Origin of the sequence: Streptomyces sp. NBC_00341 (genome assembly GCF_041435055.1) — a bacterium.
Taxonomy (GTDB): domain Bacteria; phylum Actinomycetota; class Actinomycetes; order Streptomycetales; family Streptomycetaceae; genus Streptomyces.
Map to the genome: position 1 here is coordinate 856,616 of NZ_CP108002.1, position 112,401 is coordinate 969,016.

The 112,401-nt window shown below is 71.6% G+C and carries 105 protein-coding genes, 2 pseudogenes and 1 riboswitch (1 of these 108 running past the window's edge); of the genes and pseudogenes, 62 read left to right on the forward strand and 45 right to left on the reverse strand.

Features of this window, described 5'->3' with window-relative positions:
• Positions 1-141: the final stretch of an acyl-CoA thioesterase II gene (locus OG892_RS03760; RefSeq protein WP_073736170.1), read on the forward strand. It extends 741 nt beyond the left edge of the window; the window shows 141 of its 882 coding nt (coding positions 742-882); its start codon lies beyond the left edge, outside the window; it ends in the stop codon at positions 139-141.
• A gap of 34 nt (positions 142-175) precedes the next feature.
• Here the strand turns inward: OG892_RS03760 and OG892_RS03765 are convergent, their stop codons facing one another.
• Positions 176-406 (reverse strand): DUF6011 domain-containing protein, encoded by a 231-nt coding sequence (locus OG892_RS03765; protein ID WP_328867920.1) that lies wholly within the window; start codon positions 404-406, stop codon positions 176-178.
• A 68-nt stretch (positions 407-474) separates the two neighbouring features.
• On the opposite strand from OG892_RS03765, the gene OG892_RS03770 reads away from it, so the two are divergent.
• From OG892_RS03770 to OG892_RS03785, 4 genes are all read left to right on the forward strand, one after another.
• Positions 475-1,182, forward strand: coding sequence for a hypothetical protein (locus tag OG892_RS03770; protein WP_371628448.1), 708 nt, complete (start codon positions 475-477; stop codon positions 1,180-1,182).
• 214 nt (positions 1,183-1,396) lie between these two features.
• Positions 1,397-3,157: a sodium:proton antiporter gene (locus OG892_RS03775; RefSeq protein ID WP_073736173.1), complete on the forward strand. Its 1,761-nt coding sequence runs from the start codon at positions 1,397-1,399 to the stop codon at positions 3,155-3,157.
• Between the two features lie 45 nt (positions 3,158-3,202).
• The gene (locus OG892_RS03780; RefSeq protein WP_107421793.1) at positions 3,203-3,775 is read left to right on the forward strand and encodes a helix-turn-helix domain-containing protein; all 573 of its coding nucleotides are present in this window, start codon (positions 3,203-3,205) and stop codon (positions 3,773-3,775) included.
• Between the two features lie 13 nt (positions 3,776-3,788).
• A complete protein-coding gene (locus OG892_RS03785; RefSeq protein ID WP_371628449.1) occupies positions 3,789-4,346 on the forward strand; it encodes an N-acetyltransferase family protein in 558 nt (185 codons plus the stop codon).
• Here OG892_RS03785 and OG892_RS03790 read toward each other — a convergent pair.
• From OG892_RS03790 to OG892_RS03800, 3 genes are all read right to left on the reverse strand, one after another.
• On the reverse strand, positions 4,316-5,563 hold the full coding sequence (locus OG892_RS03790; RefSeq protein ID WP_371628450.1) for an amidohydrolase family protein: 1,248 nt from the start codon (positions 5,561-5,563) through the stop codon (positions 4,316-4,318). The two genes, OG892_RS03785 and OG892_RS03790, sit on opposite strands and share 31 nt — an antisense overlap.
• 46 nt (positions 5,564-5,609) lie before the next feature.
• On the reverse strand, positions 5,610-7,040 hold the full coding sequence (locus OG892_RS03795; RefSeq protein ID WP_328867917.1) for an MFS transporter: 1,431 nt from the start codon (positions 7,038-7,040) through the stop codon (positions 5,610-5,612).
• A gap of 109 nt (positions 7,041-7,149) precedes the next feature.
• Positions 7,150-8,694, reverse strand: a complete 1,545-nt coding sequence (locus OG892_RS03800) for an amidase (RefSeq protein ID WP_371628451.1) — start codon at positions 8,692-8,694, stop codon at positions 7,150-7,152.
• Positions 8,695-8,846: 152 nt separating this feature from the next.
• Between OG892_RS03800 and OG892_RS03805 the strand changes: the two genes are divergently transcribed.
• Together OG892_RS03805 and OG892_RS03810 are read left to right on the forward strand one after the other, a co-directional pair.
• Positions 8,847-9,851 (forward strand): Lrp/AsnC family transcriptional regulator, encoded by a 1,005-nt coding sequence (locus OG892_RS03805; RefSeq protein WP_371628452.1) that lies wholly within the window; start codon positions 8,847-8,849, stop codon positions 9,849-9,851.
• A 55-nt stretch (positions 9,852-9,906) separates the two neighbouring features.
• Entirely contained in the window at positions 9,907-10,395 is a 489-nt protein-coding gene (locus OG892_RS03810) for a glutathione peroxidase (protein ID WP_073736180.1), read from the forward strand.
• A gap of 67 nt (positions 10,396-10,462) precedes the next feature.
• Here OG892_RS03810 and OG892_RS03815 read toward each other — a convergent pair whose 3' ends face one another.
• Together OG892_RS03815 and OG892_RS03820 are read right to left on the reverse strand one after the other, a co-directional pair.
• On the reverse strand, positions 10,463-10,861 hold the full coding sequence (locus tag OG892_RS03815; RefSeq protein WP_371628453.1) for a hypothetical protein: 399 nt from the start codon (positions 10,859-10,861) through the stop codon (positions 10,463-10,465).
• 161 nt (positions 10,862-11,022) lie between these two features.
• Complete coding sequence (locus tag OG892_RS03820; protein ID WP_073736182.1) at positions 11,023-12,252, reverse strand: acyl-CoA dehydrogenase family protein; 1,230 nt, start codon at positions 12,250-12,252, stop codon at positions 11,023-11,025.
• 172 nt (positions 12,253-12,424) lie between these two features.
• On the opposite strand from OG892_RS03820, the gene OG892_RS03825 reads away from it, so the two are divergent.
• Positions 12,425-13,075, forward strand: coding sequence for a TetR family transcriptional regulator (locus tag OG892_RS03825; RefSeq protein ID WP_073736183.1), 651 nt, complete (start codon positions 12,425-12,427; stop codon positions 13,073-13,075).
• A gap of 23 nt (positions 13,076-13,098) precedes the next feature.
• Here OG892_RS03825 and def read toward each other — a convergent pair whose 3' ends face one another.
• Entirely contained in the window at positions 13,099-13,653 is a 555-nt protein-coding gene (gene def / locus OG892_RS03830) for a peptide deformylase (protein ID WP_073736184.1), read from the reverse strand.
• Between the two features lie 267 nt (positions 13,654-13,920).
• On the opposite strand from def, the gene OG892_RS03835 reads away from it, so the two are divergent.
• The 10 genes from OG892_RS03835 to OG892_RS03880 all read left to right on the forward strand — a co-directional run bounded on the left by OG892_RS03835 (position 13,921) and on the right by OG892_RS03880 (position 26,928).
• The gene (locus tag OG892_RS03835; protein WP_371628454.1) at positions 13,921-16,494 is read left to right on the forward strand and encodes a Pls/PosA family non-ribosomal peptide synthetase; all 2,574 of its coding nucleotides are present in this window, start codon (positions 13,921-13,923) and stop codon (positions 16,492-16,494) included.
• On the forward strand, positions 16,491-19,016 hold the full coding sequence (locus OG892_RS03840) for an amino acid adenylation domain-containing protein (protein WP_371628455.1): 2,526 nt from the start codon (positions 16,491-16,493) through the stop codon (positions 19,014-19,016). The genes OG892_RS03835 and OG892_RS03840 overlap by 4 nt, the downstream gene beginning before the upstream one ends.
• A 27-nt stretch (positions 19,017-19,043) precedes the next feature.
• Complete coding sequence (locus OG892_RS03845; RefSeq protein WP_371628456.1) at positions 19,044-20,078, forward strand: TauD/TfdA family dioxygenase; 1,035 nt, start codon at positions 19,044-19,046, stop codon at positions 20,076-20,078.
• Positions 20,075-21,145: a 2,3-diaminopropionate biosynthesis protein SbnB gene (gene sbnB / locus OG892_RS03850; protein ID WP_371628457.1), complete on the forward strand. Its 1,071-nt coding sequence runs from the start codon at positions 20,075-20,077 to the stop codon at positions 21,143-21,145. The genes OG892_RS03845 and sbnB overlap by 4 nt, the downstream gene beginning before the upstream one ends.
• 53 nt (positions 21,146-21,198) lie before the next feature.
• Positions 21,199-22,194 (forward strand): 2,3-diaminopropionate biosynthesis protein SbnA, encoded by a 996-nt coding sequence (gene sbnA, locus OG892_RS03855; protein WP_371628458.1) that lies wholly within the window; start codon positions 21,199-21,201, stop codon positions 22,192-22,194.
• Between the two features lie 268 nt (positions 22,195-22,462).
• A complete protein-coding gene (locus OG892_RS03860; protein ID WP_073736190.1) occupies positions 22,463-23,701 on the forward strand; it encodes a MurT ligase domain-containing protein in 1,239 nt (412 codons plus the stop codon).
• 34 nt (positions 23,702-23,735) lie between these two features.
• On the forward strand, positions 23,736-24,464 hold the full coding sequence (locus OG892_RS03865) for a type 1 glutamine amidotransferase (RefSeq protein WP_073736191.1): 729 nt from the start codon (positions 23,736-23,738) through the stop codon (positions 24,462-24,464).
• 143 nt (positions 24,465-24,607) lie between these two features.
• Entirely contained in the window at positions 24,608-25,633 is a 1,026-nt protein-coding gene (locus OG892_RS03870) for a 6-phosphofructokinase (protein WP_073736192.1), read from the forward strand.
• Positions 25,634-25,752: 119 nt separating this feature from the next.
• Positions 25,753-26,703, forward strand: coding sequence for a cytochrome c oxidase assembly protein (locus OG892_RS03875; protein WP_327335589.1), 951 nt, complete (start codon positions 25,753-25,755; stop codon positions 26,701-26,703).
• Positions 26,704-26,769: 66 nt separating this feature from the next.
• Positions 26,770-26,928 (forward strand): hypothetical protein, encoded by a 159-nt coding sequence (locus OG892_RS03880; protein WP_037778359.1) that lies wholly within the window; start codon positions 26,770-26,772, stop codon positions 26,926-26,928.
• Positions 26,929-26,998: 70 nt separating this feature from the next.
• Here OG892_RS03880 and OG892_RS03885 read toward each other — a convergent pair whose 3' ends face one another.
• The gene (locus OG892_RS03885; protein ID WP_371628459.1) at positions 26,999-27,385 is read right to left on the reverse strand and encodes an SSI family serine proteinase inhibitor; all 387 of its coding nucleotides are present in this window, start codon (positions 27,383-27,385) and stop codon (positions 26,999-27,001) included.
• Between the two features lie 1,052 nt (positions 27,386-28,437).
• Between OG892_RS03885 and OG892_RS03890 the strand changes: the two genes are divergently transcribed.
• From OG892_RS03890 to OG892_RS03900, 3 genes are all read left to right on the forward strand, one after another.
• A complete protein-coding gene (locus OG892_RS03890) occupies positions 28,438-30,564 on the forward strand; it encodes a glycoside hydrolase family 6 protein (RefSeq protein WP_371628460.1) in 2,127 nt (708 codons plus the stop codon).
• A gap of 224 nt (positions 30,565-30,788) precedes the next feature.
• Positions 30,789-31,502: a lysophospholipid acyltransferase family protein gene (locus OG892_RS03895; RefSeq protein ID WP_371628461.1), complete on the forward strand. Its 714-nt coding sequence runs from the start codon at positions 30,789-30,791 to the stop codon at positions 31,500-31,502.
• A 64-nt stretch (positions 31,503-31,566) separates the two neighbouring features.
• Positions 31,567-32,616 carry an NAD-dependent epimerase/dehydratase family protein gene (locus OG892_RS03900; RefSeq protein WP_371628462.1) on the forward strand — a complete coding sequence of 350 codons (1,050 nt, stop codon included), beginning with the start codon at positions 31,567-31,569 and terminating at the stop codon, positions 32,614-32,616.
• Between the two features lie 4 nt (positions 32,617-32,620).
• Here OG892_RS03900 and OG892_RS03905 read toward each other — a convergent pair whose 3' ends face one another.
• The 7 genes from OG892_RS03905 to OG892_RS03935 all read right to left on the reverse strand — a co-directional run bounded on the left by OG892_RS03905 (position 32,621) and on the right by OG892_RS03935 (position 37,996).
• A complete protein-coding gene (locus OG892_RS03905; protein WP_371628463.1) occupies positions 32,621-33,394 on the reverse strand; it encodes an urease accessory protein UreD in 774 nt (257 codons plus the stop codon).
• On the reverse strand, positions 33,391-34,068 hold the full coding sequence (gene ureG, locus OG892_RS03910) for an urease accessory protein UreG (protein WP_371628464.1): 678 nt from the start codon (positions 34,066-34,068) through the stop codon (positions 33,391-33,393). The genes OG892_RS03905 and ureG overlap by 4 nt, the downstream gene beginning before the upstream one ends.
• Before the next feature lie 98 nt (positions 34,069-34,166).
• Positions 34,167-34,829 (reverse strand): urease accessory protein UreF, encoded by a 663-nt coding sequence (locus tag OG892_RS03915; RefSeq protein WP_073736200.1) that lies wholly within the window; start codon positions 34,827-34,829, stop codon positions 34,167-34,169.
• 57 nt (positions 34,830-34,886) lie between these two features.
• Positions 34,887-36,608 carry an urease subunit alpha gene (locus OG892_RS03920; protein ID WP_073736201.1) on the reverse strand — a complete coding sequence of 574 codons (1,722 nt, stop codon included), beginning with the start codon at positions 36,606-36,608 and terminating at the stop codon, positions 34,887-34,889.
• Positions 36,601-36,912, reverse strand: a complete 312-nt coding sequence (locus OG892_RS03925; RefSeq protein WP_073736202.1) for an urease subunit beta — start codon at positions 36,910-36,912, stop codon at positions 36,601-36,603. The genes OG892_RS03920 and OG892_RS03925 overlap by 8 nt, the downstream gene beginning before the upstream one ends.
• 13 nt (positions 36,913-36,925) lie before the next feature.
• Positions 36,926-37,228 (reverse strand): urease subunit gamma, encoded by a 303-nt coding sequence (locus OG892_RS03930; protein WP_311307100.1) that lies wholly within the window; start codon positions 37,226-37,228, stop codon positions 36,926-36,928.
• 138 nt (positions 37,229-37,366) lie between these two features.
• Positions 37,367-37,996 (reverse strand): TetR/AcrR family transcriptional regulator, encoded by a 630-nt coding sequence (locus OG892_RS03935; RefSeq protein ID WP_073736204.1) that lies wholly within the window; start codon positions 37,994-37,996, stop codon positions 37,367-37,369.
• A gap of 134 nt (positions 37,997-38,130) precedes the next feature.
• Between OG892_RS03935 and OG892_RS03940 the strand changes: the two genes are divergently transcribed.
• Positions 38,131-39,120 carry an ABC transporter permease gene (locus tag OG892_RS03940; protein WP_073736205.1) on the forward strand — a complete coding sequence of 330 codons (990 nt, stop codon included), beginning with the start codon at positions 38,131-38,133 and terminating at the stop codon, positions 39,118-39,120.
• 65 nt (positions 39,121-39,185) lie between these two features.
• Here OG892_RS03940 and OG892_RS03945 read toward each other — a convergent pair whose 3' ends face one another.
• Positions 39,186-39,470 carry a type II toxin-antitoxin system Phd/YefM family antitoxin gene (locus tag OG892_RS03945; RefSeq protein WP_073736319.1) on the reverse strand — a complete coding sequence of 95 codons (285 nt, stop codon included), beginning with the start codon at positions 39,468-39,470 and terminating at the stop codon, positions 39,186-39,188.
• 98 nt (positions 39,471-39,568) lie between these two features.
• Here OG892_RS03945 and OG892_RS03950 point away from each other — a divergent pair, with 98 nt between their 5' ends.
• From OG892_RS03950 to OG892_RS03960, 3 genes are all read left to right on the forward strand, one after another.
• The gene (locus OG892_RS03950) at positions 39,569-40,201 is read left to right on the forward strand and encodes an ATP-dependent Clp protease proteolytic subunit (protein WP_328867902.1); all 633 of its coding nucleotides are present in this window, start codon (positions 39,569-39,571) and stop codon (positions 40,199-40,201) included.
• A gap of 7 nt (positions 40,202-40,208) precedes the next feature.
• Positions 40,209-40,517 carry a hypothetical protein gene (locus OG892_RS03955; protein ID WP_328867901.1) on the forward strand — a complete coding sequence of 103 codons (309 nt, stop codon included), beginning with the start codon at positions 40,209-40,211 and terminating at the stop codon, positions 40,515-40,517.
• A gap of 305 nt (positions 40,518-40,822) precedes the next feature.
• Positions 40,823-41,019: riboswitch (cyclic di-AMP (ydaO/yuaA leader) on the forward strand.
• A 3-nt stretch (positions 41,020-41,022) separates the two neighbouring features.
• Positions 41,023-41,496 (forward strand): C40 family peptidase, encoded by a 474-nt coding sequence (locus tag OG892_RS03960; RefSeq protein WP_073736208.1) that lies wholly within the window; start codon positions 41,023-41,025, stop codon positions 41,494-41,496.
• Positions 41,497-41,532: 36 nt separating this feature from the next.
• On the opposite strand, the gene OG892_RS03965 is transcribed toward OG892_RS03960, so the two are convergent.
• Positions 41,533-42,186 (reverse strand): LysE family translocator, encoded by a 654-nt coding sequence (locus OG892_RS03965; RefSeq protein WP_327335602.1) that lies wholly within the window; start codon positions 42,184-42,186, stop codon positions 41,533-41,535.
• A gap of 72 nt (positions 42,187-42,258) precedes the next feature.
• Between OG892_RS03965 and OG892_RS03970 the strand changes: the two genes are divergently transcribed.
• On the forward strand, positions 42,259-43,176 hold the full coding sequence (locus OG892_RS03970; RefSeq protein WP_073736210.1) for a LysR family transcriptional regulator: 918 nt from the start codon (positions 42,259-42,261) through the stop codon (positions 43,174-43,176).
• Between the two features lie 19 nt (positions 43,177-43,195).
• Here the strand turns inward: OG892_RS03970 and OG892_RS03975 are convergent, their stop codons facing one another.
• Positions 43,196-43,627: an ATP-binding protein gene (locus OG892_RS03975; RefSeq protein WP_327335603.1), complete on the reverse strand. Its 432-nt coding sequence runs from the start codon at positions 43,625-43,627 to the stop codon at positions 43,196-43,198.
• Between the two features lie 219 nt (positions 43,628-43,846).
• On the opposite strand from OG892_RS03975, the gene OG892_RS03980 reads away from it, so the two are divergent.
• Together OG892_RS03980 and OG892_RS03985 are read left to right on the forward strand one after the other, a co-directional pair.
• Positions 43,847-44,707, forward strand: coding sequence for a helix-turn-helix transcriptional regulator (locus tag OG892_RS03980; RefSeq protein WP_073736212.1), 861 nt, complete (start codon positions 43,847-43,849; stop codon positions 44,705-44,707).
• Positions 44,708-44,732: 25 nt separating this feature from the next.
• Positions 44,733-44,939 carry a DUF397 domain-containing protein gene (locus OG892_RS03985; RefSeq protein WP_371628465.1) on the forward strand — a complete coding sequence of 69 codons (207 nt, stop codon included), beginning with the start codon at positions 44,733-44,735 and terminating at the stop codon, positions 44,937-44,939.
• 48 nt (positions 44,940-44,987) lie between these two features.
• Here OG892_RS03985 and OG892_RS03990 read toward each other — a convergent pair whose 3' ends face one another.
• The gene (locus tag OG892_RS03990; RefSeq protein WP_371628466.1) at positions 44,988-46,130 is read right to left on the reverse strand and encodes an 8-amino-7-oxononanoate synthase; all 1,143 of its coding nucleotides are present in this window, start codon (positions 46,128-46,130) and stop codon (positions 44,988-44,990) included.
• A gap of 142 nt (positions 46,131-46,272) precedes the next feature.
• Here OG892_RS03990 and bioB point away from each other — a divergent pair, with 142 nt between their 5' ends.
• The 4 genes from bioB to OG892_RS04010 all read left to right on the forward strand — a co-directional run bounded on the left by bioB (position 46,273) and on the right by OG892_RS04010 (position 50,238).
• Entirely contained in the window at positions 46,273-47,487 is a 1,215-nt protein-coding gene (bioB, locus tag OG892_RS03995; protein WP_073736215.1) for a biotin synthase BioB, read from the forward strand.
• On the forward strand, positions 47,480-48,784 hold the full coding sequence (locus tag OG892_RS04000) for an adenosylmethionine--8-amino-7-oxononanoate transaminase (RefSeq protein WP_073736216.1): 1,305 nt from the start codon (positions 47,480-47,482) through the stop codon (positions 48,782-48,784). The genes bioB and OG892_RS04000 overlap by 8 nt, the downstream gene beginning before the upstream one ends.
• Before the next feature lies 1 nt (position 48,785).
• Positions 48,786-49,475: a dethiobiotin synthase gene (bioD, locus tag OG892_RS04005; RefSeq protein WP_073736217.1), complete on the forward strand. Its 690-nt coding sequence runs from the start codon at positions 48,786-48,788 to the stop codon at positions 49,473-49,475.
• A gap of 97 nt (positions 49,476-49,572) precedes the next feature.
• Positions 49,573-50,238, forward strand: coding sequence for a class I SAM-dependent methyltransferase (locus tag OG892_RS04010; RefSeq protein WP_073736218.1), 666 nt, complete (start codon positions 49,573-49,575; stop codon positions 50,236-50,238).
• Between the two features lie 89 nt (positions 50,239-50,327).
• Here the strand turns inward: OG892_RS04010 and OG892_RS04015 are convergent, their stop codons facing one another.
• Together OG892_RS04015 and OG892_RS04020 are read right to left on the reverse strand one after the other, a co-directional pair.
• Positions 50,328-50,699 (reverse strand): hypothetical protein, encoded by a 372-nt coding sequence (locus tag OG892_RS04015; protein ID WP_024493430.1) that lies wholly within the window; start codon positions 50,697-50,699, stop codon positions 50,328-50,330.
• Positions 50,696-50,923, reverse strand: a complete 228-nt coding sequence (locus OG892_RS04020) for a hypothetical protein (RefSeq protein WP_030921856.1) — start codon at positions 50,921-50,923, stop codon at positions 50,696-50,698. The genes OG892_RS04015 and OG892_RS04020 overlap by 4 nt, the downstream gene beginning before the upstream one ends.
• Positions 50,924-51,213: 290 nt before the next feature.
• Here OG892_RS04020 and OG892_RS04025 point away from each other — a divergent pair, with 290 nt between their 5' ends.
• The 9 genes and pseudogenes from OG892_RS04025 to OG892_RS04065 all read left to right on the forward strand — a co-directional run bounded on the left by OG892_RS04025 (position 51,214) and on the right by OG892_RS04065 (position 63,140).
• On the forward strand, positions 51,214-52,494 hold the full coding sequence (locus OG892_RS04025; protein WP_242436707.1) for a cytochrome P450: 1,281 nt from the start codon (positions 51,214-51,216) through the stop codon (positions 52,492-52,494).
• A gap of 16 nt (positions 52,495-52,510) precedes the next feature.
• Positions 52,511-52,759 (forward strand): annotated as a pseudogene (locus tag OG892_RS04030) (GNAT family N-acetyltransferase); the annotation flags it as partial.
• Positions 52,760-52,931: 172 nt separating this feature from the next.
• Positions 52,932-54,269 carry a hemolysin family protein gene (locus OG892_RS04035; RefSeq protein WP_328867895.1) on the forward strand — a complete coding sequence of 446 codons (1,338 nt, stop codon included), beginning with the start codon at positions 52,932-52,934 and terminating at the stop codon, positions 54,267-54,269.
• Entirely contained in the window at positions 54,266-55,285 is a 1,020-nt protein-coding gene (locus OG892_RS04040) for a hemolysin family protein (RefSeq protein ID WP_371628467.1), read from the forward strand. Before OG892_RS04035 ends, OG892_RS04040 begins: the two co-directional genes overlap by 4 nt.
• Before the next feature lie 118 nt (positions 55,286-55,403).
• Entirely contained in the window at positions 55,404-56,246 is an 843-nt protein-coding gene (locus OG892_RS04045) for an SGNH/GDSL hydrolase family protein (protein ID WP_371628468.1), read from the forward strand.
• 590 nt (positions 56,247-56,836) lie between these two features.
• On the forward strand, positions 56,837-58,699 hold the full coding sequence (locus OG892_RS04050) for an ABC transporter ATP-binding protein (protein ID WP_073736224.1): 1,863 nt from the start codon (positions 56,837-56,839) through the stop codon (positions 58,697-58,699).
• 138 nt (positions 58,700-58,837) lie between these two features.
• A complete protein-coding gene (locus OG892_RS04055) occupies positions 58,838-59,878 on the forward strand; it encodes a GNAT family N-acetyltransferase (protein ID WP_328867893.1) in 1,041 nt (346 codons plus the stop codon).
• A gap of 104 nt (positions 59,879-59,982) precedes the next feature.
• A complete protein-coding gene (gene fxlM, locus OG892_RS04060) occupies positions 59,983-62,331 on the forward strand; it encodes a methyltransferase, FxLD system (protein WP_371628469.1) in 2,349 nt (782 codons plus the stop codon).
• Positions 62,328-63,140 (forward strand): PIG-L deacetylase family protein, encoded by an 813-nt coding sequence (locus tag OG892_RS04065; protein ID WP_371628470.1) that lies wholly within the window; start codon positions 62,328-62,330, stop codon positions 63,138-63,140. Before fxlM ends, OG892_RS04065 begins: the two co-directional genes overlap by 4 nt.
• A 138-nt stretch (positions 63,141-63,278) precedes the next feature.
• Here OG892_RS04065 and OG892_RS04070 read toward each other — a convergent pair whose 3' ends face one another.
• Positions 63,279-64,019, reverse strand: coding sequence for a class I SAM-dependent methyltransferase (locus OG892_RS04070; protein WP_371628471.1), 741 nt, complete (start codon positions 64,017-64,019; stop codon positions 63,279-63,281).
• 289 nt (positions 64,020-64,308) lie between these two features.
• The gene (locus OG892_RS04075; RefSeq protein WP_371628472.1) at positions 64,309-65,007 is read right to left on the reverse strand and encodes a TetR/AcrR family transcriptional regulator; all 699 of its coding nucleotides are present in this window, start codon (positions 65,005-65,007) and stop codon (positions 64,309-64,311) included.
• 127 nt (positions 65,008-65,134) lie between these two features.
• On the opposite strand from OG892_RS04075, the gene OG892_RS04080 reads away from it, so the two are divergent.
• From OG892_RS04080 to mug, 3 genes are all read left to right on the forward strand, one after another.
• Complete coding sequence (locus OG892_RS04080) at positions 65,135-66,265, forward strand: FAD-dependent oxidoreductase (protein ID WP_371628473.1); 1,131 nt, start codon at positions 65,135-65,137, stop codon at positions 66,263-66,265.
• A gap of 557 nt (positions 66,266-66,822) precedes the next feature.
• The gene (gene purB, locus OG892_RS04085) at positions 66,823-68,265 is read left to right on the forward strand and encodes an adenylosuccinate lyase (RefSeq protein WP_371628474.1); all 1,443 of its coding nucleotides are present in this window, start codon (positions 66,823-66,825) and stop codon (positions 68,263-68,265) included.
• Between the two features lie 19 nt (positions 68,266-68,284).
• Positions 68,285-68,926, forward strand: a complete 642-nt coding sequence (mug, locus tag OG892_RS04090; protein ID WP_371628475.1) for a G/U mismatch-specific DNA glycosylase — start codon at positions 68,285-68,287, stop codon at positions 68,924-68,926.
• Between the two features lie 53 nt (positions 68,927-68,979).
• Here mug and OG892_RS04095 read toward each other — a convergent pair whose 3' ends face one another.
• Both OG892_RS04095 and OG892_RS04100 read right to left on the reverse strand, forming a co-directional pair.
• Positions 68,980-69,717 carry an ABC transporter permease gene (locus OG892_RS04095; RefSeq protein WP_371628476.1) on the reverse strand — a complete coding sequence of 246 codons (738 nt, stop codon included), beginning with the start codon at positions 69,715-69,717 and terminating at the stop codon, positions 68,980-68,982.
• A gap of 2 nt (positions 69,718-69,719) precedes the next feature.
• Positions 69,720-70,655 (reverse strand): ABC transporter ATP-binding protein, encoded by a 936-nt coding sequence (locus tag OG892_RS04100; RefSeq protein ID WP_371628477.1) that lies wholly within the window; start codon positions 70,653-70,655, stop codon positions 69,720-69,722.
• 108 nt (positions 70,656-70,763) lie between these two features.
• Between OG892_RS04100 and OG892_RS04105 the strand changes: the two genes are divergently transcribed.
• The 3 genes from OG892_RS04105 to OG892_RS04115 all read left to right on the forward strand — a co-directional run bounded on the left by OG892_RS04105 (position 70,764) and on the right by OG892_RS04115 (position 73,980).
• On the forward strand, positions 70,764-71,936 hold the full coding sequence (locus tag OG892_RS04105; protein WP_073736322.1) for a sensor histidine kinase: 1,173 nt from the start codon (positions 70,764-70,766) through the stop codon (positions 71,934-71,936).
• 4 nt (positions 71,937-71,940) lie between these two features.
• Positions 71,941-72,591 carry a response regulator transcription factor gene (locus tag OG892_RS04110; protein WP_073736231.1) on the forward strand — a complete coding sequence of 217 codons (651 nt, stop codon included), beginning with the start codon at positions 71,941-71,943 and terminating at the stop codon, positions 72,589-72,591.
• A gap of 231 nt (positions 72,592-72,822) precedes the next feature.
• Positions 72,823-73,980, forward strand: a complete 1,158-nt coding sequence (locus tag OG892_RS04115) for an ROK family transcriptional regulator (RefSeq protein WP_073736232.1) — start codon at positions 72,823-72,825, stop codon at positions 73,978-73,980.
• A gap of 53 nt (positions 73,981-74,033) precedes the next feature.
• Here the strand turns inward: OG892_RS04115 and OG892_RS04120 are convergent, their stop codons facing one another.
• Positions 74,034-74,801: a GntR family transcriptional regulator gene (locus OG892_RS04120; protein WP_073736233.1), complete on the reverse strand. Its 768-nt coding sequence runs from the start codon at positions 74,799-74,801 to the stop codon at positions 74,034-74,036.
• 363 nt (positions 74,802-75,164) lie between these two features.
• Positions 75,165-76,049 (reverse strand): RNA polymerase sigma-70 factor, encoded by an 885-nt coding sequence (locus OG892_RS04125; protein ID WP_371628478.1) that lies wholly within the window; start codon positions 76,047-76,049, stop codon positions 75,165-75,167.
• Between the two features lie 152 nt (positions 76,050-76,201).
• Here OG892_RS04125 and OG892_RS04130 point away from each other — a divergent pair, with 152 nt between their 5' ends.
• On the forward strand, positions 76,202-77,032 hold the full coding sequence (locus tag OG892_RS04130) for an alpha/beta fold hydrolase (protein ID WP_371628479.1): 831 nt from the start codon (positions 76,202-76,204) through the stop codon (positions 77,030-77,032).
• A gap of 57 nt (positions 77,033-77,089) precedes the next feature.
• On the opposite strand, the pseudogene OG892_RS04135 reads toward OG892_RS04130, so the two are convergent.
• Positions 77,090-77,938, reverse strand: a pseudogene (locus tag OG892_RS04135) (DMT family transporter); the annotation flags it as partial.
• A 47-nt stretch (positions 77,939-77,985) separates the two neighbouring features.
• Here OG892_RS04135 and OG892_RS04140 point away from each other — a divergent pair.
• The 4 genes from OG892_RS04140 to OG892_RS04155 all read left to right on the forward strand — a co-directional run bounded on the left by OG892_RS04140 (position 77,986) and on the right by OG892_RS04155 (position 85,232).
• Positions 77,986-79,455, forward strand: coding sequence for a PLP-dependent aminotransferase family protein (locus OG892_RS04140; RefSeq protein WP_371628480.1), 1,470 nt, complete (start codon positions 77,986-77,988; stop codon positions 79,453-79,455).
• Positions 79,456-79,592: 137 nt separating this feature from the next.
• Positions 79,593-80,969: an SWIM zinc finger family protein gene (locus OG892_RS04145; RefSeq protein WP_371628481.1), complete on the forward strand. Its 1,377-nt coding sequence runs from the start codon at positions 79,593-79,595 to the stop codon at positions 80,967-80,969.
• Positions 80,966-83,632: a DUF6493 family protein gene (locus tag OG892_RS04150; RefSeq protein WP_371628482.1), complete on the forward strand. Its 2,667-nt coding sequence runs from the start codon at positions 80,966-80,968 to the stop codon at positions 83,630-83,632. The genes OG892_RS04145 and OG892_RS04150 overlap by 4 nt, the downstream gene beginning before the upstream one ends.
• A 163-nt stretch (positions 83,633-83,795) precedes the next feature.
• Positions 83,796-85,232, forward strand: a complete 1,437-nt coding sequence (locus tag OG892_RS04155; RefSeq protein ID WP_371631574.1) for a GNAT family N-acetyltransferase — start codon at positions 83,796-83,798, stop codon at positions 85,230-85,232.
• On the opposite strand, the gene OG892_RS04160 is transcribed toward OG892_RS04155, so the two are convergent.
• The gene (locus tag OG892_RS04160) at positions 85,162-86,412 is read right to left on the reverse strand and encodes a PLP-dependent aspartate aminotransferase family protein (RefSeq protein WP_073736238.1); all 1,251 of its coding nucleotides are present in this window, start codon (positions 86,410-86,412) and stop codon (positions 85,162-85,164) included. The genes OG892_RS04155 and OG892_RS04160 overlap by 71 nt on opposite strands.
• Positions 86,413-86,471: 59 nt before the next feature.
• Here OG892_RS04160 and OG892_RS04165 point away from each other — a divergent pair, with 59 nt between their 5' ends.
• A complete protein-coding gene (locus tag OG892_RS04165) occupies positions 86,472-86,990 on the forward strand; it encodes an Lrp/AsnC family transcriptional regulator (protein WP_073736239.1) in 519 nt (172 codons plus the stop codon).
• A 38-nt stretch (positions 86,991-87,028) separates the two neighbouring features.
• On the forward strand, positions 87,029-88,714 hold the full coding sequence (locus OG892_RS04170; protein WP_073736240.1) for a DUF885 domain-containing protein: 1,686 nt from the start codon (positions 87,029-87,031) through the stop codon (positions 88,712-88,714).
• Between the two features lie 51 nt (positions 88,715-88,765).
• Here OG892_RS04170 and OG892_RS04175 read toward each other — a convergent pair whose 3' ends face one another.
• Positions 88,766-89,254, reverse strand: a complete 489-nt coding sequence (locus OG892_RS04175) for a rhodanese-like domain-containing protein (RefSeq protein WP_371628483.1) — start codon at positions 89,252-89,254, stop codon at positions 88,766-88,768.
• Positions 89,255-89,347: 93 nt separating this feature from the next.
• On the opposite strand from OG892_RS04175, the gene OG892_RS04180 reads away from it, so the two are divergent.
• Entirely contained in the window at positions 89,348-89,794 is a 447-nt protein-coding gene (locus OG892_RS04180; RefSeq protein WP_328867880.1) for an Lrp/AsnC family transcriptional regulator, read from the forward strand.
• Here OG892_RS04180 and OG892_RS04185 read toward each other — a convergent pair.
• The 3 genes from OG892_RS04185 to OG892_RS04195 form a co-directional block, all read right to left on the reverse strand.
• A complete protein-coding gene (locus tag OG892_RS04185; protein ID WP_371628484.1) occupies positions 89,784-92,867 on the reverse strand; it encodes an AAA family ATPase in 3,084 nt (1,027 codons plus the stop codon). The two genes, OG892_RS04180 and OG892_RS04185, sit on opposite strands and share 11 nt — an antisense overlap.
• A complete protein-coding gene (locus OG892_RS04190) occupies positions 92,864-94,030 on the reverse strand; it encodes an exonuclease SbcCD subunit D (protein ID WP_371628485.1) in 1,167 nt (388 codons plus the stop codon). Before OG892_RS04190 ends, OG892_RS04185 begins: the two co-directional genes overlap by 4 nt.
• A gap of 137 nt (positions 94,031-94,167) precedes the next feature.
• On the reverse strand, positions 94,168-94,794 hold the full coding sequence (locus OG892_RS04195; RefSeq protein ID WP_328867878.1) for a YigZ family protein: 627 nt from the start codon (positions 94,792-94,794) through the stop codon (positions 94,168-94,170).
• A gap of 59 nt (positions 94,795-94,853) precedes the next feature.
• On the opposite strand from OG892_RS04195, the gene OG892_RS04200 reads away from it, so the two are divergent.
• A complete protein-coding gene (locus tag OG892_RS04200; protein WP_328867877.1) occupies positions 94,854-95,264 on the forward strand; it encodes a CoA-binding protein in 411 nt (136 codons plus the stop codon).
• A gap of 224 nt (positions 95,265-95,488) precedes the next feature.
• Here the strand turns inward: OG892_RS04200 and OG892_RS04205 are convergent, their stop codons facing one another.
• From OG892_RS04205 to OG892_RS04215, 3 genes are all read right to left on the reverse strand, one after another.
• Entirely contained in the window at positions 95,489-95,749 is a 261-nt protein-coding gene (locus OG892_RS04205; protein WP_073736245.1) for a hypothetical protein, read from the reverse strand.
• A 280-nt stretch (positions 95,750-96,029) separates the two neighbouring features.
• Positions 96,030-97,235, reverse strand: a complete 1,206-nt coding sequence (locus tag OG892_RS04210) for a helix-turn-helix domain-containing protein (protein ID WP_073736247.1) — start codon at positions 97,233-97,235, stop codon at positions 96,030-96,032.
• A 336-nt stretch (positions 97,236-97,571) separates the two neighbouring features.
• Positions 97,572-97,712 carry a hypothetical protein gene (locus OG892_RS04215; RefSeq protein WP_371628486.1) on the reverse strand — a complete coding sequence of 47 codons (141 nt, stop codon included), beginning with the start codon at positions 97,710-97,712 and terminating at the stop codon, positions 97,572-97,574.
• 47 nt (positions 97,713-97,759) lie between these two features.
• Between OG892_RS04215 and OG892_RS04220 the strand changes: the two genes are divergently transcribed.
• Positions 97,760-98,617 (forward strand): aminoglycoside N(3)-acetyltransferase, encoded by an 858-nt coding sequence (locus OG892_RS04220; protein ID WP_371628487.1) that lies wholly within the window; start codon positions 97,760-97,762, stop codon positions 98,615-98,617.
• Positions 98,618-98,678: 61 nt separating this feature from the next.
• Here OG892_RS04220 and OG892_RS04225 read toward each other — a convergent pair whose 3' ends face one another.
• From OG892_RS04225 to OG892_RS04235, 3 genes are all read right to left on the reverse strand, one after another.
• Positions 98,679-99,239, reverse strand: a complete 561-nt coding sequence (locus tag OG892_RS04225) for a YbaK/EbsC family protein (RefSeq protein WP_328867874.1) — start codon at positions 99,237-99,239, stop codon at positions 98,679-98,681.
• Between the two features lie 44 nt (positions 99,240-99,283).
• The gene (locus OG892_RS04230; RefSeq protein WP_073736248.1) at positions 99,284-99,856 is read right to left on the reverse strand and encodes a helix-turn-helix domain-containing protein; all 573 of its coding nucleotides are present in this window, start codon (positions 99,854-99,856) and stop codon (positions 99,284-99,286) included.
• A 142-nt stretch (positions 99,857-99,998) separates the two neighbouring features.
• Entirely contained in the window at positions 99,999-100,736 is a 738-nt protein-coding gene (locus OG892_RS04235; protein WP_327335643.1) for an acyltransferase, read from the reverse strand.
• 170 nt (positions 100,737-100,906) lie between these two features.
• Between OG892_RS04235 and OG892_RS04240 the strand changes: the two genes are divergently transcribed.
• The gene (locus OG892_RS04240; RefSeq protein ID WP_073736249.1) at positions 100,907-101,437 is read left to right on the forward strand and encodes a gamma carbonic anhydrase family protein; all 531 of its coding nucleotides are present in this window, start codon (positions 100,907-100,909) and stop codon (positions 101,435-101,437) included.
• A 123-nt stretch (positions 101,438-101,560) separates the two neighbouring features.
• Here the strand turns inward: OG892_RS04240 and OG892_RS04245 are convergent, their stop codons facing one another.
• Together OG892_RS04245 and OG892_RS04250 are read right to left on the reverse strand one after the other, a co-directional pair.
• The gene (locus tag OG892_RS04245; RefSeq protein ID WP_073736250.1) at positions 101,561-102,220 is read right to left on the reverse strand and encodes a DedA family protein; all 660 of its coding nucleotides are present in this window, start codon (positions 102,218-102,220) and stop codon (positions 101,561-101,563) included.
• Between the two features lie 156 nt (positions 102,221-102,376).
• Entirely contained in the window at positions 102,377-102,814 is a 438-nt protein-coding gene (locus OG892_RS04250; RefSeq protein WP_073736251.1) for a DUF4442 domain-containing protein, read from the reverse strand.
• Positions 102,815-102,968: 154 nt separating this feature from the next.
• Here OG892_RS04250 and OG892_RS04255 point away from each other — a divergent pair, with 154 nt between their 5' ends.
• Positions 102,969-104,060 (forward strand): hypothetical protein, encoded by a 1,092-nt coding sequence (locus OG892_RS04255; RefSeq protein ID WP_073736252.1) that lies wholly within the window; start codon positions 102,969-102,971, stop codon positions 104,058-104,060.
• Positions 104,061-104,114: 54 nt separating this feature from the next.
• On the forward strand, positions 104,115-105,419 hold the full coding sequence (locus OG892_RS04260; protein WP_073736253.1) for an MFS transporter: 1,305 nt from the start codon (positions 104,115-104,117) through the stop codon (positions 105,417-105,419).
• On the opposite strand, the gene OG892_RS04265 is transcribed toward OG892_RS04260, so the two are convergent.
• Positions 105,381-106,226, reverse strand: coding sequence for a spermidine synthase (locus OG892_RS04265; protein ID WP_371628488.1), 846 nt, complete (start codon positions 106,224-106,226; stop codon positions 105,381-105,383). The genes OG892_RS04260 and OG892_RS04265 overlap by 39 nt on opposite strands.
• 113 nt (positions 106,227-106,339) lie before the next feature.
• Positions 106,340-107,509: an elongation factor Tu gene (tuf, locus tag OG892_RS04270; RefSeq protein WP_371628489.1), complete on the reverse strand. Its 1,170-nt coding sequence runs from the start codon at positions 107,507-107,509 to the stop codon at positions 106,340-106,342.
• A 452-nt stretch (positions 107,510-107,961) separates the two neighbouring features.
• Between tuf and OG892_RS04275 the strand changes: the two genes are divergently transcribed.
• Both OG892_RS04275 and OG892_RS04280 read left to right on the forward strand, forming a co-directional pair.
• Positions 107,962-108,675: a TVP38/TMEM64 family protein gene (locus OG892_RS04275; protein ID WP_371628490.1), complete on the forward strand. Its 714-nt coding sequence runs from the start codon at positions 107,962-107,964 to the stop codon at positions 108,673-108,675.
• Between the two features lie 184 nt (positions 108,676-108,859).
• Positions 108,860-109,732 (forward strand): undecaprenyl-diphosphate phosphatase, encoded by an 873-nt coding sequence (locus tag OG892_RS04280; RefSeq protein ID WP_328867870.1) that lies wholly within the window; start codon positions 108,860-108,862, stop codon positions 109,730-109,732.
• A gap of 458 nt (positions 109,733-110,190) precedes the next feature.
• Here OG892_RS04280 and OG892_RS04285 read toward each other — a convergent pair whose 3' ends face one another.
• Positions 110,191-110,616, reverse strand: coding sequence for a hypothetical protein (locus OG892_RS04285; protein WP_073736258.1), 426 nt, complete (start codon positions 110,614-110,616; stop codon positions 110,191-110,193).
• Between the two features lie 180 nt (positions 110,617-110,796).
• Entirely contained in the window at positions 110,797-112,308 is a 1,512-nt protein-coding gene (locus OG892_RS04290; protein WP_371628491.1) for a hypothetical protein, read from the reverse strand.
• Positions 112,309-112,401: the final 93 nt, after the last annotated feature.

Below are 112,401 nucleotides of genomic sequence, written 5' to 3' on the forward strand. Positions count from 1 at the left end.
TTCCTGTACGACCAGGAGTCACCTATCGCGACGGGCGGGCGAGGGCTGGCGCGCGGCCGGATCTATGACCGCGAGGGGAATCTGCTGGTGTCCGTGGTGCAGGAGGGACTGTTCCGGCGGCTGGGCGAGCAACCCTCCTGACGACCGGGGCCGCCGGGCCCGACCGGGGCGGGGCTCAGGTGCCGGGCAGCGGGTCCTGTTCGACCTCGTGCCGGCGGGTGCGGATGTCCGGGGGCGCCGGGTGCAGTTTGGCGTCGCAGGCGGGGCCGAGTCCGGTGCGGCGCGAGGCCGTGCCGGTGAGCGGGCGTCCGCACAGCCGGCAGCGCACGGTACGGCGGACCGCAGCCTGGCCGGCCTCCGGCAGCGGTTCGGTACCGGATCCGGGGAAGGGTTCGGGAGTCTCCACCCGTCGATCCTCTCAAGCCCCCGGGCTACTCTGCGACTTCCCGACCCCGCACGCCGAGGAGTCCGCAGGTGACCAGCGTCCTGACACTGGAGTCCGTCCCCCGGGACAAGAAGGCGGAGAAGGCGGAGAAGGCGGCCGCACCGGGTACGGTCCGCCCCGTCGGGCACTTCGTCACCCTCACCGACACACCAGAGGGCTCCTCACGGCCGGTCGCGCACGTGGAGCGCGAACTGCCGCCGGACGGCATACCCGCGTACCTCGCGGCCCGCAAGGAGGGAATCCGCTCCTTCGTCCTGTGGGCGGAGCCGGAGCGCCGCTCCCGGCTGGCCACGCTCGTCACCGTCTCGACGGCGGAGGGTGTGTCGACGTACGAGGTCCGGGACGAGCAGGGCGCTCCCATCGGGACGATCCTCCGCGAGAAGGCCCTGTACGGCCGTGGCCTGCGCACCCGCTGGACGGTCACCCAGCCCGGCTGCCCCGAGGCCGTCGGGTACAAGGGCCGGATCTTCTGGTGGTACGTGTGGTGGCTGGTGTTCCCCGTCCAGGTCGCCATCGGCGTGGGCAGCGTCCTGGCCGGCGGCGGCGATGTGGCCCGCGGTCCCCGGCGCGTCATCTGGCGGGCGGGCGGGGAGGTCCCGCTGGAGTTCCGGTCGGACGGCGACGAGGTCCATGTGCACGCGCCCTGGGTCGACCGGCGGCTGGCGGCGGCTCTGGCGGCGCTGATCCGCTCCTTCGACAGCTGGATGGGCACGCCCTGGGACGACAAGCGGGAGTGAGCGTCGCGGGGCGCGGTGCACGGATCCGGTGCCGTCCCGAAGGCGGGTCCCGGCCCTGGTTCCGTTAGCCCGTCCGGCGGACAGCGGGGGACTCGGCCGGGCCCCGGCGCGAGCCCTTCCCCCTCTGTCGTTCCACGCCACGGAGGGTGGTCGCGCGCGGTGATCCACGGGGCGGACGCGCCGGCCCGGCGCTCTCACCGCAGGAGGCGCGGTCATGACGGACGATCAGGTGTTCCTCGGCCTGGGACTGATTGTGGTGCTGGCTGTCGGCTCCCAGCTGCTGGCGGGCCGGCTGCGGGTGCCGGCCCTGCTCGTCCTGCTGCCGGTCGGCTTCACCGCCGGCGCGCTGACGGACGACATCGATCCCCAACGGCTGCTCGGCACCGCCTTCTCGCCGCTGGTGTCGCTGGCCGTGGCGGTGATCCTCTACGACGCCGGACTCGGGCTGGATGTCAGCAGGCTCAAGGGCCACAACCGCCGTGTCGTGGTCCGGCTCATCTGGATCGGGACGGTGCTCACCGTGGTGTCGGCCGCGCTGTTCGCCGTGCCGGTACTCGACATGTCGATGTCCGGATCCGTGATGCTCGCGTCGATCCTGGTCGTCTCCGGCCCGACCGTCGTCGGGCCGCTGCTCAACTTCGTCCGGCCCAGCGAGCGGTTGCAGCGCGTGCTGATCTGGGAGGGGTCCCTGATCGATCCGGTCGGCGGGATCCTGGGGGCGCTGGTCTTCCACGGGGTGCTCGCGGGCGACCGGCCGGGGTTCGGCCGTCAGCTGGGGCAGTTCGCGGCCAGCGCGGCGGTGGGCGTGGCCGGCGGTGCGGTCGGGGCGTGCCTGCTGTGGCTGCTGCTGAGCCGGGTGCGGCTGAGTGAGGAGCTGGGTACGTCGGTGCAGTTCGCCGCGGTGATCGGCGTGGCGGCGGCGTGCGACGCGCTGCGCGACGACACGGGGCTGATCTCCGCCGTCGTCATGGGGATGGCCGTCGCCAACCTGCCGGGCCCGGACGTACCGGTGCGGAGGCCCTTCTTCGACACACTGGTCTCGCTCACCATCGGTCTGCTCTTCATCTCCATCTCGGCCACGGTCACTCCCGCCTCCCTGCGGCACGTGGTGCTGCCGTCGCTGGCGCTGGTCGCGCTGCTGGTCCTGGTGACCAGACCCCTGGTGGCCCACCTCGCGACGCTCGGAACCGATGTGCCGCGCGGGGAAAGGTGGTTCATCGGCTGGATGGCCCCCCGGGGCATCGTCGCGGCGGCCACCGCCTCCACGTTCTCCGCGACCCTGGCCGACAAGGGCGTCGGCGGCGCGGAACGCATCCTGCCGGCCACCTTCGTGGTGATCGTCGCCACGGTCACGCTGTACGGCCTGACGGCGTTCCCGGTGGCCCGGCGGCTGCGGGTGCTGCGCCCGGCGAGGTCCAGGCCGCTGCTGGTGGGCGGCGCCCCGTGGACGGTCGACCTGGCGTGCGCGCTGCGCTCCGCGGGGCCGGACGTACTGATGTGGGCGGGCGCCGCCCCCGAGCGGGCGCGGATCGAGGAGGCGGGGCTGAAGCTGGCCCCCGGTGAGCTGCTCGCCTCCGCCACCGGCGCCGGGGCGGAGCTGGAGGGGATCAGCGGGGTGCTGCTGCTGACCGGTGAGGACGACTTCAACGCGCTCGCGTCGATGACGCTCCGGGAGACCTTCGAGGGCCCGGTCCACCGGCTCCGGCCGCCGTCCGCGAGTCACGGGGTGGTGGCCCCGTACACGGGTGGTGAGTCGCTGTTCGGTCCGGGACTCACCGGTCCCGAACTGGCCCGCAGGTACGAGGGCGGGGCGCGGGTGGTCAACCGGCCCTTCGACGGTGAGATCCCGGCCGGCGACGAGCTGCTGTTCGTGGTGAGCGCGGCCGGCCGGCTCACCCCGGTGACCGGCTCCGGCACGGCCGCGCCGGAGCAGGGCGACACCCTCGTCCTGCTGAGCCCGCCGTCGCGGCCCTGAATCAGATCATCCCGGATCAGAGATATCATCTCTCCTGTGAGAGAGATGGAGAGCGCCGAGCCGGACAACGTCGATGCCCGGCTGGCCGCACGGCTGGCCGAACTCCGCGCCGAGGCAGGCTGGTCGCTGGAGGAGCTGGCGCACCGCACGGGGGTGAGCCGTTCGACGCTCTCGCGGCTGGAGCGCGGCGAGCTGAGCCCGACCGCGGCCCTGCTCGGACGGCTGTGCACGGTCCACGGGCGGACCATGTCGCGGCTGCTCCTCGAAGTGGAGTCGGAGCCGCCGCAGCTGGTGCCCGCCGGGCGCCAGCCGGTGTGGCGCGACGCGGAGTCCGGCTTCGTACGCCGCTCGGTCTCACCCCCGCACCCGGGGCTGCGCGCGGAGGTCGTCGAGGGGGTGCTCGGCGCGGGCGCCTCGATCGCGTACGAGAACCCGCCCGTCCCCGGCCTCGAACAGCACATCTGGGTCCTGGAGGGGACGGTCGAGATCACCGTGGACGGCACGGTGCACACCGTCCGCACCGGCGACTGCCTGCGCTTCCGGCTCCGCGGGCCCTCGCGTTTCCACTGTCCGGGCCCGGCCGGGGTCCGCTATGCACTGATGATCGTTCTGCCCTGAAAGGACCTGTCGTATGACCGAGATCGTCCAGGTGTCCGGACCCGAACTGGTCACGTACGCCGATGAGCTGGCCGCACTCCTGGTGGAGATCGTGGACGGCGGGGCCTCCGTCGGATTCCTCGCACCGCTGGACCGGGACGCGTCGGCCTGCTGGTGGCGGGAGCAGGCCGCGTCCGTCTCTGCCGGGCGCCTCCAGGTCTGGATCGCCCGGGACGGTGAGCGGGTCGCCGGGACCATCGGCCTGGTCCGGGCGCCGTTGCCCAACGCCCGCCATCGCGCGGAGGTCACCAAGCTGATGGTGCGTCCGTCGGCGCAGGGCCGGGGTCTGGGCCGACGGCTGCTGGACGCCGTCGAGGAGACGGCGGCCGGGGACGGTGTGACGCTGCTCGTCCTGGACACCGAGAACGACAGCGCCGCCGAGCGGCTCTACCGCTCCGCGGACTGGACCGCGTGCGGATCGGTCCCCGGCTACGCCGCCGACCCGGCGGGGGCCCTCAGGCCGACCACCTACTACTACAAGGCGGTCGGCCCGGGGCCGGCTCAGGCTGCGAGCCCGTCGGAGTCCTTGTAGACGACGCCGTCCTTCATCACCACCAGGACGTTCGCGGGGTCACCGAGGGCGTGGATGTCGTCGAGCGGATTGCCGCGGGCTATGACGACGTCGGCGCGCTTGCCGGGCTCCAGGGTGCCGGTCTCGTGGGCGATGCCGAGGAGTTCGGCGGCCTCCGCGGTACCGGCGCGCAGCGCGCCCATCGGGGTCATTCCGCAGTCCACGAGGTGGCCCAGCTCGCGCAGGTTGGTGCCGTGCTCCGCGATGCCGCAGTCGGTTCCCATGGCGACCCGCACCCCGCGCTCGATGGCGTGCGGGATGTGCGTGCGGGCGACCTCCTGCCAGTGCTTCTTCTTCGCGTACGCCCAGGGCGCCGCCTTCTTCGGGTCCGGGTCGGTGTGGGCGGTGGTGAGCGTCGGCACGAGGAACGTGCCGCGCTCCAGCATCAGGTCGATGGCCTCGTCGTCGATCTCGTAGCCGTGCTCGATGCTGGCGACCCCGCCCCGTACGGCGTTGAGGATGCCGCCCCTGCCCTGGGCGTGGGCGGCGACCTTCTTGCCGCGGTGTCCGGCGGCGATCTCCGTGATCGTGCGGATCTCGTCCTCCAGGAACCCGTCGTCGTCGGGCTGGTCGGTGGGGCTCCAGACGCCGCCGGTCGCGGCGATCTTGACGCAGTCGGCGCCCTGGCGCAGCACGCCGCGCACCGCCCGGCGGCATTCGGCGGTGCCGTCGGCCAGCCGCCCCATGGTGTTGTCGTTGGCGCGGTCGTCGTTCCCCGACCGGAAGTCGCCGTGCCCGCCGGTCGGACTGAGCATGGCGACGGCCACCAGGAGCCGGGGGCCCACCAGCAGTCCGGACTCGACGGCCCGGCGGTGTCCGGCGTCCGCCCCGCCGAGGTCCCTGGCGGTGGTGACCCCGGCTTCGAGCGTCGCCCGCATCCGGGGTGCGGCGAGGAAGGTGAGCAGGCTGCGGGGCATGGTGGCGATCTCGGCATGGCTCAGTGCGGTGCCGGGCGCGGCCATGTGGACGTGGCAGTCGATGAAGCCGGGCAGGATCGTGCCGCCGCGGACATCGACGCGCCGGGTCCCCTCCGCGGTCGCCGGACAGTCCGCGGACGGGCCCGCCCAGCGGACGCGCCCGTCCTCGATGAGCACCGCGCCGTCCCGGACGGGTTCGGCGCCCGTGCCGTCGATGAGCAGGCCGTTGTGCAGGAGTACGGGGGTGGTGGGAGCGGGCATGGCGCTGTTCCTTCCCTGGAGGGTGCGGATCGGGGTGGGTGGCGGGTCAGTCGAGGGCGGTACGGGGCCGGGCCACGACGGCTGCCGCGACGGCGACCAGGACCGACACGCCGGCGCAGCACCACCAGACGGTGGTGTAGGCGTCGATCGTGGGGATCTTCGTGCCCTTGAAGGTGATCGCGGTCAGGATGGCCGCGAAGACGGCTCCGGCGACAGAACCGCCGACTGTCTTGGCGGTGTTGTAGATGCCGGTGGCGATCGCGGTGCGCTCGTGCGGGCTGGCGTCGACGATGAGGACGGGCATGGCGCTGAGGGCCAGGCCGACGCCCGAGCCGACGATGGCGTTGACGACGACGAACTGCCAGGGCTCGTCGTGCGCCATGATCAGGAAGACGTAACCGGCCGCCATGAGGAGCCCGCTGAGCGCGAGGGCGCCGCGTCCGCCGATCAGCCGGAAGAGCCGGGAGGCGACGAGCGAGGCGGCGAACGCCATCACGCCGGACGGCAGCATCAGCCACGCGATTCCGAGGGCGTCGTAGCCGAATCCGTATCCGAGCTTGTCGCCGGGCGAGGAGACGAAGAGGACGGCGGCGGTCTGGGCGCCGAAGAGCGCGGTGCCGAGCAGGAAGCTGGCCGCGTACACGGGGAGCAGGGTGCGCCGCACGGTGAGGCGGATGTCGACGATGGGCTCCGCGACGCGGAGCTCGACCAGGACCCAGACGACGAGCGTGGCGGCGGCGACCGCGAGGAGCGTCAGGGTCCGGCCGTCGCTCCAGCCCCACTTGGGCCCCTGGGAGATGCCGAGCAGCAGCGTGGCGAGTCCGACGCTGAGCAGCCCGGCGCCGGCCCAGTCGACCCGGCCCCGGGCGCGGGTCTTCGACTCGGGTACCAGGAAGAAGACGACTCCGGCGCACAGGACGGTCGTGACGGCCGGGATCCAGAGCACGCCGTGCACCGAGGAGATGACTTCGCGCAGGAGACCGGCGATGACCATGCCGGCGCTGGCGCCGAGGGTGAGTGCGCCGACCAGCAGGGCGATGGCGCTTCGGGCGCCCGCCGCGTCGAGGCGGTCGCGGACCAGGCCGATCTCCAGCGGGAGGAGCGCGGCGAGCGGTCCCTGCAGGACGCGCCCGACGAGCAGCACCTCGAAGGAGGGCGACCAGGCGACCAGGACGGAGCCGGCGACGAGGCAGAGGACCGCGATGCGCAGCAGCCGCCGGTGGCCGTACATGTCCCCGAGCCGGCCGAACAGCGGTACGGAGACGGCGGCGGCGAGGAGTTGTGCGGCGTTGACCCAGTTGAGGTCGCCCGCTCCGACGTGGAGGACGGTGCCGAGTTCGGGCAGCAGGGCCGGCATCATCCCCTGGATGATGCCGCTGGTCAGTTCGACGAAGACCAGGAATCCGACGACCGCGGCGACGCGGGCGCCGCCGAGGCCAGGCGCGCCGGCGCCCGCGGTGGGCTGGATACGCGACATGGGGATCTCCACTTGGGCACGGCCGCGCACACGGGCGCGGCGGAGGGTGGTGGGGCAGGAAGAGTTCGCTGTGCGGGCACTTCCAAGGACGGAAGCGGGTGCCGGCGGATCAGGCGGCCGGCCGCCGGGCGGCCGCGAGGAGGCCGCGGGCCACGGCCCCGACGACGGCCAGATCGGCCGGGCCAGGGGTGATGCCGACGGCCGCGAGGGCCTCCTCGATGCCGGCCGGGGCGTGGCCGGGTATGGAGGAGGCGGGTGCCGGTTCTTCGCGGTCCGGGTCGCGGAGCGGGGCGGGCCGGTGCCGGGGGTCGGGCGCGGCCCTGCGCAGATGCCAGGTGGTGACGGACTGGAAGGCCTCGCCCGCACGGAGCAGGGTGTGCTCGCTGCGGGGGCGGCCGGCCAGTTGGAGGGAGAGCGGCAGCCCGGCGGGGTCGGCGCCCATGGGCAGCGCGAGGGCCGGGAAGCCGGTGGGGTTCCAGACGGCGGTGAGGTTGAGCTCGTCGCCGGGTGCGGTTTCCCGGGCGTAGGGGCGGGCGGGCGCGGGCCAGGTCGGGGTGGCGATCACGTCGGCCCCGGCCGGGCCGTCCAGCCGCTCCAGCAGCGCGGCGGTGAGCCGTTCGCGGGTCCGCTGGGCGCGGAGGTAGAGGTGCGCGGGAATGAGTCCGCCCGCCGCGGCCAGCCGGCGGAAGCCCCGCCCGTGTCCGTCCCAGTCGGCGGCGAGCCGTTCGCCGTGCTCGGAGAAGGCCTCCGCGAGCATCGTGACGGCGTTGACCGCGAGCAGCTCCCCGAATTCGGGGAGTTCGAACTCCCTGACCTCGCAACCGAGTTCCCGTAGGTTCCGCAGCGCGTCCAGGAAGGCCGCGCGGCACGGTCCGGTGACGCCCGGCGCGTCGAGGAGCCCGTACGGGACGCCGACGCGCAGTCCGCGGATGTCCGCGGGACCGGGCGCGAGGCCCGGCTGCCCGGTCAGCGCGTCGAGGAGGAGCCCGCAGTCGCCGGCGCTGACGGCCATCGGCCCCAGGACGTCCTGCGAGGGGCTGAGCGGCAGGCAGCCGTCGGTGGGCAGCAGGCCGAAGGTGGTCTTCAGGCCGGTGGTGCCGCACAGGGCGGCGGGCAGCCGGACGCTGCCGGAGGTGTCGCTGCCGAGGGCCCCGAGGAAGAGCCCGGAGGCGATGCCCGCACCGTTGCCGGTGCTCGATCCGCCGGTCCACCGCTCCGGGTCCCAGGGGTTGCGGGGCACCGGGAAGGGGTGGGCGGGGTCGGGACGGCCCATGGCGTACTCGGCCATGGTGGTCTTGCCGAGGACGACGGCCCCGGCGCGGCGCAGCCGGGCGACGGCGGGCGCGTCGAGCCCGCGCCACCAGTGCGGGTCATGGGCGGGGCTCTGCGCGGTGGCCGGGCCCTCGACGGTGGCGAGGTTGTCCTTCACGGCGAGCGGCAGCCCGTGCAGCGGGCCGCGTTCGGCGGCCGGGCGGGAGTCGGCCGTGCGGGCCGCGGCGAGTGCCTGTTCCGGGAAGCGGGTCACGTACACGCCGAGCAGCGGATCGAGCGCGTCGGCGTCGGCGAGTGCGGCGGCGACGAGCTCACGGCTGCCGACGGCGCCCGACCGGAGGGCGCGGGCGGCCTCGGTGAGGGTGGCGAAAGGCTGCTGCACGGGGCGCCTCCGGGGGCGGGAAACTGGCTGGATCTGATGAGGTAGGGCGATGCTAATCTCCGATCATGAGGTGACATCGAATTGCTTATCTCTGTCATGAATCACGATCCAATGCAGTTTTTTCCCATAACGATTCCCGATGCGGATCCCAGATGACTGAAAACCTGCCCCCGCTCAGCGAGCTCGATCTGGCCCTGGTCAACGCCCTGCAGATCAGCCCCAGGGCGCCCTGGACGGAGCTGGCGAAGGCGCTGGACATCGACGCCGCGACCGTCGCCCGGCGCTGGGAGCGGCTGCGGACGGCGGGCCACGCCTGGGTGACCGCCTATCCCTTCGGCGGCTCGGGAGCCGGTGCGCTGATCGAGATCGACTGCGCGCCGGGGCAGGCGGGTGCGGTGGCCGAGCAGCTCTCCGCGGACCCGCACGCGGTGACCGTGGAGCACGCGGCGGGCGGCCGCGACCTGCTGATCACAGCAATGGCCACCGGTTTCGGCGCACTCTCGCGCTACATCGTGGACCGGCTCGGCACGATCCCCGGCATCACGGCGACCCGGGCCCATCTGGTCACCCGCAGTTACACGGAGGGGAGTGTCTGGCGGCTGACGAGCCTGAGCCGCTCCCAGCAGGAGGCGCTGGCCGCGTCCCGGCGCTCGGCGCTGGGCGGCTCCCAGCAGTCGCCCGAGTACGCGGAGCTGGTCACGGCTATCGGCGAGAACGGGCGGATGTCGCTGAGCGAACTCGCCGAGACACTGGGCGTCTCGGTGAACACCGCGAGCCGCCGGCTGAACCGGCTGCTGGAATCCGGCCGGCTGGTGCTGCGCTGCGACCTGACCCGCTCACTGTCCGGCTCACCGGTCGCGGTGACCTTCTTCGGCACTGTCTCGCCCGAGCATCTGGACTCCACGGCAAGGGAGTTGGCGAGGCTTCCGGAGATCCGGCAGTGCCTCGGCCTGGCCGGCCCGCAGAATCTGATCGCGACGGTCTGGGTCTCCTCGCTGGTGGATGCCCAGGACCTGGAGGTACGGCTGGCCGCGGCCCTCCCCCATCTGCGGATCGCCGACCGGGCGGTCGCGCTGCGCGCGGTCAAGCTGATGGGCAGGCTGCTGGATCCGGACGGCCGTGCGATCGGCTTCGTCCCGATGAACCTGTGGGCGTAAGTGGGGGCCTGCGGGCGTAAGAATGGCAGTGAAAGTCACTTACTAGGAGATCCTCATGACGCTTTACGACATTCCCCTCCACACCCTGACCGGCGAGCCGACCACCCTGGGCGACTACCGGGGCCAGGCCGTCCTGCTGGTGAACGTCGCCTCCAAGTGCGGGCTGACCCCGCAGTACGCCGGACTGGAGCGGCTCCAGAAGACTTACGGGGACCGGGGGTTCACCGTGCTCGGCGTGCCGTGCAACCAGTTCGCCGGCCAGGAGCCCGGGAGCTCGGAGGAGATCCAGGCGTTCTGCTCGGCGACGTACGGGGTGAGTTTCCCGCTGCTGGAGAAGACGGACGTCAACGGCGCGGGCCGGCACCCGCTCTACGTGGAGCTGACGAAGCTCGCGGACGCCGACGGCGAAGCCGGTGACGTGAAGTGGAACTTCGAGAAGTTCCTGCTCTCCCCGGCGGGCGAGCCGGTCGCCCGGCTCCGTCCCGCCACCGAGCCGGAGGCCCCGGAGCTCGTCGCGGCCATCGAGGCCCAGCTTCCCGCCTGAAGCGATGCCGCCGGGTGGCCTGCGGCCGGATCGCCGCCCGCCGCCCGGTGGCGCTCCGGCCCGCCGCTCAGGCGTGGCTGAGCAGGAGCGAACCCTTGGGGTAGGTGACACCGGCGTTCACATTCGCCACCTGGATGCTCACGGGCGTGCCTTCCTTGATGTTGCCGCTCTTCCACGGGCTGCAGTAGGGGGAGTTGTGACCTCGGGTGCTCGCGACCCGGTCCCAGGTCCCGTCGCGGCCGATGTCGAGCTTCACCTCGATACCCCAGCCGTCCGCGCTCGTGTCGCAGGCGCGGATCGAGTCGCCGGGGATGCCGCCGTAGGGGTCGGGGTTCCATTCCCCGTATCCGCCGAAGGTCGCCTCGATCGGCTTCGGCGCGGCCGCGGCCGTGCCCTGTGCGGCGATGACGAGGCCGAACGCCGCCACGGCGGCGGCCACGACCCGCCTTCCGGTGAACCTCGGCATGGTGCGTCCCCCTCCATCGGCCAGTCACGATCTTCACGGGGAATCTACAGGTGCATGGCAGGTGCACACCATCCGCCCGCGCCAAAGGACCGGCCCCCGTCTCCTGCCGGTGCGGCGGGAGACGGGGGCCGGTCCTGCGGTGCGGGCGGCCTGGCCGGGCGTCAGCGGATGGGCATCCCGGACAGCGTGCGGGCGATCACCAGGCGCTGGATCTCGCTGGTGCCCTCGAAGATCGTGTAGATCGCGGCGTCCCGGTGCATCCGCTCCACCGGGTACTCACGGGTGAAGCCGTTGCCGCCCAGGATCTGGACCGCCTGCGCGGTGACCTCCTTGGCCGTCTCACTCGCGTACAGCTTGGACATGGAGCCCTCGGCCGACTCGAACGGCTTTCCGGCGGCCGCCATCCAGGACGCGCGCCAGACCAGGAGGCGGGCCGCGTCGATCCGGGTGCGCATGTCGGCGAGCTGGAACGCGATGCCCTGGTTGTCGATGATCGGGCGGCCGAACTGGGTCCGGGTCTTCGCGTAGTCGAGCGCGACCTCGTACGCGGCACGGGCGGTGCCGACCGCCATCGCGCCGACGGCCGGGCGGGACGCCTCGAACGTGGCCATCGCGGCGTTCTTCACCCGCTCGCCGCCACCGGAGGCGGCGCGCTCGCGGGCCCGCGCGAGGCGCTGGTCGAGCTTCTCCTTGCCGCCGAGCAGGCAGTGGCCCGGGACGCGCACGTCCTCCAGGACGACCTCCGCGGTGTGCGAGGCGCGGATGCCGTGCTTCTTGAACTTCTGCCCCTGGGAGAGCCCGGGGGTGCCGGGCGGCACGATGAAGGAGGCGTGCCCCTTGGAACCGAGCTCCGCGTCAACGACCGCGACCACGACGTGGACGTTGGCGATGCCACCGTTGGTCGCCCAGGTCTTGGTGCCGTTGAGCACCCACTCGTCCTTGGCCTGGTCGTACACCGCGCGGGTGCGCATCGAGGCGACGTCGGAGCCGGCGTCGGGCTCGGAGGAGCAGAAGGCGGCGACCTTCACATCGTTCGCGTCGCCGTACATCTGCGGGATCCAGGTGCCTATCTGCTCCTCGGTGCCGTTGGCGAGGACGCCGACGGCCGCCAGGCCCGTACCGACGATCGACAGGGCGATGCCCGCGTCGCCCCAGAAGAGCTCCTCCATCGCCATCGGGATGCCGAGGCCGGTCGGGTCGAAGAACTGCTGGGCGTAGAAGTCAAGGGAGTAGATGCCGACCTTGGCCGCCTCCTGGATGACGGGCCAGGGCGTTTCCTCACGCTCGTCCCACTCCGAAGCGGCCGGACGGATCACATCCGCGGCGAAGCCGTGCAACCAGTCACGGACCTGCTTCTGGTCGTCGTTGAGTTCGAGCGTGAACTCGGCCATTTTCCCCTCCACGTACTGCTGTCAAAAACCGTTCGTTACTTGCGGTAACAACAGTCTGTTACCGGCAAGTAGCCTCTGTCAACCGGTCAACCACAGATCCGCGCACCGCTGGACAGGGTGTTACGTTGCGCAGGCAGGACGGACAGGCACGGCCAGGGGTGGGAGAAACAGCATGGAGACCACACGACAGGCGGAGCGGCAACGGTCCGCGGCAGAACGCCGCCGCCGCGAGCTGCTCGAAGCCGCCGACCGCGTGGTGCTCAGAGACGGCCCGGGGGCCTCGATGAACGCCATCGCGGCGGAGGCCGGAATCACCAAGCCCATCCTCTACCGTCACTTCGGCGACAAGGGCGGCCTCTACCGCGCCCTCGCGAAACGGCACACCGACGCGCTCCTCAGCGCGCTGCGGGCGGCGCTCGACGCCCCCGCCGACCGCCGCGCCCGGGTCGAGGCGACGCTCGACACCTATCTCGCCGCGATCGAGGCCCGTCCGCAGGTCTACCGGTTCCTGATGCACCCCTCCGACGACGCGGCACCCTCGTCCGAGCAGGGCTTCGACGTCGGGCGCCACTCGGCCCCGCTGCTGCGCCGCCTCGGCGAGGAGCTGGCCGCGGTCATCGCGGAGCGGGTGGACCTCGGGGCCGACAGCCAGGTCATGGCCCGGATCTGGGGTCATGGCATCGTCGGCATGATGCACGCGGCGGGCGACTGGTGGCTGGGCGAACGCCCCTGCTCACGGGCCCAGCTGGTGAGCAGCCTGGCCGATCTGCTGTGGGGCCGGCTGTCCGCGGCGGGCGACCGCCCCGGTGGCCCCGGGTTCTGAAACCGCGCGATACCGCTCGCCGGTCAGCCGGGCCGCCCCCAGGGCGCCCGGCGGGCCGCGCGCAGGGCCCGCGCCCGCCGCAGCCCGGTCAGCCGGTCGGTGTAGACGGCGCCGTCCAGGTGGTCGCACTCGTGCTGGAGGCAGCGCGCGAAGAAGCCGGTGCCGCTGACCCGCACCGGCTCGCCCTCGACCGTGACCCCTTCGACCACCGCGTGGTCGAAGCGGGGCGTGCCGGCCTCGATGCCCGGCAGCGAGAGGCAGCCCTCCGGGCCCCGCACGGTGATGCCGTCGGCCTCGACGAGGGTGGGGTTGACGAGGTGCCCCAGGTGCCGGACGTCCTCGTCGTCGGGGCAGTCGTACACGAACACCCTTAGCGCCACGCCGACCTGGTTGGCCGCGAGCCCGACTCCGTTCGCGGCGTACATCGTGGCGAACATGTCCTCGACCAGCCGGGCGAGCGGGGACCCGAAGTCCGTGACGGGTTCGCAGGCGCCGTGCAGCACGGGGTCACCGAGCAGGCTCATGGCCCGGACGCGTCCGGAGCTGCCGGGGATCGGGCGGTTTCGCATGGCGGCCATCGTACGGTCCGACGTTGCGCCGGACGCACGGCCGCCGCCCGGCTCGGAGGCTACCCCGCTTACGCATCCCTGGGCGAAATGCCAAGATTTCTTCGATATGCGGCAATCCGCCCCTTCGTCGGCCTCGAATTCCTCATAGAGCCACCGAACGCCGCTCGCACCGGGCCACCCGGCGTCCGAAGCAACACGGAGCAGCCCGGAGCAGCCCGCCAAGGGCCGCGTCACCGTGCGTCACAGGTGACCCCATCGCCGCCCAGGGAGCCCCCCATGCCAGGAAAGCGAGTCGCCACACTGCCGCCGGACCCCGGGAGGGCCGCGGCCCACGACAGTGCCGCTGCCGTACCGCGCGACGTCGAAGCGGCGTTCCGGGACGTTCTCTCGGATGTCATGCACCTCGACCGGGTGACGGCGGACAGCCACTTCTTCGACGAGCTGGGTGCCGACTCCCTGGTGATGGCCCACTTCTGCGCACGGGTGAGGAAGCGCGCGGATCTGCCGCCGGTCTCGATGCGGGATGTCTACGCGCACCCCACCGCCGGTGAACTGGCGACCGCGCTGGCGACCGCCGCGCCCACCTCCCCGACCGGGCCCGCCGATCCCGCCGAGATCGCCGAGATCGCCGAGATCGCCGGGGAAGCCCTCCCCGCTCCCCCGCCTGCGGCCCCCGCCGGCCGGGCCGGGTACCTCCTGTGCGGGACGCTCCAGCTCGTGGCCTTCGTCGCCTACTCGTGCGTCATCGCGTTCATCACGGTCCGGGGCTACGAGTGGATAGCCGCCGGGTCCGGCGTGCTCTCCGGGTACCTCCGCTCCGTCGCGTTCGGCGCCGGGGCCCTGTTGGGTCTCTCCGCGCTGCCGATCGCCGCGAAATGGGTTCTCGTCGGGCGCTGGAGGCCCCAGGAGATCCGGATCTGGAGCCTCGCGTACGTCCGGTTCTGGATCGTCAGAACGCTCGTCCGCGCCGACCCGCTGGTGCTGTTCGCCGGATCGCCGCTGTACACGCTCTACCTCAGGGCGCTGGGCGCGAGGATCGGGAAGGGCGTGGTGATCTTCTCCCGCAACGTGCCGCTCTGCACCGACCTGCTCACCGTCGGGGACTCCTCCGTCATCCGCAAGGACTCGTTCCTCTCCTGCTACCGGGCCCATGACGGTCTGATCCAGACCGGCACCGTGACCCTCGGCAAGGACGTCGTCGTCGCCGAGGCCTCGGTGCTCGACATCGGGACGTCCATGGGCGACGGCGCCCGCCTGGCCCACGCCTCCGCCCTGCACCGCGGCCAGCGCGTACCCGCCGGCGAGCACTGGCACGGTTCACCGGCGCAGCGCGCCGGGGCGGAGTACCGGGTGGTGGAACCGGCGGCCTGCGGCACCCTGCGCAGGGCGGTCCACGGCGGCACCCAGCTGCTGAGCGCGCTCCTGGTGTACCTGCCACTGGCCGTCGGCGGGATCGGGATGCTGCTCGCCGGGGCCCCGCAGCTCTCGGCGGTACTGGACCCGGGGCCCTCGGTCCTCACGACCTGGGCCTTCTACCGGGACACCCTGGCGGCCTCGTTCGTCCTGCTCTTCGTGATCGTGCCGCTCGCCTTCCTGCTGCTCGCCACCGTCCCCCGGCTGCTGAGCCGCACCATCGAGCCGGACAAGGTCTATCCGCTCTACGGCTTCCACTACGGGGTGCACCGCGCGATCACGCTGCTGACCAACCGGCGCTTCCTCACCCGCCTGTTCGGTGACAGCTCCGGCATCGTCCCCTACCTCCGCCTGCTCGGGTACGACCTTTCCCGCGTCGAGCAGACAGGGTCGAACTTCGGTACCGAGGTCAAGCACGAGACGCCGTACCTGAGCACGGTAGGGACGGGAACGATGGTGGCCGACGGGCTGTCGGTCAACAACGCCGAGTTCTCCAGCACTTCGTTCCGCGTCTCCCGGACGGCCATCGGCGCACACAGCTTCCTGGGCAACAGGATCGCCTACCCCGCGCGGAGCAGCGTCGGGGACAACTGCCTGCTGGCGACCAAGGTCATGGTCCCGGTCGACGGCAGGACCCGCGAGGGCGTCGGCCTCCTCGGCTCGCCCTGCTTCGAGATCCCCCGGTCGGTCCAGCGCGACAGCAGCTTCGACCGCATGAAGAGCGGCGAGACGCTGCGCAACGGCCTGGCGGCCAAGAACAGGCACAACGCCGCTTCCATGGGGCTGTACCTGATGGCGCGGTGGTGCTACGCCTTCGTGGTCACCCTGGTGATGTCGGGTGCCGCGGAGCTGTACACCTCGGTGGGCGCCACGGCGATCGCGCTGGGCAACGTGCTCCTCGTCGTGGTGAGCGCCGGGTACTTCGTCATGGTGGAACGCCTCGTCACGGCGTTCCACCCGCCGGGTCCGCTGTTCTGCTCGATCTACGACCGCCGCTTCTGGCGGCGCGAACGCTTCTGGAAGGTGCCGTCCGAGACGTATCTCCGGGTCTTCGACGGGACACCGTTCAAGAGTCTGATCTGGCGGTCGCTGGGGGTCCGGATCGGGCGCGAGGTCTTCGACGACGGCTGCTATCTGACGGAACGCACGATGGTCACCATCGGGGACCGCGCCACGCTCAACGCCGGCAGCGTCGTCCAGTGCCATTCGCAGGAGGACGGCGCCTTCAAGTCCGCCCGCACCACGATCGGATCGCACTGCACCCTCGGCGTCGGGGCCTTCGTGCACTACGGGGTGACGATCGACGACGGGGCCGCTCTCGCTCCGGACTCCTTCCTGATGAAGGGCGAGTCGGTCCCGCGCGACGCGCTGTGGGGCGGCAACCCCGCACGCCAGATACGGGCGGGCGGCGCCCGTAGCGAGGAGGCGGCACGATGAACACGCCCGCACGGACCGGAGCCGAGTACTGGCGCGAGGTGCTGACCGCCGGCGGGTCCACCGCCCTCCCGAGGTGGACGCGCAGTCCGACGCCGGGCACCGCGACGGTCGAGACAGCCTTCCCGGACGCCCTGGCCGCGGAGTTGACCGTACTGGCGCGCTCGATGGGCGTCTCGCCCACCGCGCCGCTGCTGGCCGGCCATGCCCGGGTCCTCGCCGCGCTGTCCGGTGAACCCGGTGTCACCACGGGATACGTCCCCGCCGTGGACGCCGGGCCGTTGCTCTGCCGACTGACGACCGGTGCCGCCTCGTGGCGGTCCCTCCTGCTGCACGCGGATCGCGCCGAGGCGGAACTGCTGGCCCACCGGGGATACCCGGTCGAGGCCCTCAGGCGGCGGCTGCGGCTCCCCGTCACCGCGCCGGAGGCGGTGTTCGACCCGACCGGCCGGGCCGGACCCGTACCGGGCGCCGTCTTCAGCGTCGGGTTCACGCGCCGCGACGGCCGCGACGTGCTGCGGCTGCGCTACCGGACCGACGCGCTCGACGCGGAGGCCGCGACCAGGATCGCCGGCTACCACCTCAACGCGCTGCGGCTGATCGCGGCCGATCCCGACGCGGCGCACGGGCGGCAGAGCCTGCTGTCACCGGGCGAACTGCGCCTCCAGCTCGACGGACTCGCCGGGCCGCAACGGGAGCTGCCCGGCCTCCGCTTCCACCAGCTCTTCGAACAGCGGGTACGCGCGCACCCGGACAGCGTCGCTGCGGTCCACGGCGACAGGCGGTGGACGTACCGCGACCTCGACACCCGCGCCAACCGGCTGGCACACGCCCTGCTGGACGCGGGACTGACCAGGCAAGGGGTCGTCGCCCTGGTGACCGAACGGAGCCTGGAATGGATGGCCGCCGTACTCGCGATCCTCAAGTCCGGCGGCGTCTACCTCCCCGTAGATCCCCACTTCCCGGCCGGGCGCATCGCCGCCGTGCTCACCCGCGCCGACTGCGGGCTGGTGCTCACCGAACCGGGCAGCACCGCGACGCTCGACCGCGCGCTGGACTCCCTGCCGGGCGCACGGAAGCTGCTCATCGGCCCGCTCTGCGAACCGCGTCCCGAGGACACCGGTTCCGGGACGCGCGCCGACGCCGGTCCCGGTGTGCCCGTCGGCGCCCGCGATCTGGCCTATGTCCTCTTCACCTCCGGCTCCACCGGCGAGCCGAAGGGCGCGATGGTGGAGCACGCCGGCCTGCTCAACCATCTCCTCGCGAAGATCGACGATCTGGGGATCGGGGAGGCGGACGTGGTCGCCCAGACCGCCCCCCAGTGCTTCGACATCTCGCTGTGGCAGCTGCTCTGCCCGCTGCTCACCGGCGGGACCACCCTCCTGGTCGGCCAGGAGGACGTTCTGGATGTCCGGCGCTTCCTCGACACGCTGGCGGACGGCCGGGCCGGCGTGGTCCAGGTCGTACCGTCCTACCTCGACGCCGTCCTGGCCTTCCTGGAGCGGCACCCGCGCGAACTGCCCGACCTGCGCTGCGTATCGGTCACCGGCGAGGCGGTGAAGAAGGATCTGGTCCGGCGCTGGTTCAGCGCCCGGCCCGGGGTCCGGCTCGTCAACGCCTACGGGCTGACAGAGACATCGGACGACACCAGTCACGCGGTCATGCACCGGGTGCCGGAATCCGACGCGGTGCCGATCGGGCGCCCGGTGGCCAACGTACGCATGTACCTCCTCGACGAGCACAGGTGTCCGGTGCCGCTGGGCGCCCCCGGCGCGATCGCCTTCTCCGGGATCTGCGTGGGCCGCGGATACATCAACGACCCCGAGCGGACCCGGGCCGCCTTCCTGCCGGATCCGTACCGGCGCGGGGAGCGGCTGCACCTGAGCGGTGACTACGGCCGCTGGCTCCCGGACGGGCAGCTGGAGTTCCTCGGCCGCCGCGACAGCCAGGTGAAGATCCGCGGCTTCCGCATCGAGACCGGCGAGATCGAGAACGCCCTGCTGACGGTCCCGGGCGTCCGCGACTCCGCCGTCGTGGTCACCGGAGGGGCGGCCGGCCGGGGGAAGCGCCTGATCGCCTTCTGCAGCGGCGTACAGCCGTCGCCGGCCGCCTCGGTGAGCGAGCACCTCGCCGAATCCCTGCCCGCGTACATGGTTCCGGCCGCCGTCCACTGGCTGAAGGCCCTGCCGCTGACCGCCAACGGGAAGACCGACCGAGCGGAACTGACCCGCCTCGCCGGCGAAACCGGGGCACCCGGGGCACCCGGGGCACCCGGCGGCCACGACGCCGCCGCCCTCCCCCGCACCCGTACCGAACGGCGGCTGGCGGCGGCCTGGGCCGAGGCGCTCGGGGTCCCGCCGGACGGGGTGGGGCGGCGGGACAACTTCTTCGACCGGGGCGGCACCTCGCTCTCCGCGGTCGGCGTCGTGATTTCCCTGGACCGGGAGGTCTCGCTCAAGGACCTCGTGCGCCACCCCGTACTGACCGATCTGGCCGCGCTCGTGGACGAGCGCGCTGCCCGTTGAACCGATCACCACCCTGAGGAGAGTGACATGTCCTCCATCGAGATAACGGCCTCACAGCTCGGCCCGGAGGCGGGGCCCGGCCCGACCGGTCAGCCCGGTCAGCCCGGTCAGCCCCCGGTGCTGCGGATCCCGGACACCCACGACCCGGCCGACTGGGCCACCGGGGCGCGCGAACGCCTGCGCGCCGAGCTCCTCACGCACGGCGCGGTCCTGGTCCGCGGGCTGGAGCTGCGCGAAGCGGCCGACGTCGCGGCGGTCCTGGGACAGCTGGCCGTCGAACCGGTGACGGAACGGGAGGCCTTCGCGCCCAGGGAGAGCTACGCCCCCGGAGTGCACTCCGCGTCTCCCTGGCCACCGGACCAGCCGATGTGCATGCACCACGAGCTGAGCTACACGCTCGGCTTCCCCGCCCTGCTGCTCTTCGCCTGCCTCACCGGTCCCACCAGCGGCGGAGCCGTCGGCCTCGCCGACGCGGCGGCCGTGCTCGACGCCCTGCCCCTCGACCTCGTCGAACGGTTCGAGCGCGAGGGCTGGCTGCTGAACCGCAGCTACAACGGAGAGATCGGGGCCAGCGTCTCCCAGGCGTTCGGGACCGCCGACCGCGATGCCGTGGAGGGCTACTGCCGCGCCCACGCCATCACCTGGGACTGGCAGCCCGACGGCGGACTGCGGACCACGCAGCGCCGCGCGGCGGTGGTGCGCCATCCGGCCGGCGGACGGCGCTGCTGGTTCAACCAGATCGCCTTCCTGAACGAATGGACGCTCGCGCCCGAGGTGCGGGAGTACCTGGTCGACGAGTACGGGCCCGCCGGGCTGCCGTTCAACACCCGGTACGGCGACGGCGAGCCCCTGGAGGAGGAGGTCGTCCGGCTCATCGGTTCGGTCTACGCCGAACACACCGTGCGCCTGCCGTGGCGCGCCGGTGACCTGCTGCTCGTCGACAACATCCGTACCGCGCACAGCAGGGAGGCCTACGAAGGACCGCGCGACGTGGTCGTCGCGATGGCGTCCCCCACCCGGCTGGACACCTGCTCGCCGACGGCGGAGGTGGGGCAGCGATGAACACCGTCCAGGACCGCACGCCCGGGTCCACCGCACCCGGCGACATCGCCGTGCCCTCGTTCGCGGTGATCCCCGGCGGTCAGGTCCGGCGCGCCCTGGAGGGGCGCGAGAAGGACATCGTGGAAGTGGTCGAGGCGGCGTACCGCCTGCACGGCTCCGGCCGGACGGTGAACCCGCCCTCCTCGTTCCTGCGCTTCCCGGACCGGCCGACCGCCCGGATGATCGCGCTGCCCGCTTCGCTCGGCGGTACGGCGAGGGTGGACGGGCTGAAGTGGATCGCCAGCTTCCCGGAGAACGTGACGGCGGGCGTACCACGGGCCTCCGCCGTGCTGATCCTCAACGATCCGGACACCGGATACCCGTTCGCCTGTCTGGAGAGCTCGATCATCAGCGCGACGAGAACGGCCGCGTCGGCGGCGTCGGCCGCGGACCGGCTCAGCCGGGGCCGGCCCCGGCCGACCCGCGTCGGGTTCTTCGGAACCGGCCTGATCGCCCGGTACATCCACACCTATCTCGAAGGCTCCGGCTGGTCGTTCGACGACATCGGGGTGTACGACGTGTCCGCGGAGAGCGCGGCCGGCTTCCGGGTGTACGTGGAACAGTCCGGCAGCCCCGCGGCCGTCACCGTGCACCGGGATCCGCAGGAGCTGATCCGTACGAGCGATCTCGTGGTCTTCGCGACCGTGGCCGGGCAGCCGCACGTCAGCGACCCGGCGTGGTTCGGCCACAACCCCGTCGTGCTCCACGTGTCGCTGCGGGACCTCGCCCCGCAGGTCCTGCTGGCCTCGACCAACATCGTGGACGACATCGAGCACTGCCTCAGGGCCGGCACATCGCCTCATCTGACCGAGCAGCTCACGGGCAGCCGGAACTTCGTCAGCGGCACGCTCGACGACGTGATGGCGGGCCGGGTGGACGTGCCGGCGGACCGGCCCGTGGTGTTCTCGCCCTTCGGTCTCGGCGTGCTCGACCTCGCGGTCGGCGCCTACGTCTACGACGAGGTGGACCGCTCGGGCGAACTGCGGACCGTCGACGACTTCTTCCACGAACGCCGCCGGTACGGGTGAGGGCCACGGCCCGCAGTACGGACAGGACGCACCGCCCCAAGGAGGAGTTAGCCGTGTCGGTCATATCCGTTCCTCAGGACTTCAACGAGGAGGACCTCTACGTCGATGTGGAGCCGGTCTTCGGGCGCTCGCTGCTCCTCAAGTGCGAGGGCTTCAACTTCGCCGGCTCGATCAAGCTCAAGGCGGCCGCCGAGATGGTGGCGTCCGCCGAGCGCGGCGGCTCGCTGAAGGCCGACTCCGTCCTGGTCGAGTCCTCCTCCGGAAACCTCGGTGTCGCGCTGAGCATGATCGCGGCGAGCAAGGGATACCGGTTCATCTGCGTGACGGACTCACGCTGCAATCTCACGACGCGGCTGCTGATGGAGGCGCTGGGCAGCGAGGTGCGCAGCGTGGCGGGCGAGGAGTCCAACGGCGGCTTCCTCGGCGCGCGGCTGGACTACGTCCGGAGCCTCTGCGCCGCCGACGACCGGTGCGTGTGGCTGAGCCAGTACTCCAATCCGGCGAACTGGCGGGCGCACTACCTGACGACGGCGCCGGAGATCGCCCGCTCGTTCCCTGACCTGGACGTCCTGTTCGTCGGCGCGGGGACGACCGGGACCCTGATGGGCTGCGCGCGCTACTTCCGGGACCTGCGGCGACCGGTGCGGATCGTCGCGGTGGACACCGCAGGGTCTGTGGCGTTCGGCGGCACCCCCGGCCGCCGGATGATCCCGGGTCTTGGCATGAGCATGCGCCCACCGTTGCTGGACGAGTCGTACGTGGACGAGGTGGTCCGGGTCGAGGAGGCGGACACGATCCGCGCCTGCCGCCGGCTGGCCGGACGGGGCTTCCTCTTCGGCGGCTCCACGGGCACGGTGGTGAGCGGCGCGGTCGACTGGCTGGACCGGCGGGGGGCCCGGGACCTCACCGCGGTGGCCGTGGCACCGGACCTGGGCGAGCGCTACCTCGACACCGTGTACCAGGACAACTGGGTCCGGGACCTGTACGGCCGGGGGCCCCTCGACACCGCCCGGCCGGTCCCGGCCGCCCCCGGGACACCTGCGGCCTGAAGAGGCGTGACCTCGGTCACCCCTGCCTGTCGCGGCCCGCACCGCGAGGGGCGGGGCACGGGCGGTGCGATATGACGAGAGGTCAGGCCTCCCGGGCCGCGAGGAACCGGACCCCCTGAGCCGCCCGCCCTCTGGTTTTTCGCGCCGGTGGTACGTCACGCGCCCCACATTCCACCGGAACTCCACGCCCCGAGCGGTGCCGCCGTGCCTCCGCCGCGCCGGACATCGATAGGCTGGGCGCGGACCGATGCAAGGAGGATCTAGGACGATGGCAGGCAACACGGAGCCGTTGTCGCCGCGGGCCAAGCTGGCCGTGACGGCGGGCAAGGCCGCTGCGGCGGTGTCGCGGGCAGCCGGGCGGGGCAGCGGATCGGTGATCGGCGGCCGGGTGGCGCTCAAGCTCGACCCCGACCTGCTCGGGCGGCTGGCACAGCACCTGGACGTGATCCTGGTGTCGGCGACCAACGGCAAGACGACCACGACCCGGCTGATCGCCGAGGCACTGCGGGCCGCCGGCCCGGTCGTGTCGAACGCGCTCGGCGCCAACATGCCCGCGGGCATCACCTCGGCCCTGGCCGGCGGCTCGGACGCGCAGTACGGCGTGATCGAGGTGGACGAGAAGTACCTCGCCGGAGTCGCCCGCGACACGACGCCCAAGGTGATCGCGCTGCTCAACCTCTCCCGCGACCAGCTGGACCGGGCCGCGGAGACCCGGATGCTCGCCGAGAAGTGGCGCGAGGGGCTGTCCGGCTCGAAGGCCGTGATCATCGCCAACGCCGACGACCCGCTGATCGTCTGGGCGGCCTCCTCCTCACCCAACGTGGTGTGGGTCGCGGCCGGACAGGCGTGGAAGGACGACGCCTGGTCCTGCCCGTCCTGCGGCGGTGTGATGCAGCGCCCCGGCGACGACTGGTTCTGCGGCGAGTGCGGATTCCGCCGGCCGCCGCCCAGCTGGGTGCTGCACGGCGACTACGTGCTGGACCCGCACGGCTCGGCCTGGCCGATCCACCTCCAGCTGCCCGGCCGCGCCAACAAGGCCAACGCCACCAGCTCGGCGGCCGTGGCCGCCGTCTTCGGCGTACCGCCCCAGGTCGCCCTGGAGCGGATGTACCACGTCCAGGCCGTCGCGGGCCGCTACGACGTCGTCACCTTCCTCAACCGTGAGCTGCGGCTCCTGCTGGCGAAGAACCCGGCGGGCTGGCTGGAGACGTTCTCGCTGATCGACCCGCCGCCCACCCCGGTGATCCTCTCCGTCAACGCCCGCGGCGCCGACGGTACGGACACCTCCTGGCTCTGGGACGTGGACTACACCCAGCTCGCGGGTCACCCGATCTTCGTGCTCGGCGACCGCAAGCTCGACCTCGCGGTCCGGCTCGAAGTGGCCGGTCTGGACTTCCGGGTCTGCGAGAACCTCGACGAGGCCGTGCAGCAGGCACCGCCCGGCCGTATCGAGGTCATCGCCAACTACACCGCCTTCCAGGATCTGCGCCGTCGTGTCGGCAACTGACCCCGGCCCCGGCCCCCTCCGGAGAGGACGAAGCATGAGCAACAACAGCCTGCGGCTGGTGTGGGTCTACCCGGACCTGCTCAGCACCTACGGCGACCAGGGCAACGCCCTGGTGGTGGAGCGCCGGGCCCGCCAGCGCGGCCTCGACGTGTCGCGCGTCGACGTGCGCAGCGACCAGCCCGTTCCCACGTCGGGCGACATCTATCTGATCGGCGGCGGTGAGGACCGTCCGCAGCGGCTCGCCGCGGAGCGGCTGCGCCGTGACGGCGGTCTCAGCCGGGCCGCGTCCAACGGCGCGATCATCTTCTCGGTCTGCGCCGGCTACCAGATCCTCGGCCACGAGTTCGTCAACGACCTCGGTGAGCGCGAGCAGGGCCTCGGGCTGCTCGACGTGGTCTCCACCCGCGGCGAGGGCGACCGGTGCGTGGGCGACGTGCTCGCGGACATCGACCCGCACCTCGGGCTGCCTCCGCTGACGGGCTTCGAGAACCACCAGGGCGTCACCCATCTCGGCCCGACGGCACGCCCGTTCGCCCGGGTGCAGTTCGGCCGGGGCAACGGCACCGGGGACGGCACGGAGGGTGCGTACAACGACACCGTGTTCGGCACGTACATGCACGGGCCCGTGATGGCGCGCAACCCGCTCATCGCGGACCTGCTGCTGAAGCTGGCGCTCGATGTGAACGCGCTGCCGCCGACCGACGACCGCTGGTACGAGGCGCTGCGCGCCGAGCGGATCGCGTCCGCGACACAGCCCGTCTGATGAGGCGAAATTCGCTCAGCTGAGCGGAGTCCAGCAGGCGGACGCCCGGTTCGGTCCCGCCACCCTGCGCCGGTAGGGTGGCGGGATTCCAGCCGGACGACGTGGTCCGGTCGTCGGCCCACGTTGCAAAGGTTTCCCGGGCAATGCGAATTGGTGTGCTCACCTCCGGTGGCGACTGCCCCGGCCTCAATGCGGTCATCCGTTCCGTCGTCCACCGTGCGGTGGTCGACCACGGTGACGAGGTCATCGGCTTCCACGACGGGTGGCGGGGCCTCCTGGAGTGCGACTACCGCAAGCTCGACCTCGACGCGGTCGGCGGCATCCTCGCCCGCGGCGGCACGATCCTCGGCTCCTCCCGGGTCCAGCCCGCGCACCTGCGCGGCGGCGTGGAACAGGCCAGGGGCCATGTCAACGACCTCGGTCTCGACGCGATCATCCCGATCGGCGGCGAGGGCACCCTCAAGGCGGCGAACCTGCTGTCGGAGGCGGGGCTGCCGATCGTCGGCGTACCGAAGACGATCGACAACGACATCGCCTCCACCGACGTCACCTTCGGTTTCGACACCGCCGTGGGCGTGGCCACCGAGGCTCTGGACCGGCTGAAGACCACCGCGGAGTCCCACCAGCGGGTCATGATCGTCGAGGTCATGGGCCGTCACACCGGCTGGATCGCCCTGCACTCCGGCATGGCCGCCGGCGCACACGCCATCGTCGTCCCCGAGCGCCCCTTCGACATAGACGAGCTGACCGAGCTGGTCGGCCGGCGCTTCTCGGCCGGCAAGAAGTTCGCGATCGTCGTGGTCGCCGAGGGCGCCAAGCCGCGCGAGGGCTCCATGGAGTTCCAGTCGGGCGTCAAGGACATCTACGGGCACGAGCGCTTCGCGGGCGTCGCGACCCAGCTCTCCATCGAGCTGGAGCAGCGGCTGGGCAAGGAGGCCCGCCCGGTGATCCTCGGCCATGTGCAGCGCGGCGGAACGCCGACCGCGTACGACCGGGTCCTGGCGACCCGGTTCGGCTGGCACGCGGTGGAGGCGGCGCACCGGGGCGAGTTCGGCATGATGACGGCGCTGCGCGGCACGGACATCACCATGGTCCCGCTCGCGGAGGCCGTGGAGACCCTGAAGACGGTGCCGGCCGAGCGGTACGGCGAGGCCGAGTGCGTGCTCTGAGCGACACCACCGTCTGAGGACTGCCCCCGGCCGCGAGCGCGGCCGGGGGCAGTTCTACTCTGGTCGGGACAACCGGCACGAAACGGGGACGTCCCGGCGCCCCCTTCAGGAGTGAACAGATGGATCACAGCGGGCACGGCATGAACATGGATCTGCCGCCGTTCACGCTGGGACGCGGGCTCCAGTTCTCCGCGGACCCGATCTTCCTGATCGGCTGCGTGCTCGCCGTGCTCCTGTACGGGTACGCGGTGGTGCGGCTGCGCAGGCGCGGGGACGCATGGCCGGTCAACCGGATCGTCTTCTTCGTCATCGGTGTGCTGAGCATCGCCCTGGTGATGTGCACCAAGCTCAACGACTACGGCATGGTCATGTTCAGCGTCCACATGGTGCAGCACATGGTGATCAGCATGCTGTCGCCGATCCTGCTGCTGCTGGGCGCGCCCGTGACGCTCGCGCTGCGTGCCCTGCCGGTCGCGTCGCGTGGCAGCAAGGGGCCGCGCGAGCTGCTTCTGATGCTGCTGCACAGCCGGTACATGAAGGTCATCACGCATCCGGTCTTCACCATCCCGCTCTTCATCGCCAGCCTGTACGGCCTGTACTTCACCCCGCTCTTCGACTTCCTGATGGGCTCGACGGCCGGGCACCTCGCGATGATGGTGCACTTCCTCGGGGTCGGTCTGGTCTTCTTCTGGCCGATCATGGGCATCGACCCGGGGCCGCACCGCCCGGGATATCTGCTGCGGATGCTGGAGCTGTTCGCCGGTATGCCGTTCCACGCGTTCTTCGGCATCGCGCTGATGATGGCCTCCCAGCCCATGGTCGAGGTCTACAAGAACCCGTCGGCCTCCCTCGGCATCGACGCCCTGTCCGACCAGAACGCGGCGGGCGGGATCGCCTGGGCGTTCAGCGAGATCCCGTCGGTGCTGGTGCTGCTCGCCCTGGTATTCCAGTGGTACCGCTCGGATCAGCGGACCGCGAAGCGCTCGGACCGTGCGGCGGACCGCGACGGCGACCAGGAGCTTCACGCGTACAACGCGTATCTCGCCTCGTTGCAGGCGCGCGGACAGTAGCGCCGGACAGGCCTTCGGGGTGACGATGGCAGTAACGGCCGCGCGGCCGACGAGGAGCGTGCGCGCATGTCCGGATCCACGAAGACCATGGGAGTGCTCACCGTAGGTGCCCTGGTGACGGTCACCGGTTACACGGTTGCACTGGGGAGCAACGGCTGGCTCTGGTTCGGCTGGGTGGTGCTGGGGCTGATCACGATCGGAATGGTCGCCACCCGCGAGACCTGAGCCCGGTGACTCGGAGCCGGGTGACTGAAAACGCGGCGACTCAGAACGCGGTGACGCTGAACCCAGCGGCTCAGAAGCGGAACACCGGGCCGGTGACCGCGTCCATCAGGCATGCGTTGGGGTAGGTGTGCCGCCAGCCGACGGCGTCGCCCTGCCGGGCGCCCTCCGCGGTGACGGTGACCGGGTCGTCCTCATGGGTGCACGGATGCGGGTCACCGGCGAGGGCGTCGAAGTCGCCGTCGGCCGCGTCGAGCGCCGCGCAGGCGCCGAGCGCGTCGGGATGCCGGTCGTCTGGGCCAGGCGGGCAGTGCAGGACGACCCCCCGGATCCAGGTGTTGGCGCTGCCGGAAACGGTCAGGAGAACCCCCTGGTCCGGCGCGGCCACGGCGGGCACGGCCGAACCGACGGGCAGCAGGGCGGTGAGGACGACGGTGGTAAGGGCGGCGCGCAGGCGCATGTCGGGCTCCGGTGCTCCGGGATCAGTGGCTCGGGACTGCGGGGCCACCCCACCCCGGCACCGCCGCCGTGACAAGCAGCCGCGCCGGGCACCCCTGGCACGCACTCCGCCACCTCGTGTGCCATCGCGTACGGGGAACGTCACGCCAGGTGCACATCGCGGCCCTCGGGCGCCGAGCGACTACCCGTCACTCCATGTAGCGGAAGGGGGCGTTCCCGGCCGGCGCGTGTGTGAACTACCGCCGCCCGGACACGAGCGTTTCCGCACCGCACGATCCAGGGTGCGCCCGTGCCCCACCCCCGCCCCCGCACCGACACCGACCCGACGCGAGGTGACTACTCCGTCACCGTACGCATCTAACACGATCACCACCGCGCACGCCCCGAAGGCGCTCCGCGCAGCCGCCCCGACGCGTATGCGAACACCTGCGGGCGGGGTCGGGAGCCGCACCCGAGGACCGGCAACCCATCCCCGTTCAGGGCCCGTTCGACGTATGACCGCGTTAACGCACCCGTAAGCCAGTTGTGATTTAAGTCTTGACAGGTGCCTATCGCCACGCCACTTTGGGAGCGCTCCCACAATCAAGACTTGCACACTTCATCCCCCTCCCTTCTCCCCCAATACCGGGTGCCGAGACGGGCGCTTCGGGGCGCAGCCGCGCTCCAGGCCCGCTCCTCGCCGCCCGGCAGAGGAAGGCGTTTGTCATGAGCTTGGCGAAGCACGGCGGGCACCTCCGCACCGGAGGACTCCCGGTCCTCCTCCTGCCGGAAGGTCGCCGCCGCCTGCCCGGATCAAGCCGGGTCTCCAACTCGTGAACAACCCCAGCACGGCGGCCACCGCACCGCACTCCCGGTGGCGGGTCGCCCATCCGCCCCGCTGAACCCGCCATCGGGGCACCACCGCACACCTCACCGGCAACACCACCGACCGCCGTCCTCTCCGACGGCTGCCCGAAGCGGGTGCCGGGACCGACCGGTCCCGCCCCTGGCAACACCCCACGAACCCGTCTGCGGGGAGCTTCCGCAGACGTACGAGAGGAGCACGGAGCCGCAATGAGAACCAGAGGCACCACCACGCACCGGCTACGCAGAAGGCTGGCCGTACTCTCCGCCCTGGCCATGGGCGCGGCACTGGCGGTCGCCGTCCCCGCACCCGCCTCGGCGGCGGCACGGGTCGACAACCCCTATGTGGGCGCCACGGCATACGTGAACCCCGACTGGTCCGCCAAGGCGGCGGCCGAGCCGGGAGGCAGTGCCATCGCCGACGAACCGGGATTCGTCTGGATGGACCGCATCGCGGCCATCGAGGGCTCGTCCGAGGCGATGAGCCTGCGCGAGCACCTCGACACGGCGCTGGACCAGGGCGCCAACCTGTTCCAGGTCGTCATCTACGACCTGCCGGGACGGGACTGCGCCGCGCTGGCTTCCAACGGGGAGCTCGGGCCGACCGAGCTGGACCGGTACAAGGACGAGTACATCGACCCGATCTCCGAGATCCTCGCGGACCCGGCGTACGCGAACCTGCGCATCGTCACGATCATCGAGCCCGACTCGCTGCCCAACATCGTCACCAACGCGGGCGGTTCGGCCGGCTCCACCGAGGCGTGCGCGACCATGAAGGCGAACGGCAACTACGAGAAGGGTGTCGGCTACGCCCTGCACACCCTCGGTGCCATTCCCAACGTGTACAACTACATCGACGCCGCCCACCACGGCTGGCTGGGCTGGGACTCCAACTTCGTCCCGGCCGCCCAGGAGTTCAAGAAGGCCGCCACGTCCGAGGGCGCCACGGTCTCCGACGTCACGGGCTTCATCGTGAACACGGCGAACTACTCGGCTCTCAAGGAGCCGAACTTCAAGATCACCGACACGGTCAACGGCGCTCAGGTCCGTCAGTCCAAGTGGATCGACTGGAACTACTACACCGATGAGCTGTCGTTCGCCCAGGCACTGCGCACCGAGCTGGTGAGCCAGGGCTTCGCCTCGGACATCGGCATGCTGATCGACACCGCCCGCAATGGCTGGGGCGGCAGCGACAGGCCCACCGGCCCCGGGCCGCAGACCAGTGTGGACGCCTATGTGGACGGTGGCCGGGTCGACCGGCGCATCCACGCGGGCAACTGGTGCAACCAGAGCGGTGCCGGCATCGGTGAACGTCCCACCGCCGCCCCGGAGCCCGGCATCGACGCGTACGTCTGGGCCAAGCCGCCGGGTGAGTCGGACGGCAACAGCGCCCCCATAGACAACGACGAGGGCAAGGGCTTCGACCGGATGTGCGACCCCACGTACACCGGTAACGGACGCAACGGCAACAACCTGACCGGCGCGCTGCCCAACTCGCCGCTGGCGGGCCACTGGTTCTCCGCACAGTTCCAGGAGCTCGTCCGCAACGCCTACCCCGCGCTCGACGGCACCCCGGGTGGCGGCGGCGATGACGACGACACCCAGGCGCCGACCGCGCCCACCGGAGTGACCGTCACGGCGAAGACCAGCGGCAGTGTCTCGCTGTCCTGGACCGCGTCGACCGATGACACCGGGGTGGCCGGCTACGACGTGTTCCGTGGCGGAGTGAAGGTGGGCTCCACCACCACGACCTCGTACACGGACACCGGTCTGACGGCTTCGACCGCCTACAGCTACACGGTCAAGGCCAAGGACGCGGCCGGCAACGTCTCTGCGGCCTCCGGCGCGCTCTCCGCCACCACCTCCGCGGGCGGCGGCACCGGGACGGGCGCGCTCAAGGTCCAGTACAAGAACACCGACTCCTCCGCCACCGACAACCAGATCCGGATGGGTCTGCAACTGGTCAACACCGGCAGCACCACGGTGAACCTCTCCACGGTGAAGGTGCGGTACTGGTTCACCCCGGAAGCCGGGGCCTCCACCTTCGGCACCGCCTGCGACTACGCGGTGATCGGCTGCGGAAACCTGACCCACGGCGTGCAGTCCTCCGGCAGCACGGCGGCCGGTGCCAGCCACTACCTGGAGGTCGGCTTCGGCAGCGGCACGCTCGCCGCGGGCGCCTCCACGGGTGAGATGCAGCTGCGGCTGAACAAGAGCGACTGGTCCAACTTCAACGAGGCCGACGACTACAGCCGTTCGACGACCACGAGCTACGCCGACGCGCCGAAGATCGGCGTGTACGTGACCGGCGCGCTCTCCTGGGGCACCGCTCCCTGACCGTCCCGCCCGATCCACCCGCCCCGCCCGCTCCACCGCCCCCTGCCGGATGTCCGGCAGGGGGCGGTGTGGTGCCGGGGTGTCCCGGAGTCGATGCCGGCGCACCGGCATCGACTCGCCCGTGGGCGGGTAGACGGGACGACGGCTGCACATATGGTGTCCTCTGCCGAGATCTCCGCTGACCTGGCACAACGCAGCTGTGGAGTCGAACTGGGAGCCGCCCCGTGTTCTATTACCTGCTCAAGTACGTCGTCCTGGGACCGCTGCTGCGGCTGTTCTTCCGGCCCGTCATCGAGGGCACGGAGCACATTCCGGCGGACGGCGCGGCGATCGTCGCAGGCAATCATCTGTCGTTCTCCGACCACTTCCTGATGCCCGCGATCATCAAACGCCGCATCACCTTCCTCGCGAAGGCCGAGTACTTCACCGGCCCCGGCGTGAAGGGCCGGCTGACCGCCGCGTTCTTCCGGAGCGCCGGCCAGATCCCGGTGGACCGGTCCGGGAAGGAGGCGGGGCAGGCCGCGATCCGCGAGGGGCTCGGGGTGCTGAACAGGGGCGAGCTGCTGGGCATCTATCCGGAGGGCACCCGTTCGCACGACGGCCGGCTCTACAAGGGCAAGGTCGGGGTCGCGGTGATGGCCATCAGGGGGCAGGCGCCGGTGGTGCCGTGCGCCATGGTCGGCACCTTCGAGATCCAGCCTCCCGGCAAGGTCGTGCCGCGCCTCAAGCAGGTCACCATCCGCTTCGGCGAGCCGCTGGACTTCTCCCGCTACGCCGGGCTGGAGAACGAGAAGGCGGCGATCCGGGCGGTCACCGACGAGATCATGTACGCGATCCTGGGCCTCTCCGGGCAGGAGTACGTCGATGAGTACGCGGCCAAGGTGAAGGCCGCCGACCAGGCCGAACGGCCCGGAAAGTTCCCGAAACTGCGACGCTGACGGCGGATTCGCGGTCGGTGAACCCCGCTGGTCCGGGCCCCGCGCGCCTCATAACGTGCGGAGCATGAGCAGAGGACACGCATGGGTGCTGGGAGCGACAGGACAGATCGGGCGGGCAGCGGTGCGCTCGCTCGTCGAGGACGGCTGGACGGTGACCGCGGCCTCGCGCGGCGGCGGCCGTGACGACCGCTGGGACGACGGAGTACGCACGGTCGCACTCGACCGCGACGAGGAGGGCGCGCTCGCGGCGGCGCTCGGGGACGGCTGCGACGTACTGGTCGACATGGTCGCGTACGGCGGACAGCACGCCCGGCAGCTGACGGACCTCGCGGACCGGATCGGTTCGGCCGTCGTCGTCTCCAGCGGCGCGGTGTACGCGGACGAGCACGGCCGCAGTTTCGACACGCAGAGCGAGCCCGACGGATCACCCCGCTACCCGGTGCCGATCCCGGAGTCGCAGCCGACCGTCGAGCCGGGCGACTCCACGTACGGGACCCGGAAGATCCAGCTGGAGCGGGACCTCCTCGCGGCGGGCGAGGCGCTGCCCGTCACGCTGTTGCGGGCGGGTGCGGTGCATGGTCCGTACTGCCGCTCACCGCGCGAGCTCTACTTCGTGAAACGCGCTCTGGACGGCCGCGCCCGGCGCGTGCTGGCGTACGGGGGCACTTCGCGCTTCCATCCGCTGCACTCCTCCAACGCCGCCGAGCTGATCCGGCTGGCCGCCCTGCGCCCCGGCTCCCGAGTGCTCAACGCCGCCGACCCGCAGGCGCCGACGGTCGCGGAGATCGGTGAGGCGGTCGACGCGGTGCTGGGGCGGGAGACCGAGACCGTGCTGATCGCGGGCGCCGCCCCGCCCGAGGGCGTCGGCCTGTCGCCCTGGGGCGCCCCTCATCCCATCGTGTACGACCTGACGGCCGCCGAACAGGAGCTCGGCTACCGGCCGGTGACGGGCTACGCCGAGTCGCTCCCGGAGACCGTCGAGTGGATCACCGCACAACTGGCGGGGCGCGACTGGACGGACGCCTACCCCGCCATGGCGCGGTCCTACGGGACGGGGCTCTTCGACTACGCGGCGGAGGACGCCTGGCTGGAGCGGTACGACCGCACGGGGTGAGCGGTCAGCCGGGCCCGTCGGCCTTCAGCTCCTCCCGCGCCTGGTCCAGCACGGCCCGCAGCGCCCTGGCGTCGGCGGCCACCGCGGTCACCAGCACGGCGGGGCCGGCGAGGCGGGTGAGCACGGCGGTCGGCCCCAGCAGCCTGCTCTCCAGCCCCCGGTCCTCGAACGACGGTTCCACGAAGAGCAGTTGTCCCACGGCGCGATGGCCGCCGAGCACGGCCGGACCGTCCCAGCCGCCGGGGGCGCCTGGTCCGTGGGCCGTCTGCTGGTCGAGGAGCGGGCGCCCGCCGCGACGGACGGTGAGCCGGCTGAAGAGGGTGCCGGTGGTCTCCCCGTGGCGGCCGAGGATCTGTTCCTCACGCAGCACCAGCCGTGCGGTGGGGGCGAGTTCGACCGTGGTCCTCATGATCAGTTCGCTGCCGTGGGCGGAGATGAGCTGCTCCGGCAGCCAGTCGAGCCGGGCCCCCTCCCCCGCCATCAGCCGTACCTCGTAGTGGGCGGGTCCGCTGTCGGGCCCCGGACCGGGCAGCGCGACCGTCGCCGCGGCCGAGTCGACGGTGAGCCGGGCTCCGGGCTCGGCCCTGACCTCGATGGCCAGCCGGTCACCGCCGAGGGGACCGCTCATCGCGCCGACGACGGTGACGCGGGCAGCTCCGGCCGTCAGGGACCTGGTCCGCCGCGGGGCGAGGGGCCCCTCGCTCTCCAGGACGGGCAGCGAGGTGGCGCCCCGGTCATCGCGGACGGCGGTGACGCGGGCGGTGGCCCGGACGCTCATGCGTTCCAGGAGGCGAGCCGCCCCCGCACCCAGTCGGCCACCGGCCCGACGCCTTCGCCCGAGGTGAGCGAGGTGAGCAGGACGGGCAGTTCGCCCCGTTGCTCCTCGGCGTCCCGGGCCATCCGGCCGAGGTCGGAGCCGACGTAGGGGGCCAGGTCGGTCTTGTTGATCACGAGCAGATCGGACGTGGTGACCCCGGGTCCGCCCTTGCGCGGGATGTCGTCGCCGCCCGCCACGTCGATGATGAAGATCTGGGCGTCGACGAGCCCCTTGGAGAAGGTGGCCGTGAGGTTGTCGCCGCCGGACTCCACCAGGATGAGATCGAGCGGTCCCACCGCGTCCTCCAGGTCCTCGACGGCTTCGAGGTTGGCGGATATGTCGTCGCGGATCGCGGTGTGCGGGCAGGCGCCGGTCTCGACGGCCTGGATCCGCTCGGGCGGAAGTACCGCGTTGCGCAGCAGGAACGCGGCGTCCTCGCGGGTGTAGATGTCGTTGGTGACGACCGCCAGGGACAACTGGTCGCGCAGGGTGCGGCAGAGCGCGGCGACGGTCGCGGTCTTGCCGGAGCCGACGGGTCCGCCGAGCCCGATGCGCAAGGCCCGCCGGGTGCCGTCGGGGCGTGCGGCGTCGGCGCCGACGGCTGCCGGGCCGGGGTGGGAGTGGTCGAGGTGCATGGTGCGGCTCCTGTGCTGTTTCGGGGCGACGAGCGGGTCTGCGGGGCAGGTCCGCGGACTGGTCGGTGACTGGTCTGCGGACTGGCTTACCGACTGGGTCACGAGGCGAACAGCCGGACCGGCCGGGCTGCGTGGGCCTCGGCGGCGATGTCGAGCAGCGGAGCGGAGGCGGCGGGCAGTTCGTCGATGCTCCCGGCGGCGGCGGCCGCCGCCAGCCCGGCGACGTGGTCGAGTTCGGGAGCGAGCCGGGCGAGGACGGCGGTGGCGTCGAACGGGTTGAGGGAGAGCAGCCGTACCACCGCCGTGGCCGGTCCGCTCACCGCTTCGTAGGCGACGCAGTACGCGGCGTCCTCGGGACCGAGCCCCGCCGCGCGGGCGGTGAGACCCAGCACGACGGGCTGATGGACGCCCCGTGGCCGGGCCCGCGCGAGCGCGTCCAGTTCGCCACTGGGCCAGGTCGCACGGGCTGCCCGCATCAGCTGGCGGCCGAGCTTGCGGGCGACCGCGCGCAGGGCGGGCGAGGGGGTGCGGGCGTCGGCGGCCTCGTCGAGGGCGAGCGGGTCGTGCCCGTGGGCGGCCGCCGCGGCGAGCGCGGCGGCGGTCAGCCCGGTGGTGTGGAGGCGGCCCCGGCAGAACGCGGCGAGGTCCTCCGCGTCGCGGACGCGCCCCGCCTCGACGGCCGGTTCGGCGCCGCCGGAGTGGGCGTGGCCGCCGGCGGGGAACCGGCCGTCGGCCAGTACGAGCAGGGCTGCTCGGTTCATCAGGGGACCGCTCTCAGAAGGGCCGGAAGGGCCGGAGGAGTCAGGGGCGTCAGAGTCTCAGAAGAGGAAGTAGCGCTGGGCCATGGGGAGTTCGGCGGCGGGTGCCGGTTCGACCGGTTCGCCGTCGATGGTGACGGCGAAGCTGTCGGGGTCGACGTCGACCCGTGGCAGCGCGTCGTTCTCCCGCATGTCGGCCTTGCCGACCCCCCGGGTGCTGGTGATCGGGACGAACCGCTTCCCGAGTGCGAGCCGCTCCGGCAGCCCGTCATCGATGGCCGCCTGGGCCACGAAGTTGAAGGAGTTGGCGGCCGGGGCCCGGCCGACGGCGCCGAACATCGGCCGGGGCAGGACGGGCTGCGGGGTGGGGATGGAGGCGTTGGCGTCCCCCATCTGCGCGTACGCGATCTGGCCGCCCTTGATGACGGTCTGCGGTTTCACTCCGAAGAACGCGGGTTCCCACAGCACCAGATCAGCGAGCTTGCCGGTCTCGACGGAGCCGATCTCCTGGTCGAGGCCCTGCGCGACCGCAGGGTTGATGGTGTATTTGGCGACATAGCGACGGACTCGGCGGTTGTCCGCGCGTCCGTCGCCGGGCAGTGCGCCACGACGTCTCTTCATCACGTGCGCGGTCTGCCAGGTGCGCAGGACGACCTCACCGATGCGGCCCATGGCCTGGGAGTCGGAGGAGATGATCGAGATGGCGCCGAGGTCGTGGAGGATGTCCTCCGCCGCGATGGTGGAGGGCCGGATGCGTGACTCCGCGAAGGCCAGGTCCTCCGGGACGGTGGGGTTCAGGTGGTGGCAGACCATCAGCATGTCGAGGTGTTCGTCGATGGTGTTGACGGTGTGCGGCCGGGTCGGATTGGTGGAGCTGGGCAGGACGTACGGCTCCGAGACGACGCTGATGATGTCGGGTGCGTGCCCGCCGCCCGCCCCCTCGGTGTGGTACGCGTGGATGGAGCGCCCGGCGATGGCGGCCAGGGTGTCGGCGACGAACCCGGCCTCGTTGAGCGTGTCCGTGTGGATGGCCAGCTGGGCGCCGGTCTCCTCGCAGACGCCCAGGCAGGCGTCGATGACGGCCGGTGTCGCCCCCCAGTCCTCGTGGATCTTGAACCCGAGCGCCCCCGCGCGCAGCTGGGAGTGCATGGCGTCGCGGGACATCGTGTTGCCCTTGCCGAGCAGGCCGATGTTGACGGGGTAGGCCTCCAGCGCCGCGAACATCCGGGCGAGGTGCCAGGGGCCCGGGGTGATGGTGGTGGCCTTGCTGCCCTCGGCCGGTCCGGTGCCGCCGCCGACGAGCGTGGTGATGCCGCTGGAGAGTGCCTGGTCCATGAGGGTCGGCGAGATGAAGTGCACATGGGCGTCGATGGCGCCCGCGGTGATGAACTTCCCGTTGCCCGCGATGATCTCGGTCTCCGGACCGATGACCAGTTCGGGGTGGACGCCGTCCATGGTGTCCGGGTTGCCGGCCTTGCCGATCCCGGTGATCCGGCCGTCGCGGATGCCGATGTCCGCCTTGACGATGCCCCAGTGGTCGATGATGACGGCGCCGGTGATCACTGTGTCGGGGGCGCCCTCGGCGCGGGTGGTGCGCGCCTGCCCCATGGACTCGCGGATCACCTTGCCACCGCCGAACACCGCCTCGTCGCCCGCGAGTCCGGGCCCGCCGCAGCGGTCCTCCTCGATCTCCACGAGCAGATCGGTGTCGGCGAGGCGGATCCGGTCGCCGGTGGTGGGACCGAACAGGTCCGCGTACACGGCGCGATGGAGTTCAGCCATCGAGAGCACCTCCGGTCTCGCCGCGCAGGCCGGGGACGATCCGCCGTCCGGCCAGGGGCACGAGTTCGATGTCGACGGGTATACCGGGCTCGAAGCGGACAGCGGTTCCGGCGGCGATGTTCAGCCGCAGGCCGCGGGCCGCCGCCCGGTCGAACTCCAGACCGGGGTTGGCCTCGGAGAAGTGGTAGTGCGAGCCGACCTGGACCGGCCGGTCGGCGGCGTTGAGGACAGTGAGACGGGTGACGGTCCGGCCCGCGTTGAGCGGCACCGGCCCGTCCGCGTACAGGATTTCGCCCGGGATCATCGGCGGCGGCCCGTCAGACGATCGGATCGTGGACGGTGACGAGCTTGGTGCCGTCCGGGAAGGTCGCCTCGACCTGCACGTCATGGATCATCTCGGCTATGCCGTCCATGACGTCGTCACGGCTGAGCACCTTGCGCCCGGACGCCATCAGCTCGGTGACCGTACGGCCGTCGCGGGCGCCCTCCATCAGATGCGCGGTGATGAGGGCCACCGCCTCTGGGTGGTTGAGCAGCAGTCCGCGGGCGCGGCGCTTCTCCGCCACCTCCGCGGCTACGTGAATGAGCAGACGTTCCTGCTCGTGCGGGGTCAGTTGCACGTGTCCACCTCACAGTCGTCCGCCCAGTACCGGCCCTGGGCGCAGCGCGACACTAGCCCTCTTCAACAGACTGTTGAATACCGAACAGGTGGCACGCGGCGAGGTATTGCACGTTAGAGCCGAAGTTTTTCCAGCGCGTTAACTGATCTTTTGCACATCCATGGACATGAGCCCCCGCAGGCCGTCCTCCATGGTCTCGGGACCGGGGTCGCCGAACATCGCCATCTGGACGATGAATCCCTGGGCGGCGGCGATCAGCGTGCGGGCGACCCGCTCGTCCGGCACGTCGGCGGTGAGCACCCCCCGCTCCCGGTACACCCTGACCAGATCGGACCAGGACGCCCGCAGCCCCCCGTACGCCTCGATGAGGGTGGCCGCCAGCCGGTCGCTGCGCAGGGCCTCGGACCACACCTGCACGATCAGCCCGGCGTACGCCCTGCGGTCGAGGCCGCGCCCCCCGTCCACCCCCTCGGCGAACAGGGTGCGCACGACGCGGCCGATCAGGACGTCGGGCGTGGGTGGCGGATCGACCTGGGAGGCCCGCTCGAACGCCTGCCTGACGCCACCGACCGCCTCCCCGGCGATGGCCGCGATCAGATCGTCCTTGCCGCTGAAGTAGCGGTAGACGGCGCCCGCCGACAGCCCGACCTCCTTCAGCACGTCCTGCATCGAGGTGCCATGGAAGCCGTCGCGGGCGAAGCAGCGTGCGGCTCCGTCGAGAATCTGCCGGCGGCGGGCATCGAGGTGTTCCTGGGATACGCGGGCCATGCCTCCAATCTAAAACGAACGTTCTTTCTTGACAAGCTCCACCACCGGCGGGACAGTGGAGTCATATAAAACGAACGATCATTCTCTTTAATCGTCTTGAAATCGATCAGCCGCTTCGAATCGAGGTCCGCGTCATGCCCGCTGCCCCCAACCGCCGCCTGGTGGCGGTCGTTCTCCTGATCCCCTTCGTGGTGGCCCTGGTCCTCTGGGCCTTCGCCTGGCCCGCCGCCCGGATGGCCCCGCGCGATCTGCCCGTCGGTGTCGTCGGCTCGGGACCGGCCGCAGATCAGCTCCAGGAGCGACTGGAGGCGCGGGACGGCGCCTTCGAGATCCACCGGTACGACTCCGGAACCGCCGCCCGCACCGCGATCGAGCACCGGACCGTATACGGGGCGGTCGCGGTCACCGCACAGGGCCCCGAACTGCTGACCGCGTCCGCGGCGAGCCCGGTGGTGGCCCAGCTGCTGCACGACGCGGTCGCCGCCCAGGCCCCGGACGGCACGGCGGTCCCGGTCACGGATGTGGTGGCGGCCCCGGCCGCGGATCCGCGCGGCAGCGTCCTCGGGTCGAGCATCCTGCCCCTGGCCATCGCGGGCGTCGCCACGGGGGCCGCGGTGACCATGCTGGGCCTGCGGGGCGGCCGGGCGGCCGCGGCACTGCTCGGGGTCGCCGCGCTGGTGGGGATGGTGGCCGCCGCGCTCACGGACAGCTGGCTCGGCGTGCTGACCGGCGACTGGTGGAGCGAGGCGGGCGCGTTCGGGCTCACCGTGCTGGCGATCGGCGCCACGGTGGCGGGGCTCGCCGCGCTGGTCGGCACGGCGGGCGTCGGACTGGGGTCGCTGGTGATGGTGCTGGTGGGCAACCCCTTCTCCGGGGTCACCAGCGCACCCGAACTGCTCCCCCGGCCGATCGGCGCGATCGGCCAGTGGCTGCCGCCGGGCGCGGGCGGATCACTGCTGCGGTCCGTCGCGTTCTTCGACGGCAACGCGGTGGGCCTGCCGCTCCTGGCCCTCAGCCTGTGGGCCGTACTGGGGCTGACCGCGGTCCTCGTGGGCGCCCGCCGCAGGGCCGGTACCGCGGAGCCCGCCGCCGTGCCCGAGCGTCAGCCCGCGCCGGCCGGCTGACACACCCCGCGCGATGCCGTGCGCCCCCTGCCCTCCACGGGCCGGGGGCGCACGGCACTTCCGTATCAGCGCCCGGGGTCGTGCTGCCCCCGGTGCTCCGCCGCGATCCCGAACCGGCTTCGTTCGCCGGAAGCGGAAGAGGAGGAGTGGATCGAGGAGACCGAACTGATCACCTGCTCCTGCTCCGCCGTCTCCTCACCCTCAAGTCTCTCCAGGTCAGCGGCCGACACCAGGGCCACGAGCGGCTTGCCGTGCCGCGTCACGACCACTCGCTCACCGCCATAGACGACGCGGTTGATCAGCTCGGCGAGCTCAGCTCGGGCTTGCGTCACCGGAATCTCATAGGCCATGCTCCACATCGTAACTTCTGTACGTCCTGTACATTTTTTACGGAAGCGTGCGCGGCGCCCCCATGGGCCCCGCACGCCCGGAGGAGAGGTCCCGCGCCATGCACCGCCCCGCCGCCCGATACGTACTGCCCGAGTTCACCGAGCGCACGTCCCAGGGGACCCGCACGCTCGATCCGTACTCCAAGCTGCTGGCCGAACGGGTCATCTTCCTGGGCACCCCGGTCGACGACACCGCCGCCACCGATCTGGTCGCACAGTTCATGTACCTGGAGCACGACGCACCCGACCGGCCCATCCAGCTCTACATCAACTCCCCCGGCGGCTCGTTCGGGGCCATGACGGCGGTGTACGACACGATGGCCTTCCTGGCCTGCGAGGTGGAGACCTTCTGCCTCGGCCAGGCGGGCGCCGGCGCGGCCGTACTGCTGGCCGCCGGAGCACCCGGCCGACGGCACGCGCTGCCCGGCGCACGGGTCGTGATGCAGCAGCCCGAACTCTCCGAGCCGGTGCAGGGGCAGCCGTCCGACCTGGAGATCGAGGCGCGGGAACTGGCCAGGATGCGGGAGACGCTGACGGGCATGCTGGCCCGTCACACCGGCCGCTCCGCCGAGCAGATCAGCGACGACACCGAGCGCGACCTCATTCTCGACGCCGAGGGCGCCAGGGCCTACGGGCTGATCGACCACATCGTGCAGAACCGCGGGCCCGCGCTACCGCCCGCCGCGAGGTGAACCCGCGATGCGGCCACCCGAGTTCCCGCCGCTGCCCGCCCTGACCCGCGCGGAGGGCGAGTTCATCGACCGGTATCTGGAAGTCGTCGACCAGCTGGGCCGGATCAACCCGGCCCGCGCCGACGACACCTACGGGGCCCTGCGCGCCGCGCAGGCGCTCGCCTCGCACGCCGCGGCGCTGCGGGACGCGCTCGCGTTGATGCACGAGCGGGGTGAAAGGCGGATCCACTCCGCCACGTTGACTCGGGCGTTACGGGTGCTGGACGGTGAGCGCCGCGCCGGGCGGCTCACCGTGCCACCCGCCCCGCCGAGTTGATCAACTCCCTTGCGCCGACACGCCCGACGGGCGGACCGATTTATCTCGCTCGTTCGGCGTAGGTGTTACCTCGCAGGAGGGACAGCCCAACTTGCGCTTTCGAGGTGGGCCATGGGTGAAATCTCCCGTTCCACCCCTGGTACGGCAGCGGAAGGAGAGGTGCCGCAACTCCCCGTAAGGCCCCCTGTCCACCCGAACGGGTCAGTCGTGATGAGCCTCACATATCACCGTTTCACCTCGGAAATCCGGCGTTCGGTGAGTCAAGATCCCTGGGACGACAAGCCCCCGCCACCGCGGCGGGGCGGTCCGGGCGGACGCCGAGTCCTGCCGCTGCCCGGATGCCTGGTCGACAGGAGTGGATCGGCAGGAGTGGAGGACCCGAGCACAACGGGCCGACCGGACCCCCGGTCGTCCCTCGGGGTGAAGCCGCCACGTGCGGCCGGGCGACTTCGCCAGCCCGAACCCGACAGGTCATCCTTCACAGGCGGCTGACGAAGGGTTGCGCATGACTGCGCAGGTTCATGTCCCGTCTCTCCTCACCCGGGCCACGACGGCCTCGGTTCTGACTCTCGCCGCCGTCGGCGGCACGCTGTTCGTCCCCGGCGCCGTGACCGACGCCCAGGCCGCGACTCATTCGATGAAGGCGCTCAACATCGCCGCGTCGAAGAAGGGATCGCCGTACCGGTGGGGCGCCACCGGCCCCAGCCGTTTCGACTGTTCGGGTCTGACGCTCTATTCGTTCAAGAAGGCGGGCAAGAAGCTCCCGCGCACGGCCCAGCAGCAGTACAACAAGACCCGCCACATCTCGGCCTCGAAGCGGCAGCGTGGCGATCTGGTCTTCTTCCACTCCGGCCGCAGCGTCTTCCACGTGGGCATCTACGCGGGCAGCGGCAAGATCTGGCACTCGCCGAAGACCGGTGCCGTGGTGCGGCTGGAGAAGATCTGGACGAAGAGCGTCTACTACGGCCGGGTCAGCTGACGCCACCCCGCTCCGGACGCGCACCCCGACCCCGCATCAGTGCAGCAGGGTACCGGTCACCAGCACCGCGCCCAGCACGGTGAGTGCCGCGCCGCTGCCGCCCTCGATCGCGCGGGCGGTGCGCGGCCGACGCAGCCACCGGCCCAGCCGGTCCACCAGGAGCGCCACGGCCGGGAACCAGATCAGTGCGAGCAGCACGACGATCGCGGCGAGCAGCAGCGTCCGGGGCAGCGGGGCGGCCCCGGCCGGGACGAACTGCGGAAGAAGGCTGAGGAAGAGCACCGGCGCCTTGGGGTTCAGCGCGTTGGTCAGGAAGCCCTGGCGCAGTGCGCGCCGGGTCCCGTTCGTGGCGTGCGCGCCACCGTCCTGGCCGGCCGCGGCTTCGGCGGCCCCCGACTGGCCGGGGCGGCGCCGGGCCGCACGCAGCGCGCTGATGCCCAGGTAGAGCACGTACGCCCCGCCCAGGAGCTGGACCGTGCGGAACAGCACCGGCACCGCCACCAGCACGGCGGCCAGCCCCGCGACGGCGAGCGCGGTGTGTACGAGCAGGCCCCCGGCCACGCCGAGCGCGGTCGCCACCCCCGCGGACCGCGAGGCGAGAGCGTTGCGTACGACGACGGTGAAGTCCGCTCCGGGGAGCGCGACCATGACGGCGGCGACTCCGAGGAAGGCGGTCAGTTGGGCGTCCATGGCTCCACCCTGGACCCGAACGGCCTTTAGCATGTACTTGCAATCTTGTGGGTCTGCCAAAAGGAATGCTTAATGTACGACCCGACACGGCTGGCGGCGTTGGTGGCGGTCGCGGAGGCCGGTTCGATCACCCGGGCCGCCGCACGGCTGGGCTATACCGCTCCCGCGCTCTCCCAGCAGCTCGCCAAGCTGGAGCGGGAGGCCGGCGCCGCGCTGCTGGTCCGGCACCACCGGGGCGCCCGGCTCACCGCCGCGGGCGAGCTGCTCGCGGGCCGGGCCCGGCGGGTGCTGGACGAGATGGACCAGGCGCGCCACGAGCTGGCCCGGCTGGCCGGGCTCTCCGGCGGGCGGCTGCGGGTCGGCACCTTCACCACGGCCGGCATCCATCTGCTGCCTCCGGTGCTGAGCGCCTTCCGCCGGGCGCATCCGGATGTGGAGCTGGTCGTCACGGATTACGAGCCGCCCGGCGGGGTGGCGGCCGTGGCCTCCGGCGAGGTCGACCTCGCGCTGACGCACGCGTACGAGCCGGCCGCCACGGCGCCGCTCCCCTCGGGCGTCAGCGCCGAGCCCCTGCTGGTCGAGGAGCTGGTACTGATCACCGCCGTCGGTCAGGTGCTGGCCGACGGCAGCGGGCGGCTGCCGGTGACGGACCTCGCTGGCCGGCCGCTGATCAGCAGCGCGCCCACGCATCCGCCGCGGCGCGGGGTGGAGAACGCGCTGGCCGAGGCGGGCGCCCTGCCCGCGGTGGTCTGCGAGTCGCCCGGCTACGCACTGGTGTGCGCCCTGGTCAGCGCGGGCATCGGGATCGCGGTGGTGCCCGAGATGGTCGCGGCGATGTCACCGACGCCGCTTTCGGTGCGGAGGCTGGAGCCGGCCGCGTTCCGGCGGACCATCTCCGTGGTGCACCGCGGTGACCGGTCGAGCGCCGCCGCGGCGACCCTGCGGGCCCTGCTGCGCAGCGGATTCAGCCGGTCCGCCGCGCCGCAGTGACCGCGGGGCCCGCGTGCGGTCAGCTCTGGACGGGGACGCTCCAGGGGAGCGCGATCCAGACGGTCTTACCGCCCTCTGCGGTCGGTGTGACGGTCAGCCGGCCACCGTACTCCTTGGCCAGCGAGCGGATGATCACCATGCCGCGTCCGTTGTCCTGCTGGACGGCGGCGGGCAGCCGCTGGGGCCAGCGCGGGTGACTGTCCGTCACCCCGAGGTGCAGCTGTTCCTCGCGCTCCAGACGGAGGTCCACGGTGAAGGTGGGCGACTGGCCGAACGTGTGCTGGACGGCGTTGGTGGTGAGCTCGGAGACGATGAGCCGGACGGTGTCGGCGGCTTCGCTCCCGTCCGGCAGTCCCCATTCGGCCAAAACCCGGGCCACGTACCTGCGGGCCGCGGAGACCGAAACCGGCTCGCTCGGCAGCGTGACGCTCGCCTCTTGATGGTCCGCCATGGCCGGCCGCCCCTTTCCCGCCCGGAACCGACCCGCGATCGGTCCGTGCTGTGCTTCGCGCCAGATTGCCATTGATGCTGCCCTCTGTGACGGCGATCCACCAAGATATGCATATATCTGTCGCTCAAAGCGGTGAACTCTTCGCTGGATACCGTGCGGGAGCGGCACACTGTCCGCTCGGCACGCAGTGGCCGGCAGGACTGGGAGGGGAGCCACCACATGCAGCACGGCCCCGCGGTGCGACGCCGCAAGCTCGGGGAGGAGTTGCGGAGTCTGCGCCACACATCCGGACTCACCAGCCGGGAGGCCGCGCAACTGCTCGGCTGGCACCAGTCGAAGGTGAGCCGGATCGAGACGGGTGTCAGCGGGGTGCGGCCGGCGGACGTCAGCCGGCTGCTGGACGCGTACGCCGTGGACGACCCTCAGTTGCGGGAGGTCCTGGAGGCACTCGCGGGCTCCGCGGGTGGGGGCGGCGCGGGCTGGTGGCACGCCTATCGCGGGCTCATCCCGCCCCAGTACCGCGACTTCATCAGTCTGGAGTCACAGGCGCGCACCGCCCGCACCCTGGAAACCTCGGTGGTGCCGGGCCTGTTGCAGACCGCCGACTACGCACGCGCGGTGACCCGGGCCTCGCTCGACGGACTGCCGGCCGGCCAGTTGGACTCGCTGGTCGAGGTGCGGCTGGCCCGGCAGGGGGTGCTCAGGAGCGATCCGCCGCTGAGGCTGAGCGCGGTGCTCGACGAGGCGGTGCTGAGGCGCGCGGTGGGCGGCCCGCGGGTCATGCGGGAGCAGCTGCGCCACCTCACCCGGCTGGCCCGGCTCCCGCATGTGAACCTCCAGTTGCTGCCCTTCTCGGTGGGCGGCTATGTCGGCCTCACCGGACCTTTCGTAATCTTCTCGTTTCCGAGCACTTCTGATCTGGATGTGGTCGTTCTTGACCACTTGACGAGTAGCCTCTATCTGGAGCGGAAAGAAGACCTCGAGGCGTACAGCTCGGCCTTCCGCACTCTGCAGGCGCACGCGCTGTCGCCGGAGCACTCGTTGGACCTGATCGCCACGATCGACCGCGGCGGTCAGTAACTACGGACTGCCCGAGGGGGGCGTCATGTCGGATTGCCTCGCACAGCACGCGTTACGGTGGCGGCGCAGCAGCCGCAGCACGGGAATGAACAACTGCGTGGAAACCGCGCCGTTCGGCGGCAGACGGCTGGCCGTGCGCGACTCCAAGGATGTGTCCAGGCCACCGCTGCAGTTCTCGGCCGCGGCCTGGACCTCCTTCGTCGCCGGTCTGAGCCCCGGCCCGGTCCGCTGACGCGACGCGGCGGACCGGTCGACGGCGCCGGACGACGCAGGTGTCGTCTCAGGCGCCCGGAGCGGTCCGCCGCACGATCGTGACCGCGGTCGCGATCTGCTCGTCCGTCAGATCGGCGCGTGCGGTCAGCCGCAGCCGGGAGATGCCGTCCGGTACCGAGGGTGGCCGGAAGCACCCCACCGCCATACCGGCCGCACGGCAGTCGGCCGCCCAGCGGACCGCCGCGTCGGCCGAGGGCGCCCGCACCGAGACGACGGCCGCGTCCGGGCGTACGGCGGTCAGACCGGCCGCGGTCAACTGGTCGTACAGCGCGGTGGCGACCGTACGGGCCCGGCCGGCCCGTTCCGGTTCGCGGCGCAGCAGCCGCAGGCTGCCGAGTGCGGCGCCGGCGGCGGCCGGGGCGAGACCGGTGTCGAAGATGAACGTGCGGGCGGTGTTGACCAAGTGGTCGATGACGCGGGCGGGGCCGAGGACCGCGCCGCCCTGGCTGCCCAGCGACTTGGAGAGGGTCAGCGTGGCCACGACGCCCTCCGCGCCCGCCAGGCCCGCGGCCGCCGACGCACCGCGCCCGCCCTCTCCGAGAACCCCCAGACCGTGCGCGTCGTCGACGAGCAGCGCGGCGTCCTCGTCGCGGCAGGCCTCGGCCAGTGCGCCCAGCGGAGCGGCGTCGCCGTCGACGGAGAAGACCGAGTCGGTGACCGCCAACGCCCGGCCGTCGTGCGCGTGCAGGGTCTTGCGCACCGCGTCGGGGTCGGCGTGCGGCACGACGGCGGTCTCGGCCCGGGAGAGCCGGCAGCCGTCGACGATCGAGGCGTGGTTGCCCGCGTCCGACACGATCAGGGCGCCCCGTCCGGTGAGGGCGGTGAGGGCGGCGAGGTTGGCCGCGTAGCCCGAGGACAGGACGAGGGCCGCCTCGAAACCGCAGAAGTCGGCCAGTTCCTGTTCGAGCTCGGCGTGCAGCACGGTTGAACCGGTCACCAGGCGCGATCCGGTGGCCCCCGCACCCCAGCGGCGCGCGGCATCGGCCGCTGCCCCGGTCACCTCCGGGTGTCTGGTCAGCCCGAGGTAGTCGTTGCTGGCGAGGTCCAGCAGTTCCGGTTCCGCGGGCCGGGGACGGAGCGTCCGGACCAGTCCGGCGTCCGCACGGCGGCGGGCCTCGTCGTCTATCCAGTCGAACGGGGCGAAGGGCATGGGCAGTCCCTTTTGTAGGCAACTCACAGACCTTAACCGGGGGCGAAGCCGGACAGGGTGTGGCCATGCACACACCCTGATGCCTCTCTGTTGTCCGGTTCTTCCTTGGCTCGGAGGCGTGCCGTGCGTCAGGATCATCGCCATGGACCTCCTGAACACGCTGGCGGAGAAGGGGCTGCGGCGCGAGCTGCCGACCCGTGAAGAAGCGCTCGCCGTACTGGCCACCCCGGACGACGATCTGCTCGACGTGGTGGCCGCGGCCGGAAAGGTACGCCGCCAGTGGTTCGGGCGGCGCGTGAAGCTCAACTATCTGGTCAATCTGAAGTCGGGGCTCTGCCCGGAGGACTGCTCGTACTGCTCGCAGCGCCTCGGCTCCAAGGCCGAGATCCTCAAGTACACCTGGCTGAAGCCCGACGAGGCGTCCAAGGCGGCTGCCGCCGGGGTGGCGGGCGGCGCCAAGCGGGTCTGCCTGGTGGCCAGCGGCCGGGGTCCGACCGACCGGGACGTCGACCGGGTCTCGCAGACCATCGAGGCGATCAAAGAACAGAACGAGGGCGTCGAGGTCTGTGCCTGCCTCGGCCTGCTCTCCGACGGCCAGGCCGGCCGGCTGCGCTCTGCGGGGGCCGACGCGTACAACCACAACCTCAACACGTCCGAGGGGACGTACGGGGCGATCACGACCACCCACACCTACGCCGACCGGGTGGAGACGGTGCACCAGGCCCAGGCGGCCGGGCTCTCCGCCTGTTCGGGGCTGATCGCCGGAATGGGTGAGAGCGACTCCGATCTGGTCGACGTCGTCTTCGCGCTGCGTGAGCTCGACCCCGACTCGGTGCCGGTCAACTTCCTGATCCCGTTCGAGGGGACCCCGCTCGCCAAGGAGTGGAACCTGACTCCGCAGCGCTGCCTGCGGATTCTGGCGATGGTGCGCTTCGTCTGCCCGGATGTCGAGGTACGGCTCGCCGGCGGGCGCGAGGTGCATCTGCGTTCGATGCAGCCACTCGCCCTGCACCTGGTCAACTCGATCTTCCTGGGCGACTATCTGACGAGCGAGGGCCAGGCCGGACAGACCGACCTCGACATGATCGCGGACGCCGGTTTCGAGGTCGAGGGAGCGGGCACGACCACGCTCCCCCGGCACCGCGCGGACGCGGTCGGCGGCTGCGCCGCGCACTCCGAGGGGGGCGGTCCGCAGTCGGAAGGGTGCGGTTCGCACTCCGGCGGCTGTGCGCCGTGCGGCGACGGCCCCGGGGCCGAGGCGGATGCCGCCGAAGCCGCGGAGGTCCCGGCGGCACGCACGGATCTGGTGTCGGTCCGCCGTCGCGGCGCGGGAACGGACCTCGCGCCCAATGCCTGAGCCGCTCTCCCCCGCCGGTCTGCGCGCCCTGGACCGGGCCCACGTCTGGCACCCCTACGGCCCGATGCCGGGCCGGCAGGAGCCGCTGGTCGTGGAGTCCGCGTCCGGGGTACGGCTCCGGCTCGCCGAACCGGCCCACGGGCAGCACGAGCTGGTGGACGGCATGTCGTCCTGGTGGTCGGCGGTGCACGGCTACAACCATCCGGTGCTCAACGAGGCGGCCCGCGGGCAGCTGGACCGGATGAGCCATGTGATGTTCGGCGGGCTCACCCATGAGCCCGCCGTGCGGCTCGCGACCCGGCTGGTCGAGATCACCCCGGAGCCGCTGCGGCACGTGTTCCTCGCCGACTCGGGCTCGGTCTCGGTCGAGGTCGCCGTGAAGATGTGCCTGCAGTACTGGCGTTCGGCCGGCCGGCCCGCGAAGCAGCGGCTGCTGACCTGGCGCGGCGGGTACCACGGGGACACCTGGCAGCCCATGTCGGTGTGCGACCCCGAGGGCGGCATGCACGAACTGTGGTCGGGGGCGCTGCCGCGCCAGGTCTTCGCCGACGAGCCCCCGGCCGGTTTCGACGCGGAGCCCGACGCCGCGTACGCGACGCATCTTCGGGAACTGATCGCGCACCACGCCGATGAGCTGGCCGCGGTGATCGTGGAACCGGTGGTCCAGGGTGCGGGCGGGATGCGGTTCCACTCGCCGGGCTATCTGCGCGTGCTGCGCGAGGCGTGCGACGCCAACGGTGTGCTGCTGGTGTTCGACGAGATCGCCACCGGATTCGGCCGGACGGGGAAGCTCTTCGCCGCTGAACACGCCGGGGTCTCCCCCGATGTGATGTGCGTGGGCAAGGCCCTGACCGGCGGTTACCTGACGATGGCCGCGACACTGTGCACGAGCGAGGTGGCCGAGGGCATCTCGCGCGGCGAGGTGCCGGTGCTCGCCCACGGCCCGACGTTCATGGGCAATCCGCTGGCCTCCGCGGTCGCCTGCGCCTCCATCGAGCTGCTGCTCGGCCAGGACTGGGAACAGGAGGTCAAACGGATCGAAGCGGGTCTGCGCGACGGACTGTCCGCCGCCTTTGACCTGCCCGGGGTCCGGGACGTGCGGGTGCTCGGCGCCATCGGTGTCGTCCAGCTCGACCACGAGGTGGACATGGCGGCCGCGACCGAGGCAGCGGTGCGCGAGGGCGTGTGGCTGCGGCCGTTCCGCGATCTCGTCTACACCATGCCGCCGTACGTGACCGGCGACGACGATGTGGCACGGATCTGCCGCGCGGTGTGCGCGGCGGCGCGGGAGGGCTGAGATGAGCGTTCTGGTAGTGACGGGTACGGGCACGGAGATCGGCAAGACGATCGTGACCGCTGCTGTGGCGGCGGCCTCCGCAGGACGCCGGGTGGCCGTGCTCAAACCGGCCCAGACGGGGCTGGCACCCGGTGAGCCGGGTGACGTCGCCGAGGTCGTACGACTGGCGGGCGGCCATGTGACGGCCCTCGAACTGGCCCGATTCCCCGAACCGTTGGCGCCCGCCACCGCCGCCAGACGGGCCGGCCTCCCGCCGGTGCGCCCGTACGAGGTGGCGGAGGCGGCCGAGAAGCTGGCGGCCGAGCACGATCTCGTCCTGGTCGAGGGCGCGGGCGGGCTGCTCGTACGTTTCGACGACGACGGGGCCACCCTGGCGGACGCGGCCCGGCTGCTTTCCGCACCGGTCCTGGTGGTGGCGCCCGCCGGGCTCGGCACGCTCAACTCCACGGCGCTGACCGCGGAGGCCCTGCACGCCCGCGGACTCGACTGCCTCGGGGTGGTGGTCGGCAGCATGCCCGCGGAGCCGGATCTGGCGGAGCGCTGCAATCTCACGGATCTCCCCGTGGCCGCGGGGGCACCCCTGCTCGGCGTGATCCCGGCGGGTGCGGGGGCGCTGCCACCCGCCGAATTCCGTGCCCGGGCCGGCAGCTGGCTGGCCGCCGGACTGGGCGGGGTCCGTCCGCCGGGCTGACGGCCGCGTCCTGCTCCGCCTGCGGCCGTCAGCCCGGCGGGCCCGGGTGGCCCGGTGCAGAATCGGGGTAACGGGGGCAACTCGGAGGAGGTCCGTCATGCGGTTGCGGAGCGCGAAGACGCACCGGGACGCGGTGCACCATCCCGTCTTCGCCCGCTATTACGCCCGGGTGAGCGTGGCCGCGGAGACCACCGCAGGCATCGCGCCGGTGCGCGCGGAACTGCTGTCCGGTCTCTCCGGTCAGGTCATCGAGATCGGGGCGGGCAACGGCCTCAACTTCGCCCACTACCCGCCCACGGTCCGCGAGGTGGTGGCGATCGAACCGGAGGCCACCCTGCGGCGGCTGGCGGTACGGTCCGCGCTCGGGGCCGGCGTTCCGGTGGATGTCATGCCTGGCACGGCGGAGTCGCTGCCGGTACGGGACGGGGCGTTCGACGCCGCCGTCGTCTCGCTGGTGCTGTGCACCGTGCGGGATGTGCGGCGGTCGCTCGCGGAGATCAGGCGGGTCCTGCGACCGGGCGGTGAGCTGCGCTTCTTCGAACACGTGCGGGCCGACAGCAGGGGTATGGCCGCCACTCAGCGGGTCCTGGACCGGACCGTGTGGCCGCTGCTCACCGGCGGTTGCCACACCTCGCGTGACGCGACGGCCGCGATCGAGGCGGCCGGATTCGTGGTGGAGGCGCGCCGGGACATCCGGATTCCCGAGAGCGGTGTCCGCCTCCCCACCTCGGCCTGCGTGGTCGGGGTGGCACGACGACCCTAAGGCCTGTGCCACGCGGTGCACGGACCGGGCCGGGGCGCACGGCTCCACGCTCCGGCCCTACGTGTGGTCCGTCAGAGGACAGCGACCGCTCACAGGCTCCACTGGCGCAGTTCGTCGGCGATCGCGCGGACGTCCGCCTTGCCCTCCTTGACCAGCAGTGCCAGATCGCGCACCTGCTCGGGCGAGGTGATGACCTTCAGGCCCGACGCGACGAGATAGGCGTAGGCCACGGCGGAGGCGAACATCGCGTTGGACCGTTCGAGCGCGGGCACGTGCAGCAGGAGCTGGAGCAGTGACGCGGCTCTGGAGTGCGGGTCGCTGTAGACGGGGCTGCCGAAGATCTCCGCCTCGTGGCGGGCGACGGCGGCGACGAGCGCACCCCAGTCGGTGACCTGCGGGTCGCCGGGCGTCTTGTGCTCCGCGACCATGAGCAGCCAGGAAAGATGGATCCGGAGATTCAACGGGTGCCTTTGCGCTCCGGGCCGAACTCCTCGGCGAACACCGATTCGTACTGCTTCATGAAGTCGGCGGCTGCTTCGACGAAGGTGTGTCCGACCTCGCCCGCATCCTGTTTGACGAGCTCCTCTATGTAACGGTTCACGCTCATCCCCCTCTGGAGCGCGCGCTGTCGCGCGGCCTCGGCGGTGGCCTCGTCCACTCGTACGTTCAGCTGAGTCTTGGGCACCCCATCACGCTAGCGCGGGATCGCTAGCATCGGCAAGGGGAACCGGCTCGCAGGGTGCATCTGCGCAGGCCGTCGGGCCCGTCCCGGCCGCCGGGCCGGCACAGGCGTGGGCGCCCCGGCGCGCCTACGGTCGGAAGATAACCGACGGATACCCCACCCGACCGCTCCCCCATTCGAACAAGTAGTCATAATTCCAGGTCAGGCAAGCGACGCCGGTGCGGTCGACCACGTCCAGGCGTCGAATCGCGTGCCGGCCGTCCAGCATCCCGCGACTACTCATGGAGTCCACATTGAGTACGACGTTCCGTTCTCGTATCACCGCCAGGTTCGGCCGCAGCTACCTGGCCAGGATTCAGAAGCACGGAATCGGGTCGTCCACGATCAGGCTGCTGCCCGAGGATCTCCTGATGCTGCTGCGCAGAGACGGTCTGGACCCGGTCCGGCAACTGGCCACGGCGCGGGCCGCCGCACCGGTGTCCAAGGTCTCGCTGCCCTTCGGCATGGACGCCTGGGTGGTCACCGGATACGAGGAGTCGAAGGCCGTGCTCGGCTCCGCCGAGGGGTTCAGTACGGACTTCGCCCACCTCGCCACGAACGCCGGAATAGCCGCCGAGCAGAGTCCGGGCGGACTGGGGTTCAGCGATCCGCCCGTGCACACCCGGCTGCGCCGCATCCTCACCCCTGAGTTCACGATGCGCCGGCTCCGCCGACTCGCTCCGAGGATCGATGCCATCGTCGAGGAGCGCCTGGCGGCGATGGAGGCCGCGCGGGGCCCGGTGGACCTGGTGCACGAGTTTGCGCTGCCCATCCCCTCGCTCACCATCTGCGAACTGCTCGGCGTCCCGTACGAGGACCGCAACGACTTCCAGCAGCTGGCCATGGACCGTTTCGACCTCTTCGGCGGAACGACCGCACCCTTCGGTGCCATGTCCGCATCACTGGACTACTTCAGGGGGGTCGTCAGGGCGCAGCGCGCGAAGCCCGGCGACGGTCTGCTCGGGATGATCGTGCGGGAGCACGGCGACAGCGTCGACGACGAGGAGCTCGCGGGCCTCGCCGACGGCGTACTCACCGGCGGGTTCGAGACCACGGCCAGCACGATCGCGCTCGGCTCGCTCGTCCTGCTGCGGAACGAGAACGTGCTCACCCGGCTGCGTACGGACGACGCCACGACCGTGCCGTTCGTCGAGGAGGTGCTGCGCTACCTCTCCGCCGTGCAGATGGCCTTCCCCCGGTTCGCCCGCCGGGACATCGAGATAGCCGGGGTCGTCATTCCGCGCGGGGACATGGTCCTGTGCTCCCTGAGCGGCGCCAACCGGGACGAGTCCTACGTCATGGACGACGGCCGCTTCGACCCCGACCGCGCCACCCCCTCGGGGCACCTCGCCTTCGGCCACGGCATCCACCGCTGCATCGGCGCCGAGCTGGCCCGGATGGAGCTGCGGTCGGCCTACCCGGCGCTGGCCCGGCGGTTTCCCGGGATGCGGCTCGCCGTGCCGCCGCAGGATCTCGCCTTCCGCAAGCTGTCGATCGTCTACGGCATCGAGTCGCTGCCGGTGCACCTACGCTGAGGCCGCCGCGGGTCCCCGCCCGTGGCGCGCGGCCGGGCGGGTGTTGGCTGGCGGCGCCGGGCGGCACTCTGCTTGGCTCAACCGTCGGCAGGGCATCGCCACCGCCCTGATGGCCGCGGCGGAGCAGCGCTTCGCCGCTCTCGGCGGGCGGCGCGTGGATGCCATGGTCCTGGAGGCCAACGAGCGGGCGCACCACACCTGGGACGCGGCCGGCTACCGGCGCGAGGACCACTGGCGGCGCTGGGTGAAGCCGCTGGGAGCGTGAGGGGCCGCAGCGCAGGGCGACTTTGCTGATCCTTTACCATGGGTGTCCCCCGCCGATCCTTACGAAACGAAAGGTGTGAGCGTCCATCCATGGGCGAGCCTCCCAGTAGCCGACATCGCCAATACCGAGCGATCCTCCTGTCCCTGCCCGATCATGGGACGGAGGTGAACCGATGACCGAAGTGCTTCTGCTGCTCGTGGCGGTACTGCTCTCCCTTGCCTGCGGCGCCTTCGTCGCGGCGGAGTTCTCCCTGACCACCGTCGAACGGGGACAGCTCGAACGGGCTGTCGAGCAGGGTGAACGTGGCGCTTCGAGCGCCATGAAGGCGGTACGCAGCCTCACCTTCCAGCTCTCCGGGGCCCAGCTGGGCATCACCGTCACCAATCTGGTGGTCGGCATGCTCTCCGAGCCCTCGATCGCGAAACTGATCCAGGGACCGATCGAAGCCGTCGGGCTGTCTTCCGGCGTGTCGTCGTCCTTGGCGCTCGTGATCGGCACAGCCCTGTCCACCGTGTTCCTGATGGTCGTCGGTGAGCTCGTTCCGAAGAACTGGGCGATCTCCTCGCCGCTGGCGGTCGCGAAGACCGTGGCCACCCCGCAGCGGGTCTTCACCGCCCTGTTCCGGCCCTTCATCAGCCACCTCAACAACACGGCCAACCGGATCGTGCGCCGCTTCGGGCTCGAACCCGCCGAGGAGCTGGCGACGGCCCGCAGCCCTCAGGAGCTGGTGGCCCTGGCCCGGCACTCGGCCAAGGCCGGCGCACTGGAGGCGGACACCGCCGAGCTCTTCGTCCGCACCCTGAACCTCGCGGAGCTGACCGCGGAGAACGTGATGACCCCGCGGGTCCAGGTCACCGCGCTGGAGGTGCGGGCCACCGCAGAGGACGTCGCCAACGCCACCCGGGCGACCGGCCTGTCCCGGTTCCCCGTGTACCGGGGCAGCCTCGACACCGTCGTCGGCGTCGCCCACATCAAGGACGTGCTGGCGATCCCCGCCGAAGATCGGCCCCGTAAACGGGTCGGGGACATGCTGCGCGAGCCACTGCTCGTACCGGAGACGCTGACCGTGGACCGGTTGCTGGACCGGCTCTCCGGCAAGCTCGCCATGGCGGTCGTCATCGACGAGTACGGCGGCACGGCCGGCGTGGTGACGCTGGAGGACATCGTCGAGGAGGTCGTCGGCGAGGTGCGCGACGAACACGACCCGCACGAGACACCGGATCTCGCGCCTGCCGGTGAGGACGCCGACGGACGCACCCTGTGGTCGGCCGACGGCGCGGCCAGGACCGACCAGCTGGAGAGGATCGGACTGCGCGTGCCGGACGGACCGTACGAGACCCTTGCCGGGCTGATCGCCTCGGAGGTGGGCCGGATCCCCGTCGTCGGTGACGTGGTCGAGTTCGCCGGCTGGCGGCTCGACGTGGTGGACGCCTCCGGGCGCCGCGCCGCGCGGGCGCTGCTGCACGCACCGCTGCCCGGCTCGGACGATGTGCCGGAGGACGGCCGATGACCGCCGTACAGCTCTTCATCGGGCTGATGACCCTGGTCGTGAACGCCTTCTTCGTCGGCGCGGAGTTCGCGCTCATCTCCGTACGGCGCAGTCAGATCGAGCCGCAGGCGGAGGACGGGAACCGGCGCGCGCGCAGCGTCATCTGGGGACTCGAACACGTCTCCGCACTGCTCGCCGCCGCGCAGCTGGGCATCACGCTCTGCACCCTGGTCCTCGGTATCGTCGCGGAACCGGCCATCGCACATCTGCTGGAGCCGGTCTTCGACGCCGTGGGCATGCCGCACGGGCTGGTCCATCCGGTCTCGTTCGTAATCGCGCTGTCCGTGGCGACGTATCTGCACATGCTGCTGGGCGAGATGGTGCCGAAGAACATCGCGCTCGCCGAGCCCGTGCGGACCGCGCTGCTGCTGGGTCCGCCGCTGGTGGCGCTGGCCCGGACGCTGCGTCCGGTGATCTTCGCGATCAACGCCTTCGCCAACGCGCTGCTGAAGCTACTGCGGGTGGAGACGAAGGACGAGGTCTCCGCCACCTTCTCGGACGACGAGCTGGCCCGACTGGTGAAGGACGCCGGGGATGCCGGACTGGTCGACGACCGGGCGGCGGAGCGGCTGCACCACGCGCTGGAGCTGGGCCGCCGCCCCGTGCGCGATGTGGTGCTGCCGGTGGACCGGGTGATGTACACGAGGGTCGGTACGAGCCCCGAGGAGCTGGAGCGGCTCTCGTCGGAGACCGGGTTCTCCCGTTTCCCGGTGATGGACAGCGAGCAGCGGATCCTGGGCTACCTCCATGTGAAGGACGCCCTCGATGTCACGCCCCGCGACGAGCCGTTCCCGGTGACGGCGATGCGGCCGATCGCCCGGGTGCGGGCGTCCACTCCCTTGGACGACGTACTGACCGCGCTGCGGCGCAGCCGTACGCACCTTGCGGCGGTCGTCGACGAGGACGACCGGCTGGCCGGAATGGTGACGATGGAGGACGTGCTCCGGGAACTCGTGGGACGGCCACAGGCACGGTGACCCGCCCCCGGCCCCGCCCCCGGCCAGGAACGCTGAGCCGGGGGCGGGGCCGGGCTGCCTGACCCTGACCTCGCGCTCCGGGAAGGGGCGGGCGACCCCGCGATATCATCACATCGCCATGGAAATGAATGCCACCTACACCAGTCTCGTCGCGATCGGCGACTCGTTCACCGAGGGCATGTCGGACCGGCTGCCCGACGGTTCGTACCGGGGCTGGGCCGATGTCCTCGCCACCCGGCTCGCGACCCGGACTCCCGGATTCCGGTACGCCAACCTCGCCGTGCGCGGGAAGCTCATCGGCCAGATCGTCGACGAGCAGGTGGACGTCGCCGCGGACCTTCGGGCGGATGTCGTGACGCTGGTCGGCGGGCTCAATGACACCCTGCGTCCCAAGTGCGACATGGGCATGGTCCGCGGGCGGCTGGAGGAGGCCGTGGAACGCCTCGCGCCGTCGTGCAAGAAGCTGGTGCTGATGCGCAGCCCGGGGCGCAACGGACCGGTGATGGAACGGTTCCGGCCTCGGATGGAGGAGCTGTTCTCCCTGGTCGACGATCTGGCCGCCCGCCATGGCGCGGAGGTCGTCGATCTGTACGGGGCGCCGGTGCTGGGCGACCCCCGGATGTGGGACGTCGACCGGCTGCACCTGACCGCCGAGGGTCATCGCAGGGTGGCCGAGGCGGTGTGGCAGACCCTCGGCATGCCCGCGGAGGACGACTGGCGGACCCCGCTGGCCGCCGCCGTCCCGCCGCACTGGGCCACCCGGCGCGTCGATGATGCGCGCTTCGCGCGTGAGCACCTGTTCCCCTGGATAGGACGGCGCCTGACCGGCCGCTCCTCGGGGGACGGACGTTCGGGGGCGCAGTTCAGCGCCGAGCATGGACTGGCCTTCTGGGTGACCCCAGACGACGCCGTCACACCGGGCCCGGTTGCCACGTGGCGCCGCGTGGACGCGGGCGAATAGCGGTCCTCCGCCAGCCGCCCTCCGTCAGCCGTCCTCCGCCGGCCCCGTCGAGCCGGCCAAGGCGTACCCGACGGCCACCACAAAGATCACCGAGGACCACTCCGGGGCCGTGCCGCATCCCCGCCACGGCCCGCTCAGCCATGCCGTCGCGCCGGGACCTCGGTCGGCATGGCAATCCCCCGGAAGAGTGACCGGCCGCGTCGAACTGATTTCAGCGCCCGCTGCCGCGCCCTGCCCGCCCAATCCGCCCAATCAGAACGTGTGTTCACAAAATGATCCGTGACGGAGCCCGAACCGAGGCGTTATTAGAGCACCAGTGCCACTTCGCCGCCCGGATGGAGCAACGTCATGAATCCCGCCCCCACCCCCGTGCATCAGCCCTCTGGAATCGAACAGCGCCCGGCCGCCACGACGATGCTCCGCATTGACGACACCCGCTGCTCATCACGTCTGGATACGGGGTGGGAGGCATGAGTGGGTCGACCGGTGAATCGACCGGGAGCGTCCCGGGGCCGCGCCCCACCCCGCCCGCCTCGGCAACAGGCCATGCGACGGCCACCGGCCCGGAACAGGCCTCCCCCGCCCCGGAGATGCGGTACGTGGACCTGACGGGCAGCCGGGAGGCGGCCGGGCGGTCCATCCGGATGCGCGACATGGCCCGCCGCCTGCCCCAGCTGGTCCGGCGGTCCCTCGCTCTCGCCCACCGCGTCGACCGACGGGCCACCATCGGCCTTCTGCTGTGCCAGACGGCGGCCGGCGTGATGCAGGCGCTGGGCCTGATCGCGATCAGCGGCACCCTCACCGCGCTGCTGACCGGCGGAGACGTCTACCACCGGCTCCTACAGGCATGGCCGTCCGTGGCCCTGCTGGCCATCGCGTCCGGGGTACGGGCCCTGTTGGGGATCACCGTCAGCTGGCTCTCCTCCCGGCTGAGCCCCCTCATGTCGCGCGAAGCCGAGCAGATGCTGCTCACCGGCTGCGCCACGGTGGAGCTCTCGGCCTACGACGACCCCGACTTCAACCGCGACCGCGAGGCCGCCGACCGCGGAGCGCAGGTCACCGGCGACCTGATCAACGAGGGTCAGGACCTGATCGCCTCGACCGCGTCCTTCCTCGCCGGTGCCGCCGTGCTCGCCGGGGTGAACTGGACGCTCCTCCCCCTCCTGGTCGCGGCCAGCCTGCCGCAGGCACTCGCGCAGGTCAGCGCCGCCCGGGTCCGTTACCTGGCGAACCTCCGCAGCAACGGCGACAACCGCATGCTGTCGGTCCTGCGCTGGCACATCTTCACCAGGGAAGCCGCCGACCAGATCCGGGCCGGCACGATGGCCGCCTTCCTTTCCGGCCGGTACCGGCAGACCGTCGCCCGGATCAACCGCGAGGACCGCACCGCGGCCGACAAGGGCGCCCGCATGTCGCTGCTCGGCGCGCTCTGCGGCGGCCTCGGCTCTGCCGTCGTGTGGGCGGCGGTGGTGTGGCTGCTGGCCACCGGCCGCATCAGCGTCGGGCACGCCGGGACGGCCGTCTTCGCACTGCAGACGGTGGGCCAGTCGGTGCGCGGACTGGTCGCCGTCGGAGCCAGGGCCGTGCGGACGGGCCTGTACATGGATGACTGGTCACGCTTCCTCGACCTCGCCGGCGGGTACGCCATGCGCCGTGGCGAGCACCGGCCGGAGCCGCCGAACGAGATCGAGATCAGGTCGGTCTCGCACCGCTACGCCGGAAAGGACCAGGACGCGCTGTCCGACGTCTCGCTCACCCTGCGCCGCGGCGAGGTCACCGCACTGGTCGGCTTCAACGGCTCGGGAAAGTCGACCCTGTCGAAGCTGGTCAGCGGTCTGTACCTGCCCACGGGCGGGCAGGTGCTGTGGGACGGCGTCCCCACCGACGACGCCGATCCACAGGCTCTCTGGCAGCAGGTGGCCCTGGTGCCGCAGGACTACGCGCACTGGCCGCTGACGGTCCGGGAGAACGTGACCCAGGGACAGCCCACGGCCCGGGGCGACGCAGCGGTCCGCGAAGCGTGCGACGCCGCCGATGCCGACGAGGTCATCGACAAGCTGGGCGCCGGCCTGGACACCCTCCTGGCCCGCGAGTGGCTGAACGGTGAGGAACTGAGCGGCGGCCAGTGGCAGCGCATCGCCCTCGCACGGGCGTTCTTCCGCGAGGCCGGGCTCCTGGTCCTCGACGAGCCGACCGCCAACCTCGATCCTCGCGCCGAGTACCGGATCTTCCAGCGGCTGCGGGACCTGGCCCGGGACCGGGTCGTACTGCTGGTGACCCACCGAATCACGAACGTGGCCGTCGCCGACCGGATCGTGGTCCTCGACGGCGGCAGGGTCGTACAGGAGGGCACGTACAAAGCTCTTGCCGAACAAGACGGCCTGTTCAAGCAGTTGCTGTCCTACCAGGTCACCTCAGAGGCGAACGACGACACATACGAAACCCCCGCATGAGCGCTCCCGCGGTGCGGATCCGGGGCGGTGAACGCGCAGGACCGCGTGCGTGCCGTGGCGGGATTCCCGACGCCGCATGAACGCACCCCGGCCCCGCACCGAGCACCGCCCATCCGACTCGACGACAGGAGTTGTTCCATGAAGCGCGACCTCGCCCCCACCACCACGGTGGCGGCGCCGACCGGGACCGAGCGCCCGGCCACCCGCGCGGCCGGTCCCGCCGACGCCGAGGGCATCATCGGTCTGCGGTCCGAATTCGTCCTCTCCGAGCCCCTCGACACGGAGTGGTCCGCGCTGTGCAGTACCCAGCTCGCCCGTCGCCTGTCCCCGGGAGGAGACGCCCGCGCCCAGGTCGCGCTGGCACCGGACGGGTCGGTCGTCTCCTGCGCGCTCGGCCTGATCCACCCGGTCCTCCCCGCGCCCGCCTACCCCAAGGGGCTGGCCGCCCGCGTGCACGCGCTCGCCACACGGCCGGGGTTCCGGCGCCGCGGCCTCGCCAGGGAGGTGCTGTCCGCCCTCCTCGACCGTCTCCAGGCGGACGGGGTCACACTCTTCGAACTGCACGCGAGCGAGGCGGCCGCACCGCTGTACCGGGACCTGGGATTCACCGCCGATCCCGCGCTGATGCGGATGACGCGGCTCGTGGGGGCGGCCGCCCGGGTCGGGCCACCCGCCGGCCGTGTGCTGCTCCCACCGGAGGAGTACGCCTCCTCCGTCCCCAAGTCGACCGGATCGGCCTTCATCTTCTTCACCGACCGGGACAACCGTCCGGTGCAGTTGCGTGCCACCTACTCCCAGGCGCATCCCTGGCAGTTCCCGGGCGGCACGATGGATCACGGCGAGCGGCCCTGGCAGACGGCGCAGCGCGAATGCCGCGAGGAGACCGGGCTCGACGTGGCGGGGCCGCCCCGACTGCTCGCCTCGGTCTTCGGACCGCCCGGGGGCGACTGGCCGTACTCCACAACGGGATGCGTCTTCGACGGCGGCCGACTCTCCGACGCACAGATCCGGTCCATCGTCCTGGACCCGGACGAGCATGACGCCGTGCGTGTCCTCACATTGAAGGAATGGGAGCCGCTCATGCCCTCGCAGGACTTCGCCCGCCTGGACGCCGTGATGACGGCTCGGCTGACCGGCACGACCGCGTACTTCGACTCCTGGGGCTGGGGGAACAGCTGACCGTCGTGCTGCCGGGCGACCTGCGGGAGGCCGATGGCATGTGGGCCCACGGGCGCCCAGCGATCAGACGTCAAGAACCGTACGAAGGTGAGGGGAGCGACACGTTGAGGCAGGTCCGGAAGGAAGCCTGGCAGGAGCATTACGAGGGCGGCCGGGGGTTCCGGCCCCTGTGCGACGCGGAGCGGACGTTGCTCGCTGAGCACGTACCGGCCCCGGAGGGCGGACGGGCCCTCGACGCCGGATGCGGAACCGGGGAGCTTGCCGTGGCGCTGGCCGGCATGGGCTATCAGGTGGACGCGGCCGACTTCGCCGAAGCCGCGCTCGTCCGGGCCCGCGCGGAGTACGCCACGGTGCCCGGGGTGCGCTGGCTGCACGTGGACCTGGAGCACTGCGGCCTGCCCGGCCTGTCCGGTCCGCCCGAAGGGGGCGAGGGTGGATACGACCTGGTCACCCTCCGGCTGAGCGTCGCCTTCCTCCGGAACCGTTCGTCCCTGCTGCGGGCTCTGGGGGCGCGGTTGCGTGCGGGCGGGGCGATCGTCGTCATCACGCCGGTGGTGGAACACACCCCGCCGGAGCGGCGGCACATCGCCCTGGACGAGAACGAGCTCAGCTCGATCACGGACGGATTCGAGGAGGCCCTGAGGTTCGAAGCGGAGGGCCTGGCCGTGCTGGTGCTGCGCGGCTCCGGCGGATCGTTCACCGCGGTGGAGAAGGGACGGCCGAACCCGCAAGCGGTGGCGGGCGCCGCGGCCGTGGTCACCGACGCGGCCGGTCGGGTCCTGCTGGGCCGTTCCGTAAAGGGCATGTGGGAGCTGCCCGGCGGCCGTATCGAGCCGGGCGAGTCCGCGCAGGCCGCAGCCGTAAGGGAGCTGGCGGAGGAGACCGGGCTGACGGCCCGCGTGGAGGATGCCCATGTCATCACGGTCCTGCACGACGACCGGCTGGACATGCGCCGTATCTCCCCGGTCGTCCGCGTCACCGACTGGGACGGCGAACTCGCTTTGAGGGAGCCGGAGAAGTTCGTCCGCTGGGAGTGGCACCCGCTGCACACCCTGGCCATACTCGGAACGATCTTCATGCCCTCCGCCCAATCGCTGAACGCGGTCTTCCCCGGGGTGCTTCCGGGACTGCCGCCGGTGCACTCCTACCCGTGCGTCTCCGACGTCCCGCCCGTGCCGGGCGAACCGGCGGAGGCGGCCCGGTTGCGCGAGCGGATGGCGGAGCGCGTGATCCGCAAGGGCCGGGCCCCCTCCGCCCGGGTGCGGGCCGCGCTCCGCGCGGTGCCCCGGCACCGTTTCGTCCCCGAGGTCCCGCTCGCGACGGCCTACCACGACGACCATGCCGTAGTGACCGTCCGCGAGGCCCCCGGGACTGCCGTCAGTTCGGTCTCGGCGGCCTGGCTCCAGGCCGACATGGCCGGGCAACTCCGGCTGGAACCGGGGATGAACGTGCTGGAGGTCGGTTCGGGCGGGTACAACGCGGAGCTGCTCGCGCACATCATCGGGGAGCGGGGCCGTGTGGTGACCGTCGATCTCGACCCGTACGTGGTGCAACGCACCCGACGGCTGTGCGCGGAGGCCGGGAGCGGTCGGGTCACGGCCGTACTCGGTGACGGCGGCCGGGGAGCGCCCGCACATGTGCCGGCGGGCGGGTTCGACGGCATCGTCATCACGCACACCGCGACGGACATCGCCCCGGCCTGGCGCGATCAACTGGCCGAAGGCGGAAGGCTGGTCGTCCCCCTGGAGATCGGCGGCTACACACGCTCGGTCACCCTGGTCCGGCGCGGGGACACCTTGTACGCGGAGCACTGGACGTACTGCGGATTCGTGCGCGACCGCGGCGCCGCCGCCCGCACGGCGCCCATGGTCCGGCTGGCCGGCGGGGCGGTCACGGTGCGGTGGGAGAACGGTGTCCCGGGTGACACCGGCGGTCTGGACGAGGCCCTGTGCGGGCCGCGCCACGAGCTCGCCACAGGCCTCGTCGTCGCCGGCCCGTTCAATTTCGAGACGCTCCAGGTCTTCGCGGCGAGCACTCTGGCCGGGTTCTGCCGGCTGACCGTCCCGGACGGATCCGAGCTCGTCGCCCAGCGTGACGCGGCAGCTATCGTGGCCGACGGCTCGCTCGCCTATCTGACCCACATCAAGATCCACGGTGCGTCTGAACCAGCCGGTTCCCGAACCGAGTTCTACATCCACGCGTACGGGCCGGCCGGACCGGAGCTGGCGCGACGGTTCGCCGCGTGCGTGCGCACGTGGGACCTGGACGTGCGCGCGAGCGGCTACCCGTCCATGAGCGTCCACCCGGCCGGAACCCCGGACGACCGTCTGCCGCCCGGTGACGTGCTCGAAAAGCCCGCCTCGCGGCTGGTTCTCGGCTGGCCCGGCCGTGGCGCCCAGGTGACCGGGCCGGACGCACCGGCCGAAACCGTCGTCGCAGGGCAGAGCACATGACGAGCCCGGTCAACGGGCCGTCCGGCGGTGGCACCGACCGGCTCGCTCCCTCGCTGATGGGCGTGTTCGCCCACCCCGACGACGAGTCCCTGCTGGCCGGCGGTGTGCTCGCGCGGAGCTCCGCCGACGGTGCGCGCACGGCGGTCGTCACCACCACGTGGGCGCCGGACAGTGCCCGCGCGGCTGAACTCAGCGACGCCCTGGGTGCGCTCGGCGCCGGCAAGCCGCGCCTGCTCGGCCACGCCGATGCCCGTAACCCCTCGTCCGCCCCCGGACGGGCCCGGCTCGTCGACGTACCGCTCGACGAGGCCGTCGGCCACGTCGTGTACCACTTGAGGGAGTTCCGTCCCGATGTCGTGGTCACGCACGACGTGCTCGGGCAGCTGACCGGCCACCCGGACCACCGCCGCACCCACCAGGTCACCCTCCTCGCCGTCGAAGCCGCCGGACTCGGGCCGCTCTACCCCGAAGCGGGGCCTCCCTGGCAGCCTCGCGCCCTGTACGCGGCCACCCACCCCGACAGCGGCGTCGGCGAACTCGGGCCCCTGTTGACGGGCGTCGGCAAGACCCTGCTCGCCGTCCCGGACGCGTATGTGACCACGACCGTCGACGTCACCCCGTGGGTCGCGGCCAAATGGCGCGCGATCCTCGCCCATCGGAGCGAGGCCGCCCGCGAGCGGTCCCTGCCCGGCATCCTCGCCCGCCGGTCAGAGGAATCCCGCCTCAAGATCATCCAGACCGAGTACTTCACCCGCCTCATGCCCGGCCCCGTACCGGGCGATCCCCACCGGCGGTCCGTCATCGGCTGACCCCTGCGCGCCTGGTCGCCGCTCCCCTTCTTCCGCTCGTTCACCGCTTCTTGCGCTCGTTCACCGCCTACCGGTCGACCGGGGAGGGGGTACCTTCACGCGCACGCCTCGGTGCGGCGGTGCTCACGGTTTATATGCTCACGGTTTATGGGTGACCCAGAGCATTTCAGCCGGCCAGCGGTGTGCCCAGTCAGGCGGGTCGGTTTGGTTGTAGCCGTTGGCTGTTCCGGGTTCGGGCCGCGGCTCGATGAGGTCGTCGATGACGAGACCTGCTCCGCGCAGGACCCTGATCCAGTCGCCGTAGGTGAGCTGATAACTGACCGCGCCCTGGCCCTCGTCGATGGTGTCCAGCCCGAAGTAGTCCTGGTTCAGAGTCGTGGTGGCGCGGCTGGCGGCTTCGTCGTAGCAGGCTTCGAACCATGGGCTGGCGGCATTGAACACCAGGCGCCCACCGGGGCGCAGGATGCGTGCAGCCTGTGGAACGGCCAGTTGCGGGGACGCCCAGCTGAGTCCGCCGTAGTCACAGAACACCAGGTCGAAGCTGTCGTCGGCGAACGGGAGGCGTTCGGCGGCGCCCTGCACCAGCGAGTAGCGGGCCGCTCCCATCGCGTGACTTGCCGCACTGAGCTGAGCTTCGGACAGGTCGAGCCCGACCACGGTGGCACCCTCAGCGGCGAGCGCCCTGGACCACTGACCGGCGCCGCAGCCGAGTTCGAGGACGCGCTTGCCGGTGACGTCGCCCAGGGCGTGCAGTCGCGCGTCGGGGATGGCGTACGTGCCCCACAGCCGGGGCATTGCGCCGATCTGCGGGTCGTGCTTGTGCTGGTAGGCGCCGCTGAGCTGGTTCCAGAACTGCCGGTTGGCCGAAATGCTGTCCACGCGCCGACTCAAGCACTGCCTGCCGGGGTGGTCAACACGATTGTGCTGCGACCGGCAGAGTCCCCCGGTTCACGGGTGTCCTGCCCGGCTGCCGATGCGATCGAGTGGGGTCGATCAACACGATCCAGCGGCAGGAGACGTGGTGACACCACGGGGTCACGTCCGCAGGGTCGCCGACTGCGAGGGGCAGCGGCCAGCAGGATTCACTCGGCATTCGCCAGATCACCCCGTCCCACGCCGGGAACAACGATCCGGGAATCCGACAGCACCATGAACCGCCGCGCAGTGCCTAGTTCGCTCCAGCTCCGCGCCCACGGTTCACGGCCTCGATGCCGGCGAGGATGAGGTCGACACCGGCGAGGAATTGCGCACGGTCGTCGTGTTCCGGCAGACGCTTCGCCGCACCGCGCGCCCAAGGGTGCTGGACGGGATCGAGCTGGGCCCACTGCGCGGCGATCTCCCCGAGCAGACGGTCTCGCTCCGCCTCAGCGCCGGCGAGCACGCGGGCGTTGGCGGCATGCTGCCCAGCGACTCCGAGGATGTAGTTCACGAGTGCGCCCGCCGAGTCGAACACGGCTTCCTCGGGCACATCGAGTGCCTGCAACTGCTCAGCGACGCTCTTGTAGACCTCCAGCAGCGTGGGGCGCCAGGGCTCCCGGGTGAGCTGGGCACCGACCCAGGGGTGCGCGTCGATAGCGTCGAACAGGCCGAGGGCGAGGGCTCGCAGCGCTTCCTGGGGCTTCGCGTCGGCCGCCGGGCCGGCCACGACGCGGTCGATCACACCGCCGGCGGCCGCCGCGAGCAGGTCGCTCTTGTTGGCCACCCGGTGATAGATCGCCCCGTAGCCCGTGTGCAGGTGGCGGGTGAGCGTGCGGAAGGTCAGCGCCGCCTCTCCGTCGGCGTCAAGGATCTCGGTCGCGGCCTGGACGATCACCTCTTTGGACAGTGCGTCGGTGCGTCGCGCCGTCCGGTGGCCCTTCGTTGTCATGCCTTCATTCTGCCACGTTGGATCGTTGCTCCAAATGGGGTTCAGCCGGTGTACTTTCTATTGGAGCGGCGATCCAAAAAGAACTCTGGCAATTCGATCAGCTCTGGAAAAGAAGGAGAAGATGAAGATGACGGCACCAGTGGTCACGGTCATCGGAGCCGGCCTCGGCGGTCTCGCGCTGGCCCGCGTCCTGCACGTTCACGGCATCCCGGCCACCGTCTATGAAGCGGAGGCCTCCGCGACCGCACGCGCTCAGGGCGGCATGCTCGACATACACCCCTGGAACGGCCAGCCCGCGCTGGCGGCCGCAGGGCTGATCGAGGAGTTCCACGGCCTCGTCCTGGAGGGGCGCGAGTCCTACCGGGTCCTGGACCGGACAGGATCCGTACTGCTCGACCTGCCCGACGACGGGACGGGCTCACGTCCGGAAGTACAGCGCGGTCAGCTGCGGCAACTGCTGCTCGACTCGTTGCCGGACGGCGCCGTCCGGTGGGGGCACAAGGTCACCGGCGTACGGGCCCTCGGCAACGGCCGCCACGAGGTGTGCTTCGCCAACGGCGGCACCGTCACCACGAGCCTGCTGGTCGGGGCAGACGGGGCGTGGTCACGGGTCCGGCCGGTCCTGTCGGACGCCACCCCCACGTATGCGGGCGTCACCTCCGTCGAGACCTTCCTGTCCGACGCGGCCACCCGTCACCCCGCCGCCGCCGAAGCGGTGGGTGCCGGCTCGTTGTTCGCGCTCGCGCCGGGAAGGGGGTTTCTCGCCATGCGGGAGGCCGATGGGAGCCTGCACTCCTACGCGCAGCTCGTGAAGCCGCTCGGCTGGCCCGCCGACACCGACGCGTCCGACGCCGCGGCCTTGACGGCGCGGGTCGTTGCGGAGTTCGAAGGATGGGCCCCGCAGCTCACCGCTCTCCTCACCGACAGCGACACCGCACCGTTCCTGCGCCGGCTCCACACCCTCCCGGTGGGGCACCGCTGGGATCCGGCGCCGGGGATCACGCTGCTGGGCGATGCCGCCCACCTCGCCCCGCCGAACGGTGAAGGCGCCAATCTGGCCATGCTGGACGGCGCCGAGCTCGGCCGGGCCGTCGCCCGGTATCCCGACGACGTCGAGAAGGCGCTGGCCGAGTACGAGCAGGCCATGTTCACGCGCGCCGTCGAAGCGGCCGGTGAGGACGTCTACGACATCATGCTCGGCGACGACGCGCCCCACAGCTGGATCGCCATGATGACCGAGGAGGGGCAGCCGTCATGAGCGCGGCGTCGGCCGTCGACGCCGGCAGCCCTGCTCAAGCCGGCTCAGTGGCGCAACGGCCCCGCCGACCGGCCACTCCCCGGGGCCGACACGGACCGGCCCTGTTCCCGCGCGCTGGGTACGGACCGGGCTCCGTCCCCCACGCCGGCACTGGCCAGCTCTGTTACCGCGCGCTGTGCACGGGCCAGGGCTCCGTTCCGCACGCCGGCACGAGCCAGCTCTGCTCCCGCGCGCTGAGTACGCCGTTCCCGCGCGGTGCGCACGCCGCCCCACCGGCATCATCGCTCATGGCCGCACCGCGCTCCCAGGCACTGCGCACGGAGCCGGGTGCCTGGTTCCATGTGCTGGCTCCAGTCCGGCGCGGGTGCGACTCCTCTGCCGGGAGTGGATTCCCCACACGGTCCCGCTGGGGCCGTAATCACAGCCCCAGGGGCCGTTCGTCTCACGGATGTCTCATACGCTGCGGGTGGGACCGGGCCCAGAAGCCTCCGACCTGGACCTTCTGGAGTCGGTGGACGCTCACGAGCCGCTGAAGAAGACCGGTAAGCTCACGACACGTGACTGCTGTGTCTGCGAAGCCTCGCATCCCCAATGTCCTGGCCGGCCGCTACGCCTCCACGGAGCTGGCTGTCCTTTGGTCCCCCGAGCAGAAGGTGAAGCTGGAACGTCAGCTGTGGCTGGCGGTGCTGCGCGCCCAGAAGGACCTCGGGATCGAGGTACCCGATGCCGCTCTCTCCGATTACGAGCGCGTCCTCGACCAGGTCGACCTGGCCTCCATCGCTGAGCGCGAGAAGGTCACCCGGCATGACGTCAAGGCCCGCATCGAGGAGTTCAACGCTCTCGCCGGCCATGAGCAGGTCCACAAGGGCATGACGTCCCGGGACCTGACCGAGAATGTCGAGCAGCTTCAGATCCGGCTCTCCCTGGAACTGATGCGCGACCGCACCGTGGCCGTGCTGGCCCGGCTCGGCAGGCTGGCCGGCGAGTACCGCGAGCTGGTCATCGCCGGTCGCTCCCACAATGTCGCCGCGCAGGCCACGACGCTCGGCAAGCGGTTCGCGACAGCGGCTGACGAGCTGCTGGTGGCCTACGGCCGGCTGGAGGACCTGCTGGGGCGCTATCCGCTGCGCGGCATCAAGGGGCCCGTCGGCACGGCCCAGGACATGCTCGACCTGCTGGGCGGGGACGCCGGGAAGCTGGCCGACCTGGAGCAGCGCATCGCCGGCCACCTCGGCTTCGCACAGGCCTTCACCTCCGTCGGCCAGGTCTACCCGCGCTCGCTCGACTACGACGTGGTGACCGCGCTGGTACAGCTGGCCGCCGCTCCTTCCTCGGTCGCGAAGACCATCCGGCTGATGGCCGGCCACGAACTGGTGACCGAGGGTTTCAAGCCCGGTCAGGTCGGCTCGTCCGCGATGCCGCACAAGATGAACACCCGCTCCTGCGAGCGCGTCAACGGTTTGATGGTGATCCTGCGCGGCTACGCCTCGATGACCGGCGAGCTGGCGGGCGACCAGTGGAACGAGGGCGATGTGTCCTGCTCCGTGGTGCGCCGGGTGGCACTGCCGGACGCGTTCTTCGCGTTCGACGGTCTGGTGGAGACCTTCCTGACGGTGCTCGACGAGTTCGGCGCCTTCCCTGCCGTGGTCGCCCGTGAGCTGGACCGCTACCTCCCGTTCCTCGCCACCACCAAGGTGCTGATGGGAGCGGTGCGTGCGGGTGTCGGGCGTGAGGTCGCCCACGAGGCCATCAAGGAGAACGCGGTCGCTTCCGCCCTGGCCATGCGCGAGCAGGGCACGGAGCGCAATGAGCTGCTGGACAAGCTGGCCGCCGACGAGCGCATTCCGCTGGACCGCGCCCAGTTGGACGAGCTGATGGCCGACAAGCTCTCGTTCACGGGCGCCGCGGGTGACCAGGTCACAGCCCTCGTCTCCCGGATCGAGGAGATCACCAAGCAGCACCCGGAGGCCGCCGGGTACGCGCCTGGTTCCATCCTCTGATGTCGCGCGGCCCTGGACGATGACACCCGAAGAGCTCCAGGCCGCCCGTGGCCGCACTGTTCCCGATGTGGCCGCGGGCGGCCTTCGCGTGCTGTTCTGCGAAATCAATCCGAGCCTGATGACTGGTGCCACGGGCCACCACTTCGCTTTCCCCGGCAATCGCTTCTGGCCGGTACTCCATCTGTCGGGTTTCACATCACGGCAGTTGAGGCCCTCCGAGCAGTCCGAGCTGCTTCAGTACGGGCTGGGTATCACCAACGTGGTCGCCAGAGCCACAGCCCGCGCCGACGAACTCACCGCCGAGGAGTTCCGCGCCGGGGGAGAGATCCTCACCGCCAAGGTGGAACGGCTACGACCGCAGTGGCTGGCGGTGGTCGGCATCACGGCCTACCGGACGGCGTTCGGTGAACGGCGGGCCCAAATCGGACGGCAGGAACGGACGATCGGCGGAGCCCGCGTCTGGGCCCTGCCCAACCCCAGTGGCCTCAACGCCCACTGGACCGCTCAGACGATGGCCGCGGAGTACGGACGGCTCCGCGATGCCGTCACCGCGGACTCTCTCCCCCACACCGCCGAGACCTCAGCTCCGGGGTCCAGAGCCCGGGGCCCAGGGCACGACATCATCAGCACGGGCGAGGCTGCCCGCCCCTCAGAGGCCTGAAGCCGTACGCGCACCGCTGCTGCCTCGTCCTCACCCCGGCGAGACTCCCATGCTCAGGCGTCGCGGCGTCGGAGCGCCCACCATCCGGCCAACATCGTCACCGCGGCCCAGCCGGCGGTGACGGCCAGTCCCGTCCATGGGCCCAGACTGCCTTCCGGGTGCTGGTGAAGCACCAGCTGTCCAGCCCGGTCCGGCAGATAGTCGGCCGCACCGCCGGCTATGTCCCCGACGACGAACGAGACGATCAGGATGAAGGGGATGAGCAGACTGAGCACGACAATCGCGCTGCGCAGCAGGACGGTCAGCCCCGCCGCCAACAGGGCCATCAGCGCCAGATATATCGCTCCTCCGAACGCCGCTCTCAATGCGCCCGGTTCGCCGAGGCCGATGGCGTACTCCCCCATGAAGAGCTGTCCCGACAGGAACGAGCTGAAGGTGGTGATGAGGCCGACCACCAGCGCCGCTCCTCCGACGAGCGACATCTTGACCGTGTAGAAGTGGGTGCGGCGCGGAACCGCCGCGAGCGACATGCGCAGCGCGCCATTGAGGTACTCGGACGAAATCGCCGTCGCGCCGAAGCTGATGGCCGCGATCTGACCGAAGTTCAGTGCGTAGAAGGCACCGAAAACGAGTTCGGCGTCCGCGTCGTCCGCCCCGGCCTGACCGACAGTGGCGAATGTCAGCACGGTGACGACCATGGTGACGAGGAAGACAGCTATCAGGGATCCTGAGACGGAGCGCAGCGATCTGATCTTGATCCACTCGGAGCGCAGGACTGCGGTTGTCGACATGGTCAGGCCTCCTGAGGTCTGGTGGGCGAGGCGGCGGAAGCGAACTCCACGGCACCAGCGGTGAGATCCAGATAGGCCTGTTCCAAAGTGGCCTGCTCGTCCATGAGCTCCAGGACCGCGATGCCCTCTCTGGCTGCCATCGCTCCGATCTCCCGCGCCTTGGCGTCCTCGACGGTCCACCGGCCGTCCTCACCCTGCGCGGCCCGGTATCCGCTGCGTGCCAGAACCTCGCCGAGCCGGGCGGATTCCGTCGTGCGCATCCGCACCCTGGGCCGGCTACGGGAGTCGAGGAACTCCTGCATCGGCAGGTCGACGAGGAGCCGTCCGCGCCCGAGCACGATCAGATGGTCGGCGAACGACGACGTCTCGTTCATCAGGTGACTGGAAACAAGCACGGTGCGGCCCTCGCGGGCGAGCCGCTTCATCAGCTCCCGGATCCAGACGATGCCCTCCGGATCCAGCCCGTTCGACGGCTCGTCCAGCATGACCACGTCCGGGTCACCGAGCAGCGCCGCCGCTATGCCGAGCCGTTGGCGCATGCCGAGAGAGAACGTCTTGATCCGGCGTCCGCCCACCTGGGCGAGGCCGGCCTCCTCCAGCACCTCCTCGACTCGGCCGCGGCCCATGCGGTTGCTCGTCGCGAGCATCAGCAGGTGGTCGCGGGCCGTCCGCGAGCCATGAGCGGCCTGCGGATCGAGGAGTACCCCAACCCGGCGCAACGGCTCGCTGAGGGCCGCGTAGGCCTTACCACCGACGGTGGCAGAGCCGCCTGTGGGCCGGTCCAGCCCGAGGACCAGCCGCATGGTGGTGGACTTGCCCGCCCCGTTGGGCCCGAGGAATCCGGTGACCCTGCCGGGCCGGACGCTGAAGGTGAGATGGTCCACGGCGCGGGTCCCGCCGTAGTCCTTCGTGAGCTCGTGGACATCGATACTGGTCATGTCCTCAGCCTGACCGCCCCGCCGGCGACGATCCTCCCCCGCAGGAGTGGATCACCTCCCTCGCTCGGGGGAGCCGCCGCCCCCGAGCACGCTGGCACGATGGGCAGCATGCTCCGCTTCCTCCACCCGTTGACCGCGCAGGTCACCTACACTCGCTGGCTGCATCTGCTCATGCCGTCCGCCGCCGTGAGCGTGTGGCTGTTCATCTCGATGGACACGCCGTGGGTTCCCGTCGTCCTCGCGGCGCTGGCCGGCCTGATACCCGGCATGCGGCTCGCCGAGGGGATCCAGGCGCAGCTCCTGCTCACGCCTGCGGAGCGCGGCGCCCCCGACGCGACCATCTCTGTCGCACCCTCCACGTCCTGGTCCGAGCGCTGGCGGACCGCGCTCTGGCTGGAGGTGCGGCTGCTGTGTGCGGGGCTGGCCGGTCTCGCGACGGTGTGGCTGCCGGCCACGACGGTCGACCTCGTCCGCTCGGCACTCGGTTCGGAACCGAGCGACGAATGGTTCGCCACCGGCCTCGGACCGCACTGGTGGGCTGCGCTCCTCGCGCCCGTTCCCCTGCTGATCATGTTTCCGGTGATCGTGGGCTGCGGAGAGCTGATCACTGCGGCGGCCCGCTGGCTGCTGGGACCGACACCGGTCCAGCGACTGACCGTGCTGGAGGAGCGCACCGAACAGCTCCTGGAACGCAACCGGATCGCGCGCGAACTGCACGACTCGATCGGGCACGCGCTGACGGTGGCTGTGGTGCAGGCGGGGGCCGCCAGGGCGGCACGCGACCCGGAGTTCACCGAACGGGCGCTGGTGGCGATCGAGGAGACCGGCCGCTGCGCGCTCGAAGACCTGGAACGGGTGCTACGAGTACTGCGCGAGTCGGGTACGCCGCCGGGACAACGGCCGTCTCTGATCGAGGCGGACCGCTTGCTGGACTCCGCGCGGGGAGCCGGGGCCAAAGTCGATGCCGAGGTGTCCGGTCCCCTGGAGCAGGTACCGGGGTCGGTGTCGCGTGAGGGGTACCGCATCCTTCAGGAGTCCCTCACCAATGCCCTGCGGCACTCGCGGGCCGCCCCCGTCCGGGTCCGGATCAGCGTGGCGGAGGGCCGTCTGGAATTGGAGGTGACCAACCCGTTCACGGGCTCGACCGGTGCACCCGGGGGTGGAACGGGGCTGCGGGGAATCCGGGAGAGAGCGGCTCTGCTCGGCGGAAACGCCAAGACAGGCCTGTACGAGGGGGAATGGATAGTGCACGCGAGCCTTCCGCTGGACCGCATACGCTGACCGAATGCCGGTTACCGTTCTTCTCGTCGATGACGAACCCCTGGTCCGCGCGGGTCTGCGCGCGGTCCTGGAGGCCCAGCCCGATATCGAGGTCGTCGGTGAGGCGGGGGACGGAGCCGCGGTGATCCCCCTGGTCCGTCAGCTGCGGCCCGATGTCATCGCGATGGACGTCCGGATGCCGCTGATGGACGGGATAGAGGCGACCAGAGTGGTGCTGCGCACGGTGCCCGATCCGCCGAAGATCCTGGTGGTGACGACGTTCGAGAATGACGAGTACGTCTATGAGGCACTGCGTGCGGGGGCGGACGGTTTCCTCCTGAAGCGGGCCCGGCCCACCGAGATCGTGAACGCCGTGCGGCTGGTGGCGGAGGGCGAGTCCCTGTTGTTCCCGGCGGCGGTCCGGCAACTGGCCGCCGAGTACGGGACGAACAGGGCGCGCGAGGCCATGGACCAGGCTTCGCTCACCGAGCGCGAGGCCGCTGTGCTGCGGCTGATGGCCCGGGGCCTGTCCAACGCGGAGATCGCGGAGAGGCTCGTGGTGGGTGTGCAGACGGTGAAGACACATGTCAGCGCCGTATTGGCGAAGTTGGGTGCCCGCGACCGCACGCAGGCCGTCATCGCCGCCTATGAGTCCGGATTCGTCGCACCCAGCTGAACCCGGACCAGACCAGGAACAGGGCCGGCCGGAGCAGGACCAGAGCTCAGGCCGACGCCGGGCCGAAGCCGAGGTGAACCCGGGCCGGCCGCGGGATGGGCCCGGACCAGAATCAGGCCGGGCGCCGGATGGTCCCGGTCCTTCGCGGGCGGCGTCGAGTCCCGCAGTCGCCGCGCCTCTGTGCAACGAGTACCATCCGCCTGACATGCGCACGAGCTGGGAGGACACACCGTGGGCCGGCTGACCGGTGGGGACCCGTCGTTGCTGCGTCGGATCAATTCCGCGGTGGTACTGCACGCCCTCAGGGGCGCCGGATCCCCGACCCTCACAGACCTGACGCGGATCACCGGGCTTTCGCGGCCGACGGTCGAGGGCGTCGTGGAAGGGCTCTTCGAGGCGGGCCTGGTCGTCGAGTCGGCGCCCGACGGCGCCGAGGCACGACGGCAGGGGCGTCCGGCCCGGCGTTTCCGGTTCCGGGCCGAGGCCGGGCACCTGCTGGGCATCGAGATCGGCCCGCACCGGGTCTCGGCGCTGCTGTCGGGCCTGGACGGCCGGATCATCGGCGCGGGCTCACGTGCGGTGTCCGAGACCGCCTGTGCCGACGACCGCCTCGACAAGGTGCGGACCGTGGTCGCCGAAGTCCTGCGGCGCACCGGCGTCGCCCGCAGCAGCCTTCGGGCGGTCGGGGTCGGCAGCCCCGGCATCGTGGAGGCCGACGGCACGGTCAGGCTGGGCACCGCGCTTCCGGGCTGGACCGGCCTGGCCCTCGGTGAGCGGCTTCGGCGGTCCTTCCGCTGCCCTGTGCTCGTGGAGAACGATGCGAACGCAGCGGCGGTCGCGGAGCACTGGAAGGGCGCGGCCACCGAGTCCGACGACATCGTGTTCGTGCTCGCGGGGCTGAGTCCTGGAGCGGGATCGCTGATCGGCGGACGGCTGCACCGCGGCTTCGGCGGTGCGGCGGGCGAGATCGGTGCGCTGCATCTGCTCGGCCGTGACGTCACACCGGAGCGGCTGCTGTCCACGACGGACACGCCTCTGGACCCGCTGGACGAGCACGCGGTGGCCGCCGTGTTCGCGAAAGCGCGGCACGGCGACGAGCAGGCGCAGGCGGCGGTCGAGCGGTTCATCCAGCGGCTGGTCCACGATGTCGCCGCGCTGGTGCTGGCGCTCGATCCTGAGCTGGTGGTCGTCGGAGGGTGGGCAGCCGGACTGGACGGGGTGCTCAACCCGCTCCGCGGCGAGCTGGCCCGCTACTGTCTGCGGCCCCCACGGGTGGCGCTGTCGCTGCTCGGCGAGGCGGCTGTCGCGACGGGGGCACTGCGGCTGGCGCTCGACCACGTGGAGGAGCAGTTGTTCGCCGTGGAGGGAACGGTGACGGCCCGCCGCTGAGCGCGACGGGCCGCAGGTCACGAGTCCCGGCGGACCCTCCTGGAGGCAGCCGGTCAGGAGGCCTGGCGCTCCTGGTCGTGGTGGCTGATCTCCACATCGCCCGAGTCACCGAAGGTGAGTCGACAGGTGTCGGCCCGGTAGGTGGCGACGGAAACGGCCGCCGTGCCGCCTGCGGCGAGGTAACGGGTGGTGACGACGAGGACAGGGGCCCCCGGAAGCCGGTCGAGCTCCTTGGCATCGTCCGCGCGGGCCGAGCCGAGCTCCACCGAGCGGTCCTGACCGTCGAGCCCGAGCCGGTGCAGTTCACGCACGACACCGCGGGCCCTGGCGGAGCCGGACGGCGCGTCTATCGCGGAGAGCTCGGGAACGGAGGACGACGGCACGTACAGCAGCTCCGCCGCGACGGCCTGCCCGTGGGAGACGCGGATCCGTCGCACGACGTGGACGAGCTCGTCGCCTGCCACGTCGAGCGCATCGGCCACCGCCGCAGGGGCTGCCGCGGTCCGGCAGTCCACCGGCTGCCACGCCTCACCCGCGCCGCCTCCGCTCCAGTCGTGCTGAGCGGTGGAGACGGCCACACCCACGCGCGGCGGCGCGACCGTGGTCCCGACCCCTCGCCGGCGCTGCAGCCTGCCTTCGAGTTCGAGCTGCTCCAGCGCCTGCCGGAGCGTGGCTCGGGCGACGCCGAACCGGGCGGCGAGCTCCCGCTCGTTGGGGAGGATCTCCCCCACCGCAAAGTCCGAGTCGAGTGCCTCACTGAGCACGGTCTTCAGGTGCCAGTACTTCGGCTCCGGCACCGATTCCAGCTGCGTGGTCCCCACCCTTGTCCTCCGCAATCGCCCAGCGGCTTTTCCGCGACGTTATTTATTAAAGGTTCCTGTCTTAACGTTGCGACCATAGGACGGCACACCCCCTTGGTCAAGACCAATCCTTAGCCGGTAACCCTGTGAAACGAGGCGCTGTCGCAGAGCGTTCACAGGGCGTTCGCGGACCGGTGCGCCGCACGCAGCACAAAGCCCCACGTCCGAGCAGGTCCGTGGGGCTTCGGGAGCGTTCTGCGCACAGGGGTCCGGCGGCGGTGACCGGGCGGCGACTTCACACAGGGGCAGCCGGAATAGTAAGCACTGATATCAGAGAGGATGCACAATAATCGGACGATTTCGGCAGGTGGCGGATCCCGCCGATCATGTGCCGCCGAAAGATGTGAGCTTGTCTGGGTTTCGAACGATATACAGGCACTGAATGAGTCCGTCCCGCACATCCACCTGCATCACGGAATCGGGCTTGCCGCCGATGAGGACCAGCAGCGCCGGCCCGCCGTTCAACTCCAGGCTCCGGACCTCCAGGTCCGGGATCGGTTCCTGTCCGATGCCGACGAGGAAGCGGCCGACCTTGTCCGCGCTCTCCAGAATCCGCAGCGGCGCCTTCGACTTCCCGCCGCTGTCACCGACGAGCCGTACGTCCGGGGCGAGGAGCGCGAGCAGCGCATCGATGTCACCGCCCGCGGCCGCCGCGAGGAAACGCTCCGTCAGGTCACGGCGGTGGACGGGATCGACGTCGTAGCGCGGTTTGCGCTCCTCCACATGGCGTCGGGCCCGGCCGGCGAGCTGGCGGACGGCGGCCTCTGTCCGGTCGAGTGTCGTGGCGATCTCGCCGTACGGAAAGCCGAAGGCCTCACGCAGCACGAAGACGGCGCGCTCCAGCGGGGACAGCGACTCGAGGACGACGAGCACCGCGACGGAGACGGAGTCGGCGAGCACGGCCCGCTCCGCCGTGTCGGGCACCGCGGGACCGAAGTCGGTGACGAGAGGTTCGGGCAGCCATGGCCCCACGTACGCCTCGCGCCGGGACCGGAGTTGGCGCAGTCGGTCGATGGCCAGCCGGGTAACGGTCCTGACCAGGAAGGCGCGTGGCTCGCGCACGTCCTCTCGCACCACGGACGACCAGCGGAGCCATGCCTCCTGGACCACGTCCTCCGCGTCGGCGATCCGGCCCAGCATGCGGTAGGCGACCCCGGTGAGCACGGGTCTGTGCTCTTCAAAGGCGTCGGTCACGATGTCGGTTGTCACCGCCCCATCCCAGCCGACGGGCCGCACGGTGTCCAGTTCGAATCGCGAGGACCTCTTGAACTCGAAGCTACCTGGCGGTAATTGTTGTTGACGACTTGTCTAATCCGTCGACAGGCGCGGCTGCCCCGTGCCGGAACATCGGGGAGCATCCCATGGCAACCACGGCCTCGTTCACCGTCGGCTCACCCGGCGGGCCCCGGCCCGTGTCCGTCGCGTACGAGCGGACAGGTGCCGGGGAGCCGCTGCTGCTTCTCCACGGCATCGGCCACCACCGCCAGGCCTGGGACCCGGTGATCCCCGTCCTCGCCGTGGAACGGAACGTCATCGCAGTCGACCTGCCGGGCTTCGGTGCCTCGCCCGCACTGCCCGACGGTCTCCAGTACGACCTGGCGACCTTGGCGTCACTGCTGGGCGCCTTCTGCGAGGAGCTGGGCCTGGACCGCCCGCATGTCGCGGGCAACTCGCTCGGCGGGCTGCTGGCGCTGGAGCTGGGGCGCGAGAAGCGCGTGCGCTCGGTGACGGCGCTGTCGCCCGCCGGGTTCTGGACCGAGCGCGAGCGGCGCTACGCGTTCGGCACGTTGCGCGCCATGCGGCTGGCCGCCGGTTCCATACCACTGCCGCTCATCGAGCGGCTCTCCCGCACACCGGCCGGCCGGGCGGTGCTGACCAGCACCATCTACGCCCGGCCCGGCCGCCGTTCACCTGAGGCTGCGGTACGGGAGACGGTCGCCCTGCGCGAGGCCGCCGGCTTCCACCAGACGCTGGCCGTCGGACGCGACGTCAGGTTCACCGACGACGTGCCGGGGCTGCCGGTGACCATCGCGTGGGGCAGCGGCGACCGGCTGCTCCTGCGCCGCCAGGGGATCCGGGCCAAGCACACCGTTCCCGGTGCCCGGCTGGTCCGGCTGCCCGGCTGCGGCCATGTCCCGATGAGCGACGACCCCGCTCTTGTGGCGCGGGTCGTTCTCGACACCAGCCGCTGAGTCCGGTACGGCCACGGCCCCGCGCCGGCGCAGTACACCGGAGCCGAAGGCCACTCCCAGCCCGACCAGACAGCTGCCGGCGGCCTGCGCGACACCGTAGGAGCCGGTACCGACCAGGGGGGCGGTGAGCGCGGCGGAGACCGGAACGAGCCCGCAGAAGAGCGTGGCGCGCTCGGCACCGATGCGCTGGAGGCCCATGTACCAGCAGACGAACCCGATGACCGTGACGACGGCGGCCTGCCAGAGGAGCGCCAGCGCCTCACCGCCCGTGGGCATCGGCAGGAAGCCTCCGCCGTCCAGCAGCAGGCCCAGTACGACCGACTCCACGGCGGCGATCACACAGACCGTGGCGGACAGCAGCCGCGGACCGAGCGGACGCAGGACGGGTACGGCGATGACCGCGAAGCCCACCTCACCGGCCAGCGCGCCGACGGAGCAGAGGATGCCAGCCAGGTCCGTACGGCCCCAGCCCTGCACGGTGAAGGCTCCCGCGGCGACCAGCCCCGCCGCGTAGATCACCGGGCGCGTCGGCCGGCGCCCGTCCAGCAGCGGTACGAGCACCGCCACGACGATCGGGGCGCACCCGACGAAGACTCCCGGAACAGCGGGTTCCGCACTCCGCTCCGCGGTCAGGACGGCCAGGTTGAAGCCGACCATTCCGACCGCCGAGAGCAGGCCCAGGCGCGCCCACTGGCGGCCGCTGAGTGTGCGCAGCGTGGCCGTGGGCGGGGGCGCCCCGCCCCGTCGCAGAAGAGGCAGGAGCAGCAGGCCCGCCAGTCCGTAGCGCAGCGCCTGGCCGCCCGCGTACGGGTAGTCGCCGAGGACGCTGTTGGCGGTGAAGGAGGCACCCACGAGGGTGCAGGCGAAGGCGGCGAGCAGTGCGCCGCGCAGAGAAGTCGAATTCATGGTGCCAACGCTATGGAGCGCGGCGGTCCGGTTTAAGGTCCACTTCCATGACGTCTTCGGGGACCAATCCAGGACCGGACAGCGACGGCAGCGGGGGCAACGGTGACCGGGCACCGGTTTCCGCCGCCTGGGAGCTGCTGCTTCCGGCGGCGTCCGCCCCGGCCCGCGGTCGCGGTCGCGCCCTTCAGTCGGCGTTGCGCGACGCCGTCCGCTCGGGCCGTCTGACGCCGGGGACCCGGCTTCCGTCCAGTCGTGAGCTCGCGGCCGACCTCGGCGTCTCGCGGGGTCTGGTCACCGAGGCGTACGAGCAGCTGACCGCCGAGAGCTATCTGCACAGCGGGCGCGGGGCGGGTACCTGGGTGAGCGGATCGGTGCGGGCCGCCGCGGACCGGGCCCGGGATCTCGCGCCGCGCGGCCCCGGCACCCTCGTCGACTTCCGACCCGGTACGCCGGACCTCTCGCTCTTTCCGCGCAGCGCCTGGGCCGCGGCCCACCGTTCGGTGCTCGGCAGGCTGCCGCACAGCGCCCTGGGCTATCCGGATCCACGTGGACTGCCCGAGCTGCGGGTCGCGCTGGCGGCCCTGCTGGCGAGGCGTCGCGGGGTGGTGGCCGATCCGGAGCGCCTGCTGGTCTGTTCGGGCGTGGCGCAGGCGACGACGCTGCTCGGGTTCGTGCTGCGCGAACGCGGGCTGCGCACCGTCGGTGTCGAGGATCCGGGGAGCCCCGAACACGCCACGCTCTTCGCCTCGACGGGCCTTACTACGGCCCCGCTGCCGCTCGATGACGAAGGGCTGGCCACGGAGCCGCTGACGCGCTCCGGGGTACGTGCCGTGATGACCACACCGGCCCATCAGTTCCCCACCGGAATCGCGTACTCCGCCGCCCGCCGGAGCCGGCTCCTGGACTGGGCGAGGGACGTCGACGGGGTGATCATGGAGGACGACTACGACGGTGACTTCCGCTACGACCGGGCGCCCGTCGGTGCGTTGCAGGGGCTGGATCCGGAACACGTCGTGTACACCGGATCCGTGAGCAAATCGCTGGCACCCGGTCTGCGGCTGGGATGGCTGCTGGCACCGGCGTCGATGACGGACGAGATCGTCGACCGCAAACGCACGATGGACCTCGGCAACCCTGCCGTCGACCAGGCGGTTCTCGCCGACTTCATCACCCGGGGCGGCTATGACCGTCAGCTGCGGCGCTGCCAGCGTGCCTACCGGGCGCGCCGCGACACCCTGACCGCCGCGTTGACCGAGCACTTCCCCGGCACCGAGGTGAGCGGTATCGCCGCCGGGCTCCACATCATCGCCCGGCTGCCCGAACGGTACGGTCCCGAGGCAGGTTTCGCCGCCCGTGCCGCCGAGGCCGGAATCGCGCTGCGGCTGATGAGCGACTGCGGAACCGTGCGTCCCGCGGACCGTTCCGTGAGCCTGGTGCTGGGATACGCGCAACTGGCACCGGTAGACATCGCGCGGGGGGTACGGCTGCTGGCGGAGGCTCAGCAGGGTTCGCGCTGAGGGGAATCCGAAAGGGCCGTTCACCTCGCGCTCATCCGTCCGCCCGCTCATCCGCCCGCCCGGCCGGCAGCTCCGGAACCGGGCCCTCCGACCTCGCTCCGGGGCCATTGTCAGTGGTGGGTCCTACCGTTTTGTTCATGACCCGATCCGTACAGGCGCTGGCCTACTCACGTCCGTCCGTTCTCAAGTCCTCGCAGGCCGGGCAGTTGCTCGGCCTGGAGACAGCGGGCGGCCTCACGCCGCGCGGCGCCGAGCCCCATCCCCGGTTCTTCGAGGGTTTCCTCACCTCGCCCCGGATCGCGGCCCGCGGGCTGCTCGCGGTGGCGGACGTGGCGGCCGCGCGCTACTACCAGCGGACGCTGCTGTCCTCGCTGGACCCGGTGGTGACGGGAAACGGCGACCGGCTGCGCTTTGAGTCGTTCTCCGGCTGCTGCGGGGTGTACGCCCGCCTGGACGTGCTCCGGGACGGTCTGGACGGTTCGGAGACGGGACACGGCACGACCAATGTGGATGTGAACAATCCGCTGCGCGAGGCGCTTTCGCGGATAGCGGGCGACGATCCGCTGCATCTGCGGGTGGGGCCGCAGGAGATGGCGGTGACCACGCTGGAGGGCCGTGTCGTGGAGAAGAAGGTTCCGCTGCCGGACCGGTGGCTGCGGGGTTTCGCCGAGGCGCAGGTGGCCTCCGCCGCCTTCGATCTGCGGGCCGAGCTCCCGGCGGCGGAGGCCGTCCGGTTCCTGCGGTCGCTGCCCCGTTCCCCGGGCAGCGCTTCGCGGGGCGCCCAGTGGGTGATTCCCGCCGGGAAGACCCTGCGGCCGACGACGCGGCCGGTGGCGGGGGCCGTCTGCCTGCCGGGTCCGGAGCGGCTGGTCACGCTTCAGCGCGTCCTTCGGCACGCGACGGCGCTGCGGGTGTACGGCCCGGTAGCGGAAGGCGCGGCGACCGCGAGTGCCTGGGAGGTGGTGCTCCCCGGCATGCGGCTCACGCTGACGCTGTCGCCCGAAGCCTCTCGCGGCTTCTCCGGTGAGGGCGGGGTACTGGAGGCGCTCGCCACCGACGACGCCGCGGCGGACGCCGAGCTGGTCTCCGTACTGCTGGCCTGGGAGCCCCGGATCGACCCCGCCGACCTGGCCGAGCAGTCGGGCCTGCCGGTGGATCGCGTGCGCGCGGCGCTCGTCCGGCTGGGAACGGCGGGCCGCGTGGGCTACGACCTCGCGGACGCGGCCTACTTCCACCGCGAGCTGCCCTACGACGCGGACCGGGCCGAGCGGCACAACCCGCGCCTGGTGGCCGCGCGGCAGCTGGCCGAGGCCGGCGCGGTCGTCCTGGACGGCGATCTGGCGTCCGTGGCCTCCGGCGACCACCGATACCAGGTCCGCCGGAGCAGCGGCGGCGCACTGAGCTGCACCTGCCAGTGGTGGGCCGACTACCGGGGCCGGCGTGGTCCGTGCAAACACGCGCTCGCGGTCCGGATGACCCGCCGGGGCACGACCGTCGCAGGGGGTGCACGATGAAGGAGCTGCTCACGGCCGTGCGCGAGGGCCGCCATCGGGACGTGCCCGGCCTGGTGGCCCCGCTGGACCGGGCCGAACGCAGGCTGGCCCTGGCCGAGTTGAAGGCGGTACGCAAGGAGGCCCGGGACTGGGACTGGCGCGAGCGCACCAGAACGATGAAGGCCGTACTGGTGGCGGGCGCCGGCTGCCACACCGGAGCGGCGGGCTGTGCGGCCTGGATCGGCGCCCGGGAACTGCGCGAGTGGGAGCATTCGCCCTATCCGTGGGTGCTAAAGGCGCTGGCCGACCGCGATCCGGTCTGGCTCGCCGATCTCGCCCACCGGCTGGCCGCCCGCACCGTCGATTCCGAGGCGGAGTACCGGCTCGTCGTGGAACTGGTACGGATGGCGGACTGCCCGCTCCCTGCCTCCGACGGCATCGTCCGTGGCTGGGTCGAGCGGATCAACTCCGCACGGTGGCGGCAGCGGCCGTACCCGCCGCTGACCGACGTCCTGCGCGCCGAACCGTACCTCGGCGTCCTGGCGCCGCATCTCCTGGACATGGCAGAGCTGCCCGCTCCGGTGGCCTGGCCCGGCTACCCGGGCCCGGACGACGGCTGGCCGTCCGCGCTGACCATCCTCACCGCGGAGGGCCTCCTGGACCGGACCCTCCTCCTGGAGCGCTGCACCACCCGCCTGCTGCGGGGCGGGAAGAGCTCCGACCTGCGCTTCTGTCTACTGCTGCTGCGCGGTCTGGAACCCACCTCGCAGGAGGAGGCGGAACGGGCCGCCGACTGGATCGCGATGGCCGCGGACGGCCCCTCTCCGGTGGCCGGACACGCCCAGGAGGTGCTCGCCCGTCTGGACGGTCACGGCCTGCTGTCCGTCGCCCAGCTGGCCGACGTCTCCGGTCCGGTGCTCTTCCGCACGGAGAAGAAGCTGGTCCGCGCCCAGCTGGTGCTGCTGGGAAAGGTCCTGCGCCGCGACCCGTCGGCTGCCGGACAGCTGCTGCCCGTGGTGGGCGAGGCCTTCGGCCACCCGGACATCGGACTCCAGGAGCGGGCGCTCAAGCTCACCGCCCGCCATCTGCCCTCGGCCCCGCCCGCTGTCCGTCAGGACCTGGCGGACATGGCAGCGCAGTTGGGTCCGGCACACCGCTCGGCAGCCGTCGCCCTGTTCGGTGATCTGCTCGGCGACGGGCAGGAAGCTGACGTCTACGAGGAGATCCTGCCACCGGCTCCCGTCCCACGACGCCTCGCCCCGGCCACGGAGGACACCGCCGAGCTCGTCGAGGAAGTGGTGGCCCTGGTGCGGTCCGGGTCGCGGGAGGTCCCCGAGTTCGAGCGGGCCCTGGACGGCCTGGTCCGGTGTGCCCACACGAACCGGACCGCGCTGGCCGAAGCCCTGCGCCCGGCGCTCGCCGGGATGTGGTGGGCCGCGCCGGGTGAACAGGGCGAGATCGACTGGCGGTTCATCAGGAATCACGACGGCCCGCACGTGGTCGTGGCCTCGCTGCTCGGACAGGTCCCGGAGCAGGCCTTCGCCGAGGGCCGGGCCCGGTCGGCTGCTGCGGGCACCTGCTTCCACGCCGCGCTCAACGGGGTGACGCACGCGCGGCTGTGGGAGGCCGCTGCCGCGATACGGGCCGGAGAGCTGCCCTTCCTGCTGGCCATTCCGACCTGGCACACCGGGTCCCTGGACCCGGTGGAGCTGGTCGACAGGCTCCGCCGGTACCGGGAGCTGGGCGTCGAGCCGGGACCCGCGGACTTCGCACAGGCACTGCTGCGCGTCCGGCGCACGGGCGGTGACGAGGCCGCGGGACGGGCAGCCGGGCTCGGCACCGCGGAGGGTGACCGGCTGGCCGCCTGGATCCGGGCCGGCGAACCCGTGGCGCCGGTGCTCCGCCACCATGTGGAGACGGAAGCGCCCGCGGTCCGGGGCTGGTTGCGGCAGTCCGCGGCCGGAGCCCGGCGCATCCTGCTGGCCACCAGGGAGCGCCTGGTCATCCAGCAGGAGTTCCCCCGCGCCTTCCACTGGCTCGGGCGCCCGCACACCCCGGGATCACAGACCTGCTACCACTGGGGCAGTGGTTCCCCGCAGTGGACGGCCGTGCTGCCAGAAGACAGTGAGACGCTGGCGGCGTGGCTGCTGCCCTTCGTCGCCACATGTGCCGAGGACCAACGCGGCGGCGCGTCGCCGCTGCCGGCCCTCGTCGAGACCGCAGCACCCGCCGGCAGCGCCATCCATCTCGCACTGGGGTACGGGCTCGGCGCCCGCTATCCGGAGGACCGGCTGTCGGCCGTGGACGCCCTGCTCGTCCTCGCCGCACGGGGGCAGCTCGATGCGGCGCTCCTGGGCGGGGAGCTGACCGTACTCATCGACCGGGAGCTGGTGAAACCCGCACGGCTGGCGAGTTCGGCGGCGGCCGCAGCGGATACCGGCGCCTATCGGACCGTGCTCGCGGTGCTGGTGCCGGTGCTGTCCGCGCTGCTGTCCCGCGAGCGGGCTCCCCGGGGGCTGAGTGATCTGCTGGCCGTGGCCGCGGAATGTGCGGAACGCTGCGGTCGGCAGGAGACCGGGCCGATAGCCGGTCTCGCCACGACCGCCGCGCGCGGCGGGTCGACGCAACTGGTGCGGCAGGCGGCGCGGCTGCAGGCCGTCTGGGACCGGTCGGAGGCGGCCTGAGCACCGGCCGGGGCGTTGCTCGAACGCCCCGGCCCGCCGGCCAAAAAACCCGGCCAGCCGACCAAAAACCGACGAAAGGCGACTAGATCCACACTTAACCCATCGGTCACAAGGCGTTCGTGATCAGGCAACACCGCTCCGTCACAGTGAAGGCATGACTGATGTGACATCCGCCAAGAGCGCCCGCCGCCCCCACCACTGGCGTCGGGATCTCATCGAACTCGCCGCCCTGTTCACCGCGGTCGCCGTGGCCGACGCGATCGCCAACCTGATCGGACACCAGCCGGACGGGCCGTATCTGCTCATCGCCTCGGCCCTGGCGCTGACCGCGACCGCCGCGTTCCACACCTGGTGGGCCCGGCGGCACAGCCACGCGCCGCCGCCGGATACCGGCGGGGTGACCGGCCCCGACGCGCTGCTGCCGGCCACGGCGGCCGCTCAGCCGATCCCGGGCCCTGGATCGGGACCGGCATCCGAGGCAGCATCGGGCACCGAGTCCACCGGCACGGCGCTGTGGCGGATGCGCACCACGGTGAGGGACGCGCCCGGCAGCCTGGCGGCCCTCTGCATCGTGCTGGCCCAGCACCGTATCGACATCCTGACCCTGCAGACGCACCCACTGGCCCAGGGCACGGTCGACGAGTTCCTGCTGCGGGCCCCCGCCGAACTGCCGGCTTCGCGGCTGACCCGGGCGATCTCCGCCGCCGGCGGCAGTTCCACCTGGATCGAGCGCGCCGACGCCCATGACCTGGTGGACGCTCCGACCCGGGTGCTGGGCCTCGCCACCCGTACCGCGCTGGACGCCGCCGAACTCCCGCTCGCCCTGCGACAGCTGCTGGGCCGATGCACCATCCACTCGCTGCCCGCCGTCTCGGTCACCGGACGCGCCACCGGTGAGACCGCGCCCGTCGAAGGGGTGCTGGAGGAGACGGTGATGCGACTGCGCGATCCGTCGGGCGGCGTCATCACGGTGGAGCGTCCCTATCTCCCGTTCACCCCCACCGAATTCGCCAGGGCCCGCGCCCTGGTCGAGCTGGATGCCCGGCTCGGCCCCCGGGTCCCGCGCAGCGAGCACGTACTCACCCTCCCCGAGGGCAACGAGATCACCGTGCGCCGGGCGGACCGCGCCGACCTCGAAGCGGCCCGCGCCATGCACGACCGCTGCTCGGAGCAGACGCTGCGGCTGCGCTACCACGGCCCGGTCCGCGACGCCGACCGCTACCTCGACCACCTGCTGAGCCCTCGCTTCGGCCGCACCCTCGCCGTGCAGACGGCCTCCGGACGGCTGGTCGCCCTCGGCCATCTGCTCTGGGACGGCGACGAGACCGAGGTAGCCCTCCTCGTCGAGGACGACTGGCAGCGCCGGGGCATCGGATCCGAGCTGCTCGGCCGGCTGGTCGCGCTCGCCGTCGAGGCCGGCTGCGAGAGCGTCTACGCCGTCACCCAGGCGTCCAACACCGGCATGGTCGCCGCCATGCGAGCGCTCTCGCTGCCGCTCGACTACCAGATCGAGGAAGGCACGCTGGTGATCACCGCCCGGCTGAGCGCGGCCCGGGAACGGTCCCTGCCGCTGCCCCCGCACCTGCGGGCACGTCACTGAAACCCTGACGTACCACGGGCTCCTCGCTGCTCAGCGCCTGACAGAGATCGGCCCAGAGGTCCTCGACGTCCTCCAGGCCGACCGACATGCGCAGCAGCCGCTCGCCCACCCCCGCGGCCCGCCGGTCTCCTTCATCCACAATGCGGTGGCTGATCGAGGCGGGGTGCTGGATCAGGCTGTCCACGCTGCCGAGACTGACGGCGGGCGTGATGAGCCGTACCGCGGAGATGACCCGGTGCGGGTCTCCGAAGACCTCGAAGGACACCATCGCGCCGCCCAGTTCCGGGTAGTGGACGCGGGCGATCCGCGGGTCGGCGGCCAGCCTGCGGGAGAGTTCGGCGGCACTCGCGGACGCGGCGCGCACCCGGACCGGCAGCGTGGAGAGACCGCGCAGCAGCAGGTATCCGGCCATCGGATGCAGCACCCCGCCGGTGGCGAAGCGCACCTGGCGCAGCCGGGCGGCGAACTCCTCGTCACAGGCGACGACTCCGCCCATCACGTCCCCGTGGCCCCCCAGGTACTTCGTCGCACTGTGCAGCACGATCTGCGCCCCGTGCTCGACTGGCCGCTGGAGAACCGGGGTCGCGAAGGTGTTGTCGACGAGCAGCGGCACGGAGCCGCAGGAGTGCGCGACCGCCCGGACATCGACCTCCTTGAGCGTCGGGTTGGCCGGCGTCTCCACCATCACCAGGCCCGTGTCGGGGCGGATCGCGTCGGCGATGCCCGCCGGATCGGTCCAGGTCACCTCGGTGCCGAGCAGCCCAGCGCCGAGCAGATGGTCACTGCAGCCGTACAGCGGGCGGACGGCCACCACATGGCGCAGTCCGATGCTCGCGCGGGCGAGCAGGACGGCGGTGAGCGCCGCCATCCCGCTGGCGAACGCCACGGCGCTCGCGGTGCCTTCGAGCCGGGCCAGGGCCGTCTCGAACCGGGCGGTGGTCGGGTTGTCGAGCCGGGCGTAGACCGGCGGCCCGTCGAGCCGGGCGCCGGTGGCGGCGAAGGAGTCGATCCGCTCCGCCTCCGCCCTGGAGTCGTACGAGGGGTAGGTGGTGGACAGGTCGATCGGCGGGGCGTGCAGGCCGAGAGCCGCGAGGTCGTCGCGTCCGGCGTGTACGGCTTCGGTGGCCAGCGCCCTGGACCGGGTTGTCGTCGAGGGCGCCATCGAGGCTTCGGTGTCCATGTCACTACTCTGAACAGTTGCCGGGACATCGACGCCAAGAGCCGTGCTACGTTCGGCAGATGACCGATTCCATCGCCCTGGACACGGTGGATCTGCACATTCTGCGCCTGCTGCAGAACGATGCACGGACCACCTACCGCGATCTCGCGGCCGAGGTCGGGGTCGCCCCCTCGACATGTCTGGACCGGGTCGCCCGGATGCGCCGCACGGGCGTCATCCTCGGCCACCAGCTGCGACTGGACCCGGCCAGAATGGGACGCGGCCTGGAGGCCCTGCTGTCCGTCCAGGTGCGGCCGCACCGCAGGGAGCTCATCGGCCCGTTCGTCGACCGGATCAGGACACTGCCCGAGTCCCGGGCCCTGTTCCACCTGACCGGTCCCGACGACTATCTGGTCCATGTGGCTGTTGCCGATACCGCCGACCTGCAACGACTGGTGCTGGACGAGTTCACCTCGCGCCGCGAAGTGGCCCGGGTGGAGACCCGGTTGATCTTCCAGCAATGGGAGTGCGGACCGTTGCTGCCGCCCGCCGCCACCACGGCCGGGCCGGATACGGGTCAGGCCTCGGAGCCCGGTTGATGGTGACGGGGAGCCCCTCTCCGTATGAGGATGTCCACATGTCAGACACTCCTAGCAGCGCGCTGCCCCGCCAGGTCGCCGACGCCTACGTCGACGCGTTCATCCGGCTCGACCCGATTTCCGGCACCTTTCTGGGTGTCGCGGAAAGCTCGCGCCGCCTTCCCGACTTCTCCCCCGCCGGCCAGGAAGAACTGGCCGGGCTGGCCCGCGCCACCCTCGCCCGGCTCGACCGTGCGGAACAGCTGCCCGGCGCGGCCGATGACGCCGAACGGCGTTGCGGCCGCCTCCTCCGTGAACGGCTGACAGCCGAACTCGCCGTCCACGAGGCGGATGAGGCGCTGCGCACCGTCTCCAACCTGCAGTCCCCCGCGCACTCGGTCCGTGAGGTGTTCACGGTGACACCCACCGAGTCGGACGAGGACTGGGCGGCGGTCGTCGACCGGCTCCGCGCCGTTCCGGCCGCGCTGGCCGGCTACCGCGAGTCCCTCGCGCTCGGTCTGGAGCGCAAGCTCTACGGCAGTCCGCGCGCCACGGCCACCTTCCTCGGCCAGCTCGACGAGTGGATCGGGGACGGCTCCACGGGGTTCTTCCAGGACTTCGCCGCCGCCGGACCGGCGGCGCTGCGCGACGGCCTCGACGACGGAGCCCGGCAGGCCACGCAGGCTCTGGAGGAGCTGCGGCAGTGGATGCGCGAGGTGTACGCCCCCGCCGTCGAGGGCGCGCCCGAGGTGGTGGGCCGCGAGCGCTACGCCCGCTGGTCGCGCTACTTCAACGGCACCGACCTCGATCTCGACGAGGCGTACGCGTACGGCTGGTCCGAGTACCACCGGCTGCTCGCGGAGATGCGGACCGAGGCCGAGAAGGTGCTGCCCGGCGCCGGTCCCTGGGAGGCGCTGGCCCACCTCGACGTGCACGGCAAGCACATCGAGGGCGTCGACGAGGTCCAGGCCTGGCTGCAGGGGCTGATGGACGAGGCGATCGAGGCCCTGGACGGCACGCACTTCGAACTCGCCGAGCGGGTCCGCAAGGTGGAGTCCCGGATCGCCCCGCCCGGCGGCGCCGCCGCGCCGTACTACACGGGCCCGTCCGAGGACTTCTCCCGCCCCGGCCGCACCTGGCTGCCGACCATGGGCGAGACCCGGTTCCCGGTCTACGATCTCGTCTCCACCTGGTACCACGAGGGCGTGCCCGGTCATCACCTCCAGCTCGCCCAGTGGGCGCACGTCGCGGAGAGCCTCTCGCGCTACCAGGCGTCCATCGGCATCGTCAGCGCCAACGCCGAGGGCTGGGCGCTGTACGCGGAGCGGCTGATGGACGAACTCGGCTTCCTGCCCGACGCGGAGCGCCGCCTGGGATACCTGGACGCGCAGATGATGCGCGCCTGCCGGGTGATCGTGGACATCGGTATGCACGTGGAGCTGGAGATCCCGGCCGACTCCCCGTTCCACCCCGGCGAGCGGTGGACGCCCGAGCTCGCCCAGGAGTTCTTCGGGAACCACAGCGGCCGGCCCGCCGATTTCGTGGAGAGCGAGCTGACCCGCTACCTCTCCATGCCGGGGCAGGCCATCGGCTACAAGCTGGGTGAACGCGCCTGGCTGCTCGGCCGGGAGAACGCCCGCGCGGCGCACGGGGACGCCTTCGACCTCAAGTCCTGGCACATGGCCGCCCTTTCGCAGGGGCCGCTCGGTCTGGACGACCTGGTCGACGAGCTCTCCAAGCTCTGACCTGGTTGGCGGGCCGGACCCGGGTACGGATCCGGGCCCGGCCCGCTGCCGTCAGCAGCCGCAGTCCCCGGAGCCGGCCGGTGCGGTGAGCGGGTCGGCGGCGCGCCGCCCGTGCCCCTGCCGGGTCTCGAACGCGAAGCCCTCGCGCACCCAGTACTCGAAGCCGCCGAGCATCTCCTTGACCCGGTAGCCGAGTTCGGCCAGGGCGAGCGCGGCACGGGCCGCGCCGTTGCAGCCGGGGCCCCAGCAGTAGGTGATCACGGGCACGGCCGGATCGAGCAGCCCCTGCGCCCGCCCGGCGATGAGCGGCGTCGGCAGGTGGACCGCGCCGGGAATGTGCCCCTGGTCCCAGGATTCGGCGGAGCGGGAGTCGAGGAGTACGAAGCCGGGGTCGCCGTCTGCCGCCAGTGCGGCGGCGACATCGGAGACGTCGGCGTGGAAGGCGAGCGAGGCGCCGAAGTAGGCGGCTGCCGCGGCCGGAGCGGCGGGCGGAACCCGGAGTGCCGGGTTGTCCGCGGTGATGGCGGGCGGTGGAGTCATGGCCGAAAATCTATGACCGGCGGCGCCCTGCCGGAAGGAGAGATCCCCGGCACCGGGCTTGATCCGCCGGGCGTTCCCCTGTTCTCTCTGGGTATGACCGACTATTCCCCGGACGACACCGACTGGCGCATCCTCGATGTCCTCCAGCGCGAGGGCCGCGCCACCTTCGCCGACATCGCCCGGACGGTCGCGATGTCGCCGAGCGCCGTGACCGAGCGGGTCCGCAGGCTGGAGGAGGCCGGAATCATCAGCGGGTACGCGGCAGTGGTCGATCCGGAGCGGCTCGGGCTGCCGGTCCTCGCCTTCGTCCGGCTGCGCTATCCGAACGGCAACTACAAGCCGTTCCATGATCTCGTCGCCACCACGCCGGAGATCCTGGAGGCCCACCATGTCACCGGCGACGACTGCTTCGTGCTGAAGGTGACGGCCCGCTCCATGAGCCATCTGGAAGCGGTGTCGGGCAGGATCGGCGCCCTGGGGTCCGTCACCACGAGCGTCGTCTACTCCTCACCGCTGCCTCGCCGGGCGGTCAGCCGCTGACTCCGTCCGCCGCCCGGTGGCGCACCGCCGATCCGTGGCGCTCCTTCACCACTTCGAGCTGGGCCGGAATGCGCCGGCGCAGATCCGCGACGTGGCTGACGATGCCGACGCTGCGGTCCCGCTCCCGCAGCGAGTCCAGCACGTCGAGCACCTCGTCGAGAGTCTGGTCGTCCAGGCTGCCGAACCCCTCGTCGATGAAGAGGGTGTCCAGCCGTACGCCGCCGGCCTCGTCGGTGACCACGTCCGCGAGGCCTAGTGCCAGGGCGAGCGAGGCGAAGAACGTCTCGCCGCCGGAGAGCGTGGCCGTGTCGCGTTCCCGGCCGGTCCAGGCGTCGATGACGTGCAGTCCGAGCCCGGCCCTGCGACCTCCGGTACGGGCGTCGGAGTGGACCAGGGTGTAGCGGCCGGACGACATCCGCCGCAGCCGGGCCGTGGCGGCCGCGGCCACCTGTTCGAGGCGGGCCGCCAGGACGTAGGACTCCAGCCGCATCTTGCGTTCGTTGTCCGCCGAGGTGCCGGCGGTGAGACCGGCGAGCCGCGCGATGCGCTCGTACTCCTCGCGCACCGGCCCCAGGGCCCGCACCTCGTCCGCCGCGCGCCTCGACAGCCGGGCGAGTTCGGTGCAGCGCTCCCGGGCGGCGGTGTGGGCACCCGCCCCGTCCCGCAGCAGCCGCTCCGCCCTGTCGTACACCGACTGGGCGGCGCCGGGGTCGGCCGGGGGCCGGCCGGCAGCGGTGCGGGCGTCGGCCTCCGCCAGCCGGTCGGTGACGGCTGCGGACTCGGCCTGCCAGGCGTCGATCCGGTGCTGGAGCGCCCGCTGCCGGGAGTCGGGGAGCATCGTCGCGGCGGCGTCCCGCGGGGTGTCGAAGCCGGCCCGGAACGCCGCGTCCGCGAGCCGGTCGTCGGCCTCCTTCAGCCGGGCCGCGGCGCTCTCCTCCTCACGCAGTGCCTCGGCCGCCTCGACGAGCAGGGCGACCCGGCGCTGCAGGAGGGCGGCGTGCTCGGTCACGCTGCCGGAGCCGCCGCGCGCCTGGGCCAGCACCTCTGCCAGCGCCGCCTGTTCCGCGTCGAGTCCTTCGCGCCGTGAGGTGCGGGCCGCGGCCCGGCGTTCGGCCTGCTGCCGGTCCCCGGCCCGTTGCTCCTGCTCGCGTTCGGCGGCCGCGAGGGCCTCGCGCGCCGCGTGCGTCCCGGTGGCGGTCCGATAGGCGTCTGCGTGTTCCCTGGTCAGGGTGTCGACGAGTTGGGTGAGCGCTGCGACGGTCGGCTCGGAGACTGCGGAGGTGGCTTCGCCGGAGCCACCTGCCGCGTCCGCAGCCTGCTTGTCCGGGTCGTCCGGGTTGTCCGCGGCCTCGGCGCGGGCGGCGGCATACCGCTCGCGTACGGCTCCGAGCGCGTGTTCCGCCTCAGTGCGCGCCTGCTCTGCGCGGCGGTGGGTGGCCTCTGCGGCGTCCTCCGTGGCCTGGTCGACGTGTCCGTCCCCGGCCCGTGCGGGCTCCGGGTGGCCGGCCGATCCGCAGACCGGGCAGGCCTCGCCCTCGACCAGTTCCCGGGCGAGCTCGGCCGCGATGTCGCGCAGCCGCCGTTCGCGCAGGCCGAGCCAGGTCTCGCCGGTGGTGAGCGCGCCCTCCCTGGCCGTGGCCAGGCGGTCCTCCGCGTCCGCAGCCCGCGCGGCCAGCGTGTCGCGGCGCCGGGCCGCGTCGAGTCGCCGGCGGGCCGGGTCGAGCCGGCCGGCCAGCAGTTCGGCGCGGGTCGCGGCTTCCTGGGCCGCCTCGATACGGGTGTGCAGACCCTGCCGGGTGGCCTCCCAGCCGGCCAGCCAGCTCTGGGCGTCCCGGATCAGTTCGTCGTCCGCCCTGGACTGCCGTTCCAGCGAGGCCCGTTCGCTGTCGATCTCGGCGCTGCGCCGCTCGGCGCGACGGGCTGCGTCCAGCGCGCCGAGCTCCTCGCGGAGCCGCCGTTCCAGCGCGGTCAGCTGCTCGGCGCCCGCGTCCGCCAGCTCGGCGGGCAGCCCGGCCCGGGAGCGGTCGCGGGCCGCGCCCGCCCGCCGGTGCGCCCGTCCGGCCTCCTCGCGGAGCTCCAGCGCGGGGGCGACGAGATCCGCCTTGCGGGCGCGTCGCAGCCGCTCCTGTGCCTGATCGTGCTCGTCCCGGCCGGCCTCCACCTCTGTGGCGCGCCGCCGGGTCTCCGCGTACCGCTGCTGGAGCCCGGCCAGTTCGCGTTCGGCGTCCAGGGCCTGCCGGGCGGCCGACTGCCGGTCCTCGGCCGCGGACAGGACACAGGCGGCGATGTCGAGCCGTTCCCGGGCGTCGCTGCGGGCCGCGGCCGCCCATTCCAGTACGGCGTCCGCGAGGCCCGGCTCGCCGGGCTGGATGCCGGGCAGCGGGTACTCCTCCGCGGCGGGCCCGGCAGCCTGGGCGATCCGCTGGGCAACCGCGAGGATCCGTTCGTCCCCGGCTCTGACCTGGGTCCCGGCGGCCCGGCGCAGCTCGGCGAGGTGCTCCTCCACCGCGGCGAAGCGGCGGGTGTCGAAGAGTCGTCCCAGGAGCTTCCCGCGAGCCTCGGCATCGGCGCGCAGAAAACGGGCGAAGTCGCCCTGGGGCAGCAGGACCACCTGGCAGAACTGGTCCCGGCTCATCCCGATCAGCTGGGTGATCTCCTCGCCGATCTCCTGGTTGGACCGGCTCAGCGCCCGCCATCCCTCGTCGGGGACGTACTCGCGCAGCCGGCTCTGCGCCTTCTCCGTGGTGTAGCCGTCGCCCTTCTTCTTGGGGCGGGGCTGGGCGGGGCTCCGGGTGATCTCCAGCCGGCGCCCGCCGACGGTGAGTTCGAGGCGGATCTCGGTCGGCAGGTCCGCCGGGGCGTGGTCGCTGCGCAGCGAGGTGCCGGGGCTCTGCCGGGCGCCGGGCACGGCCCCGTAGAGGCCGTAGCAGACGGCGTCGAGGACCGAGGTCTTGCCTGCGCCGGTCGGTCCGTGCAGCAGGAAGATCCCGGCTGCGGAGAGTGCGTCGAAGTCGATCTCCTGAGTGGCGCCGAACGGTCCGAAGGCGGTGATGCCCAGTCGGTGGAGCCTCACCGGTTCACCTCGCGCACGCCGTCGTCGACGCGTACGTGGTCGAAGGCGCCGCGCAGCACCGTCCGCTCCGACTCGTCGATGCCGTACCCGCCGCGGACATGCGCCACGAAGTCCTCCGCGATGCTCTGGTCGTCGCGCCCCCGCAGCCGCTCGGCGTAGGAGGTCCGCGGGTCCTGCGGGTCGCGTTCCGGTTCGAAGGCGAGGGCGAGGGTGTGCGGGAACCGCTCGACGAGGCGGGCCATCGGCTCGGCCGGGCGGACCGGATCGGTGAGGGTGGCCTCCACCCAGGAGTGCTCGTGCCGTTCGAGGGCGGGGTCGTCGAGGAGGGCGTCGAGCCGGCCGGTGAGCCTGGCGAGCGGGCGGGGCACCGGGCAGTCGATCCGTTCGGCGGCGACCGCGCCGGTGTCGTCCAGGTCGATCAGCCACATCGTCTTGCGGTGGTCGGACTCGGAGAAGGAGTACGCGAGCGGGGAGCCGGAGTAGCGGACCCGCTCGGAGACGGTCTGGCATCCGTGGAGGTGTCCCAGCGCCACGTAGTCGACGCCCTCGAAGACCCCGGCGGGGACGGCCGCCACTCCGCCCACGGTGATGTCGCGTTCGCTGTCGCTCGGCTCGCCGCCCGCGACGAAGGCGTGGGCCAGGACGACGGACCGGGTGCTGTCCGCCCGTGTCGCGAGGTCGGCGCGGACCCGGTCCATGGCGGCGCTCAGCACGGCCTCGTGCCCGGCCCGCTCCGCCCGGAACTCGTCCTTGACGAGGGCGGGCTCCAGATACGGGAGCCCGTAGAACGCCACGTCGCCGTGCGCGTCCGGGATGATCACCGGGGTGGCGCAGTGCGCGGGGTCGGTGCGCAGATGGATGCCGGCGCGTCCGATGAGACCGGCTCCGACGCCGAGCCGGCGGGCCGAGTCGTGGTTCCCGGAGATCATCACGGTGGGTACGCCTGCCTCGGCGAGCCGGTGCAGCGCGTCGTCGAAGAGCTGGACGGCGGAGAGCGGCGGGACCGCCCTGTCGTACACATCACCCGCCACGAGCACGGCATCGACCTCGTGGTCGCGGACCGTCGCCACCAGGTGGTCGAGGTAGGCGGCCTGGGCTTCGAGCAGTGACACCCGGTGGAAGGAGCGCCCCAGGTGCCAGTCCGATGTGTGCAAAATCTTCAAGACCCGGCTCCGACCTGCATGTTTCGTTTCCTCCACCCGTGCGGCCGCATCCCCTGCGCTTCGGAGCGGCCCGGACCCCGCCGCCGGTGTCCGTCACACCGGCGCGGCCCCGCGCCCGCGCTCCCGCACCACAGTACTCAGGCGTCCCCGTACGCCTCTTCGCCCAGCTCCAGTTCCGCCTCGCCCGCCGTCGCGTCGGCCAGCCAGCGGCGGAACTCCTCCACGTCTGCGTCCGGCAGCCCGATCTCGATGGTCACCGCCTCCGCGTACCGGACCTCGCGCACGCCGCGTCCGGTGGCCCGCAGTTCGTTCTCCAGCCGCCCGGCCCGCTGGTGGTCCACGGTGACCGTCGCGATCCGGAACCGCTGCCGGGTGAGGGTGCCCAGCGCGTCGAGGGCCTCGCCGACCACTCCGCCGTACGCCCGGATCAGCCCGCCGGCGCCGAGCTTCACGCCGCCGTAGTAGCGGGTGACGACGGCGACGACGTACCGCATCTCGCGGCGCGTCAGCATCTGCAGCATGGGAACGCCCGCGGTGCCGCCGGGCTCGCCGTCGTCACTGGCCTTCTGTACTGAGGCGTCGGCGCCGATCACGTACGCGAAGCAGTTGTGGGAAGCGGCCGGATGTTCCTTGCGGACGCGTGCGACGAAGTCCTGGGCCTCCTGCTCGGTGGCGGCGGGGGCGAGCGCGCAGATGAAGCGCGAGCGGTTGATCTCGGTCTCGTGCACGCCCGCGCGGGCGACTGTCCGGTACTGGTCCTGCATCCGGCCAGCCTATGCGCAGCCCCGGGAATGGTCGGGGGCGGCCGTCCGTTGTGCCGATCATGTACGCAGACACGGAGACGATCCGCAGGATTCTGACCGGGACGGGCGACACCTGGGCCGTGGTGGGGCTGTCCGACAACCGCTCGCGCGCGGCCTACGGGGTGGCCGAGGTCCTTCAGCGCTTCGGGAAGCGGGTGATCCCGGTGCACCCCAAGGCGGAGCGTGTGCACGGCGAGGACGGCTACGCCTCGCTGGCCGAGATCCCCTTCCCGGTCGATGTGGTGGACGTCTTCGTCAACAGCGGGCTGGCCGGCGCGGTGGCGGACGAGGCTGTCGCGATCGGCGCCTCCGCGGTCTGGTTCCAGCTGGGAGTGATCGACGAGAAGGCGTACGAGCGCACCAGGGCGGCCGGGCTCGACATGGTCATGGACCGCTGCCCGGCGATCGAGATCCCCGCGCTGAACGGCTGAGAGCACGCGAGAGAGCCCCCGCCGCTCCAGGGTTTCCATCCCTGGTGAGACGACGAGGGCTCAGCGAGCAGCGGGGGGCGGTATGCCAACCTCTCCACTGCCGCCCTCCGCGCGCTGGAGGTGACGCCCCTGGCGCGGGTCTGTGGGAGGGGGCGGCACTCCATGTGGAGAGGTTCCGCCCCCTCCTGCCGTGCCCGCCGACGGACACGGCCCGTACCTAGCCGTCAGCACGCGGTGGGCGCCCTGGGCGGTACGGGGTCTTCTCCGGCGCGGACGACGAACGCGAAGCCCGTCACGATCCGGCGGAACCCCCGGTGGTTGCTCTTGCCGGCGTGGTTCAGGCACTCCACGTCGACGGCTGCGACATCGACGGACGGCTCAGCGCTCCAGCCGCAGCCGAGACAGTCAGCTTCGTACGTGACGTCGGTGTTGGGGTGCGGGACGATCGTGTGAGGGACGCTGCGGAGCAGGGTGCGGGCCCTCACCGACTCGCTCCGTGGGGGTGCTGCCGGATTTCGACGTTCCGGTCCGAGACGGCCGACGGGTCTCCACTGTTGCGTGCCGCCTCCCGCTGTCGGCCCAGCGTCGCGCAGACGTCACAGCCGAAGTTGGGGAGTGGCTCGGGTGGCGTCAGTGGATCCGTCAGAAAGACCGGGCCCTGCATCGCGGTGTTGTCCATTCCCGCACCTCCGCCGTGGTTGTGATGACGAGCATTTCGTCATGGCGGGTTGCGAAACAGGGATGGAACATCCTAGTTCCGCGACGCTATTTCTCCACGCCCAGGAACTCAGCCAGCACCCGAAGCCCCGCGGGATGAGACGGAAGCTCCTGGAGATCGCTCACAATGGCGACCGCAAGCGTGTGATGACGCATCCACGTCGGGGCGACCCGGCGGAGGCTCTCAAGGGCCTTTACAGCTCCTTCCGCGTCTCCTAGGTCGGTGTGTGCCCGCGCCACGTCCAAAAGCAGCCAGGTCCGCCAGGAGGGCGGCGTATCCTTGCTCAGCCGCATTCCCTTCGCAAGGCGGAGAGCTTCCTCCGGGCGGCTGTGCTGGACGGCCAGGCGTACGCGCTCAATGCGGACCGACGACTTACTGAAGACGGACAGAAGGCGCCCGTCGCCCTCTGTGGGCGGCATCTTCGCAAGTCGGCCGGCAGCCGTCTCCGCGGCGCGCATCATCTCGTCAGCGCGTTCGTAGTCGTCACGTCTGGCGTACGAGGTGGCGGCGCTCATCGTCAGGCCACCCCACACCCGCAGCCCCGACGCGTCATTGGTGAGCCCGTCCCGCTCCAGGCTGTCAGCGGCGTACAGGGCGATGGCCGTCGCATCGTCCAGCCGGTTGGACCGCTGATAGGCCCACGCCAGGGAGTTGCAGATCATCGGGACAAGGAGCGGGTCCTCCGACGCCTCCGCGGCAACTATGGCGCGCTCAAGGGCGGCAAGGGCAAGGTCCAGCTTGCCCAGCCGGATACTCAGGTGCCCGGCCAGCTGGAAAGCCTTACCGAGCGCTGATTGCCCTCCGTCGGCGTCCTTAGAGGCCGCCAGCCGGGCGTCGGCAAGAATTCCGGGCAGCAGGTTGAGAAGCTGCGGGAACTCTGCCGAGTGGTACATGGACCATGCGTCTGCGACCTCAGCGCTCAGGAGGTCGGACGTGAGCATCTCCGCCCCATCAGATTCCTGCGGCGGTGCGAACATGAGCGGGTGCACGGCTCGTCGCACGGCCACTAGTTGCGGCGGGTCGGCCTCCCCCGTCGACGGGACTCCGGGCGGATCACCCAGCAGCGTCGTCAGTTCGACGCCCAGCCCACCCGCCAGTGCGTGCAGGGTGGGCAGGCGTGCAGACCCCTTCCGCCTCTGCTCCAGCTTTCGGACGACATCAACCGACACGCCTGACTTTTCCGCCAGATCTTCCTGTGTCAGATTCGACAGCCGACGGAGGCGGCTCAGCTTGTCTCCGAGATGCTCGCTCACAGCTCAGACGGTACGCCGACTGCGGGCTGCAGGGACATGAAGAGCGCGCCCTGACGTCACAACCAGCCGACGGACCGCATGCGGGTGCGCCACGACCGGCCGTGCGACGGGTTGCAGAACTGCTTGATCCGTCCGCGGCCAGGCACCTGCGCTACCTCGGCACCGCACTACGGGCAGGAAACAGGCTGGTCGTGGCGGGCGCGCAGTGGTTCAAGGGGCCGCCTCTCTCGAAATTCCGGGAACACGCCGTACGGTTCCATGACAGCTCCGTACAGGGCGAGTTGGGGAATGCGTGGCGCCACTCCGTCGTGTCGGGGAGTGACCTCTGCGTGCTCCTCAGACGTAGCGACCGGTCTCGATTACGCCTCCGGCCTCGGCATCCCGAACCGTGATGCGGTGATCAACGATGTCCGCGATCTCGCGGTCCCCGGCGATCGAGATCCCCGCGCTGAACGGCTGAGACCACCCGGCGTCCATATGTGCGGGGTATCACACTCCGCTTCGGGCTGGGAGGATGGCCCGCTGTGAGTACCGCCTACGCCCCGAGCGTGTCCGCCGTCCCCCACAGCCGGGCCCGCCTGTCCCGTGAACTCGCCGCGCTCGGCGTCGAGCGGGGCGGCGTACTGATGGTGCACGCGTCGCTGAGCGCGGTGGGGGCGGTCGACGGTGGTGCGGACGCGGTCGGCGCCGCGCTGCGGCAGGCGCTGGGCCCGGAGGGCACGCTGGTGGTCCCTTCCTTCACCCCGGAGAACTCCGACACCTCCCCGCAGTACCGCGCCCGGGTCCACGGCCTCGGAGAGCGGGAGCGGGAGGCCGTGCGGGCGGCGATGCCCGCGTTCGACCCGGCGATCACAGCGGCCCCGTCGATGGGCCGGCTCTCCGAAGCGGTGCGCCGCTCCCCCGGCTCGGTCCGCAGCGCCCATCCGCAGACCTCCTTCGCCGCCCTGGGCCCGCTGGCCGGCCACGTGGTGGGGGACCACCGCCCGGACTGCCACCTCGGCGAGGACTCCCCGCTGGCCCGCCTTCACGAACTGCGGGCGCAGGTCCTGCTGCTCGGCACCGGATTCGGCTCCTGCACCGCGTTCCACCTCGCGGAGTACCGCGTGCCGTCGCCGCCCCGTCGCACGTATCGCTGTGTGGTGCGGGACGGCGACGGGCGACGGTGGTGGGAGTACGAGGACGTGGCCCTGGAGGACGGCGACTTCGCGCGACTGGGTGCGGACTTCGTACGGTCGGACCGGGGCGCTGCCGTCCGCACCGCCGCGGTGGGCTCCACCACGGGCCGGCTGTTCCGCTTTCCGGCAGCGGTCGCCTTCGCCCTGGGGTGGTTGCCGGCGCATCGCTGCCGCGTCCTCGCGCCGACGTCGAACGCCCTGCGGTAGGAACTCCGTTACGCACGGGCGGGAGCCCCCATCGAGGTCGAGGGCGGGCCGGCCGCGGAGTTCAGCCGCCGATACCAAGACCCGCCACGACGACAGCCCCCGGCAGCGCCGCCAGCGCCTTGCCCGGCATGATCAGCTTGCCCCGCCGGCTGCCACTGCCGATCAGGACCCATTCCTGGTCAACGACGGCGGGATCGATCAACAGGGGCCAGCCTGCCGGGAGTCCGACGGGCGTGATGCCGCCGTACTCCATTCCCGTGTCGCCGACCGCCGTGTCCATCGAGGCGAACCGCACCTTGCGGGCGTCGAGGTGCCGGCGGACGACTCCGTTCACATCGACGCGGGAGTGGGACAGCACCAGACAGGCAGCCAGGGTGACCTCTCCCCCGCGCTTTCCGGCCACGACGACACAGTTGGCCGAGCAGTTCAGCAGATCGGCCCCGTGGTGCTCGACGAACGCCGCCGTGTCAGCGATCTCGGGGTCGGTGTCGACGTGGATGATCTGCTCGGCGGGGAAGCCTCCCCAGCCCTCCCGGACCGCTGCGGCCACCGGGGCGGTGAGCAGTTCGAGGCGTTCGGCCGCGGGACAGGCATCCTCGAAGGAGCCGATGGGTGCGCGCATGCGTATCACGCTAACAGCCCCGCGCACCGGCCCGGTTGGACGTCTCATCTGACGGGCGGGACGGACACGGCCATGGTGACTTCGACGGGCTCGGAGCCCTCGTTGCGGTAGGCGTGGCGGTGGTGCGCCTCGAACGTCGCGGAGGTTCCGGCGGGGACGGTGTACGAGGCGCCGTCGACGACCAGGGTGAGTTCGCCCGTCGTGACGTGGAGCAGTTCGACGGTGCCCTCGGGGTGCGGGTCCGATGTGCTGCCGTCACCGGGCGCCAGCCGCCAGTGCCAGAGTTCCAGCGGGCCCCGGGCCTCGGTGCCCACCAGCAGGGTGGTGGCGCTCCCGGCCTCCGTGGACCACATGCGTACGGCCTGGTCCGCGGGGACCAGCCGGACCGGGGAGCCCTGTTCGTGGTCGAGCAGCGTGGTGATGGCGACGCCGAGCGCGTCGGCGAGCTTGACCGTCGTACCGACGCTCGGGTTGGTGCGGGCCTGCTCGATCTGGATGATCATGCCGCGACTGACCCCGGCGCGGGTGGCGAGGGCGTCCAGAGTGAAGCCCCGCTCCCCGCGCCAGCGCTTGAGGTTGCGCGCGAGCGACTGGGTCAGCTGGTCGAGATCAGTCACATTCCGTCCAATATTTTGGATGCCATAGTCAAAAATACTGCACTACGGTGTGCTGTACCCACCGTTCACCGCACTGTACTGCGAGGCCTCCGCGCGCCCGCGCCGTCCACCGTGGGCGCGGTCGCTCCTCACGGCCGGGCCCTCAGCTCTCGTCGAGCTCCGCCACGGCCAGCAGCTGTTCGGGCGTCACGCCCTCCGGGATCGGCACCGGGGCCGGCGTGCGCAGGGGCGGCTGCCAGCCCTTGTCCGGGTCCCAGCTGCGTACGACGCGGGCGGGGGCGCCGGCCACCACCGCGTGGTCGGGCACCTCGCCGCGGACCACCGCGCCGGCGGCCACGACCACGTTGCGGCCGAGCCGGGCGCCCGGGAGGATCACCGCTCCGGTGCCGATCCAGCAGCCGGGGCCGATGGCGACCGGTTCCATCCGCGGCCACTGCCGGCCGACCGGCTGCTGCGGATCGTCGTAGCTGTGGTTGGTCGAGGTGATGTAGACGTACGGCCCGCAGTAGGTGTCGGAGCCGATCGTCACCGTGGTGTCCGCGACGACATGGCTGCCCCGGCCGAGCACCACTCCGTTGCCCAGGGTCAGGATCGGATCGGCGCCGAGGTCCAGATCGGGCATGAGACCCGCCGTGAGGGTGACCTGTTCGCCGATGACGCAGTGGTTGCCGAGCTCGATCCACCGTTCCCCGAAGACCGTGCCCTGCGGGAAGGCGAGCCGGGTGCCCTCGCCGATCCGGCCGAACCGCAGCCCGCCGGGATGCGCTGCCGTCACCGCGCCCGCCTCCCGGACCCAGCGCCAGCAGCGGTGGACGGCCCCCGACAGGGCGCGCCGCCGCCAGGCGGTCAGGGAGGAGACCGTGTCTCTGTTCTTCGGCACCCGCACACGGTAGTCGGGGCGCTCGGGGCCGGTATCCGCAGCGGCCTGTGATCTTCACCCCACCCGGCCGCCGGCCCGCGGGCCCGTCGCATACCGTTTCCCCGTTGGAACCGGACGGCTCCCGGCCGGACGACCGCGACCCATGACACCGGAGCACGGAGGAACGCGCGATGGCAGAACAGGCGTTGATCACCGCAATGGGAGGTCAGGAGCCGGACATCGACCCGTCCGCCTTCACCGCACCGACGTCGGTCGTGATCGGTGAGGTCACCATGGCGGCCGGTTCCAGCGTCTGGTACCACGCGGTGCTGCGGGCGGACTGCGGCCCCATCGTCATCGGCGCCGGTTCCAACATCCAGGACAACTGCAGCGTCCACGTCGATCCCGGCTTCCCGGTCACGGTCGGCGAGCGCGTCTCCGTCGGGCACAACGCGGTGCTCCACGGCTGCACCGTCGAGGACGACGTGCTGATCGGCATGGGGGCCACCGTCCTGAACGGCGCGCACATCGGCACCGGCTCGCTGGTCGCCGCCCAGGCGCTGGTCCCGCAGGGGATGCGGGTGCCGCCGGGCTCGCTGGTCGCGGGCGTGCCCGCCAAGGTCAAGCGGCCGCTGACCCAGGAGGAGCTCGACGGCGTGAAGTTCAACGCGGTCGGCTACGTGGAGCTGGCGAAGGCACACCGCGCGGCGTTCGAGGACTGAGCGCGGCGATACCGGCCTGACGCCGCGCGGACAGCCCTGCGAGGAGCCACCCGGACCGGCCGGGTTCCGCACGGGACGGGCGCCCTATGACGCGCGCGGCCCGGCCGGCCGGATCCAGCCGGGTCAGTCGGCCGCCGGTACGGTTCCCGGTTCGGCCGCGGGCTGCGCGGCGGACCGTGCGGCCGCCTTCTTGGCCCGGTTCCTGACGACCAGCATCGAGCCGAGTCCGATCAGGACCGCGATCGCCAGTCCCAGGTACGAGAACCGCTTGAGCCAGTCCTCCGCGACGACACCCACCGAGTAGATGACGGCCGTGGTGCCGCCCGCCCAGATGATCCCGCCGAGCACGTTGGCGGTCAGGAACTTCCAGTACGGCATGTGCAGGACACCGGCGAGCGGTCCCGCGAAGATGCGCAGCAGTGCGACGAAACGGCCGAAGAAGACCGCCCACATGCCCCACTTCTGGAACGAGCGTTCCGCCGTGGCGATCTGGCTCTCGCCGAAGTGGCGGGGGAACTTCCCGCCGAGCCAGGCCAGCATCGGACGTCCGCCCTTGCGGCCGATGGCATAGCCGATCGAGTCACCGATCACCGCCCCGGCCGTCGCGCAGCCACCCAGGATCCACGGGTTGATGCCGTCGTGCCCCGCGGCCAGCAGAGCCGCGCTGATCAGGACGACCTCGCCCGGCAGCGGGATGCCGAGGCTCTCCACGCCGATGACGATGCCCACCAGGAGGTAGACGCTGATCGCGGGGACGGTCTCCAGCCACTCCTGGATGTGCAACGCCGGTTCCTCCGTAGTGATGTCCTGTCGGCCGCCGGACAGCTCCCTCGGCGCACGGAGGTAACCCTACCGGCCGCGTCGGCGGCACCGACAGCGCGAAGGGCCGCCCCCGCAACCCTTACGGGCGGGAGGCGGCCCCTGCCGGGCCGGCCGGAATCAGGCGTTCGGGCGCAGCGTCCAGACCACCGTCATCTCGCCGGTCACCGCGCCGTCCGCGCGCTGGATCCGGATGGCCACGGGGAACTCGGGCCGCTTGCCCTCGTCCAGTTCTGCGACGACTTCGGCCGCCGGCCTGCCGAGGGTGGCGGTCGCGGTGACATCCCCCATGGCCAGCTTCTGGTAGCCGATCTCCGCCTTCACCGCGAGCGGGACGGCGCGCGTCAGCTGGTCCCCGAACGCGGCGATGACTATCGCGCCGCTCGCCGATTCCGCCAGCGTGAACATCGCCCCGGCGTGCGGTCCACCGAGATGGTTGTGGAAGTCCGCCTGGTCCGGCAGACGGACCACCGCGCGTTCGGCGGTGGACTCCAGGAATTCGAGGTTGAGGGTCCGGACCATCGGAACCGTCGCGGCGACCATCTCGCCCGCGGTCATCTGTTCAGCGCTCATGGGCCAGATGTTACCGGCCGGTAGGCATGTTTGGCCATGCCCCGGGGATCACCGGGTCCGCAGCCGGTCACGTCCTTCACCGTCCGCTCACGGGGGCGGCCGTAGCCGCCCGGGCGGCGCACCTCTATCGTTACTCGCCATGTGGCCAGGACAGCAGCCGCCCGGGGGCGAGCAAAACCCGCAGGACCAGAACCAGAACCCGTATCAGCAGCCGGGTTACCAGCAGCCGAATCCCTATCAGCAGCCGGGGTACCAGCAGCCCGGCGCGTCCGGGCAGCAGCCCGGATACGGTTACCCGCAGCAGGGTCAGCCGGGGCAGCAGCAGGGACAGCCGGGCTACCCGCAGGGCAACCCGTACCAGCAGCCGACCGTTCCGCAGCAGCCGGTTCCCGGCCCGCCCGGTCCGCCTCGGCCCGGCAACGACAAGAAGAAGACGACCGTCATCGCCATAGTCGCGGCGGTCGCGGTCGTCGCGGCCGCGGTGGTCACCGGTGTCGTCGTGATGAACAAGGACGACGACAAGGACGGCAAGAACGTCGCCGACGACAAGAAGTCGTCCGCGCCCGCCAAGCCCTCCGGGTCCGCGTCGTCGCCGGCGGAGAACCCGCGCGGTGCCGACGAGGACGCCAAGCCGCTCATCGCCGGCTGGAAGGTGGTGACCAACCCGAAGTGGGGCACGCAGTTCGACGTGCCCGGCGACTGGGAGGTCTCGTCCCCCACCACGTCCTCGTTCTTCGAGGACGAGAAGAAGAAGGACGGCTTGCCGCTCATCGGCTTCAGCGCACCCGCCGACTACAAGAGCAAGTGGTGCGTCGACGACTCCGACCACGACGGCGTCAAGGAGAACAGCAGCCTGGCAGGCACCGGCACCCGAGGCGCCGAAGGTGCCACCGACGCCGATGTGAACGCCAGGAACGAGGCGGGCACGTGGGCATGGGCCGCCTACGCGCAGCACATGCCGAAGAGCACCATCAAGATCAGCAAGCCGAAGCAGTACACCACCAAGTCGGGTCTGACCGGCAGCCTGGTGACCGCCAAGGCGCCCAACGTCACCAAGAAGAAGAAGTGCGACACGGACGGCAAGTCCATCGCCTTCACCTTCAAGAACAGCAACGGAGCGTTCTCCTCCTGGGTTCTGTACGGTGCCGACTCCGTCCCGGACGAGCTGCCGGACGCGACGATCATGAAGATCCTTAGCACCGTGCGCCTGGTGAAGATCACCGAGTCCTGACGCTCCGCGGCAATCCATTTGGCACCACGGGGTCAAGCCAGCGATAGTCCCCTGGTGACAGCCGCCGACCTCGCACCCCCATCGGCCCGCCCCTCCCGGGCGGGCCGCAATTACCGGCTGCTGACCGCCGCCGCGATCATCACGGGCCTGGGCACCAACGGCGCGCTGATCGCGGCGGCGTTCGCGGTTCTGGAGTCGGGCGGCGACGCCGGTGACGTCGGGCTGGTGGCCGCCGCCAGGACCGCGCCGCTGGTCCTCTTCCTGCTGATCGGCGGGGCGGTCGCGGACCGGCTGCCGCGCCACCGCGTGATGGTGGCGGCCAACACCCTCAACTGTGTCTCGCAGGCCGTCTTCGCCTGGCTGGTGCTGGCCGGTGACGCCCGGCTGTGGCAGATGATGGTGCTCACCGCGCTCTGCGGCACCGGGCAGGCCTTCTTCAACCCGGCCGCGGAGGGCATGCTGATGTCCACGGTCAGCGGCGAACAGGCGAGCCGCGCGTTCGCCCTCTTCCGGATGTCCATGCAGGGCGCCGCCATCGGCGGTGCGGCGCTCGGCGGCGCCATGATCGCCGCGATGGACCCTGGCTGGGTACTGGCCATCGACGCGGCCGCCTTCGCGGTGGCCGGAGCCCTGCGCTCGTTCCTCGACGTGAGCCACATCCCCGCGCGCGCACCCGGTGGCGGGCTGCTCGCCGATCTCCGGGACGGCTGGCAGGAGTTCGTCGGCCGCACCTGGCTCTGGGCCGTGGTGGCGCAGTTCTCCGTGGTCGTCGCCGCGGTCGGGGCCGCGGAGGCGGTGTACGGGCCGCTGGTCGCCAGGGACGAACTCGGCGGCGCCCGCCCCTGGGGCCTCGCGCTCGCCGCGTTCGGCGTCGGCACCCTGGGCGGCGCGGTGCTGATGATGCGGTGGAAGCCGCGGCGGCTGCTGCTGGCCGGGACGCTCTGCGTCTTCCCGCTGGCCCTGCCCTCCGCAGGGCTCGCCGTGCCCCTCCCGGTGGCCGGGCTCTGCGCGGTGATGTTCGTCAGCGGCGCCGCCATCGAGGTGTTCGGCGTGTCCTGGATGACGGCCCTGCATCAGGAGATTCCGGAGGAGAAGCTGTCGCGGGTCTCGGCGTACGACTGGTTCGGCTCCGTGGCCATGGTGCCGCTCGCCACCGCGCTCGCCGGTCCGGTGGAGTCGCTGGTCGGGCGCAGCCAGGCGCTGTGGGGCTGCGCCGCGCTGGTCGTCCTGGTCACCGGCGCGGTGCTGTTCGTGCCGGACGTGCGCAACCTGACGCGCAGAACCGCCCCCACCGAGGTGGTGGCGAAGGGCGCCCCGGCGTCAGCCGATGCCGAAGGAGCCGTCGGGCGGCTCGGGTGAGTCGACCGCCTCGTCGTCACCGACCGGCCCGGCGCCCCTGACGAGCCCGGCCACGGCGACGCCGTACTCGACGCGGGCGGGGAACGCGTCGGCGGCGCAACGGCGGATCAGCGCGGCCGTGTCGAGCGGGGTGCGGGAGGCGACCAGGACGACGTTGCCGAAGCGCCGGCCGCGCAGTACGGCGGGCTCCGCGATCACCGCGAGCTCCTCGAAGACGGCCGCGAAGGTGGCCAGCTGCGGGCGCAGGAAGTCGAAGGGCGCCCCGTCGGCGAGGTTGGCGGCGTAGATCCCGTCGGCACGCAGCGCCCGCGCCGCGGCCCGCGCGTAGGGCAGGGTGGTCAGGTGGGCGGGCACCCGCGAGCCGCCGAAGACATCCGCGACCAGGACGTCCACGGAGCCGGGTGCGGTCGCCTCCAGGTGTTCGCGGGCGTCCGCACCGTGCACGGCGATCCGGCTGCCGTCCGGAAGCGGAAGGTGCTCGGCCACGAGGGCGAGCAGGCCCCGGTCGGCCTCCGCGACGTCCTGCCGGGATCCGGGGCGGGTCGCCGCGACGTAGCGGGGCAGGGTGAGGGCGCCGCCGCCGAGGTGCAGCACGTCGAGCGGTGCGCCCGGTTCCGCGGCGCAGTCCACGACATGGCCGAGCCGTCTCGTGTACTCGAACTCAAGGTGTTCCGGAGCGTCCAGGTCGACGTACGACTGGGGCGCCCCGTCAACAGTCAGCAGCCAGGCCCGCTCCCGGTCCACGTCGGGGAGCAGTCTGGCGGTACCCAGGTCCACGTCGCGGATGACCGGTATCGACTCGTTCACTCCCCCATTGTGCGGTGCCCGGACGGCTGTTCATGACCGCTGCGCCCGGTGCCCGGTCCGTCTCCCGCGGGTTCGGGAGACGGACCGGGCCGTGCGGCGTTACGGCTCCGGGCTCAGAGCAGCCCGGTGACCGTACCGGCCCCGATCGTGCGGCCGCCCTCGCGGATGGCGAAGCCGAGGCCGGTCTCCAGCGGTACGTCCCGGCCCAGCTCGACGGTCATGGTGACCGTCTCACCGGGGCGCGCCACCGCCGCCGCGCCGAGGTCGACGTCACCGACGACGTCCGCGGTGCGGATGTAGAACTGCGGCCGGTAGCCGGTGGCGACCGGGGTGGTCCGGCCGCCCTCCCGCCCCGACAGGACGTACACCTGCGCGGTGAAGCGCCGGCTCGGGGTGACGCTGCCCGGCGCGGCCACGACGTGACCGCGGCGGACCCGGTCGCGCTCGACCCCGCGCAGGAGCAGCGCGACGTTGTCGCCGGCCTCCGCGGACTCCATCGGCTTGCCGAAGGTCTCCAGACCGGTGACGACGGTCTCGATGTCCGCGCCGAGCACCGACACCCGGTCGCCGACGCGGACGGTGCCGCGCTCCACCGCGCCGGTGACGACCGTGCCCCGGCCGGTGATGGTCAGGACGTTCTCCACCGGCAGCAGGAACGGCGCGTCGATGTAGCGCACCGGCATCGGTACATAGGTGTCGACGGCGTCGAGCAACGCCTCGACCGCCCCCGTCCAGCGCGGGTCGCCCTCCAGCGCCCGCAGGCCGGAGACCCGCACGACGGGCACGGTGTCGCCGCCGTAACCGTGCGCGGACAGCAGCTCGCGCACCTCCAGCTCGACCAGGTCGGTCAGCTCGGGGTCACCCGCGTCCGCCTTGTTCAGGGCGACGACGATGTGGTCGACGCCCACCTGGCGGGCGAGCAGCACGTGCTCGGCGGTCTGCGGCATGATCCCTTCGAGCGCCGACACGACGAGGATCGCCCCGTCGAGCTGGGCGGCACCGGTCACCATGTTCTTGATGTAGTCGGCGTGTCCTGGCATGTCGACGTGCGCGTAGTGCCGGGTGCCGGTCTCGTACTCGACGTGCGCGATGTTGATCGTGATGCCGCGCTGCGCCTCCTCCGGGGCCCGGTCGATGCGGTCGAACGGGACGAAGGTGCCGGTGCCCCGGTCGCTGAGGACCTTGGTGATGGCGGCGGTGAGGGTGGTCTTGCCGTGGTCGACGTGGCCCATGGTGCCGATGTTGAGGTGCGGCTTGGTGCGCACGTATGCCGTCTTGGACATGGCTCGTTCCTTGGTTCTCGAAGCTGAGAGAGAAGACCCCAGGGCCCCGCCGACCCTCCCCTCACGGGGTCCGCCGGACTGTCGGGGGAGGGTCAGCTTCGGGCGCCGCCGATGGGCGCTGCGGCAGCGGTGAAGGCTGCCGTGACTGCTGCGGTGGTAGGGCTCACGGCAGCCTTCGGCGCGTCCGCGACTGCGGACTGCGCTGCGAGGAAGGCGAACCGGAACATGCTCCGATCATGTCCGACCGCGGCGGGCCCGTCGAGCGATTTACGGGCGGCGGCAGGTGAGTTGACGGCGTCGGCGGAGGTGGTACGAGCCCGCCGGTGACGGGCGGCGCTCCTGGGCCGGCGGAGGCGTGACACATGGCCCTGCCGTGCGGCGGACGGATTCGACTCCGTCCCCATAACGGTCACATTACGACGATCACACCTGGTGTCGGATACTCTCCCCGAATGCTCGACCCCGCCCCGGCCACCCGGCCCGCCCTCGGTCTCTCCGCGCGCTGCACACGGGCGCTGTTCTCGCCCTGGTCCAGGTTCTCGCTGCTCGTGGCCGTGCTGCTGGCCGCCGCGACGACGATGCTGCTTCTCAAGCCCCAGCGGCTGCTCTCCTCGGGCTGGCCGGCCCAGCTGAGCGGCGGCGCCGCCGCGGTCGTGCTCTTCGGCCTCGCGTACGGCGTGTGCACGGTGGCGTTCGTACCGCGCCCGCTGCTCAATCTCGCCGCCGGGGCGCTGTTCGGTACTCAGGCCGGTCTCGCGGCGGCGCTGGCGGGCACGGTGCTCGGCGCGGGCGTCTCGTTCGGGCTGGGCAGGGTGCTGGGGCAGGACGCGCTCCGTACGCTGCTGCGCGGACGCTGGATGCGGGCGGCGGACGGACAGCTGAGCAGGCACGGATTCCGCTCGATGCTGGCGCTGCGGCTCTTCCCCGGAGTGCCCTTCGCCGCCGCCAACTACTGCGCCGCCGTGTCGCGCATGGGGTATCCCCCGTTCCTGGTGGCGACCGGTCTCGGCTCGATCCCGAACACGGCCGCGTACGTCGTGGCGGGGAGCGAGGCCTCCTCACCGACCTCACCCGCGTTCCTCGCGGCGATGGGGTTCATCGTGCTGACGGGGCTCGGCGCGGCGGTCGTCGCCTGGCGCAGGCGTCACCGGCTGGGCGCCGAGTGACGCGGCGGTACGGCCGGGGGTTGTCGTAATCCTGTTCACCCGGGGGCGATACGCTTCCCGCGACCGACAGACGATCTCCGGGCCCCAGGCGGCCCTGCCCCCATACGACCGCAATCCGCACGCTGCCGACCGGCTCCGATGCCCGGCGGACGATGCATGATCACTTCAGGATGGCCCAAGCCCCATGAGCTGGTTCGAATCCTTCGTCCTCGGCCTCGTTCAGGGACTGACCGAGTTCCTGCCGATCTCCTCCAGCGCGCATCTGCGACTCACCGCGGCGTTCGCCGGCTGGCACGATCCGGGAGCGGCGTTCACCGCCATCACCCAGATCGGCACGGAAGCCGCAGTCCTCATCTACTTCCGCAAGGACATCGTCCGGATCGTCGGCGCCTGGTTCAGGTCACTGACGGACCGCTCGATGCGGAGCGACCACGACGCGCAGATGGGCTGGCTGGTCATCGTCGGCTCCATTCCGATCGGTGTGCTGGGCGTGACGTTCAAGGACCAGATCGAGGGCCCCTTCCGCGACCTGCGGCTGATCGCCACCACGCTCATCGTGATGGGCATCGTCCTCGGCGTCGCCGACCGCCTGGCCGCCCGTGACGAGACCGGCGGCAAGCACCGGGCGGTCAAGGAGCGCAAGTCTCTCAAGGAACTGGGCATCAAGGACGGCCTGATCTTCGGCTTCTGCCAGGCGATGGCCCTGATCCCGGGCGTCTCCCGGTCCGGCGCCACGATCAGCGGCGGTCTGCTGATGGGCTACACCCGTGAGGCCGCGGCACGCTACTCGTTCCTGCTCGCGGTCCCGGCGGTCCTCGCCTCCGGCGTCTTCGAGCTGAAGGACGCGGGCGAGGGGCATGTGGCCTGGGGGCCGACGATCTTCGCCACGTTCATCGCGTTCGGTGTGGGTTACGTCGTCATCGCCTGGTTCATGAAGTTCATCACGACGAAGAGCTTCATGCCGTTCGTGATCTACCGGATCGCTCTGGGGGTCGCGCTGTTCGTCCTGGTCGGCGCGGGGTCCCTGAGCCCGCACGCGGGTGAGTCCGCGGGCTGATCGAGGCTCTCCGAGCGGCGGACACACCTCCGACCCGGACCACGCCGGACACGCGTCACCGCTCCACCGTCAACCTCACTCGCCTGCATCCACCGCACGCCCCGCCGGCGGGGCGTGCGGTCCGGGCAGCTGCTCGCCCCGGTCACAGGTATCCCCCAGTGGGCACGGTCCGGATGCGGCGCCGACGCCGTCGACGGTGGATGTCGAGGGGCCGTGCTGCGCGAGTGGCTGGTCGGCCGTAGTCGGCGGGGATGCGTCGCATGCGTCGCATGCGGGACGACTCGGGGCCGGCTTCGGGCACTTTCGGCGCTTCCCTACATAGTCGTCATCTTCACCACGATGTGCTCAGCCCAGGTCAGTTCCCGGTCGGCGCCGGCCACGGAGTCCATGAACCGGCGAGGGACCGCGGCGACGCCGTCCGGAAGGCATGAACCCCAGTGCCGGTGCCTGGCTCCGGGTCAGAAGTCGGGACAGAGGTGCTTGTGTACGGCGTCCTGGATCTTCTTGCCCGTCTCGGGGTTGCTGATCTCGGGGAAGCGGGACGTGATGGTGAAGCGTTCGAGGGCCAGCGCGCTCAGCTCGGCCTCGTCCTTGGCCGTTCTGATCGAGCCGCACTGGTTGAGCCCTCGGCTCACGTACTGTTCGTCGGTGCCGGGCTTCGAGATGCGCGGGTCAATCGCGTCCAGGGCTTCGAGGAACGCGTATCGAGCTGTGGGGATGGGCTCTGCCGGCAGGCCGGCCGCCTTGCGTGCTGCGTCACGGTCTGCCCGGCTGACGGTCTTGCTGGGCGCCGCGGCCGGCTTGTCGTCGTTGCCGCTGCCGCATGCGGTGAGCGTGAGGAGCAAGCCGGCAGCGACGGCTGCCGCAGTGGTGCGGATGCGCATGAGTTCCCCTGGTGTCGATGTGGGGACATTGTGGCGGATGCGGGGGAACCATTCCTACGCACGGGCTCGCCCCGCCTTCATCCCCAACGCGCCTGCCCCGCCCTGTGGGGCCCCGTCGTCGACGTACCGGACAGCGCACCGCTCCTGGGCCGACGGCCGCCCGCCGAACGAAGCGACGTCCTAATCCCTGACCTTGAGGAAGCGCATCCGGGTTGCGCCATTGCTGTCGGTGCCGCCGGCCTCTGCGTTGGAGATCTTGCCGCCGGTGAGGACGAACATCAGGTGCAGGCGGACTGTCCGGGGGCCGGAGGCGGCCGTGTACTCGGTCATGATGTGGGTGGTTCCGCCTTGCTGCTCCTGCCTCTCCGCGTTGATCGCCGCGATCTGGGTGAAGCTCGTCAGGAGGGTGTCCGTGGTCTCGTCCCTGAGCCAGCCGATGATGTAGCCGCTGCCGCCGGTGGCGGAACCGAGCGCGTACCGCACATCGCAGTCGATGTGGTATACCCCGGCTTCCCGGAGCACGATGTCCGACTCGGGGATCGGGACGTCGCTACCGGTCCGGGCCAGGAGGTTCGCGTTCTGCCGCTCGGCGTTGAGGAACGCGCTGACCGGCGTGAGGCGGGCGCCGATCTCCCACGTTTCGGGGCAGCCGGGCGTGCCGGTGACGTCGATGTCCACCGAACGTTCGATGCCGCTGTTGCCGCCGGGAGCGATACCCGTCAGGTCGATCCCCGGCACGAGCAGCCCACCGGTCGTGTTCCGTGCGGCATTGCACGGGGACGGGTCCAGAGCAGGCGTGTCGGGCGCGTACAGACACCCGTCGCTGCCCCGAGTGATGGCGTTGCCCCGGTCGGTGGAGATGCACGGGGGCCGGGCGGTGTCGCATCCGTCCTGGCAGGAGGCGACCGGGATGACCGGCGGGACCGCGGCATAGGGAGTATCCGAGCCGTCGAGGGTGTCGGTCGTGCAGGTGACCGTGCCGTCGCAGTCGCGGCAGGTCGTACGGAGGAACGGCCTGCCGCAGCCCGGGGCGGACGCCTGGACGGTGAGGACGAAGCTGTCGACGGTCCACCGCTTGGGGCCGACTCCGCAGGTGTCGTCGTTGCCTGTTTCCAGGTTGAGCTCGACGACGATCTTTCCCGCGAGGACGTCAGCGAGGGGCACGGTGGTCGGGGGGATGACGCCGTTGTCGTCACCGCCCGCCGGCAGATCGGGTGGGCCGAGGAGATCGGTGCAGATCGGAGTCGTGCCGTTCCACAGGGCGAAGCGGCCGTAAAGCTGGCAGGCCGTGTTCCTGCCGTCGTTGCGGACATGGACTGAGGCGCTGATCGTGACGCTGGTGGGGTTGCCGCGCAGCGCCGTGGGATCGATGTGCACGACGCCCGCGAGCCAGGTGTGCTGGCCGTTGTGTGTCCCGTCGTCGGCTGGGAACATGCCCGTGCCACTGTTCAGGATGGTCTGGGCGACGACAGGGTCCAGCGCCGCATGGGTGTTGGCGATGGTGTAGTACGGCGTCGGGTCGGTGCTGCTCGCGGTCGCTGCGACCCGGTAGGGCGCGGAGTCGCGCAGTGGGGTCGTCTCGCAGCGCTCGCACGGCTTGGAGCCGGGACAAGCAGCGGGGGGACAGGCCGGCTTGGAGGGCTGACAGCCGCCGATGGCGATGGGGGGCTGCCCGCAGCCGCATCCACTCATGGGTCAACTCCTTTTGTGGGGTGGAGTGGTGGCAGTGGCGGTGTGCGCCCTGCCTGCTTTGAAGCGGTTGGGACATGAGGGAGTGGTGCGCTC

What these genes read in the sequence shown, in the direction of transcription:
- OG892_RS04195 (WP_328867878.1), bottom strand. Translation starts at nt 94,794, where the DNA reads ATGCAGGACCAGTACCGGACAGTCGCCCGCGCGGGCGTGCACGAGACC.
- OG892_RS04145 (WP_371628481.1), top strand. Translation starts at nt 79,593, where the DNA reads ATGACCCGATCCGTACAGGCGCTGGCCTACTCACGTCCGTCCGTTCTC.
- OG892_RS03810 (WP_073736180.1), top strand. Translation starts at nt 9,907, where the DNA reads ATGACGCTTTACGACATTCCCCTCCACACCCTGACCGGCGAGCCGACC.
- OG892_RS03875 (WP_327335589.1), top strand. Translation starts at nt 25,753, where the DNA reads ATGGATCACAGCGGGCACGGCATGAACATGGATCTGCCGCCGTTCACG.
- OG892_RS03805 (WP_371628452.1), top strand. Translation starts at nt 8,847, where the DNA reads ATGACTGAAAACCTGCCCCCGCTCAGCGAGCTCGATCTGGCCCTGGTC.
- bioD (WP_073736217.1), top strand. Translation starts at nt 48,786, where the DNA reads ATGAGCGTTCTGGTAGTGACGGGTACGGGCACGGAGATCGGCAAGACG.
- def (WP_073736184.1), bottom strand. Translation starts at nt 13,653, where the DNA reads ATGGCCGCCATGCGAAACCGCCCGATCCCCGGCAGCTCCGGACGCGTC.
- OG892_RS03785 (WP_371628449.1), top strand. Translation starts at nt 3,789, where the DNA reads ATGACCGAGATCGTCCAGGTGTCCGGACCCGAACTGGTCACGTACGCC.
- ureG (WP_371628464.1), bottom strand. Translation starts at nt 34,068, where the DNA reads ATGCACCTCGACCACTCCCACCCCGGCCCGGCAGCCGTCGGCGCCGAC.
- OG892_RS03890 (WP_371628460.1), top strand. Translation starts at nt 28,438, where the DNA reads ATGAGAACCAGAGGCACCACCACGCACCGGCTACGCAGAAGGCTGGCC.
- OG892_RS04000 (WP_073736216.1), top strand. Translation starts at nt 47,480, where the DNA reads ATGCCTGAGCCGCTCTCCCCCGCCGGTCTGCGCGCCCTGGACCGGGCC.
- OG892_RS03955 (WP_328867901.1), top strand. Translation starts at nt 40,209, where the DNA reads ATGCGGCCACCCGAGTTCCCGCCGCTGCCCGCCCTGACCCGCGCGGAG.
- OG892_RS04150 (WP_371628482.1), top strand. Translation starts at nt 80,966, where the DNA reads ATGAAGGAGCTGCTCACGGCCGTGCGCGAGGGCCGCCATCGGGACGTG.
- OG892_RS03865 (WP_073736191.1), top strand. Translation starts at nt 23,736, where the DNA reads ATGAGCAACAACAGCCTGCGGCTGGTGTGGGTCTACCCGGACCTGCTC.
- OG892_RS04240 (WP_073736249.1), top strand. Translation starts at nt 100,907, where the DNA reads ATGGCAGAACAGGCGTTGATCACCGCAATGGGAGGTCAGGAGCCGGAC.
- OG892_RS03975 (WP_327335603.1), bottom strand. Translation starts at nt 43,627, where the DNA reads ATGGCGGACCATCAAGAGGCGAGCGTCACGCTGCCGAGCGAGCCGGTT.
- OG892_RS03780 (WP_107421793.1), top strand. Translation starts at nt 3,203, where the DNA reads ATGGAGAGCGCCGAGCCGGACAACGTCGATGCCCGGCTGGCCGCACGG.
- OG892_RS04200 (WP_328867877.1), top strand. Translation starts at nt 94,854, where the DNA reads ATGTACGCAGACACGGAGACGATCCGCAGGATTCTGACCGGGACGGGC.
- OG892_RS03775 (WP_073736173.1), top strand. Translation starts at nt 1,397, where the DNA reads ATGACGGACGATCAGGTGTTCCTCGGCCTGGGACTGATTGTGGTGCTG.
- OG892_RS03835 (WP_371628454.1), top strand. Translation starts at nt 13,921, where the DNA reads ATGCCAGGAAAGCGAGTCGCCACACTGCCGCCGGACCCCGGGAGGGCC.
- OG892_RS03990 (WP_371628466.1), bottom strand. Translation starts at nt 46,130, where the DNA reads ATGCCCTTCGCCCCGTTCGACTGGATAGACGACGAGGCCCGCCGCCGT.
- OG892_RS04010 (WP_073736218.1), top strand. Translation starts at nt 49,573, where the DNA reads ATGCGGTTGCGGAGCGCGAAGACGCACCGGGACGCGGTGCACCATCCC.
- OG892_RS03945 (WP_073736319.1), bottom strand. Translation starts at nt 39,470, where the DNA reads ATGGCCTATGAGATTCCGGTGACGCAAGCCCGAGCTGAGCTCGCCGAG.
- OG892_RS04105 (WP_073736322.1), top strand. Translation starts at nt 70,764, where the DNA reads ATGCTCCGCTTCCTCCACCCGTTGACCGCGCAGGTCACCTACACTCGC.
- OG892_RS04100 (WP_371628477.1), bottom strand. Translation starts at nt 70,655, where the DNA reads ATGACCAGTATCGATGTCCACGAGCTCACGAAGGACTACGGCGGGACC.
- OG892_RS03795 (WP_328867917.1), bottom strand. Translation starts at nt 7,040, where the DNA reads ATGTCGCGTATCCAGCCCACCGCGGGCGCCGGCGCGCCTGGCCTCGGC.
- sbnB (WP_371628457.1), top strand. Translation starts at nt 20,075, where the DNA reads ATGAACACCGTCCAGGACCGCACGCCCGGGTCCACCGCACCCGGCGAC.
- OG892_RS03790 (WP_371628450.1), bottom strand. Translation starts at nt 5,563, where the DNA reads ATGCCCGCTCCCACCACCCCCGTACTCCTGCACAACGGCCTGCTCATC.
- tuf (WP_371628489.1), bottom strand. Translation starts at nt 107,509, where the DNA reads ATGTCCAAGACGGCATACGTGCGCACCAAGCCGCACCTCAACATCGGC.
- OG892_RS04075 (WP_371628472.1), bottom strand. Translation starts at nt 65,007, where the DNA reads ATGACAACGAAGGGCCACCGGACGGCGCGACGCACCGACGCACTGTCC.
- OG892_RS03870 (WP_073736192.1), top strand. Translation starts at nt 24,608, where the DNA reads ATGCGAATTGGTGTGCTCACCTCCGGTGGCGACTGCCCCGGCCTCAAT.
- OG892_RS03980 (WP_073736212.1), top strand. Translation starts at nt 43,847, where the DNA reads ATGCAGCACGGCCCCGCGGTGCGACGCCGCAAGCTCGGGGAGGAGTTG.
- OG892_RS03970 (WP_073736210.1), top strand. Translation starts at nt 42,259, where the DNA reads ATGTACGACCCGACACGGCTGGCGGCGTTGGTGGCGGTCGCGGAGGCC.
- OG892_RS04055 (WP_328867893.1), top strand. Translation starts at nt 58,838, where the DNA reads ATGAAGCGCGACCTCGCCCCCACCACCACGGTGGCGGCGCCGACCGGG.
- OG892_RS03815 (WP_371628453.1), bottom strand. Translation starts at nt 10,861, where the DNA reads ATGCCGAGGTTCACCGGAAGGCGGGTCGTGGCCGCCGCCGTGGCGGCG.
- OG892_RS03905 (WP_371628463.1), bottom strand. Translation starts at nt 33,394, where the DNA reads ATGAGCGTCCGGGCCACCGCCCGCGTCACCGCCGTCCGCGATGACCGG.
- OG892_RS04255 (WP_073736252.1), top strand. Translation starts at nt 102,969, where the DNA reads ATGTGGCCAGGACAGCAGCCGCCCGGGGGCGAGCAAAACCCGCAGGAC.
- OG892_RS04285 (WP_073736258.1), bottom strand. Translation starts at nt 110,616, where the DNA reads ATGCGCATCCGCACCACTGCGGCAGCCGTCGCTGCCGGCTTGCTCCTC.
- OG892_RS03845 (WP_371628456.1), top strand. Translation starts at nt 19,044, where the DNA reads ATGTCCTCCATCGAGATAACGGCCTCACAGCTCGGCCCGGAGGCGGGG.
- OG892_RS04160 (WP_073736238.1), bottom strand. Translation starts at nt 86,412, where the DNA reads ATGGACACCGAAGCCTCGATGGCGCCCTCGACGACAACCCGGTCCAGG.
- OG892_RS03900 (WP_371628462.1), top strand. Translation starts at nt 31,567, where the DNA reads ATGAGCAGAGGACACGCATGGGTGCTGGGAGCGACAGGACAGATCGGG.
- OG892_RS03820 (WP_073736182.1), bottom strand. Translation starts at nt 12,252, where the DNA reads ATGGCCGAGTTCACGCTCGAACTCAACGACGACCAGAAGCAGGTCCGT.
- OG892_RS03935 (WP_073736204.1), bottom strand. Translation starts at nt 37,996, where the DNA reads ATGGCCCGCGTATCCCAGGAACACCTCGATGCCCGCCGCCGGCAGATT.
- OG892_RS03860 (WP_073736190.1), top strand. Translation starts at nt 22,463, where the DNA reads ATGGCAGGCAACACGGAGCCGTTGTCGCCGCGGGCCAAGCTGGCCGTG.
- OG892_RS03985 (WP_371628465.1), top strand. Translation starts at nt 44,733, where the DNA reads ATGTCGGATTGCCTCGCACAGCACGCGTTACGGTGGCGGCGCAGCAGC.
- OG892_RS04040 (WP_371628467.1), top strand. Translation starts at nt 54,266, where the DNA reads ATGACCGCCGTACAGCTCTTCATCGGGCTGATGACCCTGGTCGTGAAC.
- mug (WP_371628475.1), top strand. Translation starts at nt 68,285, where the DNA reads ATGACACCCGAAGAGCTCCAGGCCGCCCGTGGCCGCACTGTTCCCGAT.
- OG892_RS04290 (WP_371628491.1), bottom strand. Translation starts at nt 112,308, where the DNA reads ATGAGTGGATGCGGCTGCGGGCAGCCCCCCATCGCCATCGGCGGCTGT.
- OG892_RS03840 (WP_371628455.1), top strand. Translation starts at nt 16,491, where the DNA reads ATGAACACGCCCGCACGGACCGGAGCCGAGTACTGGCGCGAGGTGCTG.
- bioB (WP_073736215.1), top strand. Translation starts at nt 46,273, where the DNA reads ATGGACCTCCTGAACACGCTGGCGGAGAAGGGGCTGCGGCGCGAGCTG.
- OG892_RS03940 (WP_073736205.1), top strand. Translation starts at nt 38,131, where the DNA reads ATGCCCGCTGCCCCCAACCGCCGCCTGGTGGCGGTCGTTCTCCTGATC.
- OG892_RS04130 (WP_371628479.1), top strand. Translation starts at nt 76,202, where the DNA reads ATGGCAACCACGGCCTCGTTCACCGTCGGCTCACCCGGCGGGCCCCGG.
- OG892_RS04080 (WP_371628473.1), top strand. Translation starts at nt 65,135, where the DNA reads ATGACGGCACCAGTGGTCACGGTCATCGGAGCCGGCCTCGGCGGTCTC.
- OG892_RS04170 (WP_073736240.1), top strand. Translation starts at nt 87,029, where the DNA reads ATGTCAGACACTCCTAGCAGCGCGCTGCCCCGCCAGGTCGCCGACGCC.
- OG892_RS04165 (WP_073736239.1), top strand. Translation starts at nt 86,472, where the DNA reads ATGACCGATTCCATCGCCCTGGACACGGTGGATCTGCACATTCTGCGC.
- OG892_RS04250 (WP_073736251.1), bottom strand. Translation starts at nt 102,814, where the DNA reads ATGACCGCGGGCGAGATGGTCGCCGCGACGGTTCCGATGGTCCGGACC.
- OG892_RS04180 (WP_328867880.1), top strand. Translation starts at nt 89,348, where the DNA reads ATGACCGACTATTCCCCGGACGACACCGACTGGCGCATCCTCGATGTC.
- OG892_RS04050 (WP_073736224.1), top strand. Translation starts at nt 56,837, where the DNA reads ATGCGGTACGTGGACCTGACGGGCAGCCGGGAGGCGGCCGGGCGGTCC.
- OG892_RS04035 (WP_328867895.1), top strand. Translation starts at nt 52,932, where the DNA reads ATGACCGAAGTGCTTCTGCTGCTCGTGGCGGTACTGCTCTCCCTTGCC.
- OG892_RS04215 (WP_371628486.1), bottom strand. Translation starts at nt 97,712, where the DNA reads ATGGACGCCGGGTGGTCTCAGCCGTTCAGCGCGGGGATCTCGATCGCC.
- OG892_RS04225 (WP_328867874.1), bottom strand. Translation starts at nt 99,239, where the DNA reads ATGCGCGCACCCATCGGCTCCTTCGAGGATGCCTGTCCCGCGGCCGAA.
- OG892_RS03885 (WP_371628459.1), bottom strand. Translation starts at nt 27,385, where the DNA reads ATGCGCCTGCGCGCCGCCCTTACCACCGTCGTCCTCACCGCCCTGCTG.
- OG892_RS04175 (WP_371628483.1), bottom strand. Translation starts at nt 89,254, where the DNA reads ATGACTCCACCGCCCGCCATCACCGCGGACAACCCGGCACTCCGGGTT.
- OG892_RS03880 (WP_037778359.1), top strand. Translation starts at nt 26,770, where the DNA reads ATGTCCGGATCCACGAAGACCATGGGAGTGCTCACCGTAGGTGCCCTG.
- OG892_RS04045 (WP_371628468.1), top strand. Translation starts at nt 55,404, where the DNA reads ATGGAAATGAATGCCACCTACACCAGTCTCGTCGCGATCGGCGACTCG.
- OG892_RS03915 (WP_073736200.1), bottom strand. Translation starts at nt 34,829, where the DNA reads ATGAACCGAGCAGCCCTGCTCGTACTGGCCGACGGCCGGTTCCCCGCC.
- OG892_RS03920 (WP_073736201.1), bottom strand. Translation starts at nt 36,608, where the DNA reads ATGGCTGAACTCCATCGCGCCGTGTACGCGGACCTGTTCGGTCCCACC.
- OG892_RS04110 (WP_073736231.1), top strand. Translation starts at nt 71,941, where the DNA reads ATGCCGGTTACCGTTCTTCTCGTCGATGACGAACCCCTGGTCCGCGCG.
- OG892_RS04095 (WP_371628476.1), bottom strand. Translation starts at nt 69,717, where the DNA reads ATGTCGACAACCGCAGTCCTGCGCTCCGAGTGGATCAAGATCAGATCG.
- OG892_RS04275 (WP_371628490.1), top strand. Translation starts at nt 107,962, where the DNA reads ATGCTCGACCCCGCCCCGGCCACCCGGCCCGCCCTCGGTCTCTCCGCG.
- OG892_RS03960 (WP_073736208.1), top strand. Translation starts at nt 41,023, where the DNA reads ATGACTGCGCAGGTTCATGTCCCGTCTCTCCTCACCCGGGCCACGACG.
- OG892_RS03825 (WP_073736183.1), top strand. Translation starts at nt 12,425, where the DNA reads ATGGAGACCACACGACAGGCGGAGCGGCAACGGTCCGCGGCAGAACGC.
- OG892_RS03925 (WP_073736202.1), bottom strand. Translation starts at nt 36,912, where the DNA reads ATGATCCCGGGCGAAATCCTGTACGCGGACGGGCCGGTGCCGCTCAAC.
- OG892_RS04280 (WP_328867870.1), top strand. Translation starts at nt 108,860, where the DNA reads ATGAGCTGGTTCGAATCCTTCGTCCTCGGCCTCGTTCAGGGACTGACC.
- OG892_RS04065 (WP_371628470.1), top strand. Translation starts at nt 62,328, where the DNA reads ATGACGAGCCCGGTCAACGGGCCGTCCGGCGGTGGCACCGACCGGCTC.
- OG892_RS03965 (WP_327335602.1), bottom strand. Translation starts at nt 42,186, where the DNA reads ATGGACGCCCAACTGACCGCCTTCCTCGGAGTCGCCGCCGTCATGGTC.
- OG892_RS04140 (WP_371628480.1), top strand. Translation starts at nt 77,986, where the DNA reads ATGACGTCTTCGGGGACCAATCCAGGACCGGACAGCGACGGCAGCGGG.
- OG892_RS03950 (WP_328867902.1), top strand. Translation starts at nt 39,569, where the DNA reads ATGCACCGCCCCGCCGCCCGATACGTACTGCCCGAGTTCACCGAGCGC.